Origin of the sequence: Streptomyces sp. NPDC050617 (genome assembly GCF_040654795.1) — a bacterium.
GTDB lineage: Bacteria > Actinomycetota > Actinomycetes > Streptomycetales > Streptomycetaceae > Streptomyces.
In genome coordinates this window covers 57672-169071 of the sequence record NZ_JBFAIS010000007.1, presented here as the reverse complement: position 1 = coordinate 169071, position 111400 = coordinate 57672, and the positions used below count along the sequence as shown (strand labels likewise).

The 111400-nt window shown below is 72.3% G+C and carries 101 protein-coding genes, 4 tRNA genes and 1 pseudogene (2 of these 106 only partly in view); 50 read left to right on the top strand and 56 right to left on the bottom strand.

Features of this window, described 5'->3' with window-relative positions:
- Window positions 1-590: the 5' portion of a helix-turn-helix transcriptional regulator gene (locus tag AB0I49_RS12435; RefSeq protein ID WP_363226864.1), read on the bottom strand. Its footprint begins 280 nt before the window's first position; 590 of the gene's 870 nt are visible here — the first part of the coding sequence; its start codon is at window positions 588-590; its stop codon lies off the left edge, out of view.
- On the opposite strand from AB0I49_RS12435, the gene AB0I49_RS12430 reads away from it, so the two are divergent.
- Window positions 564-1031 (top strand): ATP-binding protein, encoded by a 468-nt coding sequence (locus AB0I49_RS12430; RefSeq protein WP_363226863.1) that lies wholly within the window; start codon window positions 564-566, stop codon window positions 1029-1031. The genes AB0I49_RS12435 and AB0I49_RS12430 overlap by 27 nt on opposite strands.
- Before the next feature lie 227 nt (window positions 1032-1258).
- Window positions 1259-1915: a DUF1707 domain-containing protein gene (locus AB0I49_RS12425; protein ID WP_363226862.1), complete on the top strand. Its 657-nt coding sequence runs from the start codon at window positions 1259-1261 to the stop codon at window positions 1913-1915.
- A gap of 18 nt (window positions 1916-1933) precedes the next feature.
- Here AB0I49_RS12425 and AB0I49_RS12420 read toward each other — a convergent pair whose 3' ends face one another.
- Window positions 1934-3256, bottom strand: a complete 1323-nt coding sequence (locus AB0I49_RS12420) for an SGNH/GDSL hydrolase family protein (RefSeq protein WP_363226861.1) — start codon at window positions 3254-3256, stop codon at window positions 1934-1936.
- Between the two features lie 264 nt (window positions 3257-3520).
- Here AB0I49_RS12420 and AB0I49_RS12415 point away from each other — a divergent pair, with 264 nt between their 5' ends.
- From AB0I49_RS12415 to AB0I49_RS12400, 4 genes are all read left to right on the top strand, one after another.
- A complete protein-coding gene (locus AB0I49_RS12415; protein ID WP_363226860.1) occupies window positions 3521-4954 on the top strand; it encodes a DUF445 domain-containing protein in 1434 nt (477 codons plus the stop codon).
- A gap of 75 nt (window positions 4955-5029) precedes the next feature.
- Entirely contained in the window at window positions 5030-5845 is an 816-nt protein-coding gene (locus AB0I49_RS12410) for a class E sortase (RefSeq protein ID WP_363226859.1), read from the top strand.
- Between the two features lie 28 nt (window positions 5846-5873).
- Window positions 5874-6101 carry a DUF3311 domain-containing protein gene (locus tag AB0I49_RS12405; RefSeq protein WP_363226858.1) on the top strand — a complete coding sequence of 76 codons (228 nt, stop codon included), beginning with the start codon at window positions 5874-5876 and terminating at the stop codon, window positions 6099-6101.
- On the top strand, window positions 6098-7639 hold the full coding sequence (locus AB0I49_RS12400) for a sodium:solute symporter family protein (RefSeq protein ID WP_363226857.1): 1542 nt from the start codon (window positions 6098-6100) through the stop codon (window positions 7637-7639). The genes AB0I49_RS12405 and AB0I49_RS12400 overlap by 4 nt, the downstream gene beginning before the upstream one ends.
- Here the strand turns inward: AB0I49_RS12400 and AB0I49_RS12395 are convergent.
- Window positions 7623-8636, bottom strand: coding sequence for an SCO0930 family lipoprotein (locus AB0I49_RS12395; RefSeq protein ID WP_363226856.1), 1014 nt, complete (start codon window positions 8634-8636; stop codon window positions 7623-7625). The two genes, AB0I49_RS12400 and AB0I49_RS12395, sit on opposite strands and share 17 nt — an antisense overlap.
- Before the next feature lie 379 nt (window positions 8637-9015).
- Here AB0I49_RS12395 and AB0I49_RS12390 point away from each other — a divergent pair, with 379 nt between their 5' ends.
- The 3 genes from AB0I49_RS12390 (at window position 9016) to AB0I49_RS12380 (ending at window position 11638) form a co-directional block, all read left to right on the top strand.
- The gene (locus tag AB0I49_RS12390) at window positions 9016-9315 is read left to right on the top strand and encodes a DUF6412 domain-containing protein (RefSeq protein ID WP_363226855.1); all 300 of its coding nucleotides are present in this window, start codon (window positions 9016-9018) and stop codon (window positions 9313-9315) included.
- Between the two features lie 144 nt (window positions 9316-9459).
- Window positions 9460-10257 carry a YidC/Oxa1 family membrane protein insertase gene (locus tag AB0I49_RS12385; protein ID WP_363226853.1) on the top strand — a complete coding sequence of 266 codons (798 nt, stop codon included), beginning with the start codon at window positions 9460-9462 and terminating at the stop codon, window positions 10255-10257.
- A 106-nt stretch (window positions 10258-10363) separates the two neighbouring features.
- Window positions 10364-11638: a choice-of-anchor A family protein gene (locus AB0I49_RS12380; RefSeq protein ID WP_363226852.1), complete on the top strand. Its 1275-nt coding sequence runs from the start codon at window positions 10364-10366 to the stop codon at window positions 11636-11638.
- A gap of 25 nt (window positions 11639-11663) precedes the next feature.
- Here the strand turns inward: AB0I49_RS12380 and AB0I49_RS12375 are convergent, their stop codons facing one another.
- Both AB0I49_RS12375 and AB0I49_RS12370 read right to left on the bottom strand, forming a co-directional pair.
- Window positions 11664-12137, bottom strand: a complete 474-nt coding sequence (locus AB0I49_RS12375; RefSeq protein ID WP_363226996.1) for a heme-degrading domain-containing protein — start codon at window positions 12135-12137, stop codon at window positions 11664-11666.
- A gap of 131 nt (window positions 12138-12268) precedes the next feature.
- The gene (locus tag AB0I49_RS12370) at window positions 12269-13372 is read right to left on the bottom strand and encodes a Gfo/Idh/MocA family oxidoreductase (protein ID WP_363226851.1); all 1104 of its coding nucleotides are present in this window, start codon (window positions 13370-13372) and stop codon (window positions 12269-12271) included.
- Between the two features lie 56 nt (window positions 13373-13428).
- Between AB0I49_RS12370 and AB0I49_RS12365 the strand changes: the two genes are divergently transcribed.
- From AB0I49_RS12365 to AB0I49_RS12355, 3 genes are all read left to right on the top strand, one after another.
- A complete protein-coding gene (locus AB0I49_RS12365) occupies window positions 13429-14544 on the top strand; it encodes an ROK family transcriptional regulator (RefSeq protein WP_363226849.1) in 1116 nt (371 codons plus the stop codon).
- Between the two features lie 127 nt (window positions 14545-14671).
- Complete coding sequence (locus AB0I49_RS12360) at window positions 14672-15496, top strand: hypothetical protein (protein ID WP_363226848.1); 825 nt, start codon at window positions 14672-14674, stop codon at window positions 15494-15496.
- 29 nt (window positions 15497-15525) lie between these two features.
- Window positions 15526-16299: a GntR family transcriptional regulator gene (locus AB0I49_RS12355; protein WP_363226995.1), complete on the top strand. Its 774-nt coding sequence runs from the start codon at window positions 15526-15528 to the stop codon at window positions 16297-16299.
- A 30-nt stretch (window positions 16300-16329) separates the two neighbouring features.
- On the opposite strand, the gene AB0I49_RS12350 is transcribed toward AB0I49_RS12355, so the two are convergent.
- Window positions 16330-17367: an aliphatic amidase gene (locus AB0I49_RS12350; RefSeq protein WP_363226847.1), complete on the bottom strand. Its 1038-nt coding sequence runs from the start codon at window positions 17365-17367 to the stop codon at window positions 16330-16332.
- Window positions 17368-17595: 228 nt separating this feature from the next.
- Here AB0I49_RS12350 and AB0I49_RS12345 point away from each other — a divergent pair, with 228 nt between their 5' ends.
- The 8 genes from AB0I49_RS12345 to AB0I49_RS12310 all read left to right on the top strand — a co-directional run bounded on the left by AB0I49_RS12345 (window position 17596) and on the right by AB0I49_RS12310 (window position 26327).
- A complete protein-coding gene (locus AB0I49_RS12345) occupies window positions 17596-18720 on the top strand; it encodes a TIGR03364 family FAD-dependent oxidoreductase (protein ID WP_363226846.1) in 1125 nt (374 codons plus the stop codon).
- 5 nt (window positions 18721-18725) lie between these two features.
- Window positions 18726-19484, top strand: coding sequence for a phosphonatase-like hydrolase (locus AB0I49_RS12340; RefSeq protein WP_363226845.1), 759 nt, complete (start codon window positions 18726-18728; stop codon window positions 19482-19484).
- Complete coding sequence (locus tag AB0I49_RS12335) at window positions 19481-20575, top strand: ABC transporter ATP-binding protein (protein ID WP_363226844.1); 1095 nt, start codon at window positions 19481-19483, stop codon at window positions 20573-20575. The genes AB0I49_RS12340 and AB0I49_RS12335 overlap by 4 nt, the downstream gene beginning before the upstream one ends.
- Window positions 20568-21506 (top strand): 2-aminoethylphosphonate ABC transporter permease subunit, encoded by a 939-nt coding sequence (locus AB0I49_RS12330; RefSeq protein WP_363226843.1) that lies wholly within the window; start codon window positions 20568-20570, stop codon window positions 21504-21506. Before AB0I49_RS12335 ends, AB0I49_RS12330 begins: the two co-directional genes overlap by 8 nt.
- A complete protein-coding gene (locus tag AB0I49_RS12325) occupies window positions 21493-22290 on the top strand; it encodes an ABC transporter permease subunit (protein WP_363226842.1) in 798 nt (265 codons plus the stop codon). The genes AB0I49_RS12330 and AB0I49_RS12325 overlap by 14 nt, the downstream gene beginning before the upstream one ends.
- A 70-nt stretch (window positions 22291-22360) precedes the next feature.
- Window positions 22361-23425: a 2-aminoethylphosphonate ABC transporter substrate-binding protein gene (locus AB0I49_RS12320; RefSeq protein WP_363226841.1), complete on the top strand. Its 1065-nt coding sequence runs from the start codon at window positions 22361-22363 to the stop codon at window positions 23423-23425.
- 219 nt (window positions 23426-23644) lie between these two features.
- A complete protein-coding gene (locus AB0I49_RS12315; protein ID WP_363226840.1) occupies window positions 23645-24400 on the top strand; it encodes a DUF4097 family beta strand repeat-containing protein in 756 nt (251 codons plus the stop codon).
- Between the two features lie 115 nt (window positions 24401-24515).
- A complete protein-coding gene (locus AB0I49_RS12310) occupies window positions 24516-26327 on the top strand; it encodes a hypothetical protein (protein WP_363226839.1) in 1812 nt (603 codons plus the stop codon).
- 73 nt (window positions 26328-26400) lie between these two features.
- Here the strand turns inward: AB0I49_RS12310 and AB0I49_RS12305 are convergent, their stop codons facing one another.
- Window positions 26401-27180: an HAD-IIA family hydrolase gene (locus AB0I49_RS12305; protein WP_363226838.1), complete on the bottom strand. Its 780-nt coding sequence runs from the start codon at window positions 27178-27180 to the stop codon at window positions 26401-26403.
- 244 nt (window positions 27181-27424) lie between these two features.
- Here AB0I49_RS12305 and AB0I49_RS12300 point away from each other — a divergent pair, with 244 nt between their 5' ends.
- From AB0I49_RS12300 to AB0I49_RS12285, 4 genes and pseudogenes are all read left to right on the top strand, one after another.
- Window positions 27425-28003, top strand: coding sequence for an LPXTG cell wall anchor domain-containing protein (locus AB0I49_RS12300; RefSeq protein ID WP_363226837.1), 579 nt, complete (start codon window positions 27425-27427; stop codon window positions 28001-28003).
- Window positions 28004-28023: 20 nt separating this feature from the next.
- Complete coding sequence (locus AB0I49_RS12295) at window positions 28024-28725, top strand: class F sortase (RefSeq protein WP_363226836.1); 702 nt, start codon at window positions 28024-28026, stop codon at window positions 28723-28725.
- 494 nt (window positions 28726-29219) lie between these two features.
- Entirely contained in the window at window positions 29220-30245 is a 1026-nt protein-coding gene (locus AB0I49_RS12290; RefSeq protein WP_363226835.1) for a glycoside hydrolase family 6 protein, read from the top strand.
- Window positions 30246-30251: 6 nt separating this feature from the next.
- Window positions 30252-30575, top strand: a pseudogene (locus AB0I49_RS12285) (ABC transporter ATP-binding protein); the annotation flags it as partial.
- Window positions 30576-30850: 275 nt separating this feature from the next.
- Here AB0I49_RS12285 and AB0I49_RS12280 read toward each other — a convergent pair.
- From AB0I49_RS12280 to AB0I49_RS12270, 3 genes are all read right to left on the bottom strand, one after another.
- Entirely contained in the window at window positions 30851-32257 is a 1407-nt protein-coding gene (locus AB0I49_RS12280; RefSeq protein WP_363226834.1) for an FtsW/RodA/SpoVE family cell cycle protein, read from the bottom strand.
- Between the two features lie 440 nt (window positions 32258-32697).
- A complete protein-coding gene (locus AB0I49_RS12275; protein ID WP_363226833.1) occupies window positions 32698-32970 on the bottom strand; it encodes a hypothetical protein in 273 nt (90 codons plus the stop codon).
- Window positions 32894-33331: a hypothetical protein gene (locus tag AB0I49_RS12270; protein WP_363226832.1), complete on the bottom strand. Its 438-nt coding sequence runs from the start codon at window positions 33329-33331 to the stop codon at window positions 32894-32896. Before AB0I49_RS12270 ends, AB0I49_RS12275 begins: the two co-directional genes overlap by 77 nt.
- 336 nt (window positions 33332-33667) lie before the next feature.
- Between AB0I49_RS12270 and AB0I49_RS12265 the strand changes: the two genes are divergently transcribed.
- Window positions 33668-35182 carry an NB-ARC domain-containing protein gene (locus AB0I49_RS12265; RefSeq protein ID WP_363226831.1) on the top strand — a complete coding sequence of 505 codons (1515 nt, stop codon included), beginning with the start codon at window positions 33668-33670 and terminating at the stop codon, window positions 35180-35182.
- On the opposite strand, the gene AB0I49_RS12260 is transcribed toward AB0I49_RS12265, so the two are convergent.
- From AB0I49_RS12260 to AB0I49_RS12245, 4 genes are all read right to left on the bottom strand, one after another.
- Complete coding sequence (locus tag AB0I49_RS12260; RefSeq protein WP_363226830.1) at window positions 35154-37109, bottom strand: kelch motif-containing protein; 1956 nt, start codon at window positions 37107-37109, stop codon at window positions 35154-35156. The two genes, AB0I49_RS12265 and AB0I49_RS12260, sit on opposite strands and share 29 nt — an antisense overlap.
- Window positions 37106-38995, bottom strand: a complete 1890-nt coding sequence (locus AB0I49_RS12255; protein ID WP_363226829.1) for a cellulose synthase catalytic subunit — start codon at window positions 38993-38995, stop codon at window positions 37106-37108. The genes AB0I49_RS12260 and AB0I49_RS12255 overlap by 4 nt, the downstream gene beginning before the upstream one ends.
- Before the next feature lie 277 nt (window positions 38996-39272).
- On the bottom strand, window positions 39273-39959 hold the full coding sequence (locus AB0I49_RS12250) for a FadR/GntR family transcriptional regulator (protein WP_363226828.1): 687 nt from the start codon (window positions 39957-39959) through the stop codon (window positions 39273-39275).
- 112 nt (window positions 39960-40071) lie between these two features.
- Window positions 40072-40145, bottom strand: a tRNA-Lys gene (locus tag AB0I49_RS12245).
- Window positions 40146-40431: 286 nt separating this feature from the next.
- On the opposite strand from AB0I49_RS12245, the gene AB0I49_RS12240 reads away from it, so the two are divergent.
- From AB0I49_RS12240 to AB0I49_RS12210, 7 genes are all read left to right on the top strand, one after another.
- Window positions 40432-41781 carry a peptidoglycan-binding protein gene (locus AB0I49_RS12240; protein ID WP_363226827.1) on the top strand — a complete coding sequence of 450 codons (1350 nt, stop codon included), beginning with the start codon at window positions 40432-40434 and terminating at the stop codon, window positions 41779-41781.
- Window positions 41778-43682: an SPFH domain-containing protein gene (locus AB0I49_RS12235; protein ID WP_363226826.1), complete on the top strand. Its 1905-nt coding sequence runs from the start codon at window positions 41778-41780 to the stop codon at window positions 43680-43682. Before AB0I49_RS12240 ends, AB0I49_RS12235 begins: the two co-directional genes overlap by 4 nt.
- Before the next feature lie 106 nt (window positions 43683-43788).
- Window positions 43789-44931: a C40 family peptidase gene (locus tag AB0I49_RS12230; protein WP_363226825.1), complete on the top strand. Its 1143-nt coding sequence runs from the start codon at window positions 43789-43791 to the stop codon at window positions 44929-44931.
- Window positions 44932-44973: 42 nt separating this feature from the next.
- Window positions 44974-45408: an SsgA family sporulation/cell division regulator gene (locus AB0I49_RS12225; protein WP_363226824.1), complete on the top strand. Its 435-nt coding sequence runs from the start codon at window positions 44974-44976 to the stop codon at window positions 45406-45408.
- A gap of 134 nt (window positions 45409-45542) precedes the next feature.
- A complete protein-coding gene (locus AB0I49_RS12220; RefSeq protein WP_363226823.1) occupies window positions 45543-46649 on the top strand; it encodes a hypothetical protein in 1107 nt (368 codons plus the stop codon).
- 391 nt (window positions 46650-47040) lie between these two features.
- Entirely contained in the window at window positions 47041-47631 is a 591-nt protein-coding gene (locus AB0I49_RS12215) for a lytic polysaccharide monooxygenase auxiliary activity family 9 protein (protein WP_363226822.1), read from the top strand.
- 231 nt (window positions 47632-47862) lie between these two features.
- On the top strand, window positions 47863-48249 hold the full coding sequence (locus AB0I49_RS12210; RefSeq protein ID WP_363226821.1) for an ATP-binding protein: 387 nt from the start codon (window positions 47863-47865) through the stop codon (window positions 48247-48249).
- Between the two features lie 30 nt (window positions 48250-48279).
- Here AB0I49_RS12210 and AB0I49_RS12205 read toward each other — a convergent pair whose 3' ends face one another.
- From AB0I49_RS12205 to tgmA, 7 genes are all read right to left on the bottom strand, one after another.
- Window positions 48280-49173: a cytochrome c biogenesis CcdA family protein gene (locus AB0I49_RS12205; protein WP_363226820.1), complete on the bottom strand. Its 894-nt coding sequence runs from the start codon at window positions 49171-49173 to the stop codon at window positions 48280-48282.
- Window positions 49170-49952 (bottom strand): thioredoxin domain-containing protein, encoded by a 783-nt coding sequence (locus AB0I49_RS12200; RefSeq protein ID WP_363226819.1) that lies wholly within the window; start codon window positions 49950-49952, stop codon window positions 49170-49172. The genes AB0I49_RS12205 and AB0I49_RS12200 overlap by 4 nt, the downstream gene beginning before the upstream one ends.
- A 165-nt stretch (window positions 49953-50117) precedes the next feature.
- Window positions 50118-50492: a hypothetical protein gene (locus tag AB0I49_RS12195; protein WP_363226818.1), complete on the bottom strand. Its 375-nt coding sequence runs from the start codon at window positions 50490-50492 to the stop codon at window positions 50118-50120.
- Between the two features lie 54 nt (window positions 50493-50546).
- Entirely contained in the window at window positions 50547-51056 is a 510-nt protein-coding gene (locus AB0I49_RS12190) for a hypothetical protein (RefSeq protein WP_363226817.1), read from the bottom strand.
- 69 nt (window positions 51057-51125) lie between these two features.
- Window positions 51126-52256, bottom strand: coding sequence for a methyltransferase domain-containing protein (locus AB0I49_RS12185; protein WP_363226816.1), 1131 nt, complete (start codon window positions 52254-52256; stop codon window positions 51126-51128).
- A complete protein-coding gene (tgmB, locus tag AB0I49_RS12180) occupies window positions 52253-53200 on the bottom strand; it encodes an ATP-grasp ribosomal peptide maturase (RefSeq protein ID WP_363226815.1) in 948 nt (315 codons plus the stop codon). The genes AB0I49_RS12185 and tgmB overlap by 4 nt, the downstream gene beginning before the upstream one ends.
- Before the next feature lie 33 nt (window positions 53201-53233).
- Complete coding sequence (gene tgmA, locus AB0I49_RS12175) at window positions 53234-53554, bottom strand: putative ATP-grasp-modified RiPP (RefSeq protein ID WP_363226814.1); 321 nt, start codon at window positions 53552-53554, stop codon at window positions 53234-53236.
- A gap of 118 nt (window positions 53555-53672) precedes the next feature.
- Here tgmA and AB0I49_RS12170 point away from each other — a divergent pair, with 118 nt between their 5' ends.
- A complete protein-coding gene (locus AB0I49_RS12170) occupies window positions 53673-55007 on the top strand; it encodes a hypothetical protein (RefSeq protein WP_363226813.1) in 1335 nt (444 codons plus the stop codon).
- A 114-nt stretch (window positions 55008-55121) separates the two neighbouring features.
- Here AB0I49_RS12170 and AB0I49_RS12165 read toward each other — a convergent pair.
- From AB0I49_RS12165 to ehuB, 6 genes are all read right to left on the bottom strand, one after another.
- A tRNA-Lys gene (locus AB0I49_RS12165) sits at window positions 55122-55195 on the bottom strand.
- A gap of 54 nt (window positions 55196-55249) precedes the next feature.
- A complete protein-coding gene (locus tag AB0I49_RS12160) occupies window positions 55250-56011 on the bottom strand; it encodes an IclR family transcriptional regulator C-terminal domain-containing protein (protein ID WP_363226812.1) in 762 nt (253 codons plus the stop codon).
- A 287-nt stretch (window positions 56012-56298) separates the two neighbouring features.
- The gene (gene ehuA / locus AB0I49_RS12155) at window positions 56299-57105 is read right to left on the bottom strand and encodes an ectoine/hydroxyectoine ABC transporter ATP-binding protein EhuA (RefSeq protein ID WP_363226811.1); all 807 of its coding nucleotides are present in this window, start codon (window positions 57103-57105) and stop codon (window positions 56299-56301) included.
- Window positions 57095-57745 carry an ectoine/hydroxyectoine ABC transporter permease subunit EhuD gene (ehuD, locus tag AB0I49_RS12150; protein ID WP_363226810.1) on the bottom strand — a complete coding sequence of 217 codons (651 nt, stop codon included), beginning with the start codon at window positions 57743-57745 and terminating at the stop codon, window positions 57095-57097. Before ehuD ends, ehuA begins: the two co-directional genes overlap by 11 nt.
- Entirely contained in the window at window positions 57742-58464 is a 723-nt protein-coding gene (ehuC, locus tag AB0I49_RS12145) for an ectoine/hydroxyectoine ABC transporter permease subunit EhuC (RefSeq protein ID WP_363226809.1), read from the bottom strand. The genes ehuD and ehuC overlap by 4 nt, the downstream gene beginning before the upstream one ends.
- The gene (gene ehuB, locus AB0I49_RS12140; RefSeq protein ID WP_363226808.1) at window positions 58461-59363 is read right to left on the bottom strand and encodes an ectoine/hydroxyectoine ABC transporter substrate-binding protein EhuB; all 903 of its coding nucleotides are present in this window, start codon (window positions 59361-59363) and stop codon (window positions 58461-58463) included. The genes ehuC and ehuB overlap by 4 nt, the downstream gene beginning before the upstream one ends.
- A 176-nt stretch (window positions 59364-59539) precedes the next feature.
- Here ehuB and AB0I49_RS12135 point away from each other — a divergent pair, with 176 nt between their 5' ends.
- Window positions 59540-60040 (top strand): DUF3830 family protein, encoded by a 501-nt coding sequence (locus tag AB0I49_RS12135; RefSeq protein WP_363226807.1) that lies wholly within the window; start codon window positions 59540-59542, stop codon window positions 60038-60040.
- Between the two features lie 216 nt (window positions 60041-60256).
- On the opposite strand, the gene AB0I49_RS12130 is transcribed toward AB0I49_RS12135, so the two are convergent.
- Both AB0I49_RS12130 and AB0I49_RS12125 read right to left on the bottom strand, forming a co-directional pair.
- Window positions 60257-61681, bottom strand: a complete 1425-nt coding sequence (locus AB0I49_RS12130) for an amidase (protein WP_363226806.1) — start codon at window positions 61679-61681, stop codon at window positions 60257-60259.
- Window positions 61678-62670: a D-2-hydroxyacid dehydrogenase gene (locus tag AB0I49_RS12125; RefSeq protein WP_363226805.1), complete on the bottom strand. Its 993-nt coding sequence runs from the start codon at window positions 62668-62670 to the stop codon at window positions 61678-61680. The genes AB0I49_RS12130 and AB0I49_RS12125 overlap by 4 nt, the downstream gene beginning before the upstream one ends.
- Before the next feature lie 222 nt (window positions 62671-62892).
- Here AB0I49_RS12125 and AB0I49_RS12120 point away from each other — a divergent pair, with 222 nt between their 5' ends.
- The 3 genes from AB0I49_RS12120 to AB0I49_RS12110 all read left to right on the top strand — a co-directional run bounded on the left by AB0I49_RS12120 (window position 62893) and on the right by AB0I49_RS12110 (window position 66159).
- Entirely contained in the window at window positions 62893-63888 is a 996-nt protein-coding gene (locus AB0I49_RS12120) for an aspartate/glutamate racemase family protein (RefSeq protein WP_363226804.1), read from the top strand.
- A 44-nt stretch (window positions 63889-63932) separates the two neighbouring features.
- A complete protein-coding gene (locus AB0I49_RS12115) occupies window positions 63933-64697 on the top strand; it encodes a decarboxylase (RefSeq protein ID WP_363226803.1) in 765 nt (254 codons plus the stop codon).
- A 310-nt stretch (window positions 64698-65007) separates the two neighbouring features.
- Complete coding sequence (locus tag AB0I49_RS12110; protein ID WP_363226994.1) at window positions 65008-66159, top strand: LLM class flavin-dependent oxidoreductase; 1152 nt, start codon at window positions 65008-65010, stop codon at window positions 66157-66159.
- Between the two features lie 8 nt (window positions 66160-66167).
- On the opposite strand, the gene AB0I49_RS12105 is transcribed toward AB0I49_RS12110, so the two are convergent.
- On the bottom strand, window positions 66168-68042 hold the full coding sequence (locus AB0I49_RS12105) for an EAL domain-containing protein (RefSeq protein WP_363226802.1): 1875 nt from the start codon (window positions 68040-68042) through the stop codon (window positions 66168-66170).
- Window positions 68043-68321: 279 nt separating this feature from the next.
- Here AB0I49_RS12105 and AB0I49_RS12100 point away from each other — a divergent pair, with 279 nt between their 5' ends.
- Window positions 68322-69578 (top strand): M6 family metalloprotease domain-containing protein, encoded by a 1257-nt coding sequence (locus AB0I49_RS12100; protein ID WP_363226801.1) that lies wholly within the window; start codon window positions 68322-68324, stop codon window positions 69576-69578.
- A 54-nt stretch (window positions 69579-69632) separates the two neighbouring features.
- Here AB0I49_RS12100 and AB0I49_RS12095 read toward each other — a convergent pair.
- The 7 genes from AB0I49_RS12095 to AB0I49_RS12065 form a co-directional block, all read right to left on the bottom strand.
- A tRNA-Lys gene (locus tag AB0I49_RS12095) sits at window positions 69633-69706 on the bottom strand.
- Window positions 69707-69762: 56 nt separating this feature from the next.
- Window positions 69763-70431, bottom strand: a complete 669-nt coding sequence (locus AB0I49_RS12090) for a hypothetical protein (protein ID WP_363226800.1) — start codon at window positions 70429-70431, stop codon at window positions 69763-69765.
- A gap of 283 nt (window positions 70432-70714) precedes the next feature.
- A complete protein-coding gene (locus tag AB0I49_RS12085) occupies window positions 70715-71083 on the bottom strand; it encodes a hypothetical protein (protein WP_363226799.1) in 369 nt (122 codons plus the stop codon).
- Between the two features lie 110 nt (window positions 71084-71193).
- Window positions 71194-72546, bottom strand: coding sequence for an AAA family ATPase (locus AB0I49_RS12080; RefSeq protein ID WP_363226798.1), 1353 nt, complete (start codon window positions 72544-72546; stop codon window positions 71194-71196).
- Entirely contained in the window at window positions 72543-74261 is a 1719-nt protein-coding gene (locus AB0I49_RS12075) for a hypothetical protein (protein WP_363226797.1), read from the bottom strand. The genes AB0I49_RS12080 and AB0I49_RS12075 overlap by 4 nt, the downstream gene beginning before the upstream one ends.
- A 124-nt stretch (window positions 74262-74385) precedes the next feature.
- On the bottom strand, window positions 74386-75603 hold the full coding sequence (locus AB0I49_RS12070) for a hypothetical protein (protein WP_363226796.1): 1218 nt from the start codon (window positions 75601-75603) through the stop codon (window positions 74386-74388).
- Window positions 75566-76525: a phosphatase PAP2 family protein gene (locus AB0I49_RS12065; RefSeq protein WP_363226795.1), complete on the bottom strand. Its 960-nt coding sequence runs from the start codon at window positions 76523-76525 to the stop codon at window positions 75566-75568. The genes AB0I49_RS12070 and AB0I49_RS12065 overlap by 38 nt, the downstream gene beginning before the upstream one ends.
- A gap of 340 nt (window positions 76526-76865) precedes the next feature.
- On the opposite strand from AB0I49_RS12065, the gene AB0I49_RS12060 reads away from it, so the two are divergent.
- Window positions 76866-77459: a histidine phosphatase family protein gene (locus AB0I49_RS12060; RefSeq protein ID WP_363226794.1), complete on the top strand. Its 594-nt coding sequence runs from the start codon at window positions 76866-76868 to the stop codon at window positions 77457-77459.
- 146 nt (window positions 77460-77605) lie between these two features.
- On the opposite strand, the gene AB0I49_RS12055 is transcribed toward AB0I49_RS12060, so the two are convergent.
- Window positions 77606-79069 carry a tetratricopeptide repeat protein gene (locus AB0I49_RS12055; RefSeq protein WP_363226793.1) on the bottom strand — a complete coding sequence of 488 codons (1464 nt, stop codon included), beginning with the start codon at window positions 79067-79069 and terminating at the stop codon, window positions 77606-77608.
- A 275-nt stretch (window positions 79070-79344) separates the two neighbouring features.
- Between AB0I49_RS12055 and AB0I49_RS12050 the strand changes: the two genes are divergently transcribed.
- Together AB0I49_RS12050 and AB0I49_RS12045 are read left to right on the top strand one after the other, a co-directional pair.
- Window positions 79345-79953, top strand: a complete 609-nt coding sequence (locus tag AB0I49_RS12050; RefSeq protein WP_363226791.1) for a hypothetical protein — start codon at window positions 79345-79347, stop codon at window positions 79951-79953.
- Between the two features lie 44 nt (window positions 79954-79997).
- Window positions 79998-80867, top strand: coding sequence for a fused MFS/spermidine synthase (locus AB0I49_RS12045; RefSeq protein ID WP_363226790.1), 870 nt, complete (start codon window positions 79998-80000; stop codon window positions 80865-80867).
- 49 nt (window positions 80868-80916) lie between these two features.
- On the opposite strand, the gene AB0I49_RS12040 is transcribed toward AB0I49_RS12045, so the two are convergent.
- Window positions 80917-82446, bottom strand: a complete 1530-nt coding sequence (locus tag AB0I49_RS12040; protein ID WP_363226789.1) for a GH1 family beta-glucosidase — start codon at window positions 82444-82446, stop codon at window positions 80917-80919.
- A 998-nt stretch (window positions 82447-83444) separates the two neighbouring features.
- Between AB0I49_RS12040 and AB0I49_RS12035 the strand changes: the two genes are divergently transcribed.
- The 3 genes from AB0I49_RS12035 (at window position 83445) to AB0I49_RS12025 (ending at window position 86421) form a co-directional block, all read left to right on the top strand.
- Window positions 83445-84491 (top strand): LacI family DNA-binding transcriptional regulator, encoded by a 1047-nt coding sequence (locus AB0I49_RS12035; protein ID WP_363226788.1) that lies wholly within the window; start codon window positions 83445-83447, stop codon window positions 84489-84491.
- 176 nt (window positions 84492-84667) lie between these two features.
- On the top strand, window positions 84668-85483 hold the full coding sequence (locus AB0I49_RS12030) for a class I SAM-dependent methyltransferase (protein WP_363226787.1): 816 nt from the start codon (window positions 84668-84670) through the stop codon (window positions 85481-85483).
- 92 nt (window positions 85484-85575) lie between these two features.
- Window positions 85576-86421: a helix-turn-helix transcriptional regulator gene (locus tag AB0I49_RS12025; RefSeq protein WP_363226786.1), complete on the top strand. Its 846-nt coding sequence runs from the start codon at window positions 85576-85578 to the stop codon at window positions 86419-86421.
- 17 nt (window positions 86422-86438) lie between these two features.
- On the opposite strand, the gene AB0I49_RS12020 is transcribed toward AB0I49_RS12025, so the two are convergent.
- From AB0I49_RS12020 to AB0I49_RS12010, 3 genes are all read right to left on the bottom strand, one after another.
- Window positions 86439-86807 carry a nuclear transport factor 2 family protein gene (locus AB0I49_RS12020; protein ID WP_363226785.1) on the bottom strand — a complete coding sequence of 123 codons (369 nt, stop codon included), beginning with the start codon at window positions 86805-86807 and terminating at the stop codon, window positions 86439-86441.
- 229 nt (window positions 86808-87036) lie between these two features.
- Window positions 87037-87951 (bottom strand): serine hydrolase, encoded by a 915-nt coding sequence (locus tag AB0I49_RS12015; protein ID WP_363226784.1) that lies wholly within the window; start codon window positions 87949-87951, stop codon window positions 87037-87039.
- Window positions 87948-89066, bottom strand: a complete 1119-nt coding sequence (locus AB0I49_RS12010) for a LysR family transcriptional regulator (protein ID WP_363226783.1) — start codon at window positions 89064-89066, stop codon at window positions 87948-87950. The genes AB0I49_RS12015 and AB0I49_RS12010 overlap by 4 nt, the downstream gene beginning before the upstream one ends.
- A gap of 338 nt (window positions 89067-89404) precedes the next feature.
- Here AB0I49_RS12010 and AB0I49_RS12005 point away from each other — a divergent pair, with 338 nt between their 5' ends.
- From AB0I49_RS12005 to AB0I49_RS11995, 3 genes are all read left to right on the top strand, one after another.
- The gene (locus tag AB0I49_RS12005) at window positions 89405-90961 is read left to right on the top strand and encodes a penicillin-binding transpeptidase domain-containing protein (protein WP_363226993.1); all 1557 of its coding nucleotides are present in this window, start codon (window positions 89405-89407) and stop codon (window positions 90959-90961) included.
- A gap of 102 nt (window positions 90962-91063) precedes the next feature.
- A complete protein-coding gene (gene bla, locus AB0I49_RS12000; protein WP_363226782.1) occupies window positions 91064-91996 on the top strand; it encodes a class A beta-lactamase in 933 nt (310 codons plus the stop codon).
- A gap of 81 nt (window positions 91997-92077) precedes the next feature.
- Window positions 92078-92440 carry a DUF4180 domain-containing protein gene (locus AB0I49_RS11995; RefSeq protein ID WP_363226781.1) on the top strand — a complete coding sequence of 121 codons (363 nt, stop codon included), beginning with the start codon at window positions 92078-92080 and terminating at the stop codon, window positions 92438-92440.
- Between the two features lie 93 nt (window positions 92441-92533).
- On the opposite strand, the gene AB0I49_RS11990 is transcribed toward AB0I49_RS11995, so the two are convergent.
- The 3 genes from AB0I49_RS11990 to AB0I49_RS11980 all read right to left on the bottom strand — a co-directional run bounded on the left by AB0I49_RS11990 (window position 92534) and on the right by AB0I49_RS11980 (window position 95260).
- On the bottom strand, window positions 92534-92965 hold the full coding sequence (locus AB0I49_RS11990) for a pyridoxamine 5'-phosphate oxidase family protein (protein ID WP_363226780.1): 432 nt from the start codon (window positions 92963-92965) through the stop codon (window positions 92534-92536).
- Window positions 92966-93814: 849 nt separating this feature from the next.
- Window positions 93815-94048, bottom strand: coding sequence for a hypothetical protein (locus AB0I49_RS11985; RefSeq protein ID WP_363226779.1), 234 nt, complete (start codon window positions 94046-94048; stop codon window positions 93815-93817).
- Between the two features lie 828 nt (window positions 94049-94876).
- Window positions 94877-95260, bottom strand: coding sequence for a metalloregulator ArsR/SmtB family transcription factor (locus tag AB0I49_RS11980; protein ID WP_363226778.1), 384 nt, complete (start codon window positions 95258-95260; stop codon window positions 94877-94879).
- A 127-nt stretch (window positions 95261-95387) separates the two neighbouring features.
- Here AB0I49_RS11980 and AB0I49_RS11975 point away from each other — a divergent pair, with 127 nt between their 5' ends.
- Window positions 95388-96467, top strand: a complete 1080-nt coding sequence (locus tag AB0I49_RS11975; RefSeq protein ID WP_363226777.1) for a cation diffusion facilitator family transporter — start codon at window positions 95388-95390, stop codon at window positions 96465-96467.
- Between the two features lie 384 nt (window positions 96468-96851).
- On the opposite strand, the gene AB0I49_RS11970 is transcribed toward AB0I49_RS11975, so the two are convergent.
- From AB0I49_RS11970 to AB0I49_RS11950, 5 genes are all read right to left on the bottom strand, one after another.
- Window positions 96852-98417, bottom strand: coding sequence for a TROVE domain-containing protein (locus AB0I49_RS11970; RefSeq protein ID WP_363226775.1), 1566 nt, complete (start codon window positions 98415-98417; stop codon window positions 96852-96854).
- Window positions 98418-99278: 861 nt separating this feature from the next.
- Window positions 99279-99351 (bottom strand) — tRNA-His (locus AB0I49_RS11965).
- Between the two features lie 95 nt (window positions 99352-99446).
- Window positions 99447-100055, bottom strand: coding sequence for an oligoribonuclease (gene orn / locus AB0I49_RS11960; RefSeq protein ID WP_363226774.1), 609 nt, complete (start codon window positions 100053-100055; stop codon window positions 99447-99449).
- A gap of 5 nt (window positions 100056-100060) precedes the next feature.
- On the bottom strand, window positions 100061-101353 hold the full coding sequence (locus tag AB0I49_RS11955; RefSeq protein WP_363226773.1) for a helix-turn-helix domain-containing protein: 1293 nt from the start codon (window positions 101351-101353) through the stop codon (window positions 100061-100063).
- A 368-nt stretch (window positions 101354-101721) separates the two neighbouring features.
- Complete coding sequence (locus AB0I49_RS11950; protein WP_363226991.1) at window positions 101722-101982, bottom strand: hypothetical protein; 261 nt, start codon at window positions 101980-101982, stop codon at window positions 101722-101724.
- A gap of 456 nt (window positions 101983-102438) precedes the next feature.
- On the opposite strand from AB0I49_RS11950, the gene AB0I49_RS11945 reads away from it, so the two are divergent.
- Window positions 102439-102960 carry a universal stress protein gene (locus tag AB0I49_RS11945; RefSeq protein ID WP_363226771.1) on the top strand — a complete coding sequence of 174 codons (522 nt, stop codon included), beginning with the start codon at window positions 102439-102441 and terminating at the stop codon, window positions 102958-102960.
- 677 nt (window positions 102961-103637) lie between these two features.
- Here AB0I49_RS11945 and glmS read toward each other — a convergent pair.
- The 3 genes from glmS to AB0I49_RS11930 form a co-directional block, all read right to left on the bottom strand.
- Window positions 103638-105458: a glutamine--fructose-6-phosphate transaminase (isomerizing) gene (glmS, locus tag AB0I49_RS11940; protein ID WP_363226770.1), complete on the bottom strand. Its 1821-nt coding sequence runs from the start codon at window positions 105456-105458 to the stop codon at window positions 103638-103640.
- Window positions 105459-105552: 94 nt separating this feature from the next.
- Window positions 105553-105828 carry a hypothetical protein gene (locus tag AB0I49_RS11935; RefSeq protein WP_030875438.1) on the bottom strand — a complete coding sequence of 92 codons (276 nt, stop codon included), beginning with the start codon at window positions 105826-105828 and terminating at the stop codon, window positions 105553-105555.
- A gap of 131 nt (window positions 105829-105959) precedes the next feature.
- Window positions 105960-106910, bottom strand: coding sequence for a DUF4429 domain-containing protein (locus AB0I49_RS11930; protein ID WP_363226769.1), 951 nt, complete (start codon window positions 106908-106910; stop codon window positions 105960-105962).
- Window positions 106911-107132: 222 nt separating this feature from the next.
- Between AB0I49_RS11930 and AB0I49_RS11925 the strand changes: the two genes are divergently transcribed.
- A complete protein-coding gene (locus AB0I49_RS11925; RefSeq protein WP_363226990.1) occupies window positions 107133-108806 on the top strand; it encodes a beta-N-acetylhexosaminidase in 1674 nt (557 codons plus the stop codon).
- Between the two features lie 63 nt (window positions 108807-108869).
- On the opposite strand, the gene AB0I49_RS11920 is transcribed toward AB0I49_RS11925, so the two are convergent.
- The 3 genes in view from AB0I49_RS11920 to AB0I49_RS11910 are tightly spaced (at most 5 nt apart) and all read right to left on the bottom strand, a layout consistent with a single transcriptional unit that may run on beyond the window.
- Window positions 108870-110036, bottom strand: a complete 1167-nt coding sequence (locus AB0I49_RS11920; protein ID WP_363226768.1) for an acyl-CoA dehydrogenase family protein — start codon at window positions 110034-110036, stop codon at window positions 108870-108872.
- Between the two features lie 5 nt (window positions 110037-110041).
- A complete protein-coding gene (locus AB0I49_RS11915; RefSeq protein ID WP_363226767.1) occupies window positions 110042-111046 on the bottom strand; it encodes a hydroxymethylglutaryl-CoA lyase in 1005 nt (334 codons plus the stop codon).
- On the bottom strand, window positions 111043-111400 hold the final stretch of the coding sequence (locus AB0I49_RS11910; protein ID WP_363226989.1) for a biotin carboxylase N-terminal domain-containing protein. Its footprint extends 1829 nt past the window's final position; 358 of the gene's 2187 nt are visible here — the last part of the coding sequence; the start codon falls outside the window, past its right edge; the stop codon is at window positions 111043-111045. The genes AB0I49_RS11915 and AB0I49_RS11910 overlap by 4 nt, the downstream gene beginning before the upstream one ends.

Here is a 111400-nt window from a genome sequence, read left to right as displayed (position 1 = left end):
TTCAACTCCACCAGCCGCTTCAACTGGTCGCCCATCACCTTGGTTCCCCCGACGGGACGCCTGAGAACGGCCTCGTTGAGCGCGACTTCTACCGTCGGCGCTGCGGTGACCCTGGTGATGAGCGCTTGCCGGGCGATGCGCACGTGCACGCGCCGCTCGATCTCTTCATCAGGGACGCCGGGGTTGTCCTCGCGGATCAACGTCTCGGCGTAGTCGGCCGTCTGGAGCAGGCCGGGCACAAGCTCTGACGAATACCAAGAAAGGCTCTGAGCGGCTTCCTCCAGTCCGATGTAGAGATCGAATCCTTCAGGGATCACGTCGCCGTAGGAGTGCCACCAGCCACGGTTCTTCGTCTCCTTGGCGAGCCCCATGAGTCCCTGCGTCAACTCTTCTGGCGCGCCGTACACCTTGCACATGGCTTCAACGTCAAGGCTGCGCAGCGAGGTCTGTCCGGTCTCAATCCGCCAGATCTTTGGTTCTGACCACTCCAGCTTGCCCGCCGCTTCATGGATCAGCTCAGCCTTGCTGCTGTCGGCTCGGCGGTGAGTATGTCCCGCCACTTCATGAGACTCACGCTCGGCAAGTGGCATGCCCACTCCATCGAAGGGGATGCCACCCTCGTCGTCTCCGAGCTGGTCACGAACGCCGTGAAAGCGACCGGCGTTCTCGACCGCCGGCCGACGTGGCTGGAGCTGGAGACCTTGAACCTCGTGACCGTGCGCCTGGTCGGCCTCGACACCAGCGTCGTCATCGAGGTGTGGGACACATCCAAGGAAATGCCCGTCCTCCAGAAGCCGGACGACATCACCGAGGGCGGGCGCGGTCTTCTGCTCGTCCAGGAGACGACGAAGCGCTGGGGCTCGTACCGCACGCCGCGGGGCAAGTTGGTCTGGGCTGAGATCACGGTGCCCGAGGCGACTCCTGCCGTGCTGCCGCACCGCCGTAGGTCGGAGCGCTCCGATGCAGGGCCGACCGCGCGGGCTGATCCCTGGCTCTTACGCCGCGTGCTCGTCGGCCTCCAGGCCGTCTGACCAACGCTCGCCCCGGAAGAGAAGAATGAAGACGATGGGCACCACCAAGACGTACCGCTTCCGCAACCAGAGGAATGGCCTTCCCTGATCTGCCCCTAATCTGCGGACCGGCAGGGAAACACCCCGGCGATCGGAAGTCCCCGGGGTGTTCTTACATCGAGGCCGTCATCGCGAAGATGTACGCGGAGCGGTCGGTTTAGTGACCTACGCTCGCTAGGCTGTCCGGTATGAGTGAACTCCCTGACATGCGGGCCTCCGACTCCGAACGCGACCGCATCGCCGAGGCCCTGCGGGAGGCGCTCGCCGAGGGGCGGCTGGACATGGAGGAGTTCGACCAGCGGCTCGGGGCGGCGTACAAGGCCCGTACGCACGGCGAGTTGGAGGTCCTCGTACGCGACCTGCCGGTGCCGGGCCGGGCGGCCGGGGCGGACGTCTCTCGCCGGACGGCGGAGTCCGACGCCTCCCCGGACTGGGCCGAGCGCGTCGGCGGCCGGGCCACCTCCCGCTGGGGCGTCGCCGTCATGGGCGGCTTCCAGCGCGGGGGCCGCTGGACCGCGCCGCGCGTCTTCACCTCCGTGGCGTTCTGGGGCGGCGGTCAGATCGATGTGCGTGAGGCGCGGTTCGAGGACCGCGACATCACGATCCGCTGCTTCGCGATCATGGGCGGCATGGAGATCATCGCGCCGCCCGACATCGAGGTGCACGTCAACGGCGTCGGCATCATGGGCGGCTTCGACGACAAGGCCAGCGGCCCCGGCACGCCCGGCGCGCCGCGCGTCACCGTCAGCGGGCTGGCCTTCTGGGGCGGCGTCGGCGTCCGGCGCAAGGAGCGCAAAGAGGTGCGGAAGGCGCAGCGCGACGAGCGGCGCAAGTCGCTGGAGTAGCGGCGGTGGGGCCGCGCCTCAGAGCGTCGCCGCCGAGCCCTTCTTGAGGCTCTTCAGGTCCACCGCGCGGGCCATCGCCTGGTAGCCCGCGTCGCTGGGGTGCAGATGGTCGCCGGAGTCGTACCGCGGGTTGAGGCGCTTCGGCGCGGCCGGGTCGCGCAGCGCCCGGTCGAGGTCGATGACGTCGTCGTAGACGTGCCCCGCCCGGATCTCCGCGTTGACCGCCTCCCGTACGGCCTCCAGCCGCGGGTCGTAGCCGCGGTGGCCGCCGAACGGCATCAGGGTCGTGCCGGAGACCGGCAGCCCGTGCGCGTGCGCCCGCGCGACCAGTTCCCGCAGGCCCGCCACGATCCGGCGGGGGTCCTTCTGCTGCGGCAGCCGCAGGATGTCGTTGACGCCGAGCTGCGAGATGACGGCCCGTACGCCCGTACGCGCGAAGACGTCGCGGTCGAGGCGGGAGAGGGCGCTGGGGTTGGCGGAGACCCGGCCGTGCATGCCGCCGAGGAGCACGCGGTTGCCGCTGATGCCCTGGTTGAGCACGCCGTAGCGGGGCGCGTCCGGCTCGGTGCGCAGCCGGGCGGCGAGGAAGTCCGTCCAGCGGTGGTTGGCGCCGGCGGTGGAGGTGACGCCGTCGGTGATGGAGTCGCCGATGACGGCGACCGCGCCCTGGGCGTCCTTGTTCCACACGTCGACGCCGGTGAGGTAGCGCCAGTACGGGCTCTGGCCGGTGTACGCGGCGCCCGCGCCGTCCTCGGCCCGGTCGCCGCGCGCGAGGTAGGAGGTCTGGCGGGCGTGCGGGTGGTAGGTGACCGGGCCGGAGGGCGTCGGCGAGTAGGTGGTGACCAGCAGGTCCGCGGCGGCGGGCACGGCGAGCCGGACGGGGTCGCTGACGACCGAGCGGCCGGCGGGGATGGTGACGCCGGTGCGGCCGCCGAAGGTGAGGCGGCGCATGGTGCCCGGCTCGGCGGCGGCGTCGCTGGGGGCCGCGGCCAGGGCCAGCGAGGCGTGGGTGAGGGAGAGCGGCTGGTTGCCGTAGAGGTTGGAGAGCTGGATGCGGGCGCTGCTGCCGCCGATGCTGGTATGCACCACGTTCCGTACCGACATGCCCGCGAAGCCGCCGGGCGTACGGGGTTCGGCCGCCGACGCCGACGTGCCCCACGTGCCGACCCAGGAGCCGGTGGACGCGGGCGAGGCCGTGCCGCGGGCCTCGGGCCGCGCCGCTCCCGGCCGGTCGCCGGTGCGGGCCCCGATGAAGATGGCGGTCGATATGAGGACCACCACGGCCGCCAGGGCGGCCAGCACGGCGTAGGCCGTACCGCGGGGCATGGGGGGCCTGGACATGGGCGGACTCTCCTCGCAGGGGCGCGGTGGGTACGGGATCAGCGGCGCCGTCGCGGTCCGATCGGCCTCCATGATCCCATGACGGTCCGGGGGACTGCCCGGCGGACGGCGCGGTACCCGTACGGCGCACCGCGGACCGGGGCGGCGGCCGCTGTTCGCCGTCGCGCGCCCCTCTCCAGCTCGGACGCCGGGAACTCCTGGTCCGTTCCCCGAGTACCTCGGACAGGGACAATTGCCGAAGGACGGCTCGAACGGGTGGAGTGGATGGAACCGACGCACACGGAAAGATCGGCGAGCGGCGACGGGGCGGACAGCGCCGGGGCGGACGCCGCCGGGGCCGATGCCGCTGCCGCCGGGGCGGACGCGGCAGGGACGGCGGACGCGGCAGGGCCGGTGGACGCGGCAGGGCCGGTGGACGCGGCAGGGACGGCGGGCGGGTTCGCCTACAGCGCGGCGGACGAGGAGAAGCGGCGCGGCGTGCGCCGGATGAAGACGTTCGCGACGGGGCTGCTGCTCGCCGTCGCGCTCGTCTACGTACTGGCCACGTGGGCGCGGTCCGCCGGAGCCGGCGGCTGGGCCGGGTTCGTGGCCGCCGCCGCGGAGGCCGGCATGGTCGGCGCGCTCGCCGACTGGTTCGCCGTCACCGCGCTCTTCAGACGGCCGATGGGGCTGCCCATCCCGCACACCGCGATCATCCCGACGAAGAAGGACCAGCTCGGGCAGAGCCTCGGCGAGTTCGTCGGGGAGAACTTCCTCTCCGGCGACGTGGTGCGGCAGCGGCTGCGGGCGGTGGGCATCGGCTCCCGGCTCGGCGCCTGGCTCGCCGAGCCCGAACACGCCGACCGGGTCACCGCCGAGCTGGCCACGGCGCTGCGCGGCGCGCTCAGAGTGCTGCGCGACTCCGACGTGCAGGCCGTGGTGGGCGAGGCGATCACCCGGCGGGCCGACGCGCAGGAGATCGCGCCGGGTGTCGGCAAGATGCTGGAGAAGGTCGTCGCGGACGGGGGCCACCGCAAGCTGGTGGACCTGGTGTGCGTACGGGCCCACGACTGGCTCGTCGAGCACAGCGCGTCCGTCATGGACGCGGTCACCGGCGGCGCGCCCGGCTGGACGCCGCGGTTCGTGGACCGCAAGGTCGGCGACCGGGTGTACAAGGAGCTGCTGCGGTTCGTCACCGAGATGCGGGACATGCCGGACCATCCGGCGCGGGGCGCCGTGGACCGGTTCCTGCGGGACTTCGCGGGCGACCTCCAGTCGGACACCGAGACCCGGGCGCGGGTGGAGCGGCTGAAGTCGGAGGTGCTGGGCCGCGGCGAGGTGCAGGACCTCATCGCCTCCGCGTGGAGCTCGGTGCGCGCCATGATCGTGGCGGCGGCCGAGGACGAGCGCAGCGAACTGCGGCTGCGGGTGCGGGCGGCGATCCTCTCGCTCGGCAACCGGATGTCGGCGGACGAACGGCTGCGGGCCAAGGTCGACGGGTGGCTGGAGGACGCGGCCGTCTACGTCGTGACGACCTATCGGGACGAGATCACCCTGCTGATCACGGACACGGTGGCGGGCTGGGACGCCGAGCACACGTCGAAGAAGATCGAGGCGCACATCGGGCGGGACCTCCAGTTCATCCGCATCAACGGCACGGTGGTGGGCGCGCTCGCGGGGCTGTGCATCTACGCGGTGTCGCACGCGTTCGGCGGGTGAGGGCCCTCCACAGCCGGCTTATTCGGCGGGTTGTCTCTCTGGTGGTCCGCGCCCGCAGGCCTTACCGTTCGGCGGATGCGGGAGCGGATTCCGGTGGTGGTGCGGGGGCGGCGGGCCCGACGGCCCCTGGGCGCGCGGCTGCTGTGGGGCGGCGCCGAACTGGTGGTGACGCTCGGGGCCGTCGTACTGCTGCTCGTCGTCCACCAGCTGTGGTGGACGAACCGTGAGGCGCGGGCCAGCGCGCGGGACGAGGTCACGGAGCTGGAGCGGGGGTGGGCGGACGAACGCTCTGCCGAGAGCCCCGCGACGCCGCCCGGGGAAGGACGGAACGAGCCGTCCGCCGATCCTGGCTCCGAACCCGGCTCCGAACCCGGCTCCGGCCCGTCCTCGGAGGAGACCGGTTCGGTGCGCGTGAGCGTGGGCGAGAGCCCGCCCCGCCGGGACGCCGCGTACGCCGTCATCCGCATCCCGAAGATCGGCGTCACCGCGCCCGTGGCGCAGGGCGTCAGCAAGGCGAACGTCCTCAACAAAGGGTATGTGGGGCATTACGTCCACACCGGGCAGCCGGGGAAGAAGGGGAACTTCGCGCTCGCCGGGCACCGCAACACGCACGGCGAACCGTTCCGCCGCCTCGACCGGCTGCGGCCGGGGGACACCGTGCGGATCGACACCGACGCGGCCCGCTACACGTACACGGTCGAGCGCACGCTGCCGCGGACCTCGCCGTCCGACGGCACGGTGATCGCCCCGGTCCCGTACAGCTCCGCGCACCCCGCCTACCGCTACGCGGAGCCCGACGCGTATCTGACGCTGACGACCTGCACGCCGGAGTACACGTCCACGTACCGGCTGGTGGTGTGGGGGAGGCTGACGGCGATCGAGCCCCGCTGAGGGCCGGGGCCCCGTTAGGGTCTGCGTCGTGCTGAAACGTGCCTCTCTGCTGTGGCTTCTCGTGCCGTACGTGCTCTTCCTGGCGGTGCTGCCGCTCGTCGACCGCGTCCGCCCGACCGTGCTCGGCCTGCCCTTCCTCTTCTTCTGGCTGCTGCTCGCGACGCTGCTGACGCCGGCCGCGGTATGGCTGGCCTGGCGCTCCGACCGGCGGGGCCCCGGCCGCGCCGGGCGTGCGGGAAAGCGGAGCGCCGGGTGAACGCCGCCGTCGCGACGTCCGTCTTCGGCGTCTTCATGGTCCTCACCGTCGGCCTCGGGCTGCTCGCGGTGCGCGGGCGCGGCTCCGGCGGCGGGCTGGCCGACTGGTCGGTGGGCGGCCGGAGCCTTGGCCCGGTCTTCATCTGGGTGCTGATGGCGGGCGAGGGCTATACGAGCTTCAGCTACCTGGGCGCGGCGGGCTGGGGGTACAACTACGGCGCCCCGGTCCTGTACGTCATCGCGTACATGTCCTGCGGCTACGCGCTCGGCTACGTCGTCGGGCCCATGCTCTGGTCGTACGCGCGCCGGCACGGCCTCGTCTCGATCACCGACATGGTCGCGCACCGCTACGGGCGGCCGTGGCTCGGCGCGTTCGTCGCGGTGCTGGCCACGGTCTGCCTGCTGCCGTACATCCAGTTGCAGATCATGGGGATGGGCGTGGTCGTCACGACGATCTCGTACGGCGCGATCAGCCTGAACTGGGCGTACTTCGTGGCCTTCGCCGTCACCACCGGCTTCGTAGTGGTCAGCGGGCTGCGCGGCAGCGCCTGGGTCTCCGTGCTCAAGGACGTGCTGGTCGTCGGGACGCTGGCGTTCCTGGCGATCTATGTGCCGCTGCACTACTTCGACGGCTACGGGCCGTTCCTGGACCGGATCGTGGCGGAGAAGCCCGAGTGGCTGACGTTCAGCGGGCACGGGGGCAGCGGGATGGGCGGGGGCTGGTTCGTGACGACGACGTTCCTCAACTCCCTCACCGTGGTGATCTTCCCGACGACGGTCGCGGGCTATCTGGGCGCGCGCAGCGCGGACGGGCTGCGGCGGAACGCGGTCTTCCTGCCCTTCTACAACGTGCTGCTGTTCGTGCCGATGCTGCTCGGCATGGCGGCGATCTTCGTGGTGCCGGGGCTGGTCGGCGCGGACTCCAATCTGGCGCTGTTCAAGCTGGTGGTGGACGCGCTGCCGGCCTGGGCGGTCGGGGTGGTCGGGGTGGCGGCGGCGCTCTCCTCGATCGTGCCGATGGCGGTGTTCATGCTGGTGATCGGGACGATGTGGGGGCGCAGCGTGCTGGGCGCGGCGCCGCGCCTGGCGACCCGGCAGAAGCTGTTCTCACAGGTGGTGGTCGTCGTCGCGGGCGCGCTGGCGCTGCTGCTGACGTACACCGTGCCCGAGACGCTGGTGCGGCTCTCGCTCATCTCGTACGAGGGCATGGCGCAGCTCGTGCCCATGGTGCTGCTGGGGTTGGTGTGGCGGCGGATCACGCTGTGGGGCGCGCTGAGCGGGCTCGCCGTCGGGGCCGTCATCGTCTGCGGGCTGGTCTTCACCGACCACGACCCGGTGTGGGGGATGAACGCGGGGATCGTCGCGCTGGCCGCGAACACCGTGGTGGCGCTGGCCGTCAGCCGGTGGGGGCCGCGTACGGCCGACCCGCGGCCGGACGAGGAGGTGCTGGCCAGGGACGACGAGGATCTCGCCGGGCCGGGCGCGGGCGCGGGAGCGGGCCCGGGCGCCGAGGAGGCCGCGGTCAGTAGCCGCCCGTAGCGGCCGCCGCCTTGGTGACCTTTTTCCCGGCGCCGGAGACGGCGAACCACGTACCCATCTTCCCCTGGCCGTTGACGTCGCCGGCCTTCTTGTCGCCGGTGAACCAGTAGACGGGCCAGCAGTCGACGGCGAGCTGCTTCGTGCCGTCGGGGCGGGTGACGGTGGAGATGAGTTTGGCCGGGACGGCGTCGCCGAGCTTCGTCTTGTCGGCCGGTTTCGCGGGCTTCCAGGTGTCCAGGCACGCCCCGGTGCAGGCGAATTTCATCGGCCAGGCGCTGTCCTTGTTGAAGCGGTAGAGGGTGCGGCCCTTGCCGTCGGTGAGGATCGGGCCGAGGGAGGGGTTGTCGGAGAGCCCGACTCCCGCGGCGGCGGCGCCCTTCGCGGCCTTCCCGTCGGCTTTCCCGTCTGCTTTCGCCCCGGCCTTCTTCCCGTCCGGGGCGAGGGCGTACCAGGTGCCGCCCACCCCCTGGCCCTCGGCGACGCCGGGCTCGGAGTCCTTGGCGTAGCGGTACACCGGCCAGCCGCCGAGGGTGAGCTGAGCGGTGCCGTCGGCCCGTACGACCCGGCCGAGCCGCTCGGCGTCGATGCCGGCCGACGCGGTGGCGTCGTCGGCGGGGACGGCCGGCCACGCCTTCGCGCAGTCGCCGTCGCAGGCGGACTTGGGCGGCTTGGCGGTGTCCTTGTCGAAGCGGTAGAGGACGCCGCCCTTGCTGTCCGTGACGGCGGGCCCGATGCCGGACACGTTCCGTACGGCCAGGGTCTTGGCGGCGACGCCGGCTCCGGCCCCGCTCCCGGCCCCGCTTCCGGCCCCGGCTTTGGGGGCGTCGCCGTAGCCGTCGCCGCTGTCGTCGGAGCCCGGCGCGAGTGAGGAACTCCCGCCCGCCGTGCGGGACTTGTCGCTTCCCTGGTACGAGTCCCCGCCCCCGCACCCCGCGGCGGCCAGCGCCAGCACCGCGACAGCCGCGCCCGTGAGCGCCGTGTGACGTCGATTCACCATGATCTCTCCTTCGCTTCGCCGATGGTCCGCTCGTCGGCCGGGGCATGCGCGCCTCCGCCGTCGCTGTGGGGATACGGGGGCGGAACGGGCGCCGTTCAACCGCCGTGCGAGTGGTCAATTCACGTCAAAAGGCGGGCGGTCGGAGGTCGGGAGGGGCGGTGCGCGGGCCATGACCTGTCCGGAAGGTGGACAAAGCCGTCCGGTGCCGGAAATCGCCGTACGGGAGATTTGACCGCTGGGGTATGGGCCATTGTCGGTGGTGCCCGGTAGAATCTGTGGAACAGAACATCATCGCGTGCATGGTCATCGGTACGGCATTGGCACGGCATCGGTGCGGCACGCGGCGGTACATGAGGTAGCACAAGGAAGGAGGAAGCCCATGACGACGGTCTTGCGCACATATGTGGGTTTGTTCCTGTTCCTTGTCGCCGGGCTGCTGCTCAGTGAAACCGGCTGGGTGAGCGCGATGGCGCTCGCCGCCACCACCGCGGTCGCAGCGGCATTGCTGACCTGTGCGGTCATCAAGGGCCGTACGGGCTATCCGCTCGCGACGAACCGCGTACGTACCGCGATAAGGGACCGGGAGCGCCGGACGGCGTTCCTGGCCCAATGCGATCCCGACGCCCCCGGCCGCTCCAGGCCGCGAGCCCCGGGCCGTCCCCTCCAGACGGCCGCGTAGGCGCTCCTTTTCTCGTATTTGCCTGATATTTCTTATTCCGTTCCGGCCTGTTCCGGTGCGTTTCCCGTATGCGATATGGAGCCCGTGCGGCTCGTCACGCCGATTTCCCATTCCGGCACGACGAGACCCGTGGAGGGCTCACCCATGTCCGTATTCACCTCCCCTTTCGTCGCGCTCGGCGCGCTTCTCTCGCACTGCGCCGACGCGTTCGAACCGCTCTTCGCCGACTCGGCCACGGCCGCCGCGATCATCGTGTTCACCTGCTGCGTCCGGCTCGCGCTGCACCCGCTGGCCCGTTCGGCCGCGCGCGGCGAGCGGGTACGGGCGGAGCTCGCGCCGCGCGTGGCCGAGCTGCGGCGCAAGCACAAGGACGCCCCGGAGAAGGCGCAGCGCGCGATGGGGGAGCTGTACAAGGAGGCCGGGGCCTCACCGCTGGCGGGGTGTCTGCCGATGCTGGTGCAGCTGCCGGTCTTCTCCGTGATGTACCACCTCTTCTCCTCGGGCTCCGGCGGTACGGGCCTGCTCGACCACACGCTGCTGGGCGCTCCGCTCGGCGGCCGGTGGGCCGGGGCGCTCGGCGACGGCGGGGTGTTCGGCCCGCGTGGGCTGGTCTACCTCGGGCTGTTCGCGCTGGTCGCGGCGGTGGCCACCTGGACGTACACGCGCGCCCGGAAGACGGCCGCCGCCTCGGCCGCGCTCGCGGCGGTTGGCGGGAAGGCCGATGGGAAGGCCGGCGGCGCGGACGGCGAGCCGGCGATCCCCGGTATGGCGCGGATCGGTCGGCTGCTGCCGCTGATGGCCTTCGGCACGCTGGTCAGCGTCGCGGTGGTGCCGCTGGCGGCCGGGCTGTATCTGGCGACGAGCACGGCGTGGACCGCGGCCGAACGGGCGCTGCTTCAGCGCGTGCGGACGCCGCGTACCGGTGCGGAGACCGGAGCCTGATGGAGGGGCGGGGGCCCCGGTTCGGGGGAACGGGTGGGCGCGTCTCCTCCCGCTGATGCGAGTGAGCATCATATTTCCGTACATGACTCGGGAAAAGAATGGAAAAGTGAAGAAAGCGGGCCTTATGGGCGTGCTGGCGGGTGTCATCGGTGTGCTGACGGTCTGTCTGTTCGCTCCCTGGAGCGTGGCGGAGCCGTTGCCCGGAGGGCCGGGGCCCTGCGTGGCGGGGAGCTGCCCCTGGGCGGACTCCGACCCGGACGACGGGGCTCTCGCCGGTCGCGACAACGGCATCGACACCTTCGCCGCCGGCGACCTCGCCATCGCGCCGGGCCGGTCGACGCTCGCCGAGGAAGGCTCCACCCGAGGCGACGTCACCGACGCCGGCGGCCTCTTCGGGGCTCTCTCCCCGCGCGCGGTGCGCGCCCCCGATGCCGCCCGGCCCTCCCCGCGGCCGTGGTCGCGGCCCGAACTGACCGCCGCCGCGGACTGCTACGCGTACGAACACGGCGTACCGCGCGAGCCCACCGGCACCGCCGTCAACCAGGGGCACGCGACCGTGTTCACCGGCGACGGGGCCTCGCGGCTCCAGGTCTTCGACGTCGGCTTCGACCTGGTGGGCCGGGACGGCGGCGACCAGGACGTCACCTTCGAGGGCATCCCCGAGGACGCCACCGTGCTCGTCAACGTCATCGGGCCCGCCCGCACGGTCAGCTCCTCCATGGGCGCCCTCCCCGGCGGTCTGCGCGAGCGGCTGCTGTGGAACTTCCCGGACGCCGCGCGGGTCACCATCAAGGGCGGCGCCGAGTTCCAGGGCAGCGTGCTGATCGGCCGCCCCGAGAGCATGACCACGGTGTCGGTGCCGGGCCTGAATGGGCGCTTCTCCACCGCCGGTTCGCTGACGCACGCGTCGACCGCGGGCGCGGAGTTCCACCGGTACCCGTTCAACGGGCATCTGCCGGAGTGCGCGGGCGAGCCCTCTTCCCCGGCCTCCGCCCCGACTCCGGCCCCCTCGATCCTTCCCGCGACCACTCCGTCGACCACTCAGTCGGCCTCCCCGTCGGAGACGCCTTCCGGGAGCCCGTCGGCAAGCGTGACGGAGAGTCCTTCCACGTCCTCCTCCTCGGAGCGTCCGTCCGAGTCCCCATCGCCGTCGGAGTCGCCCTCCGCGAGCGCCTCGGAGAGCCTCTCCGAGGGCCGCCCCGCGCCCGGCCCCGGCCCTGGTTCCGGCGGGACGGCCGGCGGGACGGCCGGCGGCGGCGAGGCGCTCGCGCACAGCGGGCTGCCGATGGCGGACACGATGCTGATCGGCGCGTCGGTCGCGGCCGTCGGCGCGGGCGTCTCGCTGGTGCTCCTCTTCCGTTCGCGCGGGCGCCGCTCGTAGGGCGTGCGCAGGGGCTGACGAGGTGTCAGCCCAGGCCCAGATAGCGCTCCAGCGCCTCGACGACCAGCGCGTGGTCTTCGGCCTGCGACAGGCCGGAGACCGCGACGGTCCCGATGACGCCCGTACCGCGCAGCCGGATCGGGAACGCGCCGCCGTGCGCGGCGTAGCGGTCCAGGTCCAGCCGGGAGGAGTCCTCGAAGGTGCGGTCCTTGGCGCGGAAGCGGGCGCCGACGAGGTAGGAGGACTCCGCGTACCGCTCCACGACGCGGCGCTTGCGGTCGGTCCAGGCGTCGTTGTCGGCCGAGGTGCCGGGCAGCGCGCAGTGGAAGAGCTGCTGGGCGCCGCGCCGGATGTCGACGGTGACGGCCGCGCCGCGCTCGCGCGCCAGCTCCACGAGGAGGGTTCCGAGCCGCCAGGCGTCGTCGTTGCCGAAGGAGTCGAGGACCAGGCGCCGTTCCTGGCCGGTCAGTTCCGCGACGGCCCGTTCCGCTTCGGTCAGCCCGGCGGCGGCCTGTCCGGCGGCTGCCTGTTCGGAGGCGGCTTTCTCCGCTCCGGCCTGCTCGGCGGCGGCCTCCGCGGTGACCTTCTCCGCCTCGCCCTTCCCCGCCTCGCCGTTCTCCGCTTTGGCGGTCATGCGGGCGACTCTCCCGCGATGCGGACCGTACGGGCCTCGGTCGCACTCGTGCGCGCCGCTTCCAGCACCCGCAGCGTCGCCGCCGCCTCGGCCGCGGTGACCGGCGGCGCGGCGCCCTCGTGCAGGGTCTCGGCGATGGCCGCGTAGTACGCGGGGTAGTCGCCCGGCAGGGTCGGCACGAGGTCGCCGCCGCCCGTCTGCGGGGACTCGCCGGAACCGATCCGGCCCCAGGCCGACTCCGGCTCCACGCCCCAGGCCGGGCCGTCGTCGCCGGGCCGGCGGCCCTCGCGCAGGGCGGCCTCCTGCGGGTCGAGCCCGTACTTCACATAGCCCGCGCCGCTGCCCAGCACCCGGAAGCGCGGGCCGAGCTGCGCGGTGGTGGCGCTCATCCACAGGTGGGAGCGGACGCCGCTGGTATGGGTGAGCGCGATGAACGTGTCGTCGTCGGCCTCGGCGCCGGGGCGGCGCACGTCGGCCTCCGCGTAGACGGCGGCGGCCGGGCCGAAGAGGGCGAGGGCCTGGTCGACGAGGTGGCTGCCGAGGTCGTACAGCAGCCCGCCGAGCTCCGCCGGGTCGCCGGACTCGCGCCAGCCGCCCTTGGGCCGGGGCCGCCAGCGCTCGAAGCGGGATTCGAAGCGCAGTACGTCGCCGAGCTGCCCGTCGGCGATGAGCCGGCGGACCGTGCGGAAGTCGTTGTCCCAGCGGCGGTTCTGGAACGGGCTCAGCAGCAGCCCGCGGTCCGCCGCCAGCGCGGCCAGTTCCTCGGCCTCGGCCGCCGTCGCCGCGAGCGGCTTGTCCACGACGGCCGGGAGCCCGGCTTCGAGGGCGGCGCGGGCGAGCGGGACGTGGGTGCGGTTGGGGGAGGCGATGACCACGAGGTCGAGTTCGGCGGCGCGGCCGAAGAGCTCCTCGGCCGTGTCGACCGTGCGGACCCCGGGGTGCTCGGTGAGCGCCTGCTGCCGCCGCTCGGGGCTGGCCGTCACGACGGTGTCGAGGGCGAGGCCGTCGGTGGTGGCGATCAGGGGGGCGTGGAAGACGGAGCCTGCCAGGCCGTAGCCGATGAGGCCGACGCGGAGGGGGGAGCCAGTGGTGCCATCCATGCCGCCCACTTTGACAACGCTGTTGCCAAAGTGCAAGCGACGGAGACAATGGGTCGGTGCACAGAAGTAATCCCGGAGCCAATCTCGCCGCTCTGCGCGGGCACAACGCCGCTCTCGTCCTCGGTCTGCTGCGCGACGCGGGCGAGGGCGGCGTCAGCCGTCTGGAGCTGGCGGAGCGTACGGGCCTCACCCCGCAGGCCGTCAGCAAGATCACCGCGCGGCTCCGCGCGGACGGCTTCGCCGCCGAGGCGGGCCGCCGCGCCTCCACGGGCGGCAAGCCCCGCACGGTGCTGCGCCTGGTCCCCGACGCCGGCCATGCCATCGGGCTCCACCTCGACCGGGACGAGCTGACGGCCGTACGCACCGACCTGGCGGGCCGTACGGTCGCCTCCCGCACCGCTCCGCTCGACTTCGGGGCGGGGGCGGCGGCCGTCGTGGACGCGGCGGTCTCGGCGGCCGAAGCCCTGCGGGGGGAGGGGCGCGCCGTGCTGGGAGTGGGCGTCGCCGCCCCTGGGCCGCTCGACCACCGGAACGGGGTGCTCCGCCGCGTCACCGGCTATCCGGGGTGGGACGGCTTCCCGCTGCGCGCCGCCCTCGCCGAGCGGCTGGCGCTGCCCGTCGTCGTCGACAAGGACACCAACGCCGCCGCCCTCGGACTCGCGCTGAGCGACGCCGGCGGCGCGGACTCCTTCGCCTATCTGCATCTCGGTACGGGCCTGGGGGCCGGGCTCGTGCTCGGCGGCGGGGTGTACCGGGGCGAGCGCACGGGCGCGGGCGAGTTCGGCCATCAGGTCGTCCAGTTGGACGGCCCGCCGTGCGGGTGCGGCGGCCGGGGCTGCGTCGAGGCGCTGTGCCTGGCGGCGGTCGCGGCCGGCGACACGGCGCGCGCGGCCCGGCTGCTCGGGGTCGGCGCGGCCAACCTCGTACGGCTGCTGGACGTCGGCCGGGTGCTGCTCGGCGGTCGGACGCTGCTGGCGGCGGCGGACACGTACGTACGGGGGGTGGGCGCGGTGCTGGCCGAGGACGCGGTGCGCGGGGACGGGCCCGCGGTGCCGGTGGCCGTGGCCCCGGGCGGCGCGCGCACGGTGGTGGAGGGGGCGGCGCGGCTGGTGCTGGCGCCGCTGTTCGGGCGGTCCGGCGGTGCGGCGTTCCCGGCACGGTCCGATTGTTAGGAAATCCGCTGTTCGGGCGGGATGTGGAGACCATTCGGGGGTAGCCGGCCGGGATGTGCGGCGGCGACGGGGCGGGCGGTGCGATGTTCCTGACGGCCCGTAACTTCCCGTCCGCGGAGGTCCGCCGATGCGCCTGCCCCGAGCCCTCGCCGCCGTGAGCACCGCCGCGCTCGCGCTCGTGCTCGCCCCGGACGCCGTCGCCTTCGCGGCCCCCGGCGACCCCGGCGGGAAGCCGCCGGGGTGCGGCGCCGCCCGCGGCGAGCGGTCCCCGGTCTCCGCGCGGCTCGGCGGCGGCCCGGACGCGTACGAGAGCGGAGCCGGGTGGCGCGGCTGGCGGCTGGAGCTGCGCGATGCCGCGGGGGAGGGGTGCCGCGCCGTGCACCCCGTCGCGGTCCTCGCCGACCGGCGCCGCGCCCTGCGGCCCGAGGACATCCGGATGGAGTTCTACGACGCGCGGGAGCGCCGCTGGCGGCCCGTGCGGTTCGTACGGACCGACGAGGCGGAGAACGTCGGGGTCTTCGGCGGCGGTTCGCCCGGCGCGTCCGGTTTCCCCGGCTTCACCGTCCCCGCCGGGCGGACCGTCGTGGTGCCGGTCCGGCAGCGCTTCACGGGGACCGCGCCCGAGGGGCCGGTCACCGAGAACGTCACCGCCGTGCGGCGGCGCTCCGACGACGGCGAGTGGGCCGGCCGGTCCGGCGACTACGCCTTCACCATCCGGCGGCCGGACGCGTCCGCCGGGCGGCGGCCGCCGCGGGAGAGCACGGGCCGCCCCTCCGACGGCGTCCACGACGGGGGCAGCCGCGACGACGACACCGGGGGCCGCGCCACCGCGCCGCCCGTCCTCGCCGACACGGGTTCGGGCACCCCTCTCCTGGGGCTCGGCGTCGCCGCGGCCGTGCTCGTGCTCGGCGGCGGGGCGCTGCTGGCCGGGGCGCGGCGGGAGCGGCGCTGAGGTGCGAGGATCACGCCGTGGACTACCCAGTGGACTACCTGATGGACCAGGCGCCCGGCGCACCGATCCGCTCCGGCATACCCGAGCACGGGCGCATCCCCAAGTACTACGCGGTGAAGGTCGAAGTCGCCGCCCTGCTCGATGAGTTGGGGGAGGACGGGCTGCTGCCGACCGAGCGCGATCTGGCGGTGCGGTTCGAGGTCTCGCGGGAGACGGTGCGCCAGGCGCTGCGCGAACTGCTGCTGGAGGGGCGGCTGCGGCGGATGGGGCGGGGCACGGTCGTGGCCGGGCCCAAGCTGGAGCAGCCGCTGTCCCTCGCGAGCTACATGGAGGGCGTCCGGCGGCAGGGCCGCCGCCCCGGCCGCGGGCTGATCGGCCTGGAGCGCTCCCCCTGCTCGGCCGCGCTCGCCGCCGAACTCGGGCTCGAACGGGGCGAGCCGGTCTGGCACATGGAACGCGTACTGCTCGCCGACGACGAACGGGTGGGGCTGGAGAGCACGTACGTGGCGGTGGAGCGCGTTCCGCACCTGGATACGGACTTCGAACCCGACTCCTCCTTCTACGGCTATCTGCGCGACCGGCTCGGCATCGGCTTCGGCAGCGCGGACGAGCGGCTGGAGACGGTGCTCGCGACGCCGCGCGAGGCGCTGCTGATCGGGACGCCGCCCGCGCTGCCGATGCTGCTGATCCACCGGATGTCGAGGGACACGGAGGGGCTGCCGCTGGAGCGGGTGCGCTCGCTCTACCGCGGCGACCGCTTCTCCTTCACCGCGCGCCTGGAGGGCTCGGACCAGGAGGGCTGAGGGGCCGGGGGCCTCGGCGCGGGGTTCGGCTCACTCCGCGCGCGGGCGCTCGACCGGCAGCGAGCCGACCGGGCAGCCGGCCACCCCCGCCGTGTCCCGCGTGATCGCCTCGGCGTTCTCGGCGGCCTTGCGGGGGTCGGTCGTCCAGAGCGTGTAGAAGTCGAACGGGCAGTCCGCCACGCCCGCCGCCCCCTCCCCGGCGTCGTGCAGCGCCGAGTAGCCGCGGTGCAGCAGCTTGTACAGGTGGTTCTGGGACTGGTCGTGGGCGCGCGCGTCGCGGATGGCGGAGACGGACAGCTGCGCGTACTGGACGCCGTACTCCTCCTCGCCGGTCTCGCCGAGCGTACGGCCGTCGAACCCGACGATCGAGGAGTGCCCGAAGTAGGAGTACACGCCGTCGAAGCCCGCGGCGTTGGCGACGGCCACGTAGCAGTTGTTCGCCCAGGCCATCGCCTTGGCCATCATGATCTGCTGGTCCTTGGCGGGGTACATATAGCCCTGGCAGCGCACGATCAGCTCGGCGCCCTTCATGGCGCAGTCCCGCCAGATCTCCGGGTAGTTGCCGTCGTCGCAGATGATCAGCGAGATCCGCAGCCCCTTGGGACCCTCGGAGACGAAGGTGGAATCGCCCGGGTACCAGTGCTCGACCGGGCACCACGGCAGGATCTTGCGGTACTTCTGGACGATCTCGCCGCGGTCGTCGATGAGGACGAGCGTGTTGTACGGGGGCTTGCGGGGGTGGTCCTCGTGGCGCTCGCCGGTGAGCGAGAAGACGCCCCAGGTGCCCGCCTCGCGACAGGCCGCGGCGAAGATGTCGGTCTCCTCGCCGGGCACGGTGGCGGCGGTCTCGTACATCTCGTCGGCGTCGTACATGATCCCCTGGGTCGAGTACTCCGGGAACACCACGAGGTCCATGCCGGGCAGGCCGGTCTTCATGCCCGTCACCATCTCCGCGATCCGGCGGGCGTTCGCCAGCACCTCGGCCCGCGTGTGCAGGCGGGGCATCTTGTAGTTGACCACCGCGACACCGACGGTGTCCGGGCTGGATGAGATGTCACCGTGTCGCATCGTTCTCCTCCTGTGAGGGTGAGGTCGTGCGTACCCAAACGGTCCCGTGCCCCCAAGTCTCACCCGCATCTGTGGTGAAAGTCACCGAAGGGGACGGCTTTCCCGCCCTTTCCCTCGCCATTGGAATCACGGAAGGATAACGGGTCTAGGCCAAACTTCGCGGCCTGTTCACCGCGGCGCCGCCTCCCGGTCCGCCGCGGGCCACCCGATCAAAGGAGCGTTCCGGTCATGCGAGTCATAGTCGTCGGAGCCGGCGTGGTGGGGACCATGCACGCCTGGCAAGCGATAGAACGCGGCCACGAGGTCGTACACATCGAGCGGGAAGCCGAGGCCAGAGGGGCCTCGGTGCGGAACTTCGGGCTGGTCTGGGTCAGCGGCCGGGCCGGCGGCGAGGAGCTGGACACCGCGCTGCGCGCCCGCGAGCTGTGGGAGGCCGTCGGCGAGCGCGTGCCCGGCCTCGGCTTCCGCGCCAACGGCTCGCTCACCGTCCTCACCAGCCCGGCGGAGCTCGCCGTCGCCGAGGCCGCCGCCGCCCGCCCCGACGCCGCCGCCCGCGGCTACGCGCTCCTCACCGCCGAGGAGACCCGCGCCGCCAACCCCGCCCTGCGCGGCAGCGCCGTCCTGGGCGCCCTGCACTGCGAGCGCGACGCCGCCGTCGAACCCCGCGTCGCGCAGCGCGCCCTCAAGGACAAGCTGCTGGAGTCCGGCCGCTACACCTTCCTCGGCGGCCGCGAGGTCCGCGAGGTCACCGGCGAGCGCGCCGTCCGCGACGACCACGGCGACGTGTACATCGGCGACGCCGTCGTGCTGTGCACCGGCGCCTGGCTCGGCGGCCTGGTCAAGGAGCTCGCCCCCGACCTGCCCGTACGGCGCGTACGGCTCCAGATGATGCAGACCGCCCCGCTCGGCGAGGCGCTGACCACCTCCGTCGCCGACGGCGACAGCTTCCGCTACTACCCGGCCTACGCGGGCGGCGCGCTCGACGCCATGGCGGCGGCGCAGCAGCAGCCGCCCGCCGCGGCCGGCCACCGGGCGCAACTGCTCATGGTCCAGCGCGCCGACGGCGGGCTCACCATCGGCGACACCCACGAGTACGACGCGCCCTTCGACTTCGACGTCGTCGAGGACCCGTACGAGCACCTCGCCGGGGTCGTCGAAGGGCTGCTCGGCCGCCCGCTGCCCGCGGTCCGCCGCCGCTGGGCCGGGGTGTACGCGCAGTGCACCGACACCGCGCGCGTCGTGCACCGGCAGCAGGTGCGCGACGGGGTCTGGCTGGTCACCGGGCCCGGCGGCCGTGGCATGACCTGCTCTCCGGCGATCGCCGAGCGCACCGCGAACGAACTGGGATGGTGAAGAGAATGACCGCGCAGGACACCGCACGCGACACGGCGGACGATATTCAGCTCGTCGTGCTCGACATGGCCGGCACCACCGTCGCCGACGGCGGCCTCGTGGAGCAGGCGTTCGACGCCGCCGCCCGCACCCTCGGCGTCGAGCCCGGCTCGGCCGACCACGCCGCGAAGCTCGACTACGTACGCGCCACGATGGGCGAGTCCAAGATCTCCGTCTTCCGCCACCTCTTCGGCGACGAGGAGCGGGCGCAGCGCGCCAACGCCGCGTTCGAGTCGACCTACGGGAAGCTGGTGGCCGACGGCCGGTGCGCGCCGGTACCCGGCGCCCAGGACGCCATCGAGCAGCTCAAGGCCGACGGCCGCAGGGTCGTGCTGACCACCGGGTTCGCCCGCGTCACCCAGGACGCCATCCTCGACGCGCTGGGCTGGCGGGACCTGGTCGAGCTGACCCTCTGCCCCGCCGACGCGGGCGGCCGCGGCCGCCCGTACCCGGACATGGTGCTCGCCGCGCTGCTGCGCACCGGGGGAGCCGACGGGGTGCGGCAGATCGCCGTCGCCGGCGACACCTCGTACGACATGATCGCCGGGCGGCGCTCGGGCGCGGGCGTCGTCGCGGGCGTCCTCACCGGCGCGCACGGCGCGGACGCGCTGCGCGAGTCGGGCGCGACGCACGTCCTGGACTCCGTGGCCGAACTCCCGGCCCTGCTCTCCCGCGCGGCGGGGGAGACCGGGCGCCCGTCCGGATCCCCGGAGACGCGGACGTGACGACGTCGACCACGTCCGGCGGGGCGGTCCTCGCCCCGCCGGACGGCGGGATCGCCTTCGAGGGCGTCTCCGTCGCGTACGGGAAGAACACCGTGCTCGACCGCCTCGACCTCACCGTTGCACCGGGCGAGGTGATGGCCCTGCTCGGGCCGTCCGGCTCCGGCAAGACCACCGCCCTGCGGGCCGTCGCCGGATTCGTACGGCCCGCGGCGGGGCGCGTGCTGATCGGCGGCCGGGACGTCACCGCGCTGCCGCCCCACCGGCGGGGCGTCGGGATGGTCGTCCAGCAGTACGCGCTCTTCCCGCACCTGCGGGTCGCGGCCAATGTGGCCTTCGGCCTGAAGGCGCGGAGGACGCCGCGCGGCGAGATCGCGGGCCGCGTCGCCGAGGCGTTGGAGATGACCGGCATGGCCGCCTACGCCAGGCGCTATCCGCGCGAGCTCTCCGGCGGCCAGCAGCAGCGCGTCGCCATCGCGCGGGCGCTGGCGATCCGGCCCCGCGTGCTGCTCCTCGACGAGCCGCTGTCCGCGCTCGACGCGCGGCTGCGCTCCGGGATGCTCGCCGAACTCGCCCGACTGCACCGGGAGTTGCCCGACGTCACCATCCTGTACGTCACCCACGACCAGGTCGAGGCGCTGACGCTGGCCGACCGCATCGCGGTCATGGACCAGGCCCGGCTCCAGGACTGCGGCACCCCGCAGGACCTCTACCGCCGCCCGCGCACCGAGTTCACCGCCGCCTTCGTCGGCAACTCCAACCTGCTGCCCGTCACGGTCCGTTCCGGCGGCGTCGCCTTCGCGGGCACGGCGCTCACGGTCGCCACGGGCGACGCCGCCGAAGGGGCGACGGCCACCCTGTGCGTACGGCCGCACCTCATCGGCCTCGGGCCGGGACCGAACGCCCTGCGCGGCCGGATCACCGAGGTCCAGTGGCGCGGCTCGACCCACCGCCTGTACGTCGACATCGCGGGCCACCGCGTCAAGGCGGACGTGCGGGAACTACGCGAAACCCCGGCACTCGGCGACGAGGCCACCCTGCACTTCGCCGCGGACGACGCGGTGCTCCTGCCGGCGGGGGCGTCCGATGACTAGCCCATACCGCTCCGAGCAGGCAGCGGTGGCCCACGGCCCCCGGGCCGTACCCGACGAACAGCGCCGCGGGGCGCGCCGGCTTTCCGTGCCCGCCTGGGCCTATGCCCTTCCCCCGGTGGCAGCCCTCGGCCTCGTCTTCCTCTATCCCCTCGCGCTGGTCGTCCGGCAGTCCGTGTCGCCGGACGGCGGCGGGCACTCCGTCGCCGCGTACGGGGAGGTGCTCGGACAGGCGTCGTTCGGGGACGCGCTGGTGAACACGGTCGTCATCGCGGTCGGCGCGACCGCCGGCTGCCTCGTCCTCGGGTTCACGCTGGCGTTCGTGATCGCGTTCGTGCCGTTCCCCGGGGGCAAGGCGATCGGCCGGTTCATCGACATCTTTCTCGCCTTCCCCTCCTTCCTCATCACGCTCGCCCTCCTCTTCGTCTACGGCACCACCGGCATGGCGAACGGCCTGTGGACGGACGCGACCGGCGCGGCCGGCGGACCCTTCGACTTCCTGCACACCCGCTACGGCGTGCTGCTCGCGGAGATCACCTACTTCACGCCGTTCGTGATGCGGCCGCTGCTGGCCGCCTTCTCGCAGGTGGAGACGGGACAGCTGGAGGTCGCGGCCTCGCTCGGCGCGCGGCCCGCGCGCATCGTGCGGCAGGTGATCCTGCCCGAGGCGCTGCCCTCCCTGGCGGCGGGCGGCAGCCTCGTCCTCGTCATGTGCCTCAACGAATTCGGCATCGTGCTCTTCACCGGCGCCAAGGACGTCACGACCCTGCCCATGCTCGTGTACAGCAAGGCCATCCTCGACGGCGACTACACGGGGGCGTGCGTCGTCGCGGTCGTCAGCGTCGCCCTGTCGGCGGCGCTCTACGGCCTGTACCGCGTCCTCGTCGCCCGTACCGTGACCGCCGCCGGAGGCGCCCGTCATGCTCGTGCATAGCCGCGCCGCCCGCTGGGCGCTCCGGGCCCTGTTCCTCGTGCTCTTCCTGCCGGTCTTCGCGCTGCCGTTCCTGGTGATCCTGGCCGCGTCCTTCTCGACCGAGTGGAGCGGCGCGTTCCCGTCCGGCGCGACCCTGACGCACTATCAGGACATCGCGCGGGGCGACTCGCTCGACGCCCTGACCGCCAGCCTCGTCACCGCCTTCGCCGCAGGGGTTCTCGCCCTCGCCGCGGGGACCTGGGCCGCGCTCGCCGCCGACGCGCTGCGCCGGCGCGGGCGGCGCGTCATCGACGCGCTGTTCATGCTGCCGGTCGCTGTGCCGTCCGTGGTCGTCGGGCTGGCGCTGCTGGTCGCCTTCTCCCGGCCGCCGATCCTCCTCAACGGCACCCGGCAGATCGTGATCGCCGCCCACGCGATCCTGGTCACCGCCTTCGCCTACCAGTCCGTCTCCGCCGCCGTCGCCCGCCTCGACCCGGCGTACGAGCAGAGCGCCGCGAGCCTCGGGGCGCGCCCCTGGTACGTACTGCTGCGCGTCAAGCTCCCCCTCCTGCTGCCGTCCCTGACCGCCGCGGCCGGGCTGTGCTTCGCGCTGTCCATGGGCGAGCTGAGCGCCACGATGATGCTCTACCCGCCGGACTGGCTGCCCCTGCCGGTCAAGATCTTCGCCGCTACGGACCGGGGCGCCCTCTTCGCGGGCGCGGCCCTCGCCGTGGTGCTGATGGCGGCGACGCTGCTCGTCCTGCTCGCCGTCGGCCGCGTCCGCACCCGCGCCTCGTACCGGTGAGCCGCGGCTACCGGTGAGTTCCGGTCAGCCCTTTCGAGAAACCTCTCTTTCCCCAGGAGTACGACACGTCATGCGCAGCCACCTCAAGCCGATCGCCGCCACCGTCGGGGCCCTGATACTCGGCGTCACCGCCACCGCCTGCGGCGGGGCCTCCACCGCCGACGGCAAGGCCAAGGAAGTCACCGTCTACAGCGCCGACGGGCTCAAGTCCGAGAAGGGCGACGGGTTCTACGACAAGGTGTTCAAGGACTTCGAGCGGCGGACCGGCATCAAGGTCAACTACGTCGAGGGCGGCTCCGGGGAAGTGGTGCAGCGGCTGACCCGCGAGAAGTCCAATACCAAGGCGGACGTCGTCGTCACCCTCCCGCCCTTCATCCAGCAGGCGTCCGGCAAGGGGCTGCTGGACCCGTACAAGCCGCGGGGATCGGAGCGGGTCGCGGCCGGGAACAAGGACGCCGGCGGTGCGTGGACGGCCGTCGTCGACAACTACTTCTGCTTCATCTACAACAGCAAGGAGCTCAAGCGGCCCCCGAAGAGCTGGGAGGACCTGCTCGACGGCGCGTTCAAGGGCAAGCTCCAGTACTCCACGCCGGGCGTCGCGGGCGACGGCACGGCCGTGCTCGTCAAGGCCATGCACGACTTCGGCGGCAAGGACGCCGCCATGGCCTATCTGAAGAAGCTCCAGGCCAACAACGTCGGCCCGTCCTCGTCCACCGGGCAGCTCGCGCCCAAGACCGACAAGGGCGAACTGCTCGTCGCCAACGGCGATGTGCAGATGAACTACGCCAACATGAAGACCATGCCCCACCAGGGCATCTTCTTCCCCGCCGCGGGCGCCGCCGGCAAACCCACCACCTTCGCCCTGCCGTACGCGGCCGGGCTCGTCAAGGGCGCCCCGCACACCGCCAACGGCCAGAAGCTCCTCGACTACCTGCTCAGCGAGGACGTGCAGCGGGAGGTCTCCGCCGTCGGCGGCGGCTTCGCGGCCCGTACGGACATCAAGGCCACCGACGAGAACGCGACCGCGCTCGCCGGGATCATGAAGGGCGTCGAGGTCTTCCAGCCGGACTGGGCGGACCTCGACAAGAACCTCCGGTCGTATGTGGCGGACTGGAAGGCGGCCACGGGAAGCTGAACGCCCGCGCTGGGCAGGGCGGTTCGCGCGCGTACGGCGACTGGTCGGTTCGTGCGCGTACGGCGACCGGGCGATTCACGTGCGCACGACAGCCGCCGGGGCCCGTGTCGAGTGTGCAGGCAATAGCCCTGATCCGGGGGCCTGCCCTATGGTCCGGCCCCGAGCGCCCGCCATAGCCTTCCGTGACCAGCAACTCCTACACCAACGGGGGGAATTGACGTGCGCCGGCGAATTCGTGTGCTCGGGGTGGTCGTGGCGGCCGGGATCGGGGCGGGCGGGCTCAGCGCGTGCGACCCCAAGTCCGCCTCGACCTTCGAGGACGACGCGAGCGTCTCGGGGAAGATCAGGGCCGTACGGCTGGACAGCGGCTCCGGCGGCGTGACGCTGCGCGGCGGCAAGGGCGCGGGCAAGGTGTCCGTGCACCGCTCGGTCGAGTACAAGGGAGACCGGCCGGAGAAGGCCACCCACCGCGTCGAGGGCGGCGTGCTGGTGCTCGGCGGCTGCGGCGAGGACTGCGCCGTGAACTACACGGTGGAGCTGCCCGCCGGGCTGCCGGTGAGCGGGCAGACCGCCAACGGACCGGTCAGCCTCTCCGACGTGGGCGCGGTGAACGTGACGACCAGCTCCGGGACCGTCGCACTGGACGGCGTCGCCGGGGCGGTGGACGTACGGACCACCAACGGCCGGATCACCGGGCGGCGGCTGCGCGGCGGGAGCGTCGCGGCGCGGACCACCAACGGCCCGATCGAGCTGACCCCGGCCGTCGCCCTGGACATCCGCGCGAAGACGTCCAACGGCACCATCGCCCTCACCGTGCCGACCGGCCCGTACCAGGTGTCCGCGCACGTCAGCAACGGTCACAAGTACATCGACGTGCCCGACGACCCGCACGGCGCGCACCGGCTCGACCTGACCACGAGCAACGGCACCGTCACCGTCAAAACCGCCAAAACCGTCAAAACTGCCGGGCCCTGATGACCGGCAGGGCACCGAAGAGTGCCCTCGACTGTGCCTGTGCGCTCTTGCTGACGGGCACATATGTTCGCGATCATCACGCCGTCCACCCGGAATCACGCCAAGGATGGCAGCGATGCGCCCGCACGACGAACGTCCGCGTACCCCTGCCGCGGGCACGCGGGTCGAGGCCCGTCCGGCGGCGCGGGCCGCGGGCCGTCCGGCGGCGTCCGGCACGGGGCACGCGGCCCGCATGAAGGCCCTTCAGTCCGCGGCCGGGAACCGCGCCGTCGTGCAGACGCTCGGTCAGGGGCGGCCCGCCCGTACGGAGCCGGCCGGGGGCAGCACGGACCAGATCGAGCTCGCGGACCTGTCCGGGCGCACGGAGTCCGCCGAGCCGGCCGAGCGTACGGACCGCACCGAGAACGCTCCCGCGCCCACGGCCGCCCAGAGCACCGGGACGCCCGCCCCCGCCGAGGCCGCGGCCGAACCCCACGGCGCGCGCAAGTGGGTCAGGAAGCTGCTGTCGAAGCCGTCCGAGAAGCTCGAAACCGTCAAGAAGCTCCTCGACCCCATCGACTTCGGCTCCAGCCGGGTCGTCTCACCCGCCGTGTCGGGCAAGTGGGCGGAGGCGGCCAAGGACTCGGACAAGGCGGGGACCGCACGGGCGGTCGAGGGGACGCTCGCCACCGACGTCATGGGCGGGGCGGTCGACTCGGTGGCCACGGTCCGCGACACGAGCGGGGCTCTGAAGGCGCAGGGCGGGCTGAACGAGCTCAAGGAGAAGAAGGGCGTCGACTGGCGCTCCCTGCGCCGTGACCGGAACAGCAAGGGCGGCGACGCCGTCCAGGACATCGGCACCACCGTCAGCGACGGCATCGGGATGGCCAAGGGCGGCCTGAAGGTCGCCGGGAACGTCGCTCCGTCGGCGCTCGGCGAGACCGCCGGCGCCCTGACGATCGTCATCTCGATCAGCAAGGTCGTCCGGGACATCCGCTCCGTGGTGCGCACCCACCGCATGAAGCGGAACCTCGCCGGGGTGAACGCGCCGCCCGCGAAGTACGAGGGGACGATCGAGAGCAAGCTGCTGCGCAAGGACATCGCCCGGGCTCGCGCGGCCATGTCGGCGCCCCGTGCCGAACTGGCCGAGCGGCAGTCCCGCCCGACCTCGTCGTCCCGGCCGGATGGCGGCCCGGAGAACGCGGCGGCCATGCGCCGCCTGGAGGCGGAGGTCGCCGCGCTGACCGCCCAGATCGAGCAGTTGGAGGCGGAGGCGGCGGAGAAGGCGCCCGCCTACGAGGAGTCGGCGGAGCGGATCGCGGAGGTCGGCGCGTACGCGGTCAAGAAGCGCGGGCGCCGCCGGGTGAAGAAGGGCGTGTCGGCCACCGGCAACCTCGTCAAGGTCGCGGGCGCGGGGGTGAGCATCGCGGTCTTCGCCGGGGCCATCGCCGTGTCGTCGCCGGTCGGCTGGGGGCTGGCCGCCGCCGCGGCCCTGCTGCTCGGCGGGCTCGCCCTCTACAAGGCGTGGAAGTCGGTCCGCAAGCGGTACAAGATCATCATGGCGGAGCAGGAGGCGGCCGCGAAGGCGGGCGAGGACGCCCACGAGGCGGGCGCCGAGCAGGCCGAGGGCGCCCCCGCCGTGCCGGGCGCGGACCCCGCCGCCGTGGAGTCGGCCACCCAGCTGACCCCCGCGCAGGCCATGGCCAAGGCCCTCGCGTTCTGGAAGTCCGTCGGGCCGGGCAAGCGGCAGCGGATGGCGGGCGAGCTGTACGACCTGGCCAACGGCGGCGACAACGAGGTGCGCACGACGGCACGGGAGCTGCTGAAGCAGCTCAACATGGGCCCGGACAGCCTGCGCATGAGCGCCGGCGACTGGGAGGTCGACCTCAAGGACCCGGAGCAGAAGGAGAAGTGGACGAAGCTGATCGAGAACCGGCTGGCTTCCTGACGCGCGACGGGCGCGGCCCCTTTACGGGAACCGCGCCCGCCGTCCGCGTACGGGAACTGGGCCCGCCGTCCGCTCAGATGAGGTCCACCAGGTCCGCGATCGAGTCCACGACGCGGGTCGGCCGGTACGGGTAGCGGTCGATGTCGTCCTTGCCGGTCAGCCCGGTGAGCACGAGGAACGTCTCCATCCCCGCCTCCAGGCCCGCCAGCACGTCCGTGTCCATCCGGTCGCCGATCATCGCGCTGGTCTCGGAGTGGGCGCCGATGGTGTTGAGGCCGGTCCGCATCATCAGGGGGTTCGGCTTGCCGACGAAGTACGGCTCCTTGCCGGTCGCCTTGGTGATCAGCGCGGCCACCGAGCCCGTCGCGGGCAGCGCGCCCTCCGGGGAAGGCCCGGTGTTGTCGGGGTTGGTCGCGATGAAGCGGGCCCCGTTGTTGATGAGCCGGATCGCCTTGGTCAGCGCCTCGAAGGAATAGGTCCGGGTCTCGCCCAGGATGACGAAATCGGGGTCCGCGTCGCTCAGCACATAACCGGCGTCGTGCAGCGCCGTGGTCAGCCCCGCCTCGCCGATCACATAGGCCGTGCCGCCGGGGTGCTGGTTGTCCAGGAAATTGGCGGTGGCCAGCGCCGAGGTCCAGATGTTCTCGACCGGCACGTCCAGCCCGATCCGGTTCAGCCGCGCGTGCAGGTCGCGGGCCGTGTAGATCGAATTGTTGGTGAGCACGAGAAACGGCCTGCCGGAGTCGCGCAGCTTCTTGATGAAGGCATCGGCCCCGGGCACCGGAACGCCCTCGTGCATCAGCACGCCGTCCATATCGGTCAGCCACGATTCAATGGGCTTGCGCTCTGTCATGGGTGAGAACTCCTGCCATCCGCGGAATCATGGGACGGCCATCCTATTCATGCGCGCCGACGCGGTGACTTCGCTGTGCTTTCACCCCTTTTACGGGCGGCTTTCACGGGCGGTCCCGGCGGTCCCCGCCAGCTCTCCGAGCTTCCTGAATCGCCGTTTCGTCACCTGATGGAGTAATACGGACACGGAGCGGATGCGCGCGGCGGCCCCAGGGTGAACCTTCGAAAGCACCAGGAGGTACGCCATGGGTTCTGTCCGCGGCACTGTCCGCCTCTCGCTCTGCGGCGCGTTCGCCGCCGTCGCCCTCGCCGCCGCCCCCCTCTGCGCCCAAGCCGAGGACGTGGCCGATCCGTACGCGACGGCCGAGGAGACGCCCGGCGCCGTGCGGATCGAACCGCTCACCGGCACACCCGGCGGCGAGGTGGCGCTGCGGGTCTCCGGCTGCCGGGCCGACAAGGCGGTGGCCAAGTCGGAGGCGTTCGTCGCCGACGTCAAGCTGGCGAAGGACTCCGACGGGCTCTTCGGCGAGGCCGCCATCCGCTCGACGGTGAGCGTCGGCGAATACGCCGTGACCGTCGCCTGCGCCGGTGAGGAGGAGACGGTCCAGGGGAACCTGACCGTGACCGCCGAGGGCTCCTCCTCCACCGCTCCCGCCTCGCCCGTCGCGCCCGTACCGGCCGGAGGCGGCGGCACCGCGCCCCGGATCGAGGACACGGGCGGCCCCGAGCCGTACGGACTCGTCCTCGCGGGCGGCGCCGCGCTGATGCTCGGCGGGCTGTTCCTGCACCGCCGCCGGCGCCGCGGCGCGACGACGGACCGCTGAGCGGGACGGGGCCGCCGGAGATGGAGCACGCGCGCAGCGGCGGCTACGGCCGCCTGGTGATCGGGGTGGTCTGGGCGGCGCTGCTGCTGGGCCTGTGGACGTGGGGGCGGGAGATCACCGAGGGGCGGGGCAGCGCGACGCCGACGACCGGCGACGTCGCCGCCGTGGGGCGGCCCGCGAGCCATCCGCTGCCCCCGGCCCACGGCCCGCTGCCGGACGCCCGGCCGCTGCGGGTCTCGATCGGGTCGCTGGGCGTACGGGCCCCGGTCGTCGCCCGCGGCCTGGACGCGCGGGGCGCGGTGGACCCGCCCCCGTACGAGCGGCCCGGCGAGGTCGCCTGGTACCGGGGCGGCCCGCGGCCCGGCGGTACCGGCGCGGCCGTCCTCGTCGGCCACCTCGACACCAGGACCGCGCCCGCCGTCTTCCACGGCCTCGGCGGCGTCAAGCCGGGCGCGCGCATCGAGGTGTCCCGCTCGGACGGGTCCGTCGCCGAGTTCACCGTCGAGGACGTCTCCGTCTTCGAGAAGCACCACTTCGACGCCCAGAAGGTCTACGGGCCGCGCGCCGGGCACCGCGCCGAACTGCGCGTCATCACCTGCGGCGGCGCGTACGACCGGGCCCGCCACGCCTACTCCGCCAATGTCGTGGTCTCCGCCTACCTCACCGGCGAACGCCCGGCGCCCACGTCCGGCGAGCGGACCGCGTCGGCGTCCGGCGCCTGAGCCGGGCCCCGGCGGCGCGGTGCGCCGAACGGGTGAGCGTCGGGCGTGCCGCCCATCGGGCCGGGGCGGTGACCCGCTCCCCCCGGAGCCGCCGACCCGGCCCGACCTCGACCGCGGGAGCCAGGACTGCGGGAGTGGTCCGGCGCGACCGCGGGAGGTTCGGCGCAGCCGGGGGCTCGGGCCACGGCGAAGATTTTAGAACGTCAGCCCTTCGGCCACTAGGGCGAGTTGACGCCAAGTTGCGCGGCGGACACGGAGGGCTGCCGGTGCGGATGGGGTGCCGGAGGGGCCGCGCGGCGGCCCGTACGGACGCGCCGACGTGCCCGTCTTCGACTCTTTCCGGTGGCGGCGGACGTCCGCGGCGGGTCCCTGAATGGCCGTAACAGCTTCTCGACACGGGTCGGCCGGCGGGGCCCCCGTGTCAGGATTGGCGGGACCGGATTTGTCCCGCTGAGGGCCTGGGCCATTCCAGGAGTGCAGCCAAGGGGGAGTGGATGTACGGCAGTCGCACCGGGCACAGGCACCGAGCCGGAATCAGCGCGGCGGGGGCGGCGGTGGGGGCACTGCTGCTGCTCGCCGCCTGCTCGTCCTCCTCCGACCAGCCCGACAAGGACGAAAGCCCGGACCAGCGGCCGAAGTCCACGGCCCCCTACTGGGTCAACCCCGACAGCACGGCGGCCAAGGAAGCGGCGAAGCTGCGCGCGGACGGCGAGAAGAAGGACGCCGCGCTGATCGACAAGATCGCCGACCAGCCCGTCGCGGAGTGGATCGGCATCGAGGACCCGGAGGGCCAGACCCGCGGCTTCACCGAGGCCGCGGCGAAGGCCGGCCGCGAGGCGCTGCTCGTCCTCTACAACATCCCGCACCGCGACTGCGGCCAGTACTCCCAGGGCGGCGCCGCCGACGGCGACGCCTACCGGGCCTGGCTGGACAAGGCGCTGCGCGGCATCGGGGACCGCCGCGCGACCGTCGTCCTGGAGCCGGACGCGCTGCCGCACATCGGGGACGGCTGCACCCCGCAGCAGTTCCACGAGGAGCGGTTCGCGCTGCTCAAGGAGGCCGTGGACAAGGTCAAGGCGCTGCCCAACACCAAGGTCTACCTGGACGCCGGCAACCCCAACTGGGTCACGCCGCCGGACCGCATGGTCGATCCGCTCAAGCGGGCGGGCATGGACGCCGCCGACGGCTTCGCCCTGAACATCTCCAACTTCCAGACCACCGAGGCCAACAGGGAGTACGGCGACAAGCTGTCCGGGCTGCTCGGCGGCAAGCACTACGTCATCGACACCAGCCGCAACGGCAACGGGCCGCTGGCCGGCGCCGACCACGAGAAGACCTGGTGCAACCCGGCCGGGCGCGCGCTCGGCGAACCGCCGACCGTCAAGACCGGCGACCCGCGCGTGGACGCCTACCTGTGGATCAAGCGGCCGGGCGAGTCCGACGGCGCCTGCAAGGGCGGCCCCGGCGCGGGCACGTGGTGGCAGAAGTACGCGCTCGAACTGGCCCGCAACGCGCGCTGAGAGCCTGTGCGCCGGCGTCCGGCCGGGGGCAGGACGCGGGTCCTGGGCCCCGGCGCCGCCGCCGCGTTCCAGGACTTCGTCCGCTTCGAGCTGTCCGTGCGCGAGAGTGTGGGCGTCGGGGACGTGGCCCGCGTGGCGGACGCCGGGCGCGTCCGCGCGGCGCTGGAGCGGGCGGGCGCGGCCGAGCTGCCCGGCACGCTGCCCGACGGCCTGGAGATCCGGCTCGGGCGCGGCTGGGAGGGCGGCGTGGACCTGTCCGGCGGCCAGTGGCAGAAGATCGCCCTCGGCCGGGCGCTGATGCGCGCCGAGCCGCCGCTGCTCGTCCTGGACGAGCCGACCGCGTCCCTCGCCTCGACGCCGAGACGGAGCACGCGCTGTTCGAGCGGATCTGCGCGGCGGCCCCGGCGCCGGGGCGCGGATCACTCTGCTGGTCTCGCACCGCTTCTCGACCGTACGGGCCGCCGACCTGATCCTCGTGCTCGACGGCGGCCGCGTGGCGGAGGCCGGCCCCCACCGGGAGCTGCCGGCGCTGGGCGGGTGCTACGCCGCGATGTACGGACTCCAGGCCGGGGCCTACCGGTAGCCGCCCGCCAGGGCCCGCGGCCTCAGCGCCGTATCAGCTGCGTCGACTGTTCGTCGAGGTCCGCCGCCGGTTCCGGGGCCGGTCTGCGCGCCGCGTCGCTGACTTTCAGCAGCAAGGCGATGAGGACCCAGTTGGCGATCTGCGAGGAGCCGCCCTGGGCGAGGAAGGGCAGGGCCTTGCCGGTCAGCGGGATCAGCCCGGTGACGCCGCCGGACACCACGAAGACCTGGAGCGCCAGCGCGCTGGCGAGCCCGGCCGCGAGCAGCTTGCCGAACGAGTCGCGGGCGTCCAGCGCGGCCCGCAGCCCGCGCTCGATCAGCAGCGCGTACATCAGGAAGACCGCCGTCATGCCGGCGAGGCCGAGCTCCTCGCCGACGCTGGTGAGGATGAAGTCGCTGCGCGCGGCGAAGCCGATGAGGTCGGGGCGGCCGGAGCCGAGCCCGGTGCCCAGGACGCCGCCGCTGCCGAAGCCGAAGAGGGCCTTGGCGAGCTGGTCGGAGCCGGCGCCCGGGTCCTTCAGGGCGTCGAAGGGGTGCAGCCAGGCGGAGATGCGGCCGTGCACATGCGGCTCCATGGCACCCACCACCGTCGCGCCGACGGCGAACATCAGCAGGCCGGTCACCACCCAGCTGGTGCGCTCGGTGGCGATGTACAGCATGATCACGAACAGCCCGAAGAAGATCAGCGAGGTGCCGAGGTCCCGCTCGAAGATCAGGACCAGCAGGCTCAGCAGCCACACGGCGGCTATCGGCCCGAACTGCCGCCCGCGCGGCAGCGAGAAGCCCAGCACCCGGCGGCTGGCCAGCGCGAGGGCGTCCTTGTGCTGGGTCAGATAGCCGGCGAAGAACACGGCTATGACGATCCTGACGAATTCGCCCGGCTGGAACGACAGCGAGCCCAGTGTGATCCACCGCTTGGCGCCGAGCGTGTCCGCGCCGAAGAACACCGGGGCGATCAGCATCACCAGCGCGACCGTGATGCTGATGTAGGTGTACCGCTGGAGATGGCGGTGGTCCTTGAGGAAGATCAGCACGGCGGCGCAGACCGCTATGCCTATGGCGCCCCACATCAGCTGGGTCGGCGCCACCGTCACCGCCCTCTTCGGGGAGCTCAGCGCGAACGCCAGGTCGAGCCGGTGGATGAGGACCAGCCCCAGACCGCTCAGCGCGACGGCGATCGGCAGGATCAGCGGATCGGCGTACGGGGCGAATCTTCGCACCGCCCAGTGCGCCCCCAAGGCCATCACCGTCATTCCGACGGCGTACATGGGCAGCTCCGCCGGCAGCTTCCCCTCCGTGGCCAGACCCACCGACGCGTAGCCGAACAGCGTCAGCAGCACCGCCAGGGCCAGCATCATCAGCTCCGACCGTCGGCCGCGGCCCTCCTCGGGCCGCGCCCCTCGGGACGAACCCCTTCTGCCTGCGCCCATCCATACCCCTCGTTTTCTAGCGGCCGCCAACGGCGGACCCGGCTCCTGATGACACGGCACGAGTCCGCCCGGTCATCAAGAGACTCGGGAGGTCACGCAAGGTTGCGTGAAGATGCAACCGCCGAGGAGAGATTAGTCATGCGGCGGTGACCTCCCGACCGTGCACCCCCTGTGGGGCGGCTGTGCGGGGTCTGTGCACGCCCGGTCCGCGCGCGTACGGGCCGGGCGTACGGGCCCGTCGCCGTACGCGCCGCGAGGCGCACGGAGGAGAGCGCCGGCGCTCGGGCCGACGCTCTCCTCCCGGGGTCTTCCGCCGCCGGCAGGCACTGGCGAGCCGCTTCTTGTCGCCCAGCGCCTGCCGGGACAGCGGGGGCGCCTTGTCGCAGACCTGACTCATCCGTTCTTCCTCCTTGAAGAAGTTGACGGGGCGTATCGGTTCGTCAGCCGACCGCGGTGGACACGCTGGTCATTCCGAAGATGTTGATGATGACGATCGCCTGCCCGTGGATTCGAATCCGGTCGAATTCCGTGATCGATTTCCAGGCGAATTGCTGCCACTCGACGGGGCCTTCGCCGTCGGCGGTGCGGGCGAATGTGTCGAGTTCTGCGGAGAACACCCGCAGCGCGTCGACGAATTCACCGAATGCCGACTCGTCGCCGCCTTCGGCGTACCGCGCGGCGATGTCGGCGAGCGATTCCTCGTCGAGCGCCACCAGCCCCCCGCGAGCCCGCCTCGCGGAGCACGTCGAGCACCTCGACGCCCTCCCGGCCCGCGGCCCGCGGCCGGGCGTCGTGCACCGCGTGGAAGCCCAGCTCGCGGGCGATGTCGCGGGATGACTCGTAGTCGGCCAGGGCCGACCGGACCGCCGCGGCGGCGCAGGCGACGCGCGCCCCGGCCTGGTGCCGGTCGCCCAGCTCCAGGTCGCGGTGGACCAGGTGCAGTTCGCTGCCGGCCCGCATGAAGTGGGCCGAGCCGGTCGCGACGGGGGCGTCGACGCTGTCGTACACGTCGCGGAGCGCGCCCTCGCCCGGCGACGGCGGCTTCGGCTGCTGCTTGTCACGGACCTGACTCATCGTGCTTTTCTCCTTCGGAGATTCTCATTCCGATCCCTGAACGGCAATCACGTGAATGCCGTGCGGGGCGCTGTGCCGGAAATCATCGGGTAGCAGAGGTTGTCCGAACGGGGAAACGCTTGCACAATCAACTTCAGTCTTCGCGGGGGAAACGGCCGCCGTCAGACAGGTTCGGATGGGCCCGGACAGCCGGGTGACGCACGGGATCTGCGGTTTACCTATACGGCCGGATGGGATGTGGCGCACGTGAACGGAGAATCCGGGGCGTCCGGAGGATTCGAGGGAATTTCCGGAACCGCCGGAGACAGGCCGGGCGGCGGACCGGGCGGCGGGCGCGTGGAGCTCGGCGCCGTCGACAGCGTCGAGGCGCTGGCCGCCCTGCTGCGCCAACTGCGCCGCAGGGCCGCCCGGCAGCGGGGCGACTCGCAGCTGACCTACCGCGAGCTGGCGGCCAGCACCGGCTGGGCGCACGGCGTCATCGGGGACTACTTCGCGGGCAAGACGCTGCCGCCCACCGACCGCTTCGACGCCCTGGTGCGGCTGCTCGGCGCCGCCGGGCCCGAACTCGGCGCGCTCGCCACGGCCCGCGACCGGGTGGAGGAGCGGCGCCGGGCCCGTATGCAGCAGGCCGCCGCGCCCGCCGCGGCGGGCGGCGGCCCCGGCAGCGGCCCCCGCCCCCGGCCGGGCGCCGCGCCCCGCGAACTGCCGCCCGACCCGCCCGTCCTGGTCGGCCGCGACCGGGAACTGGCCTCCCTCGACCTGCTGCGGCCCCTCGCACCGCCCGGGCCGTCCCCGATCGCCGCCCTCGACGGGCCGGGCGGCGTCGGCAAGTCCGCGCTCGCCGTGCACGCCGCCCATCTGCTGGCGGACCGCTTCCCCGACGGGCAGCTCTACGCCGATCTGCGCGGCGCGGACTGCGGGCTGAGCCCGCTCGCCCCGGCCACGGTCCTCGCCCGGTTCCTGCGCTCACTCGGCGCCGAGGGCCCGCTGCCCGTCGGCGAGGCGGGGGCCGGGGCGCTGTACCGCGCGCTGGCCGCCGACCGGCGGCTGCTGGTCGTCCTGGACAACGCCTACGACGCCGCCCAGGTGCGGCCGCTGCTGCCCGCGGCGCCCGGCTGCGCGGTCCTGGTCACCAGCCGCCGCGTCCTGGCCACCGTCGACGGCGCCGTCCACCGGCACGTGGGCCTGCTGACGATGGATCAGTCGCTGGCCCTGCTCGGCGCGTACGCGGGCGAACGGCGGCTGGCCGCCGACCGCCCGGCGGCCGAGGAGACGGTCCGCTGCTGCGGGTATCTGCCGCTGGCGCTGCGCATCGCGGGCGCCCGGCTGGCGGCCCGCCCGCGCTGGCCCGTACGGGCGCTCGCCGACCGGCTCGCCGACCCCCGGCGCCGGCTCGACGAGCTCGAGTACGCCGATCTGCGGGTCCGCTTCACCTTCGAGGCGGGCTACCAGTGCCTGCTCGACGGCGGGGAGACGGACCATCTGGCCGCCGAGACGCTGCCGGTGCTCGCCGAGGCCGAGGGCGAGCTGACCGCGGGGGAGGCGGCGCGCCTCACGCACCGTGCGGCGCGGGAGGCGGAACCGGTGCTGGAGCGGCTGGTCGACGCCCAGCTGCTGGAGTCGCCGGGCCCCGGCCGCTACCGCTTCCACCCCCTGCTGCGGCTGTTCGCGCTGGAGCAGGCCGGGCTGCCCGTACTCCTCGCGGACCGGCCGCCGGCCGCCGGCCATCCGACCGGCCACGGGCCGCCGCCGGGCCGGCGGTTCCTCGACCGCAAGCTGTCGGCCCGCCGGCCGGCGCGGGCCCGGCCCGGCGAGCCGCGCCTCACCGAGCGGCGGCTTCCGGGACCTTGAGCCACACCGCCTCGGAGGGCGTGCCCTGATCGTCCACGACATTGAGCATGTACCAGCCCGGCGGCACCAGCGAGGGGTCCTTGGGCAGCGTGACCGTGACGCTGTCCCCGGTCGTGGTGTAGTCGAGGGCGATCGAGCGCTGCTCGATGTTGGTCACATGCGTGAAGGAGCCCGGCCGGATCAGGCGGGCCTTGCGGATCGTCGTGGCGTGGCCGGTCGCGAAGGTCGCCTTGCCGCCCAGTTGCACCGTCCGCGGCCGGGCGCCGGTGTCCTTCAGGTCCGGGCGCGAGTCGTTGTAGAGGTACGGCGGGGTGTAGAGGTCGATCTGCTGCTGGAACTTCCCGGGCTTGGTGTTGTCCTTGTCGCCGAAGAGCGAGTCGGAGCCGAAGGTCATGACCCGGCCGTCGGGCAGCAGCAGCGCGCCCGAGTGGTAGTTGCGGCCGACCAGCGGGTCGGCGACGGCGTGCTTCTCGTTGGTCTTCGGGTCGTAGATCTCGGCCTTGAGGACGTTGGAGTCGCTGCGGCCCCGGTAGTCGCCGGAGCCGTTGGTGGTCAGCACGGTGTCGTCGGGGAGGATGACGCTGCTGGGGTAGCGGGCCTTCGCGTACAGGTCCGGGCCGTCCTTGAAGCGCGGGTCCTTCGCGTGCAGGTCCACGATGCGGGTCCGGGCGGTCGACTTCTCGTCCTCGCCGACCCCGCCGCCGCCGAGCACCATGTACCGCTGGTCCTGCGCGGGCGGCAGCAGCACCGACATCGAGGTCTCCAGCGCGTCCGGGTCGCTCATGCCGGGCACGGCCTTGAAGGCGTTGGTCTTCAGGTCCCAGACGCCGGGGACGCGCCCCTGGTCGGCGGGGCCGTACCCGGCGTTGGAGCCGGTGTAGAAGATCTTTCCCTTGTCGGTGAGGAAGAGCGCGGGGTAGGTCGGGAAGAACCGCTGCTTGGGCAGGTACGTCCACTTCTTGGTCTTCGGGTCGTAGATCTCGTTCTTGCCGGGGACCACCTGGCCGATCTCGTCGAGACCGGAGACCGACAGGACCTTGCCGTCCTGGAGGGTGGTCAACGTCGGGTACCAGCGGGCCTCGTTCATCGGGTCGACCGTGATGTAGCGCTCGGAGACCGGGTCGAATTCGTAGGAGTCCTTTATCCCCTGGAAGTCCTTCTTGTCGAAGGACAGCTTGTTGGCGATGCCGTAGAAGTTACGGGCGTCCGCCCCGGTCAGGCCCTTGATCGCGTAGTTGTCGGTGAGCCCGGTCTCGTGCTCGGGCCCCTTCTCCAGGGCCTCCACATAGACGCGCGCCGTGCTGGCCGTGACGGTGACCTTGCCGGTCTTCGGGTCCGTGGCCTTCTTCGCGCGGGGCACCAGGAGGTTGTCCTTGGACTCGAAGGACTTGCCGGTCGCCTTGCCCGTGAAGACCGTGCCCGCCGGGAATGTCCTCGGCTTGTCCGGATTCTCGTTGTGGACGATCATCAGGCCGCCCGCCCGGGTGACGTCGCCGCCCAGCTTCTCGTAGCGCTGCGTGCCGCCCGCGACCAGCAGCTTGCCGTCCGGGAGCTGGGTGTGCCCGGCGCAGAAGAGGTCCTTCGGGGTCGGGATGTTCTTGAACGTGTTCTTCTCCGGGTCCCACAGGACCGTACGGAAGGACTTGGCCTTGAAGTTGGCCGCGTTGTTGCCGGAGCCCGCGACGAGCAGCACCTTGCCGGTGTGGAGCAGCGCCGCGTGAATGGTGTTGATCTTGTATTCCTTCGGCACGTCGACCACGTTCCAGTGGCCGTTCGCCGCCTTGTACCCCGGCTGATTGATCTTGTAGTCGTGGTACTTCTCGGAGGCGAAACCCCAGATCGCCGGGCCGTTCAGCCCGGCCAGCACGAGGACCGCCGCCCCGCCGACGGCTATCCGGCGGGTACGGCGGCTCGGACGGTACTTCATCGGTCGCCACCTCCGAGGGCGAGCTCGGCGGCCTTGTCGTGCGGATCGCCGCGGCCGGGCCGCTTCCGCCTGCCGCGGCGCAGCGTCCACGCCCAGGCCAGGATCGGCGCCACCGTGATGAGCAGCGCCAGCGTGGCCCAGGTCCGCATCGCCACGTGCGTATGGCCGAGCAGGAACGAGGAGACCAGGGAGCCGCCGAAGACCAGCACGAAGAAGAGGTGCACCCGGAAGGTGCCGAACAGCGTGTCGGGGCTGGCCGAGTCGCCCTTGGGCGTCACCACGAACGTGCTCTTACGGCGCAGCACCGCGTCCATCAGCGAGCGGGCGTAGATCGGCGCGGAGAGCGCGGACATCACCATGCCGGCCAGTCCGCCCGAGCCCTCGGGCTCGTGGGGCGAGACGTTGTGGCGGCGGTTCCAGATGTAGAGCCCGATCTGGAGGGCTGCGGCGTCGCTGTAGAGCATCATCCAGACCTCGGAGTTGATCTGGATGCCGGACGCGCCCAGCCCCAGGAAGAGCGCGCAGCTCAGGCCGCCGAGCACCCAGTTGACCGCCGTCATCGGGTAATAGATGACCATCAGCGTGTAGTTGAGGAGCTTGCCCGGCGACAGGGTGAAGGGGCCCTTCCAGAACTGCTTGAGAATCGTCTCGTACGTGCCGCGCGACCAGCGCAGCTGCTGGGTGAAGAAGTCCGTCCACGCGTTCGGCCCCTCGCCGACGGCGAGCACGTCCGGCGTGTAGACCGAGCGCCACTTGCGGCCGGTGCCCGGGTTGCGGTGCCGGTGCAGCTCGAAGCCGGTGGCCATGTCCTCGGTGATCGAGTCGTAGAGGCCGCCGATGCCCTTGAGGGCGCTGACGCGCACGGCGTTGTTGGTGCCGACGAACATGGGTGCGCCGTAGCGGTTGCCCGCCCGCTGGATCAGGGCGTGGAAGAGGAACTGCTGGCTTTCGGCGGCCTTGGTGACGGCCGCCTCGTAGTTGCCGTAGACCTGCGGGCCGACGACGAAGGCGATGTCGGGGTCGCGGAAGTAGCCCAGCATCCGCTCCAGGAAGTTCGGCAGCGGCACATGGTCGGTGTCGACGGAGGCGAAGAAGTCGTAGTCGTCGCCGTGCGCGTCGAGCCAGGCGTTGTAGTTGCCGTGCTTGGTCTTCGCGCGGTGCGGGCCCTTGGGCCGGTTCCACTTCTCGACGCCCTTGCGGGAGAAGTGGTGCACGCCGAGCCGCCGGCAGACCTCCTTGACCTCCGGGTCGTCGCCCTCGTCGAGCAGCCATACGTGCAACAGCCCCCGGTGGCGCAGGAGTACGGCTGCCTCCAGGGTCCGCGTCACCATCTCGATCGGCTCCTTGCCGGGCACGAACGAGGTGAGGAAGGCGACCTTGGTGCCGGTCTCGGGCACCACCGGGATCGGGTCGCGGGCCACCAGCGTCGCGTGCGCGTTGGAGGTGACGTTCATCGTGCGGAACAGCTCGATCAGCCCGATCGACACCAGCATCACGGTGTCGAGGACCTTCATGGACGTGGTCGCGTGGTCCCGGTCGGTCCAGTGCGCGGGCTGCATCAGCCACAGCAGCAGGGCGAGCGAGACGATGGGGGCGCCGCCGAGCAGCAGCGCCGCGCGTATCCGGTGCGGTTCGTCCGCGAGCAGACTGCGGTAGCGGACCCGGTACGGCCGGTCCGGGTCGGGTTTGGTCAGCGGTCCCGCGAGCCGGCTGTAGTGCTCGTAGTCGTAGCGCGACGGAGGCCGCCGGCGGCGCTGCGCCGGGAGCCGGCCGGAACCGGTGCGGTGCGGGTCCTGATGCGGACGCGGTATGCGCAGTCGGGTCGTCGCGGACGGGTCGTATGCCTGTTGATCATCCTGCCGGGCGCCGGTAGGCGTCGACGTCATGAGTCATCCCCCCGCACGCATGCTGGCTGCGTGTCAGTTTCCGAGCCCTGTGGGTCCCCCTCGACCGCGCGGGCTCGTCCGTGTCGGCCGCCACCTGGGCACGACGCGCGACGACCGTCTCCCGGCGGCCCCTTCCGCCACCGGGATCCCCCCTGTGCGATTGCCCCGAGATTCCCCAACTCGGGCTCTGTACAGCCTCATTGGAGCCGTGGGAGCCAATGACGCCAGGCAAGGGTCCCCGACCCCGCCACATGATCGCAAGGGTGATACGAGGTGTTTACCGGGCAAAGCGGTGCGCTGAACCAAGTCGTGTACGGATGTTGCCAAAGTGGTCACGGATGGCCGCTTCCGCTCGTACGGCGTCACCCGAGCGCACCGCCGCGAGGATCTCCCGGTGCTGCGCGCAGGTGACCGCGGGGTCCGTGCGCAGCTCGACCAGATCCGTGCGCACCCGGTGGAAGGCGACCCAGAACGCCTCCAGGACCTCGCTCAGCAACGGGTTGTCCAGGCCGCGGTGGAGCGTCGCGTGGAAGGCGCGGTCGGTCTCCGCCCGTACGGACCCGGCGGCGGCCTCCTCCTCCATCCGGCCGACGAGCGCGTCGAGTTCGGCCAGATCGTCCTCCGGCACCCGGCCCGCCAGCCGGGCTATCAGGCCGGTCTCCACGGCCTCGCGCAGTTCGAGGAGGCGGAGCAGGTCGTCCTCGCCGCGGTAGTGCCCGGCGACGGTGCGGAAGATCAGGCCCTCGATCATCGGGGCCATGGACATGGGGCCCACATAGGTGCCGAAGCCGTGCCGGATCTCGACGATCCCCATCGCCTGCAGCGCCTTCTGCGCCTCGCGCACCGAGTTCCGGCTCACGCCGAGCAGCTCCATCAGTTCGGTCTCGGTGGGCAGCGGGGCGCCGGAGGGGAGCCGCCGGTCGATGATCAGTTTCTTGATGCGTTCCTGGATGTCGTTCGCCATTCCGCGACTGTGCACCGCTGCCTCCGATGTGAACAGGGATAAAGGGCGAGGCCGTGAACAGAGACAACGACTGAGGCCCCCTCGCCGATGGCGAGGGGGCCTCAGTCCTACGTGCGCCGCCAGGGACTCGAACCCCGGACCCGCTGATTAAGAGTCAGCTGCTCTAACCAACTGAGCTAGCGGCGCGCGCTGACGGAGAAAACTCTACCGGATCCGAAGGGGTGCTCCGGACCACCCGGTATCGGCGTGCCCGCGCACGGGCGTATGGGTGAACGAGACCACCGCGTAAAGGGTCGAAAGTCCTTTGGTTTATGGACCAAAGACTGCACAACCTCCCGTTTTGCTCTGTGAAGATCATGTCTGTCGCGCAAGATCATCAGTTGCTCCGTCAACATGCGGTTTGTCCGGGTAGTTGAGAAGCTGTGCCGAGTGCGAAGCGCGACGGGAACTTCACGGCCTGGAGGGGACTCATATGTCGATGCCCGTGTTTGAGGAATTCGATCCCCCGGGCGATTGCGCTTGCGGGGGATGCGTGCAGCGCCGCCGGGCCCTGCTGCACGCGGTGCCCGCCCGCGACGGCGGCCACCCGGCGACGTACGGCGCCCGCCGGGCCGTCGTGCTCGTCGCGGCGGCGGGCACGGTGCTCAGCGGCGGCGCGGGCGCGGCGATAGCCGCCGGCCCCGCTCCGTCCGAGGTCAGCAGCGCGGGCCTGGGACATGACGGGGCGTCGGACACGGCCGCCGGAGCCACCCCGCAGGGCCGGCCCGGCGCGCTGTACGGCGCCGACGCCGAGGCGGCCGACGGCCGGGGCCGGGTCATGGCGCTCGCCGTGGCGAACCGCACCACCACCCGCGACGCGATATTGAACCGCGCCCAGCACTGGGTGAATCAGCAGGTTCCGTACAGCATGAGCCGCTACTGGTCCGACGGCTATCGGCAGGACTGCTCGGGATTCGTCTCGATGGCCTGGAATCTCGGCAGCAACCAGTGGACCGGCAGCCTCTCGCAGTTCGGCACCCAAATATCGAAGAGCCAGCTGCAGCCGGGCGACATGCTTCTCTTCCACAATGCGGCGAACCCCGGAGCGGGTTCGCACGTCACCATCTTCGGCGGGTGGGCCAATTCCGCGCACACCCGGTACATCGCCTACGAGCAGACGCGCCCGCATACGCTCAAGCGCTCCACCCCCTATGCCTACTGGAACAACTCCAGCCGCTATGTGGCCTATCGCTACAACGGGATAACGGGCGGCGGCAGCGGTAACAGCGGCGGCGGCTCCACCGCATTTCCCGGCGCCGGTTCCTTCGGCCCCGGCGCGTACAACGCCCAGGTGACCCGGCTCGGCCAGATGCTCGTGAAGCGGGGCGGCGCCAAGTTCTACTCCGAGGGGCCGGGCCCGCGCTGGTCGGAGGCGGACCGCCGGGCGACCCAGGCGTTCCAGAAGGCGCAGGGCTGGTCGGGGGGCGACGCCGACGGCATACCCGGCCGGGCGACCTGGGACTACCTGGTGAACGGCAAGGGCAAGAACATCGGCGGCTCGGGCGGGGCCGGCGGAAATCAGGGCGGGAACAGCGGGAGCAAGGCGCCGGCCTATCCGGGCGCGGCCGCGTTCCGCCCCGGCCAGTCCAACACGTATGTCGCACAGCTCGGCAAACAGCTGGTCAAAAAGGGCTACGGCAAGCACTACTCACAGGGCCCCGGCCCCCGGTGGAGCGAGAGCGACCGCCGGAACGTCGAGGCGTTCCAGCGGGCGCAGGGCTGGGGCGGCCGCGACGCCGACGGCTACCCCGGCCCCGAGACCTGGCGGCGGCTCTTCGCATGACGGAGCGGAAGATGAAGAAGGACAGCAGGGGCAGCAAGGACAGCACGGAGCCGGGGCCCTCGGCGGGCGCGGCGAAGTCCCGTAAGCAGGGGGACCACCCCGGTCAGCACGGCCGGCAAGGAGAGGACGGTGGTGCCGCCGGGCCACAGGGGAGCGCGCACGCCGGCTCGTACGACGGGCCGAACACCGGCCCGTCCACCGGCACCCGGATGCGCGCCATCTGGCACGGCGAGGGCATCCCCATGGACATGCTCTTCCGCGACGACCGCGACGGGTACGGGCACGGCCCGGCGCCCGTGGAGGACCGGGACGCGCCCGGGCCGCTCCAGGCCGACCGGCCGGGGTCCCACGTGGCCGTCTTCGACGCCGTCATCGACGGCGGCCGGGGCCCGGCCGTCGAGCCCGAGGAGACCGGCGGCGAGGCGGCGGGGGAGGGCGCACGGGCGACCGAGGATGAGACGACCGAGCAGCCGCTCATCCTCGTGCCGCTGATCGACCCGGACACCGGCAAGGAGTTCGTCTACCCGCCCGACCTCGCCGACCCGGCGCCCGCGGTCGGACGCCCGGCCTTCGAGAAGGCCGGGAAGCCCGACAAACGCGAGGAGGCGGCGCCGTCCGAGCCCGCCGCCGCGACTGACGCGGCCGACGCGGCGCCGTACGCGCCTGCCCCCGCCGCCGCCCAAGTGCCCGCCCCCGCCCGTACCGAGGACACCGCTCGTACGGAAGACGCCGCTCGTACGGAAGACACCGCGCGTACGGCGGGCGTCACCCGTACGGAGGACACCGCGACGGCCATCGCGGGCATCGCGGCGGCCACCGCGCTCGCCGACGCCGCGGGCCGGCCGGACGCCCGCGACTCCGCGCGTACGGGCCGGGGCGTTCGTACGGGCGGCGGCGACCGGGACGCACGCTCCGGCGGCGGGCCCGGCGCCTCCGGCGGCCGCAACCGGCGGCGGGCCGAACCCCGGCCCGACACGCGCGAGGCCCCCGAGGGCGACGCCGACCTCGTCGAGCGGTCGGGCCCCGCGCTCTCCGGCTGGTGGGCGATCTTCGTCGGGCTGCTCGCCCTCGGCGGCTGCGGCTGGCTGCTGTGGCACGTGGGCGTCCTGCCGGAAGCGGCCCTGAAGGCCGTCCGGCTGCCGGTCCATGAACGTACGGACGTACGGCCCTGGGAGTGGGCGGCGGTCGCGGCGGGCGGCGCGGTCGCGCTGCTCGCGTTCGGCGGGCTGACCCGCGGCCGGGTGGGCTGCGCCTGGGTGCTGTCGCTCTTCGGCCGCTACCGGGGGAGCGTGCGGCGCACCGGGCTGGTGTGGATCAGCCCGCTGGTGCTGCGCCGCCGGGTGGACGTGCGGCTGCGGCACTGGCGCAGCGAGCCCATGGCCGCCGTGGACGCCAAGGGCGTCGCGCTGCGGGTCGTGGTCCTGGTGGTGTGGCGGGTGCGCGACACGGCGCGGGCCACGCTCGCGGTCGACGACTACGCCGGCTATCTGAGCGAGCAGGTCGAGGCGGCCATGGCCCGCGTCCTGTCCCAGCTCCCGGCGGACGCCTTCCACGACGACGCGCCGACGCTGCGCGACGCGGAGGCCGTCGGCGACGCGCTGACCCAGGTCCTCTCCGACCAGGTCCGCTCCATCGGCGTGCAGGTCTTCTCGGCGCAGCCGACGCGGATCGAGTACGCGCCGGAGGTCGCGGCGGCGATGCAGCGCAGCCAGATCGCGGCCATCGACGCCAAGCACCGCGACTCGGTGCTGACGTCGGTGGTGGACGCGGTGGACGACACCGTCAGCAGGCTGACCGCGCGCGGGCTCGTGGAACTGGACGACTACGAACGCAAGGCGCTGGTCAAGGACCTGACCGTCGCCTTCTACACGGCGCGCGGCAGCTCGGCCGCCAAGCACTGAGCCGAGCACTGAGCTGAGCTCTGAGCCGAGCTCTGAGCGGCGGGCTCCGAGCTGTCGCGCGAAGAGGCGGCCACGGGCCGCGACACCTGGAGAAAGGCGGTAAAGAGTGCGTACACCGGCATTCAGCGAGGAGATACCGACCGACTGCGCCTGCGCGTTCTGCACGGGCGCGGCGGTCGAGTCGGCACGGCGCAACGGAGGCACCCCGCAGCGGTGCACGGTGCGCGGCGCCATCGCGGCGGCGGTGGGGGCCGCGGCACTGGTCGGCGCGGGGGCGGGTACGGCCGCGGCCGAACCGGCGCCGAGCCACGCGGGCTGGGACGGCTCCAAGTACTGGTACAAGGACGGCAGCGGCTGGTGGCGCTGGACGAGCCACTACGACAAGTACAAGGCGCACGCGGGCGGTTCCGCGTCGGCGTCGTCGTCCTCTGCTTCCTCTGCTTCCTCTTCTTCCTCGGCCGGGCGCTCGACGGCGGGCCACTCCACCAACCCCACGTTCCGGGGCAAGGCGGGCTGGGACTCCACGGACCGGGTGTACTGGTACAAGAAGAGCGGCAGCTGGTGGTGGACGAGCCACCAGGACAGATACGAGCGGTACGCGGGCGGCTCCTCGTCCTCGTCCTCTTCTTCCTCCTCGTCGTCTTCCTCCGCTGGCGGCTCCACGGCCGGCCACAACTCCAACCCCACCTTCCGTGGCCGCTCGGGCTGGGACTCCACGGACCGGGTGTACTGGTACCAGAGCAACGGCAGCTGGTGGTGGACGAGCCACAAGGACCGTTACGAGGCGCGCACCGGGAAGTCCGGGGGTTCCTCCCAGGGCTCCGGCTCCGGCTCCACGTCGCGCGGCGGCTCCGGATCGGGGTCGGGTTCGGGGTCCACCTCCGGCCACGGCACCGAGGCCGCCATCTCGTACGCCATGGCGCAGCTCGGCGACCCCTACGTATGGGGCGGCAACGGCCCGAACGCCTGGGACTGCTCCGGCCTCGTCCAGCAGGCGTACCGCCGGGCCGGCATCAGCCTGCCGCGCGTCGCCGACGACCAGTACCGCGCGTCCAAGAAGATCTCGCGCGGCGAGCTGCGCCGGGGCGACCTCGTCTTCTGGTCCGGCGACGGCTCGGTCTCGGGCATCCACCACGTGGCGATCTACCTGGGCGGCGGCCAGTACTTGGAGGCGCCCCGACCGGGGAAGACGGTCCGTATCTCCTCGTTCGCCTACTACAACCCGAACATGTACGGCCGCGTCGGCTGACGAGTGGTGTGGACCGGTTCCATCGACGAAAGGTTGCTCGCAGTGGCCACGACAGCGAACCGCACTCTGCTGCTGGAGCTCCTCCCCGGCCCCGGGGAGGCGGGCTGCCCGCCCATCCCGGTGCTCGGCCGCTTCAGCTATCGCAGTGACCGCCCGTACGAGATCGCCGTCGTCTTCTCCTGCCGGGGCGAGACGGTCGCGAGCTGGTTCTTCGCCCGCGAGCTGCTGCTGCGCGGGGCGCGGGGCCGGGTCGGCGAGGGCGATGTGTCGGTGTGGCCGGTCCACCGTCAGGGGCGCCCCGCGCGGGTGCACATCCAGCTCACCGGGGACGAGGGGCGCTGCGTGCTGGCGGTGCGCGCGGCGGACCTCGTCGACTGGACGGCGGAGACGACGCGGCTGGTGCGGCCGGGTACGGAACACCGCCACCTGGATCTCGACGGGGAGGTGGCGCGGCTCCTTGCGGGCACCCGCCCGTAAGGGGGTGCCCGTGAGGCGGGCCCATGAGAGGGCGGCTTCTTCGAAGATCATCGATTGATGGAACGTCTGGTGCCTCTCGGACGTTTGGGGTGAGTGGGACGATAGGGATGGCTGGTACGAGAGGGATGGCCGCAATGACGACCGCGATCGAGACCGCGCCGCAGGACCCGCGCCTCCACGGGTTCCTGCCGCCGCGCACACCCGTACGCACCATGATCGGCACGTGGGTGCGGCTGGACGCCCTCGCGGCCGGGGCCGCCGCCGCCCCCGACCGCGGCGCCGCCCGCGAACTGGTCGAACGGGCCGCCCGCGAGGGCGACCTGGCGGCCCTGCGGGTCCGCGTCTCCCGCCTGTCGCCGCGCAACGCCGAGGCCGCGGGGATGCGCGTGGCGGTGATCGCGGCGGCCTGCGGCTGGGCCCATCTCGACCCCGACGCGCCGGCGTCGGCGCAGGACGCCGACGCGGCGTTCCTCGAACTGTGGGCGGCCATCGCGCACCGCCTGGACCGGCCGCACTTCGTGGCCCTGCCCACGCTCGCCCTCCTCAACTGGGGCCCGGCCCGCAAGCCGCGCCGCCAGATCCCCATCGACCAGCTGGCGCGCACCGAGGAGCTGGTGCCGGTCGTCCGCTGGTCGGCGGACGGCCAGCGGCTCAGCCGCCTCGACCACCTGATGCTCGCCGCGACCCGGCTGGAGGCGCACGGCATCTGGCTGTTCCGCCTCGCGGACACCCTGGCCGGGGACGGCCCGCAGGCCGCCACGGCGACGGCGCTGCGCCGCCTCACCCGCATCCAGCACACGCTGCGCGCCCAACTGCACGCCGAACAGGCCACCCTGGAACTCGCCCCGAGCACCCCGCAGCAGCGCGCCGTGCTGACCGCGCTGGCCGCCGACGGCCAGAGCCCTTCGGGGGGCCGGTCCGGCACCGGGCTGCCGGGCGCGCTGGAGCCGCCCGTGCTCCAGGCCGCCGAGGCCGTACTCGGCATGGGCGCCCGCCGCCTCGGCGAGGGCGGTCGCCAACTGGTCCGCCGCCACCTCCCCGCCCCGCACCGCGCCTGGCTCACCGCCATGGACCGCCACTGCGCCCCCGTGCGCACCCTGGCCCACCGCGGCGGCGCCGCCTCCATGGCCTACCGCGAGGCCCAGGAATCCCTCATCGCCCTCCGTCACACCTATGCGGGCCTCCTCCGTACGGCAGCAGAGCCCCAGGTCCCGGCGGCCCGCCTGGGGGCCGCCGCGTAGGCCCTGGGGGGCGCTCAGGGGCGGTGCGCCCGGCGAGGACCGGGAGGGGTGGGACGACTTCGGCCAACCTGGCTGGGACAGGAGGGGTCCGTCTGGCGTGCGAGGCGTCGGACGGAGCGCCGTGCGCCGGTCCGGGCGGAGCGCGCGAGCCCGGAGCGGCGGTGGGCGCAACCCGCCTGCCAGGCGTTTGACAGCCCGCCGGGGCATGTTCGGCGGTCTGGCGCCGGGGGCCTGGGGGCGACGAGCGGGTTACGGGAGTGCGTACGGACAGCGGCCGGATTCAGGTCGTCATTGGTCTGGACATGATGAACGGCCGGTACTAGCCTCCCAGTTGGTCTAGACCGCACTTCACTCGACTCACAGAACCCCCCACGTTCTCAGGGAGCGAAGCATGCGCAAGAAGATCAGTGCCGCCGTGATCGGCCTGTCCATCGCGGGTGTCTCACTATTCGCCACGGGCAGCGCGTCCAGCCATGGCTACGTCGACTCGCCCACCAGTCGGCAGGCCTACTGCGCCAAGGGGACCGTGAAGAACTGCGGCGAGATCCAGTGGGAGCCGCAGAGCGTGGAAGGCCCCAAGGGCTTCCCGAGCCGAGGGCCCGCCGACGGCAAGATCTGTGCCGGCGGCAACGGCAGGTTCGCGGAGCTCGACGACCCGCGCGGCGGAAAGTGGCCCGCCACCCAGGTGACCGCCGGCCAAGGCTTCCAGTTCCGCTGGAAGCTCCCCGCCCAGCACGCCACCACGGACTTCAAGTACTACATCACCAAGGACGGCTACAACCCCAACAAGCCGCTCACCCGCGCCGACCTGGAGTCGCAGCCCTTCATGACCGTGCCCTTCGGCGGCCGGATCCCCCCGGGCACCGTCACCCACCAGGGCACCATCCCCACCCAGAAGACCGGCAAGCACCTGATCCTCGGCGTGTGGACCATCGCCGACACGGGCAACGCCTTCTACTCCTGCTCGGACGTCCAGTTCTGAGCCTCCGCGGCCGCGTCCTCTGACCGCTCGACAGGGCGCGCGGCCCCCTCGAAGGGCCTCCCTCCCACCCCCGGGGAGGCCCTTCGCCCGCTCGGCAACGCCAGGATTTCGGAGTTGTTCGAGATTTCCCACGCTCCCCGGCTTCGCGCACCCGCGGTCGTCTCGTAAGATCCACAGACACAGCAGCCAACTCTTCGCGGCCGGGGGCGAGTAGGAGGAGCCATGTCCGCCATGGCCGAATACCCCCCGCAGCGCTTCGAGCAGCAACTCGTCGCCCAGCCGAGGGCGTTCGCGCGCGTCCGGCGCACCGTCGCGTCCCAGCTCCGGCTGTGGGGCCGCACGGACCTCGTACCCGGCGCCGCCATGTGCGTCACCGAACTCCTCAGCAACGTCCACAAACACACCGCGACCGCCGAGTGCGTGCTGACCCTCGACAACCTTCCCGGCGGCATCCGGGCCGCCGTCACCGACGCCGACGCCGGCATGCCGACCGTCAAGGAGCCCGACTACTTCGCGGAGAGCGGCCGCGGCATGTTCCTGCTCTCCGAAACCGCCGACACCTGGGGCGTGGACCTCAACTCCACCGGAAAGACCGTGTGGTTCGAGCTGGGCGCCTGACGGCGGCGAGGCGCGCCCGCCGCGCCTCACTCACGAGCCCGTCTTCGCCCCTTCTTCCCTGCTCCCGGCGTTCTCGGCTGTCTTGTCGGGCTTATCGAGCTTATCGGGCTTGTCGGGCCGCAGCGCGATCCGGCCCAGCACGGCCGCCACGACGAGGGCCACGACCGCCAGCAGTACGTAGTCGGGCACGGCGTTCCCGATCCGCGAAGCGACCTCCTCCAGGTGGAACTCCTGGTCCGAGTCGAGGATTCCGGGCAGCGGGGTCGTACCGTCGAAGGCCAGGAACAGCGCCCCGATGCCGATGAAGAACAGCCCGGAGACCAGCGACGTGGTGTGCAGCTCCAGCCGGCCCAGCCGGAACGCGCGCCCGCGCAGCCAGCCCCGCCGGCCGAGCTGGAAGCGGTCCCAGAAGAGGGCGAGCACGAAGAGCGGCAGCGCCATCCCCAGCGCGTACACGGCCAGCATCGACGCCCCGTACACCGGATTGCCGTTCACGGCGGTCACCGTCAGCACCGCCCCGAGGATCGGGCCCGCGCAGAACCCGGCCAGCCCGTACACGCAGCCCAGCAGGAACGTGGACGCCGCCGAACGCGGCGTGATCCGCCCCGCCGCCGCCTGCGCCCGCTTCGACGCGAAGCCGAGGCCGACGATCTGCGCGACGCCCAGCGCGATGACCACCCAGCCGCCGATCGTGATCAGCAGGTCGCGGTGGCCGTTGAAGAGCCGGCTCGCGGCGGTGGAGGCCGCGCCGAGCGGCACCAGCGTGGTGGCCAGCCCGAGGTAGAAGACGCCGGTACGGGCCAGCAGCCTGCCCGGAGTCGCGAGCGAGTATGCGAAGAACGCGGGCAGCAGCAGCGCGCTGCACGGGCTGAGCAGGGCGAGCGCGCCGCCCAGGAAAGCGGCGAGATAGCCGATGTCGTTCACTTGGCCGCCGCCTTCGCGTGGTCGCGCGCCGCCTTGATGGCCTCCTCGAAGACGCTCATCGGCTGGGCCCCGGCGATCGGCCGGCCGCCGACGACGAAGGAGGGCGTGGACTGTACGCCGAGGCTGTACGCCTCGTTCTGGTCCTTCTTGACGGCGGCGGCCGCCGCCGACCCCTTCAGGTCCTCCCGGAACCGGTCGACGTCGCCGACGCCGCTCTTGCGCGCCAGGTCCACGAGCTTGTCCTCGGCGAGCGCGTCGCCCTTGCGGAGCTTGGCGTACAGCTCGTCGTGGAACGCCCAGAACTTGCCCTGCCGGCCCGCCGCCCAAGAGGCGCGGGCGGCCCGCTCCGAGTCCTTGCCGAAGATCGGGAAGTTGCGGAACTCGATGCGCAGCGTGCCGTCGTCCACGTACTTCTTGACCAGCTCGGGCTGCGTCTCACGGGTGAACCGGCCGCAGTACGAGCACTGGTAGTCGGCGTACTCGACGAGCACGACGGGCGCGTCCTTCTTGCCGAGCGCCAGCGCGTCGCCGTCCTCGCGGCGCACGGTCGCCTTGTCGAACTGGTCGTACATCTTCTGCTGCTCGGGGTCGGCCGCGGCGGCGTCCCCCTGCTTTCCGGTTCCGTCGGACGCGTCGGACGGGGCGGCGGCCGAGTCGGACCCGCCGTCGCTGATGTTCTCGCCGACGGCGATGCCGGTGGCGACGAGCGCCACGATCAGCGCGAAGATCGCACCGATGGCCGCGACGCGGCGGGAGGGGGTGGTGATGCGGGAGGACATGGGTGATCGGGCTCCAGGGCTCGAAGGGCTCGATGGGTTCGCGGGGATCGCCGGGAAGGCCGCCAGGGCCTCCGGACCGTAGGAACGATCAGGAGAGCCGCGACCTTCAGGATCGGAACATGCCGAAGCCCGGCCTGGTCACAGGCCGGTGGCGTGTCGACGCGGCTAGATCCGCAGAACCGGCAGGAGCTCGGCGCAGCCCGCGACGGGCAGCGGCGGAGCCCGCGGACCGCCGGCAGGGGGCAGCGGCGGCGCGGTGTACGGGAGGGGCTCGACGCCCGGCCCGGGGAGCGGGTCGGCGTGCGGATGGGCGACGGCGACGTCGGGCCCGGGGCGCGCGGGCGCCTGGTCCGGCGTGCACTTCCCGGGGACCGAGGCCGAGGGGCCCGGCGGCTCGGCGACGACGACGGCGGCGGCGAAGCCCGTACGCGCGGCGGGCTCGGAATGGGCCGCCGCGAGCGCGCAGGGCTTCGGGACGAAGAGCGCGGCGAGGAGGAACAGCAGCGCCGTGACGGCGAACGACCGGCGTGAGCGCGGCATGCGGAACCTCCTCCCTGCTGTGGCAGCCACCCATGGTACGGGCCGCCCCCGCCGTCAGCCGGCGGTACGGGCCTCGTCGCGCGCGATGGCGCGCAGCGCGGTCCGCTGGGCGTACCAGAGCAGGGTCACCGTGGTGGCCGACATCAGCACCGTCAAGAGCAGATGGCCGAACGTCCCCGCGACCGCCAGCCCCAGCGCCCCCAGCACCACATGCGCCCCCACCCGCAGCAGCACCAGCCCCACGGCCACCTTCCGCGTCCCCTTCCCCCGCCACAGCCGCTTCGCGAGCCGCACCCGCGGTCGCAGCACCGTCAGCGAGATCCCGATATTGACCACCGCCACCGCGACCAGCGCGTACATCGCCTGCGGGTACGCCCGCAGCAGGTCGTACGCGGAGGACATGACCCCCTCAAAGGCGAAGAACCACACCGGCAACGGCCTGATCTCCCCGCCGCCCGAGCCCTTCCCCGCCTCCGCCGCCCGCACCGGGTCGCCGGCCTGCTGCGAACCCTGCGGGCGCGGAGAGAGCGGAGAGAGCGGAGAGAACGGAAGCGTCGTCGTCATACGGACAATCCTGCTGACCAAGCCCCCCACCGAGCAGAGCCGCCGATCACGACCCGTCCATGACATAAGTCATCGGGCATGCGCTCCGGCCAGCTCCCAGCCGGGCCCGTCGGGACGCTGGAACCATGCCCGCTGGCGGTCGGGGGAGAGCGTGAGCCCGAAGTCCTCACGCGCCGGAACCGCGCCGTGCGGAAACAGCTCGCTGATCTCCTCCACGGCGTCCCACAGCCGTCGCGGCCCGCCCTGGCGGACCGTCCCGTCAGTGTGCGCGGTCGCGACGGAGCCATCCGGAGTCCACAGCCCGAGCGCCTGGACCCCGCCGCCCTCGCCGGACCAGACGCACGAGCCGTACCCGGACAGCGCCAGGGAGACCGGGAATCGCAGCCGGTCGAGCACCTCGGCGACCGCGACGGACGTCCGAGTCGGCACTGTCGTGCGCAGTGATGCGAAACGGGGCGGGGCCGGTCGCGCGGCGGTGCGGCGCGGCATGAAGTGAGCCCCGGCGCTCAGAAACCGGCCCGAGACCTGTCCGCCCCGCACACGCAGCCGTGCGAGACCGGCCCCGATGGGGACCACGAGCACGGCAGAATCCGCCGCCTGCTCGATCCATGGCCAGGGGACTCGGCGCAGCTCACAAGTGGCGATGGCCCGGTCGTACGGCGCCCGGTCGCGGATTCCCCGCGCGCCGTCGCCGGTACGGACGACGGGCCGGTAACCGGCTGCCGCCAGGCGCGCGGCCGCCGCTCGGGTCAGCTTCGGGTCCACATCCACGGTCGTCACCTTCGCGCTGCCGAGCCGGTGCGCGAGAAGGGCCGCGTTGTATCCGGTACCTGTGCCGATCTCGAGAACCGTATGCCCGTCCGCCACCTCAAGGGCGTCCAGCATGGCGAGCATGAGAGCGGGCTGGGTCGACGAGGACGTCGGTACGTTGCCGTCGAGCTGCGTGGTCAGCACACGGTCCGCGTACACGTCCGCGAGATACCCCGGGGACCGCACCGTCCTGGGCTGCCACCTCCCGGCGGCGTCCTGTTCGTAATAGCGCGGCACCAGCAGGTGCCGGGGCACGGCTTCCACGGCGCCCCGCCACGCGGCGGGCAGTTTCCCCGCCGCATCGAGCGCCTCGGCCATGGCCAGACGCAGGTCGCGGGCCTGTGGCAGGTCGGCCGGCATGTCGGCATCCTGTCCGGCGTACGTGGTCATGCGACGGCTCCTCGCAGCAGTGCGGCGTGCGCTTCGGCGATCGGCAGCCCGGTGGCCGCGGCGATGAACTGCCACTGCCCGGCGGGGTTGCACTCGAAGAAGTCCCACTGCCCGTCGGGCCTGACGGCGAAGTCGAACGCACCGAAGTTCAGGCGGTAGTGGGCCATGAAGCGGCGGACGCCGTCGGCCACGTGGCCGGGGGCGGTGACCGGTTCGTACTCCAACGAGTCGTAGTCGCTTCTCCAGTCCGTCAGCGCCGCGGCGCTGCCCGCGTGAATGGCGACGGGGAACATCCGGTCACCGACGACGGTCAGCCGCACCTCGTACGCCTTGGGCACCCACTCCTGCAAGAGATGCGCGGTCAGCTCCAGCGATTCGTCCAGCTCCTGCGCATCGAAACGACGGGTGGGCAGCATCATGGGCGGGCCGTCGGGCAGGTCCAGGGCCGCGGAGGCGACCGGCTTGCACACCAGCGGACCGCCGATGCCCGCAGCCCACTTACGGGCGTGCTCCAGCCGATTGGTGATCAGGGTGCGCGGCACTCGCAGTCCGGCGGCGGACGCGGCGACCAGTTGCCCCGGCTTATGGGCCGACGCGCGGTACACGTCCGGGTGGTGCATCCACACCACCGGCAGCGAGGACAGCACCTGCACCATCCCGACGAGGGCCTGAGCCCGCGCCCACCCCCGGTACGCGGACGCGACGCGTGACGCGATGCCCGGCAGGCCGGGCCGTCTGTAATACACGGCCCGGACCTCCTCAAGTCGCACCGCGCGGCCGTCCGAGCACACATCGCCCGACCAGCCGTGCTCCTCTCCACCGTGCTGGGCGGCGAGCGTGACGTCCTGGGGGAAACGGGCCAGATCGAAGCGCATCACCGGAACCCCTTGGTTGGTCAGTGCCTGGACCACCAGGTCGGCTGTGGGGTCGCGATCTTCCGCCACGACCAGGACATACCGAAGCGGACCGGGCACTGTCTACAGCCCCTCATCGCCGGGAAACGCGTAGGGGTCGGAGTCCTCGTCGGGCGGGTTGCCGGGTGAGGTGTCGTTGTTCGTGGCGGTGCTCGACGCGGCCATGGGGGTATCGGCCCACAGACGGCCGTCGGCCATGACGTTGACCTGGCGCTGCGGGTCGTAGGCGAACTCCGACGGGTCGATCTTCACGACGTACGCGGGAAGCGGCGCCCGTGCGCCGAACGGCAGCTCTCCGCCGGCGCGGCCCTCCGCATCCTCGGATCGGGTCGGGCGTGGGACGGGCGTGCGGTGCGAGATCTTGTCCGTCGTGGTGGGGGTCATTCGAGGCTCCCTCGCGGCTGGGGTTCGTACATTCAGGTAACCCCCGGAGCGAGGCCGACCGGTACCGTGAGAGGGAGCCGTGTACATGAAAGCCATGAATTCCAGCGGGAGTTGGACCATGCCGAACAGCCCGTGCACACCGAACCCCGGTCTGGCCGGTCTGCTGGACGAGACCAGATGGTCATGGACGCAGTTCGCGAACGCGGTGAATCGCACCGGCGCCGAGGCCGGACTATCACTGCGCTACGACCAGTCGGCCGTGTCGCACTGGCTTTCCGGGACCATGCCGCGAGCGCGGGCCCGGCCCGTCATCCTCGAAGTGCTCGCCCGGCGACTCGGACGTCCGGTCACTCATGCCGAGGCCGGTTTCGCCGCTCCGGCGGGAGCGGGGGAGAGCGGCGATGTTCTCGAAGACCTCATCGATGTCGGAAGGGCGGACATGGACCCATCCCGTAGGGGCGTACTCACTGCCGGCGTGTACTCGGCGGCGCTGGCTGTTCCGCTGTTCCCCGACCTCGCGGGGGCGGTGGAGCGCGGTACCGGACGTACCGCGCGGATCGGTTCCGGCGAGGTCGCCACCGTCCGCACCATGACCGACCGGATCGCCGACATCCTCGATGAACTCGGCGGCGGCCACGCCCGGCCGATGGCCGCCGCCTTCCTGGTCAACACGGTGGCTCCGTACCTGAAGGCGTCCGCCACCGAAAGGATCCGCAAGGACATGCTCGCCGCCGCCTCGGACCTGGTGTACCTGACGGGCTGGATGGCGATGTACGAGCGCGACCACGGTCTCGGGCAGCGCTATTACGGCAAGGCCCTGAAGCTGGCCGGAGCGGCCGAGGACCATCTCACCTACTGCCGCACGCTGCGCGGCATGAGCCTCCAGGCGTCGAACCTCGGCTATGGCAGCAAGGCGTTGCGGCTCGCCGACGCCGCCGCTGAAGCTTCCCCGGAGGCCGGACCGCGCTTGCGGGCGTTCCTCGCCGGACAGCAGGCCCACGCCGCGTCGATGACCGGCGACCGGCACTCTGCCATCGCCAGACTCGGTGAGGCGGAGACGGCCCTGTCGAAGGCGGATTCCCGGCGTGAGTCCGTCGGCGGCTACGACGCCAGCGCGTACCACTTCCACGAGTCCCACGTGCTGTACGAGTTCAAGGACCTGAGCGGGTCGATCCGGGCCCTGCGCCAGTCCTTGAAGGTCCAGCCACGCCAGGAGCGACAGGGCCGGGTGCACTCGAACGCCCTGCTGGCCCAGCGGCAATTCGAGTCCGGACACGTGGAAGCGGCATGTGTGACGTGGCACACATTCCTCGACGACTACGTGCAGTTGTCCACGGCCCGCGGGGACGAGCACTTCGACACCATGCGGCGGCGCGTCCGGCCGTACGGCAAGATCCGCGCGGTCCGGGAGCTGGCCGAGCGCGCCCGATCGGTCGCCGCGCTCAAGTCGTGACCGCGGCGTCGCCCGGCGCGGCGGGCGGAGGGCCCTGACCCGTGCGGGGCCGGGGGAGCGGCATGCCCACGAGAAAAGGCCCCTCACCGGAGTGAAGGGCCTCTGCTCTGTCTGTGCGCCGCCAGGGACTCGAACCCCGGACCCGCTGATTAAGAGTCAGCTGCTCTAACCAACTGAGCTAGCGGCGCTCGCTGACGGAAGAAATACTACCTGCTCCCGAGGGGTGCTCCTGACACTCGGCTTCAGAGCGTGAGCGAGAGCAGCAGCGGGGCTGCCGAGCGGTTCAGGGTGTCGGCGGCCTGGCGGAGGCGGTGGGCGTGTTCCAGGGGGAGGGAGAGGGCCAGGCAGCCGACCGCGTGGCCGGCCGTGATGGGGACCGCGGCGCAGACCGTGCCCACCGCGTACTCCTGGAGGTCGAGGACGGGGACGGTCGCGGGGTGGCTGTCCAGCTTGGAGAAGAGGATCTTCTCGTTGGTGATCGTGCGGGACGTGAGCCGTGCGGTCTTGTGGCGCGAGAGGTGGTCGCGGCGGTCGTCGTAGTCGAGCTGGGTGAGCAGGCACTTGCCCACCGCGCTGGCGTGCGCCGCGGAGCGGAAGTCCACCCATTCGTTGACCTTGGGGGTGCCCGGCCCGTCCGCGTACTGCGTGATCTTGACTTCGCCGTCGATGTAGCGGCTGATGTACACGGCCGCGCCGAGGGAGTCGCGCAGCGCGTCCAGGGACTGCTGGAGCTTGCCCTTCAGGGCCGTGCGCCGGTCGCCGCCGCCGGAGCCGAGCAGGAGCAGCGCCTCGCCGACGGTGTACGTGCTGTCCGTGACCTGTTCCACATAGCCCTCGCGGCGGAGCATGCGCAGCATGTGGGCGAGGTGGCCGGTGGGCAGTCCCGTTTCGCGTGCTATCTGTGCGTCGGTGACGCCGTCGACGTGCTTGGCGACCGTTTCGAGCACGCGCAGGGCGTACTGAACCGAGTGGAACGGCGCGGTCGGCTCGGGCTTGAGCGCCACGGATTCCCCCTAGCAGTTTCCAGCAGGTTGCCGCTTGCGCGTCCACGATAGCCGCCAAGAGGGGGAAATGGGGCGGTTGTTGGCGAGAATTGTGGCGCGCTCCGGGGCTCTGTTCAGGAGCGCGCCACGCTGGCATATGTCATGGGGATAAAAGTGGGGGTACGGGCTCCTGTGGCGGCGATCCGGGGCGGCCGGCCGGGGCTCGGCGAATGAGGCCGTTCCGGACATTCTCAGAGCGCCGCGTTCACCTCACGGCACCCCGATCACCTCACAACATCCCGCTCACCTCACAGCACCGCGCTCAGGAATTCCCGGGTCCGCTCGTGCTCCGGATCGCTGAAGATCTTCTCCGGCGGGCCGGACTCGATGACCCGGCCCGCGTCGAACATCAGCACATCATCGGAGATATCGCGGGCGAAATTCATCTCATGCGTCACGCACAGCATTGTGATGTCCGTGGTGTGCGCGATGTCGCGCAGCACGTCCAGCACGCCCGCCACCAGCTCCGGGTCGAGCGCCGACGTCACCTCGTCCAGCAGCAGCACCTGTGGCCGCATCGCCAGCGCCCTGGCTATCGCCACCCGCTGCTGCTGGCCGCCGGACAGCTGCGTCGGGTACGCGTCGCAGCGGTCGCCGAGCCCCACCAGGTCCAGCAGCTCCCGCGCCCGTTCCCGCGCCGCGTCCTTGCCGAGCCCCAGGACGTGCACCGGGGCCTCCATCACATTGCGCAGCACCCGCATATTGGGGAAGAGGTTGAACTGCTGGAAGACCATTCCGATGTTCTTGCGCACCTCGCGGGTGTGCTTCTCGCCGGCCGGCACCAGCCTGCCGCCCTTCTCCTCGTGCGTGAGGTACTCGCCGGCCACCTTGATCGTGCCCTCGTCCGGCCGCAGCAGCGTCATCAGCAGCCGCAGGATCGTGGTCTTGCCCGACCCGGACGGCCCGATGAGGGTCACGTGCTTGCCGGGCGCGACGGTGAAGTCGAGTCCGTCGAGGACCGTGTGCGCGCCGAAGCGCTTGGTGACGCCGTCGAAGCGGATGAGTTCGCGGCTCTCGGCGGGGGCCGCGGTCGGGGTGTCGGATTCAGTGGCCAAGGCGTCGCTCCAGGGCTCGCATCAGTAGAGATGCCGGATAGGCGATGACGATGAAGGCGATGCCGACCATCGTGAAGGGCTCCACGTACTGGAAGGTCCGGGCGCCCTCCAGCCGGGCGTTCTGCAGCATGTCCAGGACGCCGATGATCGCCAGGATCGGGGTGTCCTTGAGCATCGCGATGACGTAGTTGCCGAGCGCCGGGACCACGCGGCGGACCGCCTGCGGCAGGATCACCGCGGTCCAGGTACGGGCGCGGGAGAGGCTCAGCGCGGTCGCGGCCTCCCACTGGCCCGCGGGCACCCCGTCGATGCCCGCCCGGTACACCTCGGCGGTGTACGTCGAGTAGTGCAGGCCGAGCGCGAGCACGCCGGTGGTCAGCGCCGAGAACTTGATGTCCCAGGTCGGCAGCACGTAAAAGAAGAAGAACAGCTGCACCAGCAGCGGGGTGTTGCGGACGAACTCGACCACCGCCGTCACCGGCCAGCGCACCCAGCGCGTCGGCGAGCGGAAGGCCAGCGCCCACGCCAGGCCCAGCGCGAAGGCCAGCAGCGCGCCGAGCGCCGTCGCCTCCAGCGTGACGCCGAGCCCGTGCAGCAGCTCCGGCCAGAACTTCCGGGCCGCTTCCCAGTTCCAGCTCACCGCTCACCTCCGGCGGTCAGCGCGGCGGCCGGCTTCGCCCCGCGCCGCGGGAACGCGCCCTTCTCGGGCAGCTGCCCGATGCCCGCCTTGGCCTTGCGCTCCAGCAGCCGCATCAGCCGGGTCAGCACGAAGGCCAGCACGAAGTAGACGGCCAGGATGATCGCGTAGATCTCCAGGCTCGCGCCGGTCGCCAGCCGGGAGAGCTGGGCGGCGAAGGCGATGTCCGCGACGCTCATCACGGAGACCAGCGCGGTGCCTTTGAGCAGCTCGATCAGCAGATTGTTGAACGGCGGGATCATCTCCGGGACCGCCTGCGGCAGGATCACCCGCCGCATCCGCTGCGCGGGCGTGAAGCTCAGCGCCACGGCCGCCTCGCGCTGCGCCGGGGCGACCGCGGCCAGCGCGCCGCGCACGATCTCCGAGCCGTACGCGCCGTACGACAGGCCCAGCGCGAGGACCGCCGCCCACATCGGCACGAGTTGCAGCCCGAAGGCCAGCGGCATCACGAAGAACAGCCAGAACATCAGCACCAGCGCCGAGGTGCCGCGGAATACCTCCACATAGACGCCGGTGACGAACCGGACGATCCACAGCCGGGAGGTACGGGCGATTCCGACGCCGAAGGCGACGACCGCCGCGAATGCCGCGCTGTACACGGTCAGCTGGATCGTGACCCAGATACCGGGCAGCAGCCAGTGCTGCCAGAGCCCCGTTGTCATCTCCCGCACAGCTCCTCAGCGGTCAGTTTGGTCATCTCGGTTTCGGTGAAGCCGAACGGCCTTATCACGCGGAGCAGTTCGCCGGACTTCTTCATCTTGTGCAGCTCGGCGTTGAAGGCGTCGCGCAGTTCGGTCTCGCCGGGGCGGAAAGCGAAAGCGCCCGCGCCGTGCACATCCTTGCCGTCGACTTGCGGAAGGAATGGTTCCGTGGATTCGACGCCGGCGCCCGGGTTCTGCCGAATGACATTGCGTATGGTCAGGATCGTGCCGGCGAAGGCGTCGACGCGGCCCTGCTGCACGGCGAGCAGCCCGGCCAACTGGTCCGGATAGACCTGGATATCGGTGATCCCCGCGTTCTTCGCGTACCCCAGTTCGGCATAGGCGGTGCCGCTGCCGAGCCGGGCCCCGGACCGCTTCACGTCGGCGTAGGTGCGCAGCTTCTTCGGATTGCCCTTACGGACGATGAATGCGTCCAGGACCTCGTAGTCGGGGTCGGCGAAGATGACCTGCGAGCAGCGGTCGGCGTTGATGAACATGCCCGCCGATATGCCGTCGAACTGCTGCGAGTTGAGGCCGGGTATGAGCGAGTTGAACTCGGTCGGCACGGGCTGGACGCGCGGCACCCCCAGGCGCGGGAATATCACCTTCGCCAACTCCGGCGCCTCACCGGTGAAATCGCCGTTCTTGTCGATATAGCCGAAGGGGATCTCCCCCGCGATCCCCAGCCGGACCGTGCCCTGCGATTTCAGCCGCTCCAGCAGATTTCCCCCGTCCCTGGCGTCCGCCGTCGACACCCGGCTGCAGCCGACCGCGCCCAGCAGACCCATTGCCGTGCCGCCCGCGAGGAGCGAGCGGCGGCGCATCACGATTCTCTTGTAGTTCTCCTTGGGTGGAGCCATGGGCGCGCGGGTACCCCGCCCCGTCGAAGATATGCAGATCGTTTTCAGACCTTGATGCAGCTGTTGTGCGGTGGGTCGATGCGCAGCAATTGGCGGTGGAGTGAGGCAAGCTGAAAGCCAGTCAGACCGAACGACGGAATGCACTGCCGGCGAGCGGAAGCAGGAGAGGAACGGCGATGAGTGATCAATTCATTGAAGTCTCGCTCGACAAGCGAGGCGTGCGCTGCACGGCCCGGCTGCTGACCGACCGCGCCCCGCTGACCTGCGCGGCCGTCTGGGACGCGCTGCCGCTCGGCGGCGACGTCTACCACGCGAAGTACGCGCGCAACGAGATCTACGCCCTGCTGCCGACGTTCGCCCTGGAGGAGCCGCCGCTGGAGAACCCGACGGTCACCCCCATCCCCGGAGACCTCTGCTACTTCACCTTCTCCGACACCGAGCTCGGCACGAAGGCGTACGGCTATGAGAGCCGGGCCAAGCACCAGGGCCGGTCCCAGGTCGTCGACCTGGCGCTCTTCTACGAGCGCAACAACCTCCTGATCAACGGCGACGCCGGATGGGTGCCGGGCATCGTCTGGGGCACCGTCGTCGACGGCCTCGACCGCATGGCGGACGCCTGCCAGGACCTGTGGCGGGCCGGGGCGCTGGGGGAGACCCTCACCTTCCGCAGGGCCTGACCCCGCCGCGTACGGGCCGCACGGCGCGACACCCGCGGCCCACGGCCCGTACGCGCCTACCGCGCGCAGCCTGCCGGGCGGCCCGTACGCGCCCACCGTGCGCGACCCGCCGGGTGGTCCGTACGCGCCCACCGTGCGCGACCCGCCGGGTGGTCCGTACGCGCCTACCGCGCGCAACCTGCCGGGTGGTCCGTACGCGCCCCCCCCCGCGCGGACCTACCGCGCGAGCGCCGGCGCCACCTGCTCGGCCACCCCCGCCTCGTACAGCGCGTGCGCCGCGCGCAGCAGGACGGCGTCCGCGTGCCGGGCCGCCACCAGCTGCGCGCCGATCGGCAGCCCCGCCTCCGACAGCCCGCACGGCACCGTCGCGGCGGGCTGCTGTGTGAGGTTGAAGGGGTACGTGAACGGGGTCCACCCCGTCCACCGCGTGTGCTTCGAGTCCGGTGGCACCTCGTGCCCGGCCTCGAACGCCGTGATCGGCAGCGTCGGCGTCAGCAGCAGGTCGTACGCGCTGTGGAAGCTCCCCATGAGCTGGCCCAGCGCCATCCGCGCGTCCACCGCCGCCAGATAGTCCAGCGCGCTGTACGAGGCGCCCAGTTCGGCGATCTCCCGCAGCCCTGGGTCCAGCAGCTCCCGGTCGGCCGCGCCCAGCGGCTGCACGACGCGCGCCGCGCCGCTGAACCACAGCGTGTGGAACGCCTCCACCGGGTCCGCGAACCCCGGATCGGCCTCCTCCACCCGCGCGCCCAGCCGCTCCAGCAGCTCCGCTACCCGCCTGACCGCCGCCGCCACCTCCGGGTCGACCACGCCGTGCCCGTCCGGACCGCCCGCGCCCAGGCTCGGGCTGTACGCGACCCGCAGCTCCCGCACCCCGCCGCGCAGCGACTCCTGGAACGTCGTGCCGTGCGGCCCCAGCCCCGACCAGTCCCGCCAGTCGGGACCGCTGATCACATCCATCAGCAGCGCCGCGTCCGCCGCGTCCCGCGTCATCGGCCCGACGTGCGAGAGCGTCCCGAAGGGGGTCGCCGGATACAGCGGAACCCTCCCATAGGTGGGTTTGAGACCGAAGATGCCGCAGAAGGACGCGGGAATACGGACCGAGCCCCCGCCGTCCGTCCCCAGGCTCAGCGGCCCCGCCCCCAGCGCCACCGCCGCCGCGCTGCCGCCGCTGGAGCCGCCCGCGGTGCGCGAGGGGTCGTACGGATTGCCGGTGATCCCCTGGAGCGGGCTGTCCGTGACGCCCTTCCACCCGAACTCCGGCGTCGTCGTCTTCGCCAGGAACACCGCCCCGTGCTCGCGCAGCCGCGCCACCGAGGGCGCGTCCTCGTCCCAGGCCGGCCCCTCCGCCCGTACGGTCCGCGAGCCGCGCAGCGTCGGCTCGCCGCGCGTCAGCAGCAGGTCCTTCACGGTCACCGGCACGCCGTCCAGCAGCCCCGAGGGCTCGCCGCGCAGCCACCGCGCCGCCGACGCCTCGGCCTCCCGCAGCGCGGCGTCGGCGGACACCCGGGTGAAGGCGTTGACTGCGGGCGGGGCCTCCGCCATCCGCGCCAGGTTGGCGCGCACCACCTCCACCGGGGAGAACGCGCCCGAGCCGTAGCCGGCGAGCAGCTGGAGGGCCGTGAGATCGGCGAGTGAGGTCATACGGTCCTCCGCGAGGGGTCGGTCGGATCCGGCGCCCCGGGGGCGGCGGCCGGGACGTAGCCGAGCTGCTTGTCCACCACGTTGAACAGCGGTTCGCCCGCCGCCCAGCGGTCGAAGTTGTCCTGGAACTGCTCCGCGAGATCGTCCCGCCAGCCCGCCGTGTCCCCGCTCATGTGCGGCGAGACGAACAGGCCCGGCACATCCCACATCCGGCTCTCCGCGCCCAGCGGCTCGCTCTCGAACACATCGAGGGCCGCGCCCGCGATCCGCCGCTTGACCAGCGCCTCCACGAGATCGTCCTCGACCACGAGCGGCCCCCGCCCGACGTTCACGAAACGGGCCGCGGGCTTCATCCGGGCGAACGCCTCCCGGTCGAACATCCCCCGGGTGGCCGCCGTCAGGGGCGCCGCGCACACCACCCAGTCGGCCTCCGGCAGCAGCCCGGCCAGCTCGTCCGCGCCGCGCACGCCCGGCCGCGCGGTCCGCCCGACCAGCTCCGTGACGATGCCCAGGGCCGCGAGCGTACGGGCCACCGCCTGTCCGATCGGCCCGCCGCCGACCACCACGGCACGCGTCCCGGCCAGCCGCATCGTGTCCCGGTGGCGCCAGCGGCGCTGCCGCTGAAGCTCCCAACTGCCGGGAAAATCCTTGGCCATGGCGATCACCAGCCCGGCGACGTACTCGGCGATCGGCTGCTCGTAGAGGCCGCGCGCGTTGGTGACCAGCGTGGGACTGGCGGCGAGCGCCGGGGAGAGCAGATGGTCCACCCCGGCGCTCGCGGTGTGCACCCAGCCGGGCCGCGGGCCCGCGCCGGGCCACGCGTCGCGCACGGCCCGGCTGCCGAAGTCCCAGACCAGCAGGGCGTCGGCGGTCGGCAGCAGATCGGGGAAGGAGGCGTCGTCGCAGACCACCACGGAGGCGCGGCCTTCGAGACGGTCGAGCCGGACCGGGGGCTCGGTGCCGAGGACGAGAACGGTGCTATCGGACATAGGCGGGAAACCGTTTCGAAATGGGGGTCCGCTTGAGTGTCGGTGACAGTCGACAAGTACCCGGAGATATGAGGATTGACCACGCTAGGGACCTGAAACTACCGTCGTCAACAAGGCGCTGATGATGCCGACGGAACACCCTCTGTCCCGACGTCCCGGCGCAGGCCGGCACCCTGTCTCCCCAGGCCGATGGCCTTGCTCTCCGCTGTATTGGAGTGCGATATGGACGTCTCCTCCTTTCTGGGCGGCCCGCGGCCGCAGTGCGGCGTGGGGGTGGTGGCCCCCTTCGATTTCGCTCTCGACCGCGAACTGTGGCGGTGGGTCCCCGACGAGGTCTCCCTCCACCTGACCCGGACGCCCTTCGTGCCCGTCGAGGTCAGCCTCGACCTCGCCCGGCTCGTCAGCGAGCACGAGACGCTGCGCCACGCGGTACGGGCGCTCTCCGCGGTCGAGCCGGACGCGGTCGCGTACGCCTGCACCTCCGGCAGTTTCGTCGGCGGCGTCGCGGGCGAGCGGGCGATGTGCGCGGCCATGACGCAGGCCGGCGAGGTGCCCGCGGTGACGACCTCCGGGGCGCTGCTCGACGCGCTGCGGGAGATCGGCGCCCGGCGCATCGCGGTGGTCACGCCCTATACGAAGTCGGTGACCGACTCGCTGGAGGAGTATCTGGCGGGCGCGGGCATCACGGTCACCGGCCGCGCGTACCTCGGACTCACCCGGCACATCTGGAAGGTGCCCTACCGGGACGTCGTCGACATGGCCCGGCAGGCGGTGGTGGGCGCGGCCGACGCGCTCTTCATCAGCTGTACGAACCTGCCGACGTACGACGTGATCCCGCAGCTGGAGGCGGAGCTGCGGATGCCGGTGCTCTCCGCCAACCAGGTGACCGTCTGGGCGGCGCTGCGGCTGACGGGGTCGCGGGCGGTGGGCCCGTACCAGGCGCTGCTGGACCCCGTCGCGAGATCGGGACCGGCGGGGATGTGCTCGTCGCCGCCACCGGCCCGGCCGATACCGGTGGTCCCGTCGGTCCCGTCGGCGCCTTCCGTCCCGGCCGTCCCGTCGGTCCCTTCCGTGTCTTCTGCTTCCCCGCCCCCGATAGCGCCCTCGATACCGCCTGTCGTCGAGGCCGCGCTCACGGGCCCGGCGGCCGTGCCGGACGGCGAGCCGGCCGAGGGGTTCGACCCGCCGGGCCAGGCCCTGTCGGAGGACCCCGGATAGCCCCCTGGACAGCCCTCTCTTCCCACGTCAGCCAGGAGCCGCAGATGCCCCACGTGCCGCAGACGGACCCCCGGACGGAGCAGGCGCCCACGGTCGGATTCCTCTACCCCGGATACTCCGCGGAAGACGATTACCCGCGCCTCGAATCGCTCATCGGCGGCGTCCGGCTGCCGCTCGTCCACACCGACATCGGCGAGGACGCGCACCGGGTGGACGCCCTGCTGGAGATGGGGTCCGCGGCGCGGCTCGCGGCGGGGGCGGCCGAGCTGCGGCGACAGGGCGCGGGGGCCGTGGTCTGGGCCTGTACGAGCGCGAGCTTCGTGTTCGGCTGGGACGGCGCGCACGAGCAGGTCCGCGAGCTGTCGGCCGCCGCGGGCCTCCCGGCGTCCAGCACGTCGTTCGCCTTCGCCCACGCGGTACGGGCCGTGGGCGCGGAGCGGGTCGCGGTGGCGGCGACGTATCCGGCGGACGTGGCCGAGTACTTCACGGCCTTCCTGAAGTCCGCCGGGGTCGAGGTCGTCGCGGCCCGCGGCAGCGGCGTCATCACCGCCGCCGAGGTCGGCACGTGGGGCCGCGAGGAGGTGCTGGATCTGGCTCGGGCGGGCGACCACCCCGCGGCCGAGGCGGTCCTCCTCCCGGACACGGCCCTGCACACCGCGGCCCATCTGCCCGCCCTGGAGGCGGCCGTGGGCAAGCCGGTGCTCACCGCCAACCAGGTCACGGCCTGGGAGGGGCTGCGCCTCCTCGGCCACGCGGCGGCCTGCCCGGACCTGGGAAGGCTCTTCGAGGGCGGACGGCGGACCCTGTAGACGGGTGGCGGGACGCGGCCCGCACGGCTGCCCGGCCGCCATCCGCAGAGCGCGGCCTCGTACGCGCGGGGTCCGGGCCTCGTACGGGTACGGACGCGAGCTCGTACGGACGCGAGCTCGTACGGGCAGGGGCCCGCGCGGCGCGTACTGGCGGGGGCCCGCGCGGTGCGTACGGTCCGGAAATCCCGGGAATTCCCGCGCGCCGGGAATAACCGGAGAGCAGCTCCGGTTGACTTCGGTGACCGACGGGCGGACCAGCGCGGATCCGCCGGCGAGACAGCGACCGGAGAGGCGGGCCACCGTGGCCGAAGTGCGGGACGAGGGCGGCGTGGACGAGACCCACGACACCATCCGGGCGGAGCCCAGGGGCAGCGCGCCCGTACCCCTGTCCGTACTGGACCTCGCGACGGTCGGCAGCGGGCTGACCGCCGGCGAGGCGCTGCGCACCACGGTCCGGCTGGCGCAGCTGACCGAGCGGCGCGGGTTCCAGCGGTTCTGGGTGGCCGAGCACCACTCCATGCCGGGTGTGGCGTCGTCCTCCCCGGCCGTCATCCTCGCCCACCTCGCCGCGCACACCGACCGCATCCGCCTCGGCTCCGGCGGCGTGATGCTCCCCAACCACGCGCCCCTGGTCATCGCCGAGCAGTTCGGCACCCTCGAAGCCCTCGCGCCGGGCCGCGTCGACCTCGGCCTCGGCCGCGCGCCCGGCACGGACGGCGCGACCGCCGCCGCGCTGCGCCGCACCGACCGGCTGCACGAGGGGGCCGACGACTTCCCGCAGCAGCTCGCGGAGCTGACCCGGTTCCTGGACGACGACTTCCCCGGCGGCCACCGCTACGCCCGTATCCACGCGGTCCCCGGCCCCGTGCAGGGCAGCGTCCCCGGCGGCGTGCAGTCCGCGGACCGGCCGGTGATCTGGCTGCTGGGCTCCTCCGGGTTCAGCGCGCGCCTCGCCGGGACGCTCGGGCTGCCGTTCTCGTTCGCCCACCACTTCTCGGCCGCCAACACCATCCCCGCGCTCGACCTCTACCGCGAGTCCTTCCGCCCCTCGGAGGTCCTCGACCGGCCGTACGCGAAGATCGGCGTGCAGGCGTTCGCCGCCGAGGACGAGAAGGAGGCGCTCCGCCAGGTGCGCACGGGCGCGCTGTCGATGCTGCGGCTGCGCACCGGCCGGCCGGGCCTGGTGCCGACCCCCGAAGAGGCGGCGGCGTACGAATACAGCCCCGCGGAGCGGGAGTTCGTCGACAGCTGGCTCGCCAACGTCGTGCACGGCACGCCCGACGAGGTGCGCGCGGGACTCGACGGGCTCGCCAAGCGGACCGGCGCGGACGAGCTGATGATCACGGCCAACGCGCACGGCCGGGACGCGCGGCTGCGCTCGTACGAACTGATCGCGGACGCGTACGAGCTGCCGCACCTCCCGGCCGCCTCCCCGGCGGACCGCACGCCGGACGCGGGCTGAGGGACGGGCTAACCCCCGCAGTCCGGGTGGCCCTCCTCGGCCGCCCGGCCCGGCTCCGCCGGTGGGCTCTCGTCGGCCGGGTGGCCCTCCGAGCCCACCAGCGCGGAGATCAGCTCCGGTGTCACCGGCCGGGAGTAGAACCACCCCTGGCCGGTGTCGCAGCCGATCCGCCGCAGCCGGCGCGCCTGCTCGGCGCTCTCCACGCACTCCGCCGTGACCTTGAGCCCCAGCCGGTGCGCGAGCTCCACCAGCGCCTCGACGATCGTCTCGTCGGCCGGGTTCGGGTGCTCATCGGTCCTGAAGCCCCGTACGAACGAGCCGTCCAGCTTCAGGGCGGAGACCGGCAGCCGGCTGAGGTAGGCGAGGTTGGAGTAGCCGGTGCCGAAGTCGTCGATGGCGATGGTCACGCCCATGTCGCTGAGCTGCTGGAGCTGTTGCAGCGGCCGGCCGGCCGACCCCATCACGGCGGACTCGGTCAGTTCCAGCTGGAGCAGGCGGGAGGGCAGCCCGGTCTCCCGCAGCACGGCCGCGACGTCGGCGACCAGGTCCGAGTCCCAGACCTGGCGCACCGCCACATTGACGCTGACGGTGATCGGCGCCGCGGGGTGCGCGAGCTGCCAGCGGCGGGCCTGGCGGCAGGCGGTCGCCAGCACCCAGCGGCCCAGCGGGACGATCGCGCCATTCTCTTCAGCAAGTCCGATGAACCGATTCGGCGCCAGAATTCCGAATTGCGGATGGCGCCAGCGCACCAGCGCCTCCACCCCCCGTACGGCCCCGTCGTCCAGCCCCACCAGGGGCTGGTACTCCAGCACGAACTCGTCCCGGTCCACCGCCGGCCGCAGCGTGCTGGAGAGCGCCTGGCGCGTCATCCGGTGCGCGTTGCGCTCCGGGTCGAAGAGCGTCCAGCGCGCCTTGCCGTCCTCCTTCGCCCAGTACAGCGTCGTGTCCGCGGCCTGCATCAGCTCGGTGGCGTGGGTGCCGACGGACGGCCGCTCCACGACGCCGATGGACGCCGAGACGGCCAGCCGCTGCCCCGCCACGTCGAACGGTCGCTGCAACGCGGCCAGCACGTCCGTCGCGAGCCCCGAGACCTGCTCGGTCCCGGAGGAGCCCTCCACGAGCAGCGCGAACTCGTCGCCGCCGAGCCGCGCCACCAGATGGCCGCCGGGCGCCGCGCACTCGGTCAGCCGCTGCGCGACCTCGATCAGCAGCCGGTCGCCCACGCGGTGGCCGAGGGTGTCGTTGACGGCCTTGAAGCCGTCGAGGTCGAGGTAGCACAGCCCGATCCGGCCGCTGCCGCCGAGCTCGTACGTCGCCGCCTCCAGCGCCATGGACAGCCGCTCGAAGAACAGGCCCCGGTTGGGCAGCCGGGTCACCGGGTCGTGCATCTGGAGGTGGCGCAGCCGGGCCCGCAGGTCGTACCGCTCGCTGATGTCGGACACCGACAGCAGCGTGTTGCAGCTGTCCGGGAGCGGCGCGACGACGATCTCGGCCCACAGGGAGCCGCCGCCGGGCTGCGGGAGCCGGCGGGTGCAGCGCAACCGGTCGCGGCGGCCGTGCAGCACTTCGCGGTACGCGGCCCAGGTGCGCGGGTCCGCGCGCAGATCGGCCAGGTCCGCGGCGGGGGTCGCGGCGAGCCGGGCGGGGTCGGAGCCGAGGAGCGCGCCGAGCGCCGCGTTCGCGGTGAGGATGAAGCCGCCCCGGTCGACCACGGCCATCGCCAGGTGCGCGCCGTCGAAGGCGGCGCGGTAGTCGGCGAGACAGTCGGGCCGGTACTCGGCGCGGAATCCGGCATGGTACTCACCGGAGGATGCGCTACGTTCAGTGATCGTTGGCAGCGCCGTTGCGGGCACGCCGCCCTGGCCGTCGGGGGTTCCGCTCACCGCTCGCTCCCGCGTGGCTTTGCTGGAAATGTGGCGATCATAGAGGTTCACGCGAGGGCCGTTCCAGCGACTCAGTCGTGATCAACGGCACTCAGGGTGAGCGTTTGACCGGTTCCGATCGATTGATTGGGGACTGTGTCGGCTGGCTGATCGCACGTGACTGAGTGTTACTTACCCCGTAGAAGGCCGAGTCACTCGACTGGGGCAGTGGAACAGGGCGTACCACCGCGAACCGCCACAGGGTGGGTGGGTGTCCCGATTCCGGCCCGGGAGGTCGACGTGGTGCGTCCGCAGCCACCCGAGGGAGTGCACCGGTCGCGGCTGCGCCGCGCCGCCGCCCTGCTCTCCTCCCTCTGCGCGGTGATCGCCAGCAATATCGTCGCGGCCCCCGTGCAGGCGGCCGGGGCGGCCGGGCCGTGCGCGCTGCCGCGCAGCGAGGCCCACCACTCCGAGGGTCTGGACTCCTGGGACCCCGCCTACCCCCGCCCCCGCGGCCGGCTGCACGCCGTCATGGTCTTCCTCTCCTTCCCCGACGCCGAGCCCGGCACGAGCCCCGGCGACCTGGCCGCCGACCACTTCCCCGGCACCTCCCGGTTCTTCGAGCGCGCCTCGTACGGGAAGTTCAAGCTGGACGTGCACCCCGTGAAGCGCTGGCTGCGGATGCCGCGGAAGTCCACCGCGTACCGGATACAGCGGGACTGGGACGCCGAGCACCGCTCCGCGTATCTGCGCGACGCCGTCGCCGCCGCCGACCCGGCCGTGGACTTCAGCCGCTACGACGTCGTCTACCTGGTCGCCGACCCCGACGCGCCCGGCGTCGACTCGGACGCCACCAAGGTCATAAACCTCGACGAGCCGATCTCCGTCGACGGCTCCCCGCTGAGCCGCATCGTCACCGTCTTCGAGCACCACCCGCCCGACCGCAATGTGCTCGCCCACGAGACCCTGCACGTCTTCGACCTCCCCGACCTCTACCACCGGCCGACCGACGGCAAAGGGGACTGGGACACCCACGTCGGCGACTGGGACCTCATGGGCAGCCAGTTCGGACTGGCCTCCGAACCCTTCGGCTGGCACAAGTGGAAGCTCGGCTGGCTCACCGCGCGCCAGGTCGACTGCGTCCGCGGCCCCGGCGCCGGCCACCACGTCCTGGAGCCGCTGGAGGCCCCCATGCAGCCCGGCGCCGACGACCGCACCCGGCTCCTCGTGATCCGTACGGGGCCCGCCGAGGCCGTGGCCGTCGAGGCGCGCGGCGTAGGGGGCAACGACGCCGGGTCCTGCGCGGAAGGAGTGCTCGTCTACCGCGTACGCAGCGACACCGCGTCCGGCGACGGACCGGTCCAGGTGCTGGACGGGCACCCCCGGACCGGCGCGTGCGTGGGCGCCTCGGTCTACCCGCCGCTCGCCGACGCCCCGCTCGACATCGGGGAGAGCGTCGAGACGGGCGGCGGGGGAGGGGACGGCAGCGGGGTGCGGGTGACGGTGGAGGGCCGGACGACGGCGGGCGCGTGGACGGTGAAGGTCACCACGGAGTGAGAGCGGGAACGACTGAGGGCCCCTCGCTCTCGCGAGGGGCCCTCAGTCTGTCGGTGCGCCGCCAGGGACTCGAACCCCGGACCCGCTGATTAAGAGTCAGCTGCTCTAACCAACTGAGCTAGCGGCGCCTGCTGACGTAGAAGACCTTAGCACCCCCGTACGGGGAAGCGAAAATCGATAAGTTTCAGCTCGGTGCGAGCGCGTGTTGGCTGGTCGCGGGGGTGTCGGCGGGATCGGCCGGCCTGGTGCGCGCCGCCCGTACGCACCCCCACAGCAGCGCCTCGGGCCCCGGCAGCCAGGGGTGCCGGAGATCGGGCGCGACCAGCCAGCGGGAGGGCGGTCCGGGCTTCGTATCGGCCTCCGGGGAGTCGAGGAGGTCGACGGGGAACAGCGGCGGCACGGTCACCGCGTCCCCCTTGCCGTGGCACAGCGGCTGCGGCACCAGCGCACGCCACTCCTCCCAGTCCAGCAGCGCGGGCAGCCGCTGCGCCGTGCCGATGGCCGCGAACAGCAGGATGCGCCCCCGCTGCGCGGCCACGGGCCCCGAGCCGGGCCCGTCCGACCACAGCTGATCCGCCAGCCGGCGGCCGAAGAGCGCGGGCACGCTGATCACGTCGAAGGCGGTGCCGCAGGGCAGCACGACGGGCGCGGCCGGATCGGCGGCCCAGAGCGCGTGCACGCTGCGCGGAAACGGGCTGGCGGACGCGAGCCAGTCGGCGCCGGCGAGGGTGACGTAGGCGGCGGTGTGGCGGGCCTGCCGGGACCGTCGCGCCGTACCGGAGGAGTGGACGCGGGCAGGACGGGTGGGGTGGATGGGGCGTATGGGGGACGGTTCGCTGGGCCAGGTGCTCATGCCGGACAGGTTTACCGGTACATGGAGTTCCGTTTCTGCAGATTGGTGGAAACCGGGACGGGATGGGGTGCGGTGCAGTACGGTCCGCCCTCGCATATGCCAACGGCTCATGATCTTGGCGATCATGAGCCGGGGCGAGGCGGGGTGGGGCACATGGTGGGCCCCTCCACCGATTCCCTGACGGGGCGGGGGCGGGGCTCCTGCCCCCTGTCCGTAAGGACGGGGCGGCCGATCCCCTGTCCGTACGGGCCGGCCCCCGCGGGGGCGGAGTGGCGGCGGGCCGTCAGGCCGGTGGTGGGGTGTTTTCGCGGAGGAGGCCGCGGCCGAATTCGATCATTTTCTGCGCGTAGTCCTCGGTCCACTCGGCGCGCTCGCCGACCGCGGCCGCGGACAGGCGGTCGAAGCGCTTGGGGTCGGCGAGGAGGGCGGCGGCGATGGCCTGGAACTCCGTGGCCCGGTCCGCGGCCGCGCGGAAGGCCAGCGTCAGCTCCGTGGCGCGGGAGAGCTGCTCGCGCGGATCGTCGATCGATTCGAGGTCGAAGAAGTGCTCGGCCTCCGCGACCGACTCCGGCGGCTCGAAGAGCAGGGGCGCGGGCTTCATACGCCGCGGCGCGGCCTCGCGCGCTTCGCCTGCCGACTGCGGCTCGGACATGTGCCTACCTCCAGGATCGTGTGCCGCGTTCCATTGTCCCGCCCTGCGCAAGTGCGCCCCGGCTCAACGGGACGCTCCGTCCACCTCACCGGAAGCCCCGGCGACCCCGCTCAAGGCCGCCAGGGGACCCGGTGCTCCGACCAGTGCTCCCACGTGGCGCACATCGCCTCCCAGCCGTCGGGGAACGTGACCGCCGCCCCCAACTGCACGGGCTCCGCCGACGGATGGTCGTCCAGCAGCTCGGCGACGCCCGCCCGGCACACCACGATGCACGCGTGCCGGTGGCGCGAGGCCAGTACGCACAGCCGGCCGGTCTCCAAGTGGAACGCCGTGGCGTCGGGGCGGCCTGAGAGGGGATGGAGCATCACCGTCACGTCGAACTCGCGGCCCTGGAGCCGGTTCGCCGTGTCCACCGCGACCCCGGAGACCCCCAGTTCGGCGAGGGCCGCCCGGACGGCGGCGGCCTGGTCGCGGTGGGCGGTGCCCACCGCGAGGCGGTCGGGGGTCAGCGGCGCCGGGTCCGGCGAGCGCTCGCTGACCGCCGCCGCGCCGCGGTCCAGCAGCCGCCGGATCACCAGTGCCACGGCCCGTACGGCCTCCGGGTCCGTACGCGGCGTGCTGCGCGCGGGGAGCTCCAGCAGCCCCCACCCCGACTCCGCCGCCTCGTCCAGCACCCGGTCCGGCCCCGAGCCGTCGGAGGGCACGCCGAAGGAGAGCCGCCGCTCGCCGGGCCCCGTGCCGCTGCGGAAGGGCGTGTACGGATAGAAGGCGCCCGAGACCAGCGGCGCGGCCGAGGCGGGCAGCCGCCAGGAGACGGGCAGCCGGTGTTGGGGGAGGCCGGGGTTGTGGGCCAGCAGCGTGGACACCGCGCTCGCGGACGGGTCGTACGACAGCCCCGCCCACTGGCCCGTGCCGTCCGCGCCCACCGCGCTGAACGGGTCCAGCTGGCCGGGGTCGCCCACGAACAGCGCCCGCTCGAAGAGCCCGGCCACGGCCAGCAGGGTGTCCGAACGCATCTGGTACGCCTCGTCCACGATCGCGTGCCCCCACGGCTCGACGCCCTTGGTGTGCGCCCACTTGGCGGCCGTGGAGATCACGATGTCGAGCCCGGCGAGCGCCGCCGCCTTCGGGGACTTCACGACGGAGGGGTACGCGTCGAGCGCCGGGTCGTAGGGGTGCGGGTCGTTGCTGTGCAGCCGGCCCACCGGCAGCTCCGGGTCCTGGCTCGCGATCCGGTCGACCAGGTCGTCCACCTGGGCGTTGGTCTGCGCGACGATCATCAGCGGGCGCCCGGCGGCGGCCAGTTCGCGGGCGGCCCGTACGACGAGCGTGGACTTGCCCGCGCCGGGCGGGGAGTCGACGACCACGCCGCGGTGCGGACCGTGCAGGGTGTCGTGCAGGATCGCGTCCGTCGCGGCGCCGGCCGCGGCGCCGGGGTCGAACGCGGCACGGGAACCGGTCACAGGAAGTCCTCGGAGGTCACGGGGTCGGGCTGCTCGGCGGCGGGTTCGGGCGGGTGCACGGCCGCGGGGCCTTCACCCGCAGTAGCGGCACCGGTGGCAGTGGCAACGGCGGCGGACGGCGGGCCGCCGTGCGTCCACGGCGTACGCTCCGGGTCCGGCAACTCCGGCCCGCCGCGCGGCGCGTGCTCGAAGAGCGTCCAGCACACGCGGTCCCCCTTGTCCGGGACCGAACCCGGCTCGGGGACCTTGCCGCGCCCCATGCCGCCGGTCAACTGCACGACCAGCGCGCCCGGTTCGTACGCCACGAACTCGGCGGTCTGCGTCTTGCCGTCGGCCAGCGCCCGGTAGAGCTTGGCGCGCTCCTCCAGAAACGGGCGGTCCTCCGTCCGGACCGTCACCAGGGGGCGCGGGCGCGGAACCTTCGCCTCCGTGTAGGCCATCACCACCTCCGTCACCTCGCCCGCGAACGCCTCACCGGCCAGCCGCCGCCCCGCCATCACCAGCGGATCGTCCAGCGCCTCCTGCGCGTCCAGCTGCGCCTGCGCCGTCTCCCGCGCCGACAGCTTCTGCGCCGCCGTCACCGCGTCGTCCTGCTTGGGCTGCGGCGGCTCCCCGGCCCGTACGCGGTCCCGGTGGGCCGTGTACGACCAGCGGTCGCGCTTCCAGCGGTCGGCGACCCTGCTGCCCTCGGGGAGCGCGCGGAGCAGGTCGAGCCCGTGCCACACGGCGTCCCACGCCGGCCGCAGCTGGGACGCCACCAGCTCGCGCACCTCACGCTCGGCGGCGCCCAGCGCCTCGTGCGCGGCCCGCTGCCGGGCGCGCGCCGACCCCGCGCGGCCCGCGTCGGGCGCCGTGCCCGCCGCCGGGTCCCCCTCGAACCGGCCGCGCGCCGCGTCCAGCATCTCCGCGCGCGCCGCGTCGTACCGCGCGATGGCCGGGGCGAGCCGCTTGTTGTCGAAGACCGGGTCGGTGGCCGGGCCGGCGGGCGGCGTGGTCAGCAGGCCGTCCGGGCCGCGCTCCAGCTCCGCGCGCAGCGCCGCCTCCGCGCCCGTCATCCCCGGCGGCGGGTCTATCCAGGCGAGCAGCGCGCCCAGGTGCTGGTCCTCCAGATTGCTCTGGCCCGTCGCCCAGTGCCGGCCCAGCACCTGTGTCATCGCCAGCAGCAGCGACGAGCCGGGCACCCGCGCGCGCTCACCGATGTGCGTCAGCCAGCGGCCGAGCAGCGGCACGCGCGGGGGAGCGGGATACGGCGTGTCGGGGTCCTGCTCGGCGGTCCGCCGGAACCGCATGGACCGGCCGAGCAACCGTACGTACTCCACGCCGGCCGCGCTCGGCACCAGCAGCTGCGGCGCGTCCGCGCACAGCTCGACCTCGACCTTCACCTTCTTCCCGGTCTCCGGGTCCGCCTCGGAGCGCTCGGCGGCCTCGACGTCGTCGGCGAACGCCTCGAAGTGCGGCAGCACCGCGTCGGCCAGGTCGGCGAGGAACGCGAACCGCAGGTCACGGTCGCGCGGCTGCGCCACGACCAGAAGCCGGGGCGCGTCCCGGTCCGTCCCCACCAGCGCGCCCAGCGGCGCGCCCGCCTCGCCCGCGGTCGTCAGCGGCACCAGCACGAGGGGCCGCTCGGCCAGATGCCGGTGCCGCACGGTCGCGCCGGGGCGCGCGTACCCGTCCCTGGCGGCCTCCATCCGCGCCAGCGTGCTGATCAGCGACATGCGCCCTCCCCACAGGTCCCACGGGCCTCGCGGGCCTTCCCGGCTTCAGGGGTTTTCCCGACCTCACGGGCTTCACCGGCCTCACGGGTCTCTCGGGCTTCACCGGCCCCACGGCCCGTCGGAGTCAGCCGCATACCGCACCCCCGCCCCCACCGCTGTACGCGGCCTCCGCCAGCGCCTCCGCCCGCAGGGCCGCCGCGCGGCGCAGCGCCCCGACGGCGGGGTCGTCGGCGTCGCCCGCCTCCCCGTGGGCCGCGGCCAGCACCGCCTCCACGGTGGTGAGATCGCCCAGCTCGGCGCGCACGCCGCGGCCCAGGGACTCCACCGCCCCGGCCGCGCGGGTCCGCTCCCGGCAGTGGAACGCCAGCTCGCAGACGGACAGGCAGTCCGGCGCGTACGCCGCGTCCACTGACTCGACGGCCGCCGCCAGCTCCTCGACGGGACGGGTCGCGGTCCGGCCGTCGTCGGTGAGCCGCAGATCGAAGGTGGTGCCCTCCGGGAGGGCGGCGGCGAGCGCCTCGACGCGGGTCAGCCGGGACAGCTGGCGGCGCGTGGTGGCGAGCTGCTTGCGGACGTCGACGAGCTCGGAGGCCGGCGCGTTGGAGAAGTCCTTGGGGCACACCAGCAGCACGCGGTGGCGCACGCGCGCGTGGCCGTCGGCCGCACGGTCCGCCGCGCCGTCCCCGGGCTCCCGCGCACCGCCGTCCCGCCGCTCCGCCAGCTCCCCGAGCGCCAGTACGTACACCGCCGCCTGCCGCGCCGCCGCGCCCACCTTGGCCGGGTCGGCGGAGCCGTCCACCATGGGGAACGACTTGATCTCGACGACGGTCCAGCCGCCGTCAGGGTGGACCACCACCGCGTCCGGTTCGAGATAGGCGGGGGATCCGGCGACGGGCAGGGCCAGCATCGGATGGTCGAGGAACGCCCACTCGCCCGCGGCCGTCGCCTCCTGGAGCGCCAGTTCCGTACGGGCCGTGCGGCCCTCGGGCCCGGCGGCCGACAGGTCGGGGGCGGCGACCGGGCCGGGGCCGGGCGCCGGGGAGCCGTCCCCCAGGCGCTCGTGGAGCAGCCGGACCAGCTCGGCGCCGCCGTCGGCCTTCACCTTGGCCTCGAAGGAATTGCCGCGCGCGAGCGCGAACTGCGACTGGCCGAACGAGGCGGGCGACCCCAGCGCGCGGGCCAGCGCGCCCTTGTCGACCCCCGCGCCGTCCAGCAGCGCGCGGCGGCCGCAGCCGGGGTTGGCGGCCAGCGCGGCGAGGGCACGGGCGTCGAGCGGGCGCGGGGCGCGGCCCGGCCCGCGCAGCTCAGCGAGCCGCTGTCGCAGCGCTGTCGGCGCGGGCATCGCCGTGGCTGTCGGCGACATCGGTCCGGGCCGCCTGTCGAGGGAACCGTTCACCTGCCGAAGTCTCGCATCCGCCACTGACAACTGCCCCAGCCGCAGGCGTTTCACCAGGTGACGCGGTGTGTGGTCCGGTGTGCGACCCCGGGTGCGGAGCGGTGCGGGAGAGGCGCGGGAAGCGGCTTCCGATCCGTTCGGCGAGCCGCAGCGCGGGCCGGGTCAGCAGCAGCCCGACGCCCATCACGGCGATGCCGGCGACGGCGTCGAGGAGGTAGTGGTTGGCGGTGCCCATCACGACGAACGCGATGCCCAGCGGATAGGCGACGCCGGCGATCCGCGCCCAGCGCCCGCGCCCGTACCGCCACAGCACGACCCCGCACCACAGGGCCCACCCCACGTGGAGGCTCGGCATCGCCGCGTACTGGTTGGTGAGCCCCCCGAGGCCGCGCGGCGCGCTGGCGTCCCCGCCCCACCAGCCGTACGACCCGTACTGCGCCATGGTGTCGGTGAACCCCTGGGCCGCGTCCAGGAGCCGCGGCGGGCTCGTGGGCAGCAGCGTGAAGCCGACGAGGCCGATGAGGGTCGCGATCATCAGCCAGGTGCGAAGGAAGCTGTAGTTGGCCGGGCGGCACTTGAAGACCCATATGAGGATCGCCGGGGTGACCAGGTAGTGGAGCGACGCGTAGGCGAAGTCGGCGGGTATGCCGAACAGCGCGTGCTGGGTGAAGAACCGGTTGAGCGGATGTTCCAGGTTTATCCCCAGAACCTTCTCTATATGGAGGATGGAGAGCCCGTGGCCGACGGCGTCGCTCACCTCGCCCCGGGCGAGCAGCCGGCCGGCGGAGTACAGCACGTACACCACGGCTATGAGAGGGAGCTCGGTCCACCAGCGAGGCCGCTTCCCGAGTGCGGGGGTGTGGGACATCGCGACGCTCTCCTGTGTTCTGGCGGCCAAACAAGCGCGCATGCAACCGTACGGTGTACGCGGAATCCGTCGCACACCGCCCTTCATCTTCCTGTCAACATGGCGTCGGCCTGCGGTGATGTCCGCGGCTGTGACGTGTGAGGTAGGAGACGCCCCCGCCGGCCCCGCGGTTGCCTCCGCGTCCGGTGCGCGTCCGGTGCGCGATGATGGACGGTGGAGAGACCGCATCTGATCGTATCTGTCGGGAAAACCGGCGAAATTTTCGCTGAAGCAACCACGGAAGCGACTGCCGAGGCGCTCGCCGACCCAGCCGCCGAGACCGATTGAGAGGCCCCCTCACATGGCACCGCGCATCCTGCTGGCCCGGCACGGACAGACGCAGTGGTCGCTGTCCGGGAAGCACACCGGCCGCACGGACATCCCCCTTCTCGACGAGGGGCGGCACGGCGCCAAACTGCTCGGCGAACGGCTGCGCCACGAGCCCTGGAACGGACTGCCGGGCGTCGAGGTCCGTACCAGCCCCCTGGCGCGCGCCAAGGAGACCTGCGAGATCGCGGGCTTCGGCGACCGCGCGCAGGAGTGGGACGCGCTCATGGAGTTCGACTACGGCGCGTACGAGGGCATGACCCCCGACGAGATCAAGGCCGCCCGCCCCGGCTGGCTCATCTGGCGCGACGGCGTCCCCGAGGGCGAGACGCTGGCGCAGATCGCCGCCCGCGCGGACGAGGTGACCGCCTGGGCCCGCTCCGCCGACCGCGACGTCCTGGTCTTCGCCCACGGCCACCTGCTGCGCGTGCTCGGCGCGCGCTGGCTCGGCCTGGAGCCGTCCTTCGCGGCCCGCATACGGCTCGACCCGACGTCCCTGTCCATCCTCGGCTGGGCCTACGGCGAACCGGCGATCGAGCGCTGGAACGACACCGGCCACCTGGGCTGACGGGCACGGCGCCGCCGGGCCGTCGGACGCCGGGCCGTCAGCCTGCGGGAATCTCGGCCACGCGGACTCCGGGCCCTCAGCCCCCGGCCCTCAGCCACGCGGACTCCGGGACCTCAGCCCCCGGCCCTCAGCCCCGGGCAGGGCCCTCACGCCAGGCGCGCGGCGTCGTGGCGGAAGAGGAAGGCCGCCACCGGAGCGCTGCGGTGATGGGGGCGGAGCATGCGGGCGGTCCCGGCGAGCATCGCGCGGATACGGGCCGACTGGACCCCCTCCAGCAGCTCCAGCACGCGCCCGCCCGCCGCGGCCGCCTCGTCCAGCGCACCGCAGCACGCGAGGTCGGCCGCCAGTTCCGCCGTGAACAGCGCGATATTGCGGGTGAAATGCGGATCCTGCGCCGCGACGGCGCGCCGCGCGCAATCGGCCGCGCGCGGCCACACGCCCAGCGCCGCCCAGCACTGCGCCTCCAGCCCCGCCAGCTCGGCCTCCCCGAAGAACGTCATCCACTCGGGATCGGCGTCGCGGCCGCCCCGGCCGTAGAGCCGCTGCGCGCGCCGCAGCGCCTCCTCGCAGCCCCGCCGGTCCCCGAGCCCGGCCCAGCCGCCCGCCTCCCGCAGCGCCAGCAGCGACAGCAGCCGGGGCGACGCCAGCTGCCGGGCCGCGCGCTGCGCCGCCTGCGCGGCCCGTAGAGCCTCGCGCGGGCGGCCCGCGTCGCGGGCGAGGAAGGCGGTATTGGCGAACGCGTGCGCCTCCAGCGCCGGGTCGTCCGCCACGCGCGCGATGGCCAGCGCCTCGGAGTAGAGCGAGCGGGCGTCGGCGAGGCGGCCGGAGTCATGGGCCAGCCAGCCGACCGAGATGGCGAGCTCGCCCGCGCCCGCGTGCAGCCGGTCGGCGACGGAACGGTGCGCCGCGGCGCGGTCCAGGAGCCCGTACGCGGCGCGCAGCGGCTGTGCGGCGCGCTGGTAGAGGCCGTCGGCGCCGTGCCGGTCGTCGAGCAGCCGGATGCGGCGCACGGCGGCCTCCACGGCCCGGACCTCCGGCTCGCCGGCCCGGTGGGCGGCGCGGGGCGCGTGCGCCGGTGCAGGGGCGGGGGCGGGCGCGCCGCTCGGCAGGAACGCGTTCCGCAGGACGTCGTGCGCCGCCGTCGCGGGAGGGGGCGGAGCAGGGGCCGCCAAGGGGGCCTCTAAGGGAGCCGCTAAGGGGGCCGCTAAAGGGGGTGGCGCGCTTCCCCGCCCCGGAGCGTGCCCGCCGCCGCCCGTGCCGGTCGCCTGTCCGCCGCCCGCCTGCCCGCCGCCCGTACCCGCTGTCCGCCCCCGCACCGCCTCGCGCGGCGAGAAGCCCATCTCCCTCAGGGAGAGCCCGGGGAACATATGGCGGAACACTCGCTCGTAGGCGTAATTCGGGCAGCGGATCTCGCCGGACTCGACCCGTCCGACATAGCGGGCGTCGCAGGAGACCTGTTCGCCGATCTCGCGGGCGGCCCGTCGCACCGCCGCCGCGAACTCGGCCTGCGAGCGCCGCCCGCGAAGCCGCCGGAAGGCGGCGTTCGGCCGCCCCGTCGCTCTCGTCGCTGCTGCTGAAGCCGCTGAGGCGGGCGCGTTGCGCGGCACCATGGCCGGCCCCTCTCCGGGTGAGTGCCGTCCCGTGCGGAGGGCCGGGCGGTGCTGCCGTACTGGCGTGTGTGCTGGCGTACTGGAGGAGAACGACCGTACCGGTTGTGACGGTCCCGCTACAGCCGGTTTGACTACAAGCCGGATATCCCATTGGGCATCCGCCATGAAATGCCATCCTTTGCGGCGACGCGGCGCCGTAGCCATTGACGCGTTCCGGCGTTGAACCCGGTGTACCGGAGCACACGCACAGCAGCGCGGCGGAGGAGGGGTTTCCCTTGACGGAAGCCGGATGGGGCATCGGGGACTCGCAGGCGGGCGCGGTCGTACGGGCGGGCGGCGCGGCGCCGCGGTACGGGTCGGCCGGGCGCGCGACGCCCCCGCACGTAGCACCTCCGCAGGGCACTCCCCGACCGCCGGGGACGCCCACGGCGCGCTCGTGGTCCGCGCCCCAGCCGTCGACCGCCGAGGGTGAGCGGGAGCGCGGCCGGCGGGGACGCGGCCCGCGCGCGGACGCCGAGCCCGAACCGGACCGGCAGTGCGACCTCGTCACCGTCCCGGCCCGCCAGGGGCTGGAGGCCGTGGACATCCTGCGGCTGCGCGCCGGCGTCGGCCCGGTGCTGCACGACGGCGACGGCGGCACCCTCGGCTTCCTCGTGCCGCCCGGCACCGCGGCCGGGTGGGACCTGCCGGGCAGCGCCTGCACGCAGACGTACGAGGGCGAGACCCGTACGAGCCGCTCCGAGCCGCCCGTGACCGGCACCGGCTGGCTGGTGCCTCCGGACGCGGCCTGTACCGAGGCCACCGACCCGGCCGTGCTGCGGGCCGCGCTGGGCGAGGCCGCGCGCACGATCGAGGCCGTCGAACGCACCAGCCGCCCTCTCTGAAGGCCGGTCGGCAGGGCGACGGCGGTGCGGGCGATACTGGTGGGGTGGCGAAGGACAGACGGAAGCAGGGGCGCGGGCGGGCGGCGGAGCCGGTCTCCGAGGCCGTCGACGGCGGGCTCGCGGAGCTGGTGCCCGACCGGGAGCGCCCCCGCGCCCGTACGCTCCTGATCGACGGCGCGCCGCAGTCCCACGTGGACCTCGACGACCCCACCCACCTCGACTTCGCCTATCAGCGCCGGCTCGGCCACATCGCCGACCTGGCGGCCCCCGCGGGGCGGCCGATCCAGGCGGTGCACCTGGGCGGCGGCGCGTTCACCCTCGCCCGCTACGTCGCGGCGACCCGCCCCCGCTCCACCCAGCAGATCGTGGAACTCGACGCGCCGCTGGTCCAGTTCGTACGCCGCGAGCTGCCCCTGGAGAGCGGCTGGCGCATCCGGGTGCGCGGCGGCGACGCGCGCGCGGGGCTCGCGAAGGTGCCGGACGGCTGGGCGGACCTGATCATCGCGGACGTCTTCGGCGGGGCCCGCACGCCCGCGCACCTGACCAGCACCGAGTTCGTCGGCGAGGTGCGGCGGGCGCTGCGGCCCGGCGGCTGGTACGCCGCGAATCTGACGGACGGGCCGCCGCTCGCCCATCTGCGGTCCCAGATCGCGACGGTGCGCACCGTCTTCCCCGAGCTGTGCGTGACCGCCGACCCGGCGGTGCTGCGCGGGCGGAGGTTCGGCAACGCCGTGCTGCTGGCCGCCGACCGCGAGCTGCCGATCGCCGAGCTGACCCGGCGCGCGGCCACCGACCCGCAGGCGGGGCGGGTCGAACACGGCCGGGCGCTGCTGGACTTCACCGGCGGCGCGGCGCCGGTCGGCGACGCTGACGCGCGGCCTTCCCCGGCGCCGCCACCGGCGGTCTTCCGCTGAAACGACGGTCTTCCGCCTTCCGCCGTATCGGCCGGCGGGGGGCGCTGGTTCAGAAAGGCCGCTCCGCGACCTCGCCCGCCGCCGCCTCTCCGGGACCCGGGCAGCCGCCCCCGGGCGCGCCTTCCTCCGGACCGCCTTCCTCCGGTCCGTCGTACATGCCGGGCACCTCGGGCAGCAGTTGGCTCGTACGGGCCAGCCGGGCGTACCAGTGCGCGCTGGACTTGGGCGTACGGGCCTGGGTCGCGTAGTCCACATGGACCGCGCCGAACCGCTTGCTGTAGCCGTAGGACCACTCGAAATTGTCCAGCAGCGACCAGAGGAAGTACCCGCGCACGTCCGCTCCGTCGCCGATGGCGCGGTGCACGGCGTTCAGATGGCCGTGCAGGTACGCGATCCGATCCGGGTCGTGGACCGCGCCCTCCAGGTCCGGCTCGTCGTCGTAGGCGGCGCCGTTCTCGGTGACCATCAGCGGCAGGCCGGGGGCCTCGCGGGAGAAGCGCATCAGCAGGTCGTACAGGCCGCTCGGGTCGACGGACCAGTCCATGGCGGTGCGCGTGCCCGGCGGCTGATGGAAGGCGACGTCGTCGGCGCCGGGCCAGGGGTTGTACTCGCCGGCGCCGTGGCCGTCGGCCCTCGGAGCGTGATTGTCAGTGGCGGCTGATACCACTGAGGGCGTGTAGTAGTTGATGCCCAGCCCGTCGAGGGGGTGCTTGATGACGGCCGGATCGCCATCGCGTACGAACGACCAGTCCGTGAGACCCGCCGTGTCCGCGACGAGGTCGTCGGGGTACGCGCCGTGGAGCATCGGCCCGGTGAAGATACGGGTCGCGAGCGCGTCCACCCGCCGCTGAGCGTCGAGATCCTCGGCCGACTGCGAACGGGCCCTGACCGCACTGGGATTGAGGGCGACGGAGAGCTGCGCGTGCGCGGGGAGGGCGGCGCGCAGCGCCTCGGCGCCGAGCCCGTGCGCCAGGTTGAGGTGGTGCGCGGCGCGCAGCGCGGCGACCTGGTCCGTACGGCCGGGGGCGTGCACCCCCGCCCCGTACCCCAGGAAGGCGCTGCACCAGGGTTCGTTGAGGGTCGTCCACAGCTCGACGCGGTCGCCGAGCGCCTCCGCGACGAGGTGCGCGTAGTCCGCGAAGCGCCGGGCGGTCTCGCGCTCCGGCCAGCCGCCGGCCGTCTCCAGGTCCTGGGGGAGATCCCAGTGGTAGAGGGTCAGCATCGGCCGGATGCCGTGCGCGAGCAGCTCGTCGACGAGCGCGCTGTAGAAGTCGAGGCCGCGCCGGGCGGCGGGGCCCCGGCCGGTGGGCTGCACGCGCGGCCAGGAGACGGAGAAGCGGTAGGCGTTCAGGTCCAGGTCCGCCATGAGGCGCACGTCGTCGCGCCAGCGGTGGTAGTGGTCCACGGCGATGTCCCCGGTGTCGCCGCCGCGGACCTTGCCGGGGACGCGGCTGAAGGTGTCCCAGATGGACGGCGCGCGGCCGTCCTCCTGTGCCGCGCCCTCCACTTGGTACGCGGCGGTCGCGGCGCCCCAGAGGAAGCCGTCGGGAAAGCTGGCTGTCTCGGACTCGGACGTCATGGAAGCGCTCCCATAGTCGAGGTGAAGGGGGTGAGTGAAGAAATTCAGGTGTTGTTCGGGCGCGTACGCGAGTGCATGCGTGCATGTGCGCACACGCATGTTCACGAGTGTTCACGCATGGGCGAGTGTGGTCGCGCGTGGGGGGAGTTGGACGGGGGAGACGGGGGAGACGGGGTAGCGGGTAGCGAAGCGGCGGGGCAGAGGACAGCGGCATTTCGGCTGGTCCGAGGCGTCCTGGGGCGACTTGAGGTTGCCCGAGGCGGTTCGAGGTGGCTTGTGGGGTGACTGGAGGGGCTTGTGGGGTGACCGGAGGGGGTGTGAGAGGGCTGGAGGGGGATTTGTGAGAGGGCTGGAGAGGAGTCGGATGGCGGCGGGAACGGACTCGGAACCGGGACGGAGCCGGGCCGTGAAACGGGGCCCGGGGGCGCGCCGCGCGGTGCCGACGCGACACGCATGCGGTACCGGACAGCGCTTCGGCCATGATGACGGCCCGCAGGGGTACGTACCCCCGGGCGGGCCCGGCGAGTGCGGTCCGCGTCGTCGAATTCCCCGGGAGCGGGAGCGGGAGCGGGAGCGGGGACGGGCGGACGTATGGGAGCGGGGACGGGTGGACGTGCGGGAGCGAGGGCGGGTGGACGGAACGGGCCGACGGATGGACGGGCGGGCGGGCGAACCGGCGGACGGGCGGGTGGGCGGTTACGGGCCGAAGGCGGGCGATCCGTCCCGCCGGGGCTTCGGGCATGCCGCCCTGATCAACTACTGTTCCGTACCGACGCGTTGCGTGAATCAGGGCGTACTGGGGTATGGGTGGTTCGGGTACTGTGGGAGCGCTCCCAAGCGTGACGCGGCGAAGAGCCGCCGCAGCCCGGCGGTGTGACGGCGGACAGTAGCCGCGACCGTGCCCCCGCGACCGCTCCGACCACCCCGGCCGAGGCGGCGGCGGTAAGCGGTAGCAGCGGATTCGATGGTGTGCGGTGCGACATCCTGTGGAGGCAGACATGGCGGCGACCGGTGGGACCACACGGCGTGGCGCGCGGCGCGCCACACCCACTCTGGAGGCGGTCGCGGCACGGGCCGGCGTCGGCCGCGGCACGGTCTCACGGGTCATCAACGGTTCGCCGAGGGTCAGCGAACGCACCCGCGCCATCGTCGAGCAGGCCGTCGCCGAGCTCGGCTACGTGCCGAACCGCGCCGCCCGCGCCCTCGCGGCGGGCAGTTCCGACGCCATCGCGCTCGTCATCCCCGAACTCGAGACGCGGCTCTTCGCCGAGCCGTACTTCTCCGACGTGATCCGGGGTGTCGGCGCGGAACTCGCCGACACCGACATGCAGCTGCTCCTCACCCTCATCCGTACGCCCAAGGAGCGGAAACGCTTCGCCGACTACCTCGCCGCGCACCGCGTCGACGGGGTCCTCCTGGTGTCCGTACACGCCGACGACCCGCTGCCCGACCTGCTCGAAGAGATCGAGATGCCCGCGGTGCTCAGCGGTCGCCGCTCCGCCCGCGAGACCGTCGCCTACGTCGACTCCGACAACGTGGACGGCGCCCGCCAGGCCGTCGCCCACCTCTGCGCCCGCGGCCGGCGCGCCGTGGCGACCATCACCGGACCGCTCGACATGTATGTGGCCCAGTGCCGCCTCGACGGCTACCGCGAGGGGCTCGCGGCCGCCGGGCACGCCCCCGACGACCTCCTCGTCGCGCCCGCGGACTTCACCGAGGAGGGCGGCCGCCGCGCCATGCGCGAACTCCTCGACCGCAGGCCCGGCCTCGACGCGGTCTTCGTCGCGTCCGACGTGATGGCCTCCGGCGCCCGCCAGGTGCTCCGCGAGTCGGGCCGCCGGGTCCCCGACGACGTCGCGCTCGTCGGCTTCGACGACTCCGCCGTCGCCCGCCACATGGACCCGCCGCTGACCAGCGTGCGCCAGCCGATCGAGGAGATGGGCCGCACCATGGCGCGCGTACTCCTTCAGGAGATCGAGGAACGCACGGCGGACCGCCCGCAGGTGGTGCTGCCGACGGAGCTGACGGAGCGGGAGTCCTCATGAGGGTGGGTTATGGGGCTCGTGAGGCTTGTGTGGCTCATGAGGTTTTTGGGGTCGTAAGGAGCCGATGACTGAAGGGGCGGCGCGAGCAGCCCGGCGGCAGCAGCCCGACGGAAGCAGGCCGGCGGGAGAGCAGGACAGGGGTGGTCGGCAGCGGGCGGCATCGCTACGGTGACCGGATGGATCAGGATGAACGGCAGCTTCATTCCTCGTCGTTCGGCACGGTAGCGGTCGCCTACGCCGAGCACCGTCCGGACTACGCGCGGGCGGCGGTGGACTGGGCCCTCGAGAACGCGCCCGGTCCGCGCGTACTCGACCTCGGCGCCGGAACCGGCAAGCTGACCGCCACACTGACCGCGTCGCCGGCCGCGTCGTCGGCCGCTGTGTCGGGCGCCGAGGACATCGAGGTCATCGCGGTCGAACCCGACCCGGCGATGCTGATCGAACTGCGCCGCTCGCTGCCGACCGCCCGCGCCCTGCCGGGCAGCGCCGAAGCGATTCCGCTGCCGGACGCGTCCGTCGACGCCGTGCTGGCGGGCAACGCCATGCACTGGTTCGACATGGCCGCCGCGGGCCCCGAGATCGCCAGGGTCCTCGCGCCCGGCGGCGTCCTGGCGGGCCTGTGGAACGTCTTCGACGACGAGGCCGAGTGGGTCGCCGGGCTCGCGCGGGTGGGCGGGAGCGCGGTCATCGGCCCGCGTGACACGCCCGCCACCTGGCGCACCGCCACCGCCGCCATGCACCTTCCGAAGACCGGCGGGGCCGCCTGGTTCGGCTCACCGGAACAGGCCGAGTTCCCGCACGGGCAGCGCCGCACCGCCGACTCCCTCGTCGCGACCCTCGCCACGCGCGCGGGGGTGCTGGTCATGCCCGAACAGGAACAAGAGGCCACCCTGAGCCGGATCCGCGAGTACCTCGCGAGCAGGCCGGAGACGGCCGGCGGCGAGTTCACGCTCCCGATGTTGACCGGCGTGCTGCGCGTCCGGCGCCTGTGAACGCCGCCGACCGCCCGATGCGACACGACACGGCTTCCCGCCCCGGCCCGCCCCGCCGGGCGGCGACCGGCCGAGCGCCGCAGTCGCCTGATGTGTCCAGCGTCGGCGCGTTACTGCGCAGGTGGCGCGCCCGGCGCAAGGTGAGCCAGCTGGAGCTCGCCTCCCGGGCGGACAGTTCCGCCCGGCACATCAGCTTCATCGAGACCGGCAGGGCCAAGCCCAGCAGCTCGCTGCTGCTGCGGTTCGCCGAACTCCTGGACGTACCCGTACGCGACCGCAACACTCTGCTGATCAGCGCCGGGTACGCCCCCGTATTCCCCGAGTCACCGCTGGGCGACCCCGACATGAAGACGCTCAGCGGCGAACTCGACCACCTGCTGGCCGCCCACGAGCCCAATCCGGCTCTCGTCCACGACAGCCTCTACAACGTGGTGGCAGCCAATCGCAGCCTGCTCGCGCTGGCCTCGGGAGTCGCCGGCCACCTGTTGGAACCGCAGGCCAACACCATGCGCCTGGCCCTGCATCCAGAGGGCCTCGCGCCCCGCATCCGCAACCTCGGTCAGTGGCGAGCCCATCTGCTGGCCCAGATGGAGCGGCAGATCGCCTGGAGCGGCTCGGCGGCCCTCGCCGATCTCTATCAAGAGGTCTCCGCCTTCTCCGCCGATGCCGGCGTTATCGCTGGTGCCGATGCTGGTGCTGGTGTCGGTGTTAGCGCCGATGCCGATGCCGAGGGCGGTGTCGACTCCGTGAAGCCGTTCGCCGACGCCGCCTACGCGCTGCCGATGGTGATCGAGTGGGAGGGGCGGCAGCTGTCGTTCATCTCGACATTGACGACCTTCAACTCGCCGCTGGACGTCACTGTCTCGGAGCTGGCCATCGAGACGTTCCTTCCCTCGGACCAGGAGACAGCCGCCGCCCTGCGGGACATGGTGAGCTGAGAGCCGATTCGGGCAGGTCAGGCCCCCGGGACCCGGTCGAGGAACCCGGTGACGCGACTGATGCGGCCGTCCTCGGCGAGGGTGATGACGTCGAAGCCGCCGGCCGGGGAGGAGCCGTCGGCCCTGGACACCAGATCCCAGGAGAAGCGGGCGACGCGGTGGTGGCCGTCCACCGATCCCGTCAGCTGGAACATGTAACCGGGGAACTGCCCGTGGGCGCCGGCTATGACGCCGGCGATGTTCTCGTGGCCCGCCACGTCCGCCAACGGGTCCGTGTAGGCAGCCTCCTCCGTGAACGCCTCGGACACGGCCTTGGCGATCGCTTCGTCCCCCTCGGCGTTCCAGGCGGCGAAGTAGCGCTCGGCTGCGAAGTCGTACGTCGTCATGGGATCCCCTCCTGCTGAAGCGAGTACTGCTGATTCGAGTACTGCTGATTCGAGTACTGCCGGCGCGAGTACGAGTACCGCTGATGCCAGTACCGCTCATGCCAGTACTACTGACGCCAGCACCGCTGGTTCGAGTACCGCTGATGTGAGAAGCCGCGGTGTCGGCGCGGCCTTGCGAGCACTCTGCCGGGAGAGGGACGAGCCGGTCGATTACCTGTCAGGTAATCGCCTACGTGCCCTCCATGCCCCGCAGCTCCTCCACGGCGGTACGGGCGGCGGCGCCGATGACGGCGTCGGCGCGCGGCAGCTTGTTGTCGGCGCGGGCCGCCTGGGTGAAGATCACGGCGGTGTACGCGCCGCCGTCGGGCAGTTCGATCACGCCCGCTTCATGGCGCATCGACCCGAACGTGCCGGTCTTCCCCGACACCCGTACGTCGTCGTACGGGAACCCGGAGGCGAGCCGGTGGGACCACGCCTGCCGGCCCATCACCTCGCGCATGAACGCGCAGCTCTCGGGGGAGGCCGCGCGGTCCGTCCAGATCGCGTGCAGCAGCCGGGCCATGTCCGCAGGCGTGGCGGAGGCTTTGGACAGCGGGTTGTAGACGACGGCGGGGACCGTCGTGTCGTTGTCGGAGATGCGTTCCAGCGCGTCGCTCAGCGAATCGGTCCCGGTCTCCGCGACCAGCTGGGCGAACGTGGTCGCCACGCCTCCGTGGATGCGCGTGTCCGCCATCCCGAGATCCCGGCACACCTCGTCGACCGCCTCCGTGCCGACCCGGTGCAGCACCGCGTTGGCGGCGGTGTTGTCGGAGACGGTCATCATGAGGACGACCAGGTCGCGCAGCGAGACCGTGACCGGGTCCCGCAGGATCGAGATGCCGGTCGGGCCGGGCAGACGGTCGGCCGGGCCGAGCGTCACGCGCCGGCACGGGTCGAGCTTCCCGGCATCCGCGAGCCGGCAGTAGGCGACCATCAGCGGTGCCTTGTAGACGGAGCCGATGGGCACCGGCTCGTCGGGGTCGATCACCACGCGCGCCGCCGGACGGTGCAGATCCGCCACGTGCAGCCACCCTCGGACGCCGGCGTCGGCGAACATGCCGCGGATCGCGCGCTGCGCGCCGTTCTCCCGCCTGGCCCCGCTCATTTCTCCGCTCCCGGTTCCGCTTCGAGCTCCTGGGACTCCGGAGCACCGGATTCCGCGGAACGGGTCTCCAAAGCCTTGGCCTGCAACGCCTGAGCCTGTAGTGACAGGGCCTCCACCAGCAACTGCGCCGTCTGCGTGATTCCGTCCGCGTCGGGCCCCCGCGCGCCCCACACCACCCGAAGCCGCAGCGGCAGGGGCGGGTCCGTGGCTCTGACGCGCTCGACGCCGTGGGCGGTCAGGGTGCTGTCGGCCGTCACCATGACGGCCTGACCCGCGGCGACGAGCGCGAGCCCGGCCCGTTCGTCGGAGACCGGGACCGTCTCCACGCGGCGCCCGCGGCTGGCCAGGGTGTCGATGAACAGGTCGTACGCGGCGGGCGCCTCCTCGCGGGGGCGTACGGCGACGGGGAGGCGCCGGGTGCCGCGCCGCGGCTGCGGTACGACGTGTTCTTCGGCGCGCTGATCCGATCCGGCGCGCTCGTCTGATCCAGCAGGCTGGCCCGATCCGGCGGGCTCATCCGATTGGGTGGGCTGGTCCGATGCGGCGGCGGGATCGGCGGGATCGGTGGGATCGGGGGACAGGTCGGCGGGGTCGGAGGAGAGGTCGGCGGGGGAGAGGAGCCAGGTCGGGAAGAGGACCACCCGCCCGGCGGCCAGGCCGTGCAGCACCGCCGGGTGCCGGATCACCGCGAGGTCGAGCCGCCCCGCCGCGGTCTCGGACAGCAGCGTGGCGGTCGGGGCCGTCACCACGGTGATGCGGTTCCGTTCCCCGGCGCGGCCGGGTGCGGCCGCCACGGCCGCCGCGACCCACGCCGGCACCTCGGGGGCCAGCCCCAGCCTGAGCCGGCGGCCGTCGGCCTGCTCGCGGGCCCCGGTCTCGCGGAGTTCCGTGAGCGCGGCCAGCGCCCGGCGGGCGTGGGGGAGCAGCAGCGCCCCTTCGTCGGTGAGGGTGACGCCGCGGCCGCGGTCGAAGAGGCGGACGCCCAGCATCGCCTCCAGTCGGCGCAGCCCCTGCGAGAGAGGCGGCTGCGTGATGCCCACGCGCTGCGCGGCGGTGCCGAAGTGCTCCTCCTCAGCCAGCGCGACGAAGATTTCCAAATGGCGTTCGGTAAGCACCGCACCTCCCTGACGTGCGCTTATATCGAGATCGAATCACTTCCGAGTCGAGAGTGTATTCGACATGGCGCTGAAGAGCGGACTTCACTGGGCGCACCGAACCGGCCCCCAAGGAGGACGTCGTGCCGAACCACGAAGACGCGCCGTACGAAGAGGGCGTGCCGTACGAAGAGGGCGTGCCGTACCGACAAGATCCGCACCAGCGAGATCCGCACCAGCAAGATCCACAGGGGGAAGTTCCGTACTGGGAGGTTCCGTACCGAGGCGGCGGGGAGAGACGCGCGCAGCGTCGGCGGTGGAGCGGCAAGCAGTGGACGTTCGGCGCGCTGGCCTTCGTTGTGCTGGTGGCGGGCGGCGGGTACGCCGGGTACCGGCTCCTGGGGGACGACGGTTCCTCCGATCCGCAGGTCACCGCCGCGCGGGCGCGCCTTCAGGACTTCCTGGGCGCGTGGCAGAAGGGCCAGGCCGAGCAGGCCGGTACGTACACGGACACGCCGGACGGCGCCAAGTCGCTCATCGCGTCGGTCATGACGAACCTCAAGCCCTCCAGCACGGAGATCACCGCCGGGCGGGGCGAGCGGAAGGGCGACGGTGACGTACGCGTTCCGTTCACGGTGAACATGCGCGTACCGGGCGTCGGTGAGTACGGCTGGGACTCTCAGGCGCAGGTGCGCCAGAAGTCCGGCAAGTGGACGGTGGAGTTCACCACGTCGATGGTGCACCCGAAGATGCGGCCTGGACAGACGCTCGCGCTGGCGAACTCCGCCAGGGCGGACATTCTGGACAGTAAAGGCGACAAGCTGGAGGCCGCCTCGCTGGTCGGGGTGGTGGACGGCAAGAGCGGCAAGGGCGTCTCGGGGCTTGAGGCCCGTTACGACGAGCAGCTCTCCGGGGGCAAGGGCCCGCGAAAGTCGGTGGTGGTGGCGGACCGCCGCAGCGGCGAGGCGTTGGAGACGCTGTCCGGGGGGAAGTCCGAGGAGGGCCGCCCGGTACGGACGACCATCGACGCGCGCGTACAGCGGGCGGCGGCCGACGCCCTGTCGGGGGTGAAGAAGACGGCGTCGATCGTCGCCGTGGACCCGCGCAACGGTCACGTCCTCGCCGCCGTCAACAAGCCCGGCGGCATGAACCGCGCGCTGGAGGGGCGCTATCCGCCCGGTTCGACCTTCAAGGTCGTCACGACGGCGGCGCTGCTGGATCAGGGGGTGCGGCCCGGGGACGTAGCGCCGTGCCCGAAGTTCGCGCATGTGAACGGCCAGCGCTTCGAGAACCAGAATCAGTTCGTACTGCCGGAGGGGTCGACGTTCAAGGACGCCTTCGCGCAGTCCTGCAACACGTACTTCGTCGGCGCCCGCGGCAAGCTCTCCGACACCGCGCTGCGGGACGCCGCCCAGGCGTTCGGCATCGGGGGCGGCTGGGATGTGGGCGCCAAGACGTACAACGGCGGCGTTCCGGCCAACACCAGCGACAACGACAAGGCCGCGGGCGTCATCGGACAGGGGCGGGTGGAGGCGTCGCCGCTGGTGATGGCGTCCATCGCGGCGACCGTGAAGAACGGGAAGTTCGAACAGCCGGTGCTGGTTCCGGACGCGGTGCGCAAGAAGTTCCGGGCCTCCCGCGACCTCGCCCCGAAGGTGGCCGCCGACCTGCGCGACTTGATGCGCGCGACGGTGACCTCGGGTTCGGGCCACGCCTTGAAGGACCTGCCGGGCCTGCCGCACGCCAAGACGGGCACCGCCGAGTACGGAACCGAGAACCCGCCGCGTACCCACGCGTGGATGATCGGTTACCAGGGCTCGTCCGACCTCGCCTGGTCGGTGCTCCTGGAGGACGGCGGCTCCGGCGGCTCGGACGCGGGACCGGTGGCGGCCCGCTTCCTGCGGAATCTCGGCTGAGGAGAACCCGGCCGAGAAGAACCCGGCCGAGGAGAACCCGGCTGAGAAGAACTCAGCTGACAAGAACTCGGCTGAGAAGGAAAGAGAAAGAGGAGGCCAACTGTGCACATCACTGAAGCCGCTCCCTCCCGCCGAGCGGTATTGGGCGTAGGCGCCGGTACGGCGTTGGCGACTCTGCTGACCGTCGCCGGCGGTACGGGCAGGGCGCATGCCGCGACGCCGCAGCCCAGCGGGGACATCTCCCGGCAGCTGCGGGCGCTTGAGGACGAGTACAAGGCGCGGCTCGGGGTGTACGCCCTCGATACGGACACGGGAGCGACGGTCTCGTACCGCGCCGCCGAACGCTTTCCGATGTGCTCGGTATTCAAGGTGCTCACGGCCGCGGCGGTCCTGCGCGACCTCGATCGCGACGGCGAATTTCTGGCCAAGCGCATCCGCTACACCGAGAAGCTCGTCAAGAAATCCGGCTATACCCCGGTCACCGGAAAGCCGGAGAACATCGCGAACGGGCTGACCGTCGAGCAGCTGTGCGCCGCCGCCGTCGGCGAGAGCGACAACGCGGCGGCCAATCTCCTGCTCCAGGAACTGGGCGGCCCGACCGCGATCACCCGTTTCTGCCGCTCGATCGGGGACGGTACGACCCGGCTCGACCGCTGGGAGCCGGAACTGAACTCGGCGGAGCCCTGGCGCAAGACGGACATCACCAGCCCCGCCGCGATCGGCAAGACATTCGCTCGCCTCATCGTGGGCCGCGCACTGCCGACTGAGGACCGCAAAAGGCTGACGGCCTGGCTGGTGGCCAACACCACCGATGGCGAACGATTCCGCGCCGGCCTCCCCGCCGACTGGATCCTGGCGGACAAGACGGGCGGCGGCGCGCAGTACGGCGTGGCCAACGACGTAGGCGTCGTCTGGCCCCCGAAGCGCTCCCCGCTGGTCCTCTCGGTGCTCTCGACCAAGTTCGACCCGAAGGGCCCGACGGACAACCCCTTGGTGGCGAAGACGGCCGCGCTGGTGGCGAAGGAACTGGCCTGACGCGGGTCGGGCCGAGGGCGCGAAGAATCGCGTCGACCGCGTTCCCGCCAGGAATTAGGCTCGACTGCTATGAGCCCTGCCATGAGCACCATGCAGACGATCCATGACGTCCCAGTCCTGATATGCGAGCCCGACGGCGAACCCATCGCCGCTGAACGCGACGTTCTGGACCTCATCGGCAATGCCTCCTACCAGGGCGCCCAATGGGTCGTCATCCCCGTCGAATGCTTCGACGGTTCCTTCTTCCAACTGAACACTCGAGTAGCCGGCGACATCGTCCAGAAGTTCGTCAATTACCGAGTGGGCCTGGTGGTCATGGGCGACATCTCCGGTTATACGGAGGGCAGTTCGGCGCTGAGGGACTTCATCCGCGAATGCAACCGGGGCCGGCAGACATGGTTCGTGGCTGACGCGGAGGAGCTGGGGGAGCGGCTGAAGGGCTGAGGTAGAGAGGCATAGGGGCCGGGTGTTGCCGGGTGGGGGTTGGAGACGAAACCGACACCCACCCCCCTACCGCCCCACCGGTAGGGCGGCCCCTCAAACGGAATAGCTGAGGTCCTTGGCGGTCAACGAGGCGGGCCGCAGCCGTACCCAGGCGGCTCCCGACACGGCCGGGTCGTCGAGCAGGTAGCGGCGGAAGCGGGCGTCCCACTTGTCTTCGTCCGTACCGAGATACCGGCTGAGCTTCCGCCGCCCCCGCTCCACGTCGAACGGCAGGATTTCCGCCTGCCCACGGGCGATTACCTGCCTGACCGAGCCCGTTTCGACATCACACACATCGACGACGAGCGCGATCGCGGGATCGGACTGAACCCGGCCCAGCAACTTCGCCCACGGCCCGGTCAGGATCCAGAAGGACTCGTCCTCCCAGAGAAACCATGTAGGCCGCACAGTCGGCCCGTTGGTGGCCACCCGAGCGGTGAGCGGCCGGGAGAGAAACGCATCGACATCGAACTCTCGTTCCGTCATACCTAGATCATGCCACCCCTTCCCCAAGCCCCCTGGCCGATCGATCCTGCTCCCGGCCGGCCACAGCTGAGGGCGACTTCGAGAGGTGAGCGGAGATCTCTTGGCGCGCGCTCTTCGAGCCGAAGACCAGGAGCAAGTCTCCAGATGCCTTTCGGCTGTTCTCGATGGAGACATTTCCCTGCTTGGTGACCCGCTCCTTATCGAGCGCGGAGTGTTCGACCACCATTGCCTTGTTGCCGCAGTTCAATGCGATGAACGCGGCCCCGTCCGCGCTGGGAGACGAAGCGGTGCTGTAAGGGCCGACGGCGTACGGTCTGCTGCCGGCGGAACTCTCCCTGGGCCACTCCGATGTCAGGCGTATCAGCCCCTGCCGCGAAGGCTCTCCGTCGGAGACCGCGACACCGCATGAATTGCCCTGAGTGTAGGCAACCACGCGATGCTTTCCCTGCCGTACCTCTCCCAACGGTTTAGGTTCCCCCTGCCCTGAAGGGGACTGCACCAAGGAGAGCGAGCCTCTGCTCAAACCTACGGACGGGAGCTTGGCCAACGAGGTGAAATCGTCTGCCGCCGAGGCATCACTGGCCGAAGCATCAGTGCCGGAACCTTCGCCGCCGTGCGCCGTACACGCGACACACGAAAGTAAGAGGGCGGTCCCCACGGCAATTTTCCGAAGCGTTTTCTCCATGGCCTCACGATACGAGCGGCCGACTTCCCCGAGAGAGCACCCGGTGCGAAGCAGGGTGGCGGAGCCACGGGTGGTTGGGGCCTCAGTCCGTCAGGGAGGGCCGGCGGTGAGGGCTCAGGGACCCACGACGTCCGGCGCCTGCGCAACGTTCCAGCAGTGGCAGCTCACGACTCGGCTTCCTCGATGTCGATGTCCGCGCCCGCCGTGATGAAGGCGCGCACAGCGGACGAGGGACTCAGGGTGCCGTCCTGGGGGATCACCCAGTGGGCGCGTGGTCTCTCACAGATACGGGGCGCTGGCAGGCCCATGTAGTGGGCTTCGTGGTCGGTGGTGGTGACGCACTCCGCCGCCGCGCGCCTCCCCCAGGCGCTGGTGAGCCCGGTGCGGACGGCTGTCACGCGCTTCGAGGATCGCGAGCTTGAGGTATATCGCCCCCAGCACCGCCATCTGCGCGTCCGTCATGCTCCGCTCCGGCGCGAGGCACTCCACCTTCGCGGCGAGCCCTTCGAGAACGCGGCGCGCAGAGGCGTACGTACCCATGCGCAGCATGGCGCCGGCCTTCAGGTAGGCGGCGGTGACCTGCATCAGACTGTCGCCGGACTGCCCAGCAGCCCAACGGACGCGCTCGATCGCGGTCAGCGAGAGGTCGTGGTAACCAAGCTTGTGGGCGAGGCTGTTGGTGGCCCGGTAACCGCGGGCGAGCCACCAGAAGGCTTGCCGCTGTTCACGCCCCGAGCTGTCGAGCGCTACGTGCGTGACCTTGAGGGCGCAGGCGAGACGAGCAATGGTGCCTGGGGTGGGTTGCGGTCGCCGGCCTCGTACTTTTCGAGGGTGCTCATACTGCTGCCCCCAGCCGTATGGCTAAGGCCCTCAGCGTAGGACGTGGTGGGCCGGGCCGATAGGGATGATCGCCCGTGGCATAGCAGCCCGCGCGGCATGCTCGCCTTCGTCCGGGCGCGAGCGCAGGAGCATCCGGAGCCGGAGGCGTAAGACCGGCCCCGCCCGCACAGCGCGTCCGGGTGATAAGCGACGGTGCAGGGCGTTCTCTCGCCATCGAGGCTCGACCGGGCGTGAGATCCGCCCCGGCAGCCTGTCGGAACTGCCTCGTGGAACTCCGGGAATTGGAGAGGTCTTCTGCAAGCGACTACCTGCGGAAATGTGATCAAGCGGGGCCGTTCTCGGAACTCTCGCGTCCAGTCATTTGTGAGAGTTCCGCGGCGGCCGGGTCATTCGGTGCCGGCGATCGCCTTGGCGGGCGGGGTGTCGCGCAGGCCGAGCCGTAGGTGTTCGACGTGGAAGAGGGCCTGGTCGAGGAGCTGGGCGACGTGGTGGTCGTGGAGGGCGTAGACGATCGAGCGTCCTTGGCGTTCTCCGGTGACCAGGCCGAGGTTGCGCAGCAGGCGCAGTTGGTGGGAGCAGGCGGAGGGCTCCATCTCGACGGCTTCGGCGAGGGCCGCGACGGCACAGGGGCCTTCCTGGAGGCGGGCGAGGATCCGCAGCCGGGAGGGGGTGGCCAGGGCCTGGAGGGTGGCGGCGACATCGGCCGTCCCCACTGCGTCCAGGCGTTCGCGGGTGGTGGCGTGGTGGCTGCCGTCGGTTTCGTGGCCCATGCCTCCATCCTACCGATGACGCATGAAGAACTGTTCATATGTTCTTGTATGGTGGTGCTGTCGCGGAGGACCGCCGGCAGGTCCTGCGCTGGACTGTCCTGCCCGTTTCCCGGAAGGTGCCTTCGCCGTGAGTACCCACCACGAACCCGAACACGATCACGGAGTCCCCGCCGGGCACGCCGACAGCCACCCGCACGACCATGGTCACGGCCATACCGCTTCGCTCTGGTCGCGGCTGCGCCACCAGGCCGCGCACCTGGTGACCCCGCACAGCCACGAGGCGAGGGACAAGGTCGACTCGGCGATGGAGACCTCCAGGGAGGGCATGCGCACCCTGTGGCTGTCGCTGGGGATCCTGGGCCTGACCACCGTGGTCCAGGCGGCCGTCGTCGCCCTGTCGGGATCGGTGGCGCTGCTGGGCGACACCATCCACAACGCCGCCGACGCGCTGACCGCCGTCCCGCTGGGCATCGCGTTCGTACTCGGGCGCCGGGCGGCGAACCGCCGCTACACCTACGGGTACGGCCGGGCCGAGGACCTGGCCGGCATCGCCATCGTGATCACCATCGCCGCGTCCTCCGCGCTGGCCGCGTACACGGCCGTGGACCGGCTGTTCCACCCGCGGGAAATCACCCACCTGTGGGCGGTGGCCGCCGCGGCGGCGGCCGGGTTCGTCGGGAACGAGTGGGTGGCCCGCTACCGGATCCGCACCGGCCGCAGGATCGGATCGGCGGCCTTGGTCGCCGACGGACTGCACGCCCGGACCGACGGGTTCACCTCGCTGGCCGTGCTGATCGGCGCGGGCGGCGCTGCGATCGGCTGGCGGTACGCGGACCCCGTCGTCGGCCTGCTCATCACCCTCGCGATCCTGATGGTCCTGCGGGACGCCGCGCGGGAGGTCTACCGACGGCTGATGGACTCCGTCGACCCGGCGCTGGTCGACCGCGCGGAACACGCGCTGCGCGGTGTGGAAGGCGTGCGCGGCGTGGGGCAGGTGCGGATGCGGTGGATCGGCCACGCCCTGCGCGCGGAGACCGACATCGTCGTCGACCCGGACCTGACGGTGGTGCAGGCCCACGAACTGGCCGTCGCGGCCGAGCACGCGCTGATCCACGCGGTGCCCCGGCTGACCGCCGCCACCGTCCACACCGACCACCTCTCACACGGCGCCGACCCGCACCGGGCCCTGGCCCACCACGGAACCTGACCCACCACTGAGCCTGACCCACCACGGAACCTGACCCGCCCGGCCCGGCAGACACGAGCCACGCTTCCCCGGGGCCGGGGCCGGGGCCGGGGCCGCCGCAGGTACTACAGCGGTCACGCAGCTCATGCCTGGGTAGAGCCCGGCATCGTGCCGTCGGCACCACTCGCGAACTGCATAGGGTGCTCACGGAATTCGCTCCGGTCGGCGGCTATGACGGGCGTCGACCTGCCGCACCGCGACGTCCTACCGTCCATCAACCACAAATGATCGGATACGGCTGCCGAGAAGTGCCGCCTACGACGGCGCATGGGCGATGGACGATGGACGATGGGCACGAGAGGAGCGCCCGCCCTCCCGAAGGAGAGCGGGCGCAAGGACGATTGTTCAGCCTTCCCACGGCCAGGCGGCGTTCCGCCCGGCCTCCAGCAGCGGCACCATGCGGAACGCGGCGTCGTTCAGCCCGCCGAAGGTGTGCCGGAGTCCTGTGCCGGACGGGCCGTGGCCGGTGCGGTACCCGGCGAGGTTCCACGTGTACACGGGCACCGTCGCCGAGACCTGCTCGGTGGGGTCGCCACTCCAGTCGTACGCGGCCTGTTCGTCCGTGATGATCAGTACCCGGTCGTGGCCGCGGAAGTGGCGGCGTACCGCATCCGCCGTGTCCGTGCCGCCCAGGCTGCCGAAGCGCTCCACCACCTTCAGCACCGACTCGCCGCGCCGCAGCGGCACCGGTCGGCTCGACGTGCCGAACTCCACCAGGTCCGCAGCCGCCGCCCGCGACGCCACTGCCGTGCCGAAGACGGCGGCGGAGTCCGCGCGGTTCAGGTTCGTCTGCGAGCTGAGTCCGCCGAACATCGAGCCGGAGCGGTCGACCAGGACCAGGGTGCGGCCCGGCAGCGACGGCACGTTCGCCAGGGAGTGGCCGAGGGCCTGCTCCAGGGCGTACGACCAGCGCAGCGACGGCGCGTGCCGGTACGCGGCGAGGAAGCGGAACGGGAACTGCCGGGAGGCGGCGACCGCGTCCTCATCGGAGAGCTTCGCCGCCACCTGCGCGGCAACCCGGTCGCTGACCCCGGCCTCGTCGAAGTTCCGCAGGTTGCGCAGCAGTGCCATGTACCCCATGGACGGGATGATCGCCTCCCACGCGGCGGCGTCCATCGGGCCCTGAAGCCAGCCCGCCAGCGCCTCCCATGTCATCCCGGCACGCCGGAGAAGGTCCCCGTGCTCGGCGAGTACCTGACGGCGCTGGTCGACGGGCGTGGCCGCCAGCTGCTCACGAGCGACGAGCGTCGCCAGACGAGAGGGGATGTCCGCCTCGCGGCCGTGGCGGCGGTCCAGGGCGTGCTGGAACAGGTCGCCCTGCCACGGCCTGTCCGGAGCGGGGGCGGCGTGCACGAGGTTGAGGACGTCACCGAAGCGGAAGCCCTTGCTGCCGGTGTCGTACTTCAGCAGGGAGCGCTCGGTGTAGAGCCGCCGCACGGCATCGGCTATCCCGCGCTTGACCGGCTTGGGGACCGTACGTCCGTACCGCGACATCCAGTAGCCGAGTAGCTCGCCGGGCTCGTCCGCACGCTGGAGGACGGCGTCGATGGTCTGGCGGGAGTAGCCCGGCGCGTCCGCATCGAGGCGGGCCCGTACGAACTCGGCGGCGCCCACGACGGCCGCCGTGCGCATGTTGCCGTCCGTACGGAGCCAGCGGAGCAGGCCGGCAGTCCAGTCCGGGTCCTCGACGGCGAGCTGGTGTACGAGCTGGGTGAAGCGGTCGTCGCGCTGCCCGCCGCTCTCGTAGAAAGTCTGCTGCCCGACCATGTTGGTCACGGCCAGGAGGAAGAGCTCGGAGCGGGCGTCGCGTGAATAGCCCTGGCCACCCTGGTGGTTGATGGTTGTCGCACCGGTCGATGTCACCGGGGAGGTGACGGCGGGCCGAGCGGTTCGGGTGTTGAAGCGGGCCATGAAGAAAATCCCCTCGCTGTGGAGGGGAGGCGTCAGCAAAAGGGGTGCCCGAGATCAGAGTCGGCGATCGTATTGTCCTGGGCCGCTGGACGACACCAGCCGTGAGGCCGGCGACGGGATTCGAACCCGCGTTGTTTCTTGGTGAGAGAAGTAACGATCTCCTGCGCACCGGGCACCCCTGGTGCTGTTGCCTCCCGAGATCAAAGACGGCTGCGGCGGTTCGCTGGAAGAAGTAGCCGCGGCCTGCGCACCGGGAGGTGCAAGCGTATGAAGTTGTGGTCTCCCGAGATCAAGGTCGGCGATCGTGACGAAGGCGCTCTACCGCTGAGCTACCGCAGCCTTACGGCCGCGACCAGGGTTCGAACCTGGGACCGCCCCATTAACAGTGGAAGTAACGATCACCTGCGCACCGGGAGATGCGTGAAGCGATGGCCTAACCCTGACTGGTGGTCAGAGAGAAGGCAACGCAATTTCCGCTATCTCTCTTCGACGAATATCCGGAATCGTTCCTGGCCCGGCGCCGGACCCTGACGGGGCGTCCTACAAGGCCGAGATGGTGGTGCGCGAGAGCATCGAGCGCACCTTGACGATCAACATCTGGTACTTACCCGACCGACGCGGCGACCAGCGCCCCCAGCCGCACCCTCTCCCTGATGGTGTGCGGACGCGGCCGGCGAGGCATCTGGGGTTACTTGGACCCGGACACGTACACCCATATGAAGGCTGCCGCGAGGGATCACCCCTGCGCGCGCAGGGAGCACCGGGCACCCGACTCGGCAGGCGATCGTCCCGGCCGCCTTGGGCCCCCGCTGCACGAAGAAGGCCCGACCTGTTTTCACAGGTCGGGCCTTGATCATCAAGGGTGAGTAACGGGACTTGAACCCGCGACATCCTGGACCACAACCAGGTGCTCTACCAGCTGAGCTATACCCACCATGTCCGGGGCTTTTCGCACCGGCCGAAGAAAAGTGTACAGGGTCTGGAGGGGTGCTCGCTCCCGGCTTTCCGCGGGGCCGGGAGCGGGCGGGGTCAGCGGTCCTGAGCAGGCAGGACGTGCTTGGCCGCGATGGCCTTCGCGGTGTCCGAGTCCGGGCCGGGCTGCGGGACGAAGATCGCCTCGCGGTAGTAGCGGAGCTCGGCGATGGACTCGCGGATGTCGGCGAGGGCCCGGTGGTTGCCGTTCTTGTCCGGGCTGTTGAAGTACGCGCGCGGGAACCAGCGGCGGGCCAGCTCCTTCACGGACGACACGTCGACGATCCGGTAGTGCAGGTAGCTCTCCAGCTCCGGCATGTCGCGCAGCAGGAAGCCGCGGTCCGTGCCGACGGAGTTTCCGCACAGCGGGGCCTTGCCCGCGTCCGGGACGTGCTTGCGGATGTACGCCAGGACCTGCTGCTGCGCGTCCTCCAGCGTGGTCCCGGCGTCCAGCTCCGCGAGGAGTCCGGAGGACGTGTGCATCCTCCGGACCACCTCGGGCATGGTGGCCAGGGCCTCGGCCGGCGGGCGGATCACGATGTCCACGCCGTCGCCGAGGATGTTCAGCTCAGAGTCGGTGACCAGCGCGGCCACCTCGATGAGCGCGTCATCCGACAGCGAGAGCCCCGTCATCTCGCAGTCGATCCACACCATGCGATCGTTCATGCGTCTCACCCTACGGGGCGTTCCCGCTGGCCGGGCAGGCGTGGGGTGTACAGGTCGGACTCCGGCTTCCCCGGTTCCGGGCGGTCCGGGACCGGGGGCGCCGCGGTGGCGGTCCCCGAGACGGCGTGCGCGGTGGCGACGGCGGAACGGCGCATCGGCAGGGACGCCGACTCCCCGGCCCGCTGCTCCACCAGCTCCGGACGGTCCGATCGGTCCCCCCGATCCGCACGGTCCGCGCGCTCTGTCCGGTCCGGCCGGTCCGCCCGGTCGACGAGACCGCTCTGCGGCCTGCGCGCCCGGTACGCGGCCCGGTAGGCCGCCGGGGAGGACCCCAGCTGCCTGCGGAAATGGCCGCGCAGCGCCACGGGCGAACGGAACCCGCAGCGCCCCGCCACCTCGTCCACCGAGTAGTCCGAGGTCTCCAGGAGCCGCTGCGCCTGAAGCACCCGCTGGGTGATCAGCCACTGCAGTGGAGCGCTCCCAGTGAGGCTACGGAAACGCCGGTCGAAGGTGCGACGGCTCATGTACGCGCGGGCCGCCAGCGTCTCCACGTCGAACTGCTCGTGGAGGTGCTCCAGCGCCCACGCGACGACCTCGGCCAGCGGGTCCGCGCCGATCTCCTCCGGTAAAGACCGATCGAGGTAGCGCTCCTGACCGCCGGTGCGCCGCGGCGGCACGACGAGCCGGCGGGCCAGGGCCCCCGCGGCGTCGGCGCCGTGGTCGTTGCGGACGATATGCAGGCACAGGTCGATGCCCGCGGCCGTGCCCGCCGAAGTGAGCACGTCGCCGTCGTCCACGAACAGCTCTCGCGGATCGACGTGCACGGATGGATAGCGCTTCGCGAGCGTCGGCGCGTACATCCAGTGGGTGGTCGCCGGTCGGCCGTCGAGCAGGCCGGCCGCGGCCAGTACGAAGGCGCCCGTGCACAGCCCTACGATCCGGGCGCCCTCCTCATGCGCTCGCCGCAGCGCGTCGAGCGCCGCGGTCGGTGGTGGCCCGGTGATGGAGCGCCAGGCGGGCACGACGACGGTGCCCGCCCTGGAGAGCGCCTCCAGGCCGTACGGTGCTGTCAGTTCCAGTCCGCCGGTCGTTCGCAATGGCACATCTTCGCCCGCGCAGACCAGCAGTCGGTAGCGCGGAACGCCGGCGTCCTGGCGGTCGATTCCGAACACGGAGAGCGGGATGGAGCTCTCGAAAATGGGGCCGCCGCTGAAGAGCAGTACAGCGACGATCTCCCGGCGGCGGCGTCCGGAGAGCTTGCGCGTGGTCTCCGGTACGGTCGTGGAGTCCTGGCTCATGGCGCTAAGCCCCCCTCGGCGGTCGAGTCCTCTCGGTCCTGCACGTTTCCCCTCGGTCCTGAACGGTTCCCCCGCCGGTCATGGCCAAGATCGAATCTACTGTGTCGCATGTGGTCGCGGTGACCAGTTCACCACCCGGCTCTATGTCGACATGGCAACTTGGCGTAAAGCGTTCGATCACGAAGCGTTGCACTTGCAGGCCCCGCTGAAAAGTACGCCTCTCGCCCATGCCCAATCCCAGAGGGCCGCAACCGCTCTCCTCGGTCCTTTCGTTGCTGGTCGAGCGGCTGTTGGGGGCCCTGTAGGCCAAGGGATGGGCTTCGGCCTGAAGTTGGCTGAAAAGGAACGGGCGCATAGCTGGCGGTGCGTCAGTCGACCGGCGCACTACCCTCGCTGAGGTGCCCGCCCCGGTGCGCCCCCACGCCCGTACGGCCATGGCGGCCCCGGTGCGGAGCGGCGCGTTCGGGGGACGACCGGGCCGCGTTCCGTTCGGCCCGGCGCAGCAGGGCCCGGCAGGCGCAGGTCACGGCCGTGAGCCCGACGGCGGTGCCGGCCGCGCCGCCGAACGACCGGCCGCACGCCAGCAGGACGAACGGGACCAGCGCACAGCTGAAGACGGCCCAGCGCACGACGTCGCCGACCGAGTCGGAGGCGGCTGCGAAGGGGGCGTCGCCGGGGTCCCCGCCGGGGCGTCCGGAGGCGTCGTCGCGGCGCGCGTACTGCGGGATTCCCGGCACTGGACAGCTCCCTACTGGCGGCGGTCGGCGGTACTACAACGCGCCCCCGGCCGCCGGGTCACTGCACCGCGCGCGTCAGGGCTACCCCCAAGGCATTGCGCTACGGGCCGCCCTCGTGCATGCTCCTCGGAACCCGCCTCCGGGCGGTTCGTCCCATGGGGCGGCCTCTGGGCAGGAGGCGAGTGTCGCCGTACCCTGGTGGGTAAGGACTTGGAAAGATGAATCCCGGACGGATTTCGTGCACCATGATCCGCCCGTTGTTCGCTGTCCGACGACAACTCCAACCAGCTCACCGCCGAACCCCACCGCTGATCCCTCCGCAAGAGGATTTCCTTCGCCGAGACATCGATGGCCGGTCACGAATTCCCCGAACCCGCGGACCGCAAGAGGGTTGCCGATCACGCGGCGGCCCCCGAAGCGGCGGAAGAAACACGTCACTCCTGCGACCCGGCTTTTCGGCACGGCGTCGTCGTCGGCTTCGACGGATCCATGTCGAGTGAGCGAGCGCTTGCGTACGCAATCGGCATGGCCCTCCGCTCGGGCTCCGGCCTGATCATCGTCCATGTGGCGAACCGGCTGCCGACGACCGTCTGGGCAGGCTGCGAGCCCCCCGTCTTCGTCGATGTGCCCGACCACCGGACCGAGGTGCTCGGCCTGGAACTCGCCTGCGCCGACTATCTCTCCGAGGTCCCCTGGATCCTCGTCGAGCGCGGCGGCGACATCTGCCACGAGCTGGAGGAAGTCGGCCGGGAGTACTCGGCGGACGCCATCGTCGTGGGCTCCACGCACGGCCTGGTCGGCCGCATCTTCGGCTCGGTCGCGGGCCGCCTCGCGCGCCGCGCCCAGCGCCCCGTCGTCGTCATCCCGTAGCCGGCCGGCGCCGCCCCGGCGGCGTTGGTGCGTATGCGAGGGCGGCCTGCGGGGCAGGTGATGCAGGAGTGCAAACAGGAGCGGGTGCCGTCGCGCCCGTACGACGTCGTCCGTCCCCGTCCCGACCCTCGTCGTGGGGCTCCGTAAGGGGGCATTCGACGGCTTCGCCGCCCGTGCTCGTACGGGGCATGGGTACGGGGCATGGGTACGGGCCAGGGGGCGCCCCCACCACCCCTCCGTCCGGCCCGCGTCCCGTAGGGGGCGTGACTCCGCGCGCGGCGGCCCCTCTCGAAGTGCGCCCGAAGCGCGCCCGCGTGCGACGGCGGGCTCCACTACCCCGTACGCGACCCAGCCACAAGAAACGCCGATGATTATCGGTCGAGTTGACTTCGGTCCGTCGCAAACAGTCGATAAATCTACCCATGCGTAGGGGTGGAATGCGTACGGGTAGGGGGTAGACCTCGAACACGGCTTGCCGTCGGCCGGGAGGTGACGGTTCCCGGGACGGCAGTCGCCGGTGCGAGGGCGGCATCGGCGCAGGGGAGGCGGCCCCTCCGCGCGCGTGGTGGCACGCGCGGAGGGGTAGCCCCTCGACCGGCCCCCCGTGGCCGGCCCGCTCTCGTCCCCGCCCCCGCCGAGGCGGCTCTCCCGCTCCCGGCCCAGTCGGTCGGCAGCGGCTATTCGACCGTCACGGACTTCGCGAGGTTGCGCGGCTTGTCGATGTCCCGGCCCAGCGCCAACGCCGTGTGGTAGGCGAGGAGTTGCAGCGGGATGCCCATCAGGATCGGGTCCAGCTCGTCCTCGTTCTTCGGCACCACGATCGTGTGGTCGGCCTTCGCCTGCTCCTGGTGCGCGACCGCGAGGATCCTGCCGCTGCGGGCCTTGATCTCCTCCAGCGCCGCGCGGTTCTTCTCCAGCAGGTCGTCGTCCGGGACGATCGCGACCGTCGGCATCGCGGGCTCGATGAGCGCGAGCGGACCGTGCTTCAGCTCGGAGGCCGGGTACGCCTCGGCGTGGATGTAGCTGATCTCCTTGAGCTTCAGCGACGCCTCCAGGGCGGCGGGGTAGCCCCGCACCCGGCCGATGAACATCATCGACTGGGCGTTCGCGTACTCGGCCGCGAGCTTCGCGATGTGCTCCTCGTCGCGCAGGATCTCGGCGATCTGCTCGGGCAGCTTGCGCAGGCCCGCGATGATCCGCTTGCCGTCGGCGACGGACAGGTCGCGGATGCGGCCGAGGTGCAGCGCGAGCAGGGCGAAGGCGACCACCGTGTTGGTGAAGCACTTGGTGGAGACGACGCAGACCTCGGGGCCCGCGTGCACGTATACGCCGCCGTCGGTCTCGCGGGCGATCGCCGAGCCGACCACGTTCACCACGCCGAGGACGCGGGCGCCCTTGCGCTTGAGTTCCTGCACGGCGGCGAGGGCGTCGTACGTCTCGCCGGACTGCGACACCGCGATGTAGAGGGTGTCGGGGTCCACGACCGGGTTGCGGTAACGGAACTCGGAGGCGGGCTCCGCGTCCGCGGGGATGCGCGCCAGCTCCTCGATCATCTGGGCGCCGATCAGCCCCGCGTGGTAGGAGGTGCCGCAGCCGAGGATCTTCACCCGGCGCACCGCGCGCGCCTCGCGGGCGTCGAGGTTGAGGCCGCCGAGGTGCACGGTGGAGAAGCGGTCGTCGATACGGCCGCGCAGTACGCGGTCCACCGCGTCGACCTGCTCGGTGATCTCCTTGTGCATGTACGTGTCGTGGCCGCCCATGTCGTACGACTCGGCCTCCCACTCCACGGTGGTCGGCTGGGCGGAGGTGGTCGAGCCCTCGGTGGTGTACGTGCGGTAGTCGTCGGCCTTCAGGGTGGCCATCTCGCCGTCGTCGAGGGTGACGACCTGGCGCGTGTGGCTGACGAGCGCGGCGACGTCCGAGGAGACGAACATCTCCTTCTCGCCGATGCCCAGCACCACGGGGGAGCCGTTGCGGGCGACGACGATGCGGTCCGGGAAGTCCGCGTGCAGCACGGCGATCCCGTACGTGCCCTCGACCAGCCGGAGCGCCTCGCGGACCTTCTCCTCCAGGGTGGGGGCCTGGGAGCGGCCGACGAGGTGGGCGAGCACCTCGGTGTCGGTGTCGGAGAGGAACCCGACGCCCTCGGCGCTCAGCTTGGCGCGCAGGTCGGAGGCGTTGTCGATGATGCCGTTGTGGACGACGGCGACCTTCTCCTCGGCGTCCAGGTGCGGGTGCGCGTTGACGTCGTTGGGCGCGCCATGGGTGGCCCAGCGGGTGTGCGCGATGCCGGTGGTGCCCGCGAACCGCTTGGGCAGCCGCGCCTCCAGGTCGCGGACGCGCCCCTTGGCCTTCGCGGACTTCAGCCCGCCGGTCTTGCCGCTCGCGTGCAGGGCGATGCCCGCGGAGTCGTAGCCCCGGTACTCCAGCCGCTGCAAGCCCTCCAGCAGCAGTGGTGCGACGTCACGCCTGCCGATGTATCCGACGATCCCGCACATAGTGTTCTGGCCCTCCCAGGGTCGGTGGTCGTGGGTGCCGAGCCGCTGCCCGGCCGGGGCCGCGCGACGGTGCGGTCGGGGCCCGGCGGGCGGCTCAGCCGTAGACGATGCGGCGCAGCTGCCGCAGCGAGAGTTCCGGCGGCGCCACCGCGCGGTGCGGCAGCTCGGCCGCGATCCGCTCGAAGATGTCCGGGTTGGTCAGCCCGCCGGACTGCAGCTCCCGGTGGCGGCGGCGTACGAATTCCTCGGCCGTCTCGTCGAAGTACGCGAGCACGTCCAGCACCACCCGGGCGGCCTCCCCGCGCTGCAAGGGGGTGCTGCGCACCAGGTGGTCGACGAGGTCGTCATGGGACGTACGGCGTTCGAGCACCCGTTGATACTGATGATTTATGGGGCCGATAGCAAGAATCCTGCCCGATATCGGGCAGGATTCTCGATAGAAGGGCGGAGGGGAGCTTCAGAGGTGCTTCAGAAGTGCCCCCAACGGGCTCCCGAAGCGCTTCAGAAGCGTTTCAGCACCGCCTGTTTGGCGGCCGCGAACTCCTCGGCCGTCAGTATCCCCTCCCGGTGCAGCTCGCCCAGCTCCCGGAGCCTGCGCAGCAGCGTGTCGTGATCGTTCCCGTCGCCGCCCGGCTGTCCGCCGTCGCCCTCGCCCCCGCCCCCGTTCATGCTCCCGCCCGCGCTCCCGCCGATCGCGACTCCGGGCGCGGTGTCGGCGGGCTTGTCCAGAGCAACGGGGGCCTGGTCCGCGCCGGAAGGATGCGGCATACGGGCCGTCACCGCCGCCGCGATCAGCGCCATCAAGGGGTCCTTCTTGAAGCCGTACAGCTCGACGGCGTACGGGTCGTACTTGGGCGGGGCCTGAGTGGACGTGTTCGCCAGGACGAAGCGGAGGTAACCGTGCTCCAGTCCCACGGACGGCTGCCACACCACCGACTCCACATCCGACACCGAGAACAGGCGGGTTCCGGCGGACTTCTTGGCTTCCTCCGTCTTCCAGTTCCACTCCAGGCGCACCTGCTCCCCGTCGAAGGCGGCGACGCCGTCTCCGGCCCCCACCGACAAGGGCACCGCGGGGCCCGGCAGCAGATAGCGGTCGCAGGGACCGCTGTCGATCTGGTCCAGCAGCAGCGCGTTGCGCACCTCGGCGACGAAGTACTCCGCCGCCCCCGTACGGTCCGGCTCGACCGAGAGCTGGTACGGATCGGCCGCGTCCGGCAGCTGCCCCCGCAGGACCTGGAGCAGCGGATCGGCGCCCTCGCGCAGCCGTAGCCGCAGCCGTCCGCTCTTGCGTCCCGTTTCGAAGGCGACCCCCGCCACCGCGGCGAGCGGCACCGCCAGCTCGCCCAGTGTCCGGCGCATGAGGTGCACCCCGCGTTCGCGGCCCGGCACGATGCGCACCGTCTCGCCGTCGAAGGTCCACACGCCGTCCTTCTGCATGATTTCCGCCATGAAACGAATTCTTCCAGGGGAAAGCGGCTGGTGCGGGCCCCGTCTTGACCGTGCGCGGGGCAGTTGGTACCCAGGTGAACGTTCGTGCGCGCCACTATCCGTACACAGCCCGTGAAGGGACTTCCTGTGAGACGCAGCGCCCGGCACCACCCCCGCACCCGCCCCGCCGGCTCCCTGCCCCGGCTGCTCTTCTCCCTGCTGCTGGTCGTCACCGCCGGAGCCATGGCGACCGGAACGGGCAGCGCCGCCGAGCCCCCCGGCCGTACGCCCGGCGAGCCCCGCGACCGTACGCCCGCCGCCACCCCGCTCGACCGCGTCATCCCCGCGCCCGCGTCCGTACGACCGCACGGCCGCTCGTACGAACTCGGCGCCGGGACCCGCGTGCGGGTGCCCGCCGGTTCGCGCGAGGCCCAGCGGGTCGGCGACTATCTGGCGGACCTGCTGCGCCCCGCCACCGGGTACGCCCTGCCCGTCACCACGCGCGGCGGCGACGACGGCATCCGGCTGCGGCTCGCCGACGAAGCCGACGAATCCGCTGGAGCCGACGAAACCGCTGGAGTCGATGAAACCGCTGGAGCCGGTGAAGGCGATGAGAGCCGTGACGGGGGCGCGAACGGCGGGACGCGCGGGCTCGGCGCGGAGGGGTACCGGCTCTCGGTCACCCACCGCTCCGTCACCATCAGCGCCCGCACGGCCGCCGGGCTCTTCCACGGGGTGCAGACCCTGCGGCAGCTGCTGCCCGCCGACATCGAGAAGAACAGCCGGCAAGCCGGGCCGTGGCCGGTCGCCGGGGGCGCCATCGTCGACGTGCCGCGCTACGCGTACCGCGGCGGAATGCTCGACGTCGGCCGGCACTTCTTCACCGTCGACCAGGTCAAGCGCTATATCGACCAGCTGGCGCTCTACAAGATCAACAAGCTGCATCTGCACCTCTCCGAGGACCAGGGGTGGCGGATCGCCATCGACTCCTGGCCCCGGCTGGCCACGTACGGCGGCAGCACCCAGGTCGGCGGCGGGCCGGGCGGCTACTACACCAAGGACGACTACCGGGAGATCACCCGCTACGCGCAGAGCCGCTATCTGACCGTGATCCCCGAGATCGACCTGCCCAGCCACACCAACGCGGCGCTCGCCTCGTACGCGCAGCTCAACTGCGACGGCGTCGCGCCGCCGCTGTACACCGGCACGGAAGTCGGCTTCAGCACGCTGTGCGCGCGGAAGCAGATCACGTACGACTTCCTGGACGACGTGATCCGCGAACTGGCGGCCCTGACGCCCGGCCCGTATCTGCACATCGGCGGCGACGAGGCGTACTCCACGCACCACGAGGACTACGTGACGATCATGGACAAGGCGCAGCCGATCGTCGCCAAATACGGGAAGACGGTGGTCGGCTGGCACCAGCTGACCGGCGCGCATCTGGTCAAGGGCGCGGTCGCCCAGTACTGGGGCTACGACAAGACGCCTCCCGCGGAGCGGGCCCAGGTCGCCGAGGCCGCGAAGAGGGGCGCCGGCGTGATCCTGTCGCCCGCGGACCGGTCCTTCCTCGATATGAAGTACACGAAGGACACTCCGCTCGGTCTGCACTGGGCCGGGCTCGTCGAGGTGAAGCGGGCCTACGACTGGAACCCGGGCGCCTATCTGGCGGGCGTGCCGGAGTCGTCGGTCCTGGGCGTCGAGGCGGCGCTGTGGACGGAGACCCTCGCCACGACCCGGGAGCTCGACTTCATGGCGTTCCCGCGGCTGCCGGGCATCGCCGAACTCGGCTGGTCCCCGGCGAGCACGCACGACTGGGACGCGTACCGCGTACGGCTGGCCGCGCAGGCCGAGCGCTGGGACGCGCTGGGCTTCGACTACTACCGCACGCCGCAGGTGGACTGGCCCTCGGCGCGGTAGCGGAGCCGGCTGTCGCGCGCCGGGCGGGCCGTCGTCCACTAACGCCCGCCCGGCGTCCGGGGGTCAGCCGGCCAGGCCCAACTCGCGGGCGATGAGCATGCGCTGGACCTCGCTGGTGCCCTCGCCGATCTCCAGGATCTTGGAGTCGCGCCACATCCGGGCCACCGGGTACTCGTTCATGAAGCCGTACCCGCCGTGGATCTGCGTGGCCTCGCGCGCGTTCGTCACGGCGATCTCCGAGGAGTAGAGCTTCGCGAGCGCCGCCTCCTTCTTGAACGGCTCGCCGTGCAGCAGCCGGGAGGCGGCGTCGCGCCAGGCGATACGGGCCGTGTGGGCCCGCATGTCCATGTCCGCGATCTTGAACTGGATGGCCTGGTTCGCCCCGATCGGCTTCCCGAACGCCTGGCGCGTGTTGGCGTACTTCACCGACTCGTCCACACAGCCCTGGGCCAGCCCGGTCGCGAGCGCGGAGATCGCGATCCGGCCCTCGTCGAGGATGCGCAGGAACTGCGCGTACCCCCGCCCCTCCTCGCCCAGCAGATTGGCCGCCGGGACGCGGACGTCGGAGAAGGACAGCTCACGGGTGTCCGACGCGTTCCACCCGACCTTGGAGTACGCGGGCGCGACGGTGAAGCCCGGGGTGCCGGACGGCACGATGACCGTGGAGATCCGCGGGCGGCCGTCCTCCTTGCGCCCCGTTACGGCGGTGACCGTGACCAGACCGGTGATGTCCGTGCCGGAGTTGGTGATGAAGCACTTGGCGCCGTTGATCACCCATTCGTCCGTGGCCTCGTCGAGTCGGGCGGTGGTGCGGGTGCCGCCCGCGTCCGAACCGCACTCCGGCTCGGTCAGGCCGAACGCGCCCAGCACCTCGCCCGCGCACATCCGCGGCAGCCACTCCCGCTTCTGCTCCTCGGTGCCGAAGCGGAAGATCGGCATCGCGCCGAGCGAGACGCCCGCCTCCAGCGTGATCGCCACGGAGGAGTCCACGCGGGCCAGCTCTTCGAGGGCGATGCCGAGCGCGAGGTAGTCGCCGCCCATGCCGCCGTACTCCTCCGGGAAGGGCAGCCCGAACAGCCCCATGCGCCCCATCTCGCGGACGATCTCGTACGGGAACTCATGCCGCTCGTAGAAGTCGCCGATCTTCGGCGCGACGACGTCATGGGCGAACGCCTCCACCGTGCGGCGGAGTTCTTCGTGCTCGGAGCTGAGTCGGTGGTCGATCGGCATCGTTTTCACTGCTCCTTGTGGGAGAGGGCGCGTACGGTGCGGGACGGGCTGGGGCGTCCCAGATGGGCGGCCATCCACACGCTGGTGGCGGTGAGCAGGCCGAGATCGACTCCGGTTTCGATGCCGAGGCCGTGGAGCATCCACACGAGGTCTTCGGTGGCGAGGTTGCCGGTGGCGCTCTTCGCGTACGGGCAGCCGCCGAGGCCGCCCGCCGACGCGTCGACCACGGCGATGCCGTGCCGCAGCGCCTCGAAGGTGTTGGCGAGGGCCTGGCCGTACGTGTCGTGGAAGTGCACGGCAAGCCGGTCCGCCCCGGTCCCGGCCTCGCCCAGGGCGGTCAGCAGCGCGCCGACGTGGCCGGGGGTGGCCACGCCGATCGTGTCGCCGAGGCTCAGCTCGTCGCACCCGAGGTCGAGGAGCGCGCGGCTGACGCGCACGACCTGGCCGACGGGGACCGGGCCCTCCCAGGGGTCGCCGAAGCACATGGAGAGGTAGCCGCGGACCCGGACGCCGGCGTCCTTGGCCTTGGCGACGACGGGCGCGAACATGGCCAGCGACTCGTCCACCGTGCGGTTGAGGTTCGCTTTGGCGAAGGACTCGGTCGCGCTGCCGAACACGGCGATCTCCCGCACGCCGAGCGCCAGGGCGCGGTCCAGCCCGCGTTCGTTCGGCACGAGGACCGGGAGCCGGACGTCCGCGCCGATGGGGGCCGCGGGGTTGACGAGGGCTGCCGGGCCGGTGGTGTCGGCGGGGGCGCTCAGCAGCCCCATCAGCTGCTCGGCGTCGGCGAGTTGGGGCACCCACTTGGGGTGCACGAAGCTGGTCGCCTCGATGGTCGTCAGCCCCGCCGCGGCGAGCCGGCGGATGAACTCCGCCTTCACCTCGACGGGCACCACCGCCCGCTCGTTCTGGAGCCCGTCCCTGGCGCCCACCTCGTGGATGCGGACGCGGGCGGGCAGGCGGTCGGCCGGCACGGTCATCGGCAGCCCGGTGGGCGGTTGGTCGGTCATGATTCCTCCCGCGGTGTCACTACGGCGAGCACCTGGTCCATGGCGACCGTGCTGCCCGCCGTCACCTCCAGCTCCGTGACCCTCCCGTCGTGCGGGGCGGCGATCACGTGCTCCATCTTCATCGCCTCCACGACCAACAGGCTCTGCCCGGCGGTCACTTCGTCGCCCACCGCCGCCTTGACGACGGTCACCGTGCCGGGCATCGGCGCGGTGAGCGCCCCGGCGTGCGCGCCCGCCGCCGCGCCGCGCGCCTCGACGGGGTCGTGGTCCAGTACGTGCCAGGCGTCGCCGTCCCGCCCCAGCCAGGCGCCCTCCGGGCTGGGGGTGTGGGTGAAGGCGTGGGTGACGGTCGCG

Coding starts and splice junctions, on each gene's coding strand:
- AB0I49_RS12430 (WP_363226863.1), top strand. CDS start 564: ATGAGACTCACGCTCGGCAAGTGGCATGCCCACTCCATCGAAGGGGAT.
- AB0I49_RS12425 (WP_363226862.1), top strand. CDS start 1,259: ATGAGTGAACTCCCTGACATGCGGGCCTCCGACTCCGAACGCGACCGC.
- AB0I49_RS12420 (WP_363226861.1), bottom strand. CDS start 3,256: ATGTCCAGGCCCCCCATGCCCCGCGGTACGGCCTACGCCGTGCTGGCC.
- AB0I49_RS12415 (WP_363226860.1), top strand. CDS start 3,521: ATGGAACCGACGCACACGGAAAGATCGGCGAGCGGCGACGGGGCGGAC.
- AB0I49_RS12410 (WP_363226859.1), top strand. CDS start 5,030: ATGCGGGAGCGGATTCCGGTGGTGGTGCGGGGGCGGCGGGCCCGACGG.
- AB0I49_RS12395 (WP_363226856.1), bottom strand. CDS start 8,636: ATGGTGAATCGACGTCACACGGCGCTCACGGGCGCGGCTGTCGCGGTG.
- AB0I49_RS12390 (WP_363226855.1), top strand. CDS start 9,016: ATGACGACGGTCTTGCGCACATATGTGGGTTTGTTCCTGTTCCTTGTC.
- AB0I49_RS12385 (WP_363226853.1), top strand. CDS start 9,460: ATGTCCGTATTCACCTCCCCTTTCGTCGCGCTCGGCGCGCTTCTCTCG.
- AB0I49_RS12370 (WP_363226851.1), bottom strand. CDS start 13,372: ATGGATGGCACCACTGGCTCCCCCCTCCGCGTCGGCCTCATCGGCTAC.
- AB0I49_RS12360 (WP_363226848.1), top strand. CDS start 14,672: ATGCGCCTGCCCCGAGCCCTCGCCGCCGTGAGCACCGCCGCGCTCGCG.
- AB0I49_RS12350 (WP_363226847.1), bottom strand. CDS start 17,367: ATGCGACACGGTGACATCTCATCCAGCCCGGACACCGTCGGTGTCGCG.
- AB0I49_RS12345 (WP_363226846.1), top strand. CDS start 17,596: ATGCGAGTCATAGTCGTCGGAGCCGGCGTGGTGGGGACCATGCACGCC.
- AB0I49_RS12340 (WP_363226845.1), top strand. CDS start 18,726: ATGACCGCGCAGGACACCGCACGCGACACGGCGGACGATATTCAGCTC.
- AB0I49_RS12330 (WP_363226843.1), top strand. CDS start 20,568: ATGACTAGCCCATACCGCTCCGAGCAGGCAGCGGTGGCCCACGGCCCC.
- AB0I49_RS12325 (WP_363226842.1), top strand. CDS start 21,493: ATGCTCGTGCATAGCCGCGCCGCCCGCTGGGCGCTCCGGGCCCTGTTC.
- AB0I49_RS12320 (WP_363226841.1), top strand. CDS start 22,361: ATGCGCAGCCACCTCAAGCCGATCGCCGCCACCGTCGGGGCCCTGATA.
- AB0I49_RS12310 (WP_363226839.1), top strand. CDS start 24,516: ATGCGCCCGCACGACGAACGTCCGCGTACCCCTGCCGCGGGCACGCGG.
- AB0I49_RS12305 (WP_363226838.1), bottom strand. CDS start 27,180: ATGACAGAGCGCAAGCCCATTGAATCGTGGCTGACCGATATGGACGGC.
- AB0I49_RS12300 (WP_363226837.1), top strand. CDS start 27,425: ATGGGTTCTGTCCGCGGCACTGTCCGCCTCTCGCTCTGCGGCGCGTTC.
- AB0I49_RS12295 (WP_363226836.1), top strand. CDS start 28,024: ATGGAGCACGCGCGCAGCGGCGGCTACGGCCGCCTGGTGATCGGGGTG.
- AB0I49_RS12290 (WP_363226835.1), top strand. CDS start 29,220: ATGTACGGCAGTCGCACCGGGCACAGGCACCGAGCCGGAATCAGCGCG.
- AB0I49_RS12280 (WP_363226834.1), bottom strand. CDS start 32,257: ATGGGCGCAGGCAGAAGGGGTTCGTCCCGAGGGGCGCGGCCCGAGGAG.
- AB0I49_RS12270 (WP_363226832.1), bottom strand. CDS start 33,331: ATGAGTCAGGTCCGTGACAAGCAGCAGCCGAAGCCGCCGTCGCCGGGC.
- AB0I49_RS12260 (WP_363226830.1), bottom strand. CDS start 37,109: ATGAAGTACCGTCCGAGCCGCCGTACCCGCCGGATAGCCGTCGGCGGG.
- AB0I49_RS12255 (WP_363226829.1), bottom strand. CDS start 38,995: ATGACGTCGACGCCTACCGGCGCCCGGCAGGATGATCAACAGGCATAC.
- AB0I49_RS12250 (WP_363226828.1), bottom strand. CDS start 39,959: ATGGCGAACGACATCCAGGAACGCATCAAGAAACTGATCATCGACCGG.
- AB0I49_RS12240 (WP_363226827.1), top strand. CDS start 40,432: ATGTCGATGCCCGTGTTTGAGGAATTCGATCCCCCGGGCGATTGCGCT.
- AB0I49_RS12235 (WP_363226826.1), top strand. CDS start 41,778: ATGACGGAGCGGAAGATGAAGAAGGACAGCAGGGGCAGCAAGGACAGC.
- AB0I49_RS12220 (WP_363226823.1), top strand. CDS start 45,543: ATGACGACCGCGATCGAGACCGCGCCGCAGGACCCGCGCCTCCACGGG.
- AB0I49_RS12215 (WP_363226822.1), top strand. CDS start 47,041: ATGCGCAAGAAGATCAGTGCCGCCGTGATCGGCCTGTCCATCGCGGGT.
- AB0I49_RS12210 (WP_363226821.1), top strand. CDS start 47,863: ATGGCCGAATACCCCCCGCAGCGCTTCGAGCAGCAACTCGTCGCCCAG.
- AB0I49_RS12200 (WP_363226819.1), bottom strand. CDS start 49,952: ATGTCCTCCCGCATCACCACCCCCTCCCGCCGCGTCGCGGCCATCGGT.
- AB0I49_RS12195 (WP_363226818.1), bottom strand. CDS start 50,492: ATGCCGCGCTCACGCCGGTCGTTCGCCGTCACGGCGCTGCTGTTCCTC.
- AB0I49_RS12190 (WP_363226817.1), bottom strand. CDS start 51,056: ATGACGACGACGCTTCCGTTCTCTCCGCTCTCTCCGCTCTCTCCGCGC.
- AB0I49_RS12185 (WP_363226816.1), bottom strand. CDS start 52,256: ATGACCACGTACGCCGGACAGGATGCCGACATGCCGGCCGACCTGCCA.
- tgmA (WP_363226814.1), bottom strand. CDS start 53,554: ATGACCCCCACCACGACGGACAAGATCTCGCACCGCACGCCCGTCCCA.
- AB0I49_RS12170 (WP_363226813.1), top strand. CDS start 53,673: ATGCCGAACAGCCCGTGCACACCGAACCCCGGTCTGGCCGGTCTGCTG.
- ehuC (WP_363226809.1), bottom strand. CDS start 58,464: ATGACAACGGGGCTCTGGCAGCACTGGCTGCTGCCCGGTATCTGGGTC.
- ehuB (WP_363226808.1), bottom strand. CDS start 59,363: ATGGCTCCACCCAAGGAGAACTACAAGAGAATCGTGATGCGCCGCCGC.
- AB0I49_RS12135 (WP_363226807.1), top strand. CDS start 59,540: ATGAGTGATCAATTCATTGAAGTCTCGCTCGACAAGCGAGGCGTGCGC.
- AB0I49_RS12130 (WP_363226806.1), bottom strand. CDS start 61,681: ATGACCTCACTCGCCGATCTCACGGCCCTCCAGCTGCTCGCCGGCTAC.
- AB0I49_RS12125 (WP_363226805.1), bottom strand. CDS start 62,670: ATGTCCGATAGCACCGTTCTCGTCCTCGGCACCGAGCCCCCGGTCCGG.
- AB0I49_RS12120 (WP_363226804.1), top strand. CDS start 62,893: ATGGACGTCTCCTCCTTTCTGGGCGGCCCGCGGCCGCAGTGCGGCGTG.
- AB0I49_RS12115 (WP_363226803.1), top strand. CDS start 63,933: ATGCCCCACGTGCCGCAGACGGACCCCCGGACGGAGCAGGCGCCCACG.
- AB0I49_RS12090 (WP_363226800.1), bottom strand. CDS start 70,431: ATGAGCACCTGGCCCAGCGAACCGTCCCCCATACGCCCCATCCACCCC.
- AB0I49_RS12085 (WP_363226799.1), bottom strand. CDS start 71,083: ATGTCCGAGCCGCAGTCGGCAGGCGAAGCGCGCGAGGCCGCGCCGCGG.
- AB0I49_RS12075 (WP_363226797.1), bottom strand. CDS start 74,261: ATGTCGCTGATCAGCACGCTGGCGCGGATGGAGGCCGCCAGGGACGGG.
- AB0I49_RS12070 (WP_363226796.1), bottom strand. CDS start 75,603: ATGCCCGCGCCGACAGCGCTGCGACAGCGGCTCGCTGAGCTGCGCGGG.
- AB0I49_RS12065 (WP_363226795.1), bottom strand. CDS start 76,525: ATGTCCCACACCCCCGCACTCGGGAAGCGGCCTCGCTGGTGGACCGAG.
- AB0I49_RS12060 (WP_363226794.1), top strand. CDS start 76,866: ATGGCACCGCGCATCCTGCTGGCCCGGCACGGACAGACGCAGTGGTCG.
- AB0I49_RS12055 (WP_363226793.1), bottom strand. CDS start 79,069: ATGGTGCCGCGCAACGCGCCCGCCTCAGCGGCTTCAGCAGCAGCGACG.
- AB0I49_RS12040 (WP_363226789.1), bottom strand. CDS start 82,446: ATGACGTCCGAGTCCGAGACAGCCAGCTTTCCCGACGGCTTCCTCTGG.
- AB0I49_RS12035 (WP_363226788.1), top strand. CDS start 83,445: ATGGCGGCGACCGGTGGGACCACACGGCGTGGCGCGCGGCGCGCCACA.
- AB0I49_RS12030 (WP_363226787.1), top strand. CDS start 84,668: ATGGATCAGGATGAACGGCAGCTTCATTCCTCGTCGTTCGGCACGGTA.
- AB0I49_RS12020 (WP_363226785.1), bottom strand. CDS start 86,807: ATGACGACGTACGACTTCGCAGCCGAGCGCTACTTCGCCGCCTGGAAC.
- AB0I49_RS12015 (WP_363226784.1), bottom strand. CDS start 87,951: ATGAGCGGGGCCAGGCGGGAGAACGGCGCGCAGCGCGCGATCCGCGGC.
- AB0I49_RS11995 (WP_363226781.1), top strand. CDS start 92,078: ATGAGCACCATGCAGACGATCCATGACGTCCCAGTCCTGATATGCGAG.
- AB0I49_RS11990 (WP_363226780.1), bottom strand. CDS start 92,965: ATGACGGAACGAGAGTTCGATGTCGATGCGTTTCTCTCCCGGCCGCTC.
- AB0I49_RS11980 (WP_363226778.1), bottom strand. CDS start 95,260: ATGGGCCACGAAACCGACGGCAGCCACCACGCCACCACCCGCGAACGC.
- AB0I49_RS11970 (WP_363226775.1), bottom strand. CDS start 98,417: ATGGCCCGCTTCAACACCCGAACCGCTCGGCCCGCCGTCACCTCCCCG.
- orn (WP_363226774.1), bottom strand. CDS start 100,055: ATGAACGATCGCATGGTGTGGATCGACTGCGAGATGACGGGGCTCTCG.
- AB0I49_RS11955 (WP_363226773.1), bottom strand. CDS start 101,353: ATGAGCCAGGACTCCACGACCGTACCGGAGACCACGCGCAAGCTCTCC.
- AB0I49_RS11945 (WP_363226771.1), top strand. CDS start 102,439: ATGGCCGGTCACGAATTCCCCGAACCCGCGGACCGCAAGAGGGTTGCC.
- glmS (WP_363226770.1), bottom strand. CDS start 105,458: ATGTGCGGGATCGTCGGATACATCGGCAGGCGTGACGTCGCACCACTG.
- AB0I49_RS11930 (WP_363226769.1), bottom strand. CDS start 106,910: ATGGCGGAAATCATGCAGAAGGACGGCGTGTGGACCTTCGACGGCGAG.
- AB0I49_RS11925 (WP_363226990.1), top strand. CDS start 107,133: ATGGCGACCGGAACGGGCAGCGCCGCCGAGCCCCCCGGCCGTACGCCC.
- AB0I49_RS11920 (WP_363226768.1), bottom strand. CDS start 110,036: ATGCCGATCGACCACCGACTCAGCTCCGAGCACGAAGAACTCCGCCGC.
- AB0I49_RS11915 (WP_363226767.1), bottom strand. CDS start 111,046: ATGACCGACCAACCGCCCACCGGGCTGCCGATGACCGTGCCGGCCGAC.